Consider the following 97,439-nt stretch of genomic DNA (forward strand, 5'->3'; position numbering starts at 1 on the left):
GGGCAGACCGAGCTCCTGGAAGGTGAGGATCTTGAAGGGAATGGTGCGGAAGGCACCGGCCACCGCGCCGCGCTGCATGTAGATGTTGGCGCGGAAGCGGGACAGGCCCTTCACGCCGAAGGACAGGTCGAGCTCGTTCTCCTCCTCGAACTTGTGCTTCTGGGCGTCCGTGAGGATGGAGTAGCAGAGCTGCTTGGTCTCCACCGGGGAGAGCTGGGCCGTCTTGAGCGGCACCAGCTCGCCGTCCACGCGGAGCTGGGGCGGGGAGCCGGTGGTGATGTGGAGGTCGGAGGCGCCCTTCTCGACCATCGCCTTGAGCAGCTGGTGCAGATTCACGAAAACCGTCCTTCGGGTAGGGGGTGTTGGCGGGTGGTGGAGCGGGTCAGAAGGTGTCGGGCGCGGTATTGGCCACCACTTCATCCAGCGTGGTGACGCCGTCCATCATCTTCGCCAGGGCCGACATGCGCAGCGAGCTCATACCCAGGCGGATGGCCTCCTGCTTGAGCTCGGCGGCGGAGGCGCCGTTGATGACCAGCTCCTTCAGGCCGTCCCAGAAGGGCATGACCTCGTACACGGCCACGCGGCCGCGGTAGCCACGGTCGTTGCACTCGCGGCAGCCAACCTTCTCGTACATGGTGAAGGCACCGAGCTTCTCCGGAGGCACGCCCGCGTTGATGAGGGCCTGCTCGTCCACGGTCTCCGCCGGCTTCTTGCAGGCGGCGCACAGGCGGCGGCACAGACGCTGGGCCAGAATCAGGTTGAGCGAGGCCGTCACGAGGAAGGGCTCGATACCCATGTTGAGCAGACGGCTCACCGTGCCAGGGGCGTCGTTGGTGTGCAGAGTGGAGAGCACCAGGTGGCCCGTGAGCGCCGCCTTCACCGCGATTTCGCCCGTTTCGAAGTCACGGATCTCACCGATCATGATGATGTCGGGGTCCTGACGGAGGAAGGAGCGCAGCGCCGCGGCGAAGTTCAGGCCGATGTCTTCATGCATCTGCACCTGGTTGATGCCGGCGAAGTTGAACTCGACCGGGTCCTCGGCGGTGGCGACGTTGGTGTCGATCTGGTTGAGCATCGAGAGCGCCGAGTACAGCGTCGTCGTCTTGCCGGAGCCCGTGGGACCCGTCACCAGCACCATGCCGTAGGGACGCTCGATGGCCTCCTTGAACCAGGCCAGCGGCTGCGGATCGAAGCCCAGCTTCGTCATGTCCAGCTGGAGGTTGGACTTGTCCAGGAGGCGGAGCACCACCTTCTCGCCGAAGAGCGTGGGGCACACGCTGACGCGGAAGTCCATCTCCTTGCCACCGCCGAGCTTGATCTTGATACGGCCGTCCTGCGGCAGGCGGCGCTCGGAGATGTCCAGGTTCGCCATGATCTTCAGGCGGCTGGTGATGGCGTTCTTGAGCTTCATCGGCGGACGCATCACCTCGTAGAGGGAGCCGTCGATGCGGAAGCGGACGCGGAAGTCCTTCTCGTAGGGCTCGACGTGGATGTCCGAGGCGCGCTTCTTGATGGAGTCCTGGAGGATGAGGTTCACCAGCTTGACCACGGGCGCGTCGTCCGCGGCGCGGGCCATCTCCTCGACGTTGCCCTCCTCCTCCTCCTTGGCCACCTCGATGTCGTCGGCCATCTCCTCCACGAGGGCATTCATGTCCGGGCCCTTCTCGGCGTAGTAGCGCTCGATGGCCTCGCGGATGGAGATTTCAGAGGCGACCACCGGCTCCACGTTGTAGCCGGTGAGGAACTTCAGATCGTCCACCGCGTAGATGTTGGAGGGATCACACATCGCCACGATGAGCGAGGGTCCCGCGCGGTTGACGGGGATCACCAGGTGCTTCTCGGCCACTTCCTTCGGCACGAGCTTGATGATCTCCGCGTCGATGTCGAAGTCCTTCAGGTTGATGGCCGGGACGCCGTACTGCTTGGAGAGGAAGTCGGTGAGCTTGGACTCCTCGATGGCTCCCGTCTTGATGAGGGCAGTGCCGATGCGCGTACCCGTCTTCTGCTGTTCTTCCTGGGCCTTGCGCAGCTGCTGGACGGAAATGAGGTTCTCGCGAACCAGCAGTTCACCAAGTCGACCGGACATTCAAAAGCCTCGAGCGTTGGGATGACGAATGGTGCCCGCCGCGTGACGGCACGCGAGGACACCAAGAGATGCGCGAACAGACGAGCGCATAAGACTTCCGGATTAAAGGAAGGGACGCGCGGACCTGTCAAGGCGCCACCCGAGGCCCGCTCTCCTGGCAACCCGTTGAATCTATTCGGAAAAAGTTCAGTCGGATGCCCGGGCGATCACCGCTCGGGCAGCCTCGACGTCCCGCTTGATCTGCCCCACGAGCTCCGCCACCGAGCCGAAACGGCGCTCGGCACGCAGCCGCTCCAGGAACTGCACCCGCAGTTCCCGCCCGTACAGGTCCCCGCTGAAATCCAGCAGGTGCGCCTCGATCGTGACCTCGTTGACCCCGAAGGTGGGCTTGACACCGATATTGGCCACACCGGGCAGCCAGGGGGAGTCCGGAGTCCCGAGGAGGCGGACCCGGATGGCGTACACACCGGCAGCGGGCCTCAGCTCGTTCTGGGTGTCCACGTTGGCGGTGGGGAAGCCGATGCCCCGGCCGCGCCCATGGCCGGTGACGACGGTGCCGTCCAGATCGAAGGGCCGCCCCAGCAGCCGCTGCGCCGCGCTCACCCGGCCCTCGAGGATGTACTCGCGCACCTTGGAGGAGGAGGCCACCACCCCATCCACGGTGACGGCGGGAACCACGTACACCTGGGCCCCCCGGGCCGCGGCGGCCTCGCGCAGGGTGTCCACGTCGCCCGCACGGGCGGCCCCATAGGTGAAGTCGTGACCCACCACGAGGTGGCGCGCGCCCACCTCGTCCAACAGCGACGCCTCGAAGTCGTGCGGCGAGTGCCGGGCGTACTCGCGCGTGAAGGGCTGCACCACCGCCGCGTCCAGCCCACAGGCCTCGAAGAGCTCCAGCTTGCGCGGCAACAACGTGATCAACTTGGGCGCCAGGTCCGGCTGGAGCACCTTGCCCGGATGGGGCTGGAAGGTGAGCGCGACCGCGGACGCCCCATGGCGCCGGGCCTCGGCGAAGAGGGCCTGGTGGCCCAGGTGCACACCATCGAAGTTGCCCAGCGCGAGCGCACAACCCGCCAGCTCCCGCGCCTCCGACACACCGTGGAAGACCTTCATGGGGCGGCGGTATAGCGCCAAAGCCGTCGCTTTGCCCTGGCCAGAGCGCCCCGGCCCGTGCGAAGAGGCCCCCCAGCGTCACGCATCCGTCATGGCCCGTCCCCGTCTGCTCCCTGAACCCGTCGGCCTGCATCTGGCCGCTCTCGAATCACCCCCTGACTGGGACGCGGAGTTCGGTTTCTCCGGCCCCCTGGAGCTGGAGATCGGCTCCGGCGCCGGCGGCCACGCCCTGGAGTACTGCCGCCGCCACCCCGAGGTGCGCTTCGTCGCCTTCGAGTGGCGCAAGAAGTACGCGCGCGACACCCTGGACCGCGGCCACAAGATGGGGCTGCGCAACCTGCGCGTCCTCGAGGCCGACGCGCGCTTCGTGGTGCCGCGCATCTTCGCGCCCGGCTCCCTGGACGTCGTCCACCTCCAGTTCCCCGACCCCTGGTGGAAGCGCTCCCACTTCAAGCGCGCCGTCATCCAGCCCGCCTTCGCCCAGCTGCTGCTGGACCGGCTCAAGCCCGGCGGCCTGTTCGACATGCGCACGGACGTGCAGGACCGGGGTGTCTCCATGCTGGCCATCCTCGAAGACGCCGGTTTCGTCAACCCGCTCGGCAAGGGGGTGTTCCACCCTTATGACCCCGAGGAGGTCCCCTCCACGCGCGAGCGGCGCTACCTGGCCAGCGGAGAGCCCGTCTACCGCGCCCGCCTGCGCAAACCGGCCTGAGCAGCACCCGGACAGGCGGGTGACTTGGCAGAAACGCCGCATTCGGGGAAGAATCGGCCGACCCCGTAAGTCCCAGGGTTCAACGGGGTGGACGGCAGCGACATGGCGGACGGTTCGATCAGAAAGACGGGAGAGGTGCCTCGCCGCACCACGTCCACGGCGACGCTCGCCGACCGCACCATCCTGCTCGTCGACGACGACCCGGCCAACATCCAGCACGTGCGCGAGGGACTGGCCTCCCACGGCTACCGCTTCCGCGAGGCCCACGACGGCACCGAGGCGCTGCGCTCGCTCCGGGAGGTGCGGCCGGACCTCATCATCATGGACGTGGAGATGCCACGGCTGGGCGGCGTGGAGGTGTGCCGCATCATCAAGGCCAACGGCGGCGAGGGCGGCTTCGGCTTCATCCCCGTCATCCTGGTGACGGCCCGGCAGGCGGCGGGCAAGGTGGAAGGCCTGGAGCTGGGCGCGGATGACTACCTGGTCAAGCCCTTCGACATGCTGGAGCTCTCCGCTCGCGTGAAGTCCATGCTGCGCCTCAAGGCCCTGCAGGACACGCTGATGGAGAAGAACCGAGAGCTGGACCACAAGAACCGCGAGCTGGACCGGGCCAACAAGGAGCTGGCCCAGAAGCGCGAGGAGCTGCTGGCCCTCACCCGCATCGACGCGCTCACCGGCCTCTACAACCGCCGCTACTTCGAGGAGCGGCTGGCCGAGGAGTTCGCCCGCTCCGCCCGCTACCGCTCGCCCCTGTCGCTGGTGATGCTGGACATCGACCACTTCAAGCGGCTCAACGACACCTACGGCCACCCCTTCGGAGACGAGGTGCTGCGCATGGTGGCCCGCACGGTGAAGGGCAAGCTGCGCGAGGTGGACTTCGTGGCGCGCTATGGCGGCGAGGAGATGATCGCCCTGCTGCCGGAGACGGGCCCCAAGGAGGCACTCGGGGCGTGCGAGCGCGTGCGAGAGGCCATCGCCTCGCTCCGGTTGGAGCACCGCGCCCAGGACGGCTCGCGCCAGGAAGTGCGGTGCTCGGCCTCGCTGGGGGTGGCCAGCATGCCCGCCAAGAGCATCCTGGCCACGGAAGAGCTGCTGCGCGTGGCGGACACCTGTCTCTATGAGGCCAAGGGGGCGGGCCGTAACTGCGTCCGCCAGTACCAGGACGAGCTCCCCGAGTGATACAGCCCTTGGCGAGCGGGGCACTTTGGCCTAGATGGCAAGACCATGCGCCTGCTGCCCGCGATGCCGCTTCTCCTGCTGGCCCTGCTGGCCCTCGGTGGTTGCAACCGAACCAGCTACGACACGCCCGAGAAGGCCTACAAGTCCTTCCTCCAGGCCGTGCAGCGCGGCGATGAGAAGGCCGCCTATGCCGTCCTCTCCCAACCCACCCAGGAGGCCCTCAAGGCACGGGCCCAGGCGGCCGCCGACGCCTCCGCGGGCGCGGTGAAAGCGGATCCGGTAGCCTTCTTCTTCGCGAATGTTCCCCCCCCTGCCGATGTTACCGAGGTCACGCTGTCGAGCCAGGAAGGGGATGTGGCGAAGGTGAGCGTGGTTTTCTCGAATGGCAAGAGTCAGGTCCGGATGGTTCGCGAACCGACCGGATGGAAGATAGACCTTACGCAGTCCCTCCAGCAGCCGTGAGAACAGGCCTCCCCCAGGCCGCTCGCGCATCAGGTAGCCTACGAACGTGAACGATCGGAAGACACGGCGGATCTCCCCCGCAGTCGAGGTCATCCGGCGCCCGGCCGCCACTCCCGGCACCGTTGCGCCCACCCCGGCGCCAACGCCGACCCCCACGACCTCTGTCACACCCCGCCCCACCCCAAGGCCCACACCGACGCCGACTCCCTCGACGTCCGCGCCGGGCCCCACGGTCAGCGTGGCACCCCGGCCCATCCCCAGGCCCACACCGACCCCGACGGCTCCGGCCACTCCGGCCACGCCGGCCACGCCGACCACTCCGGCAACGCCGGGGGCTCCAGCGGCCGTGGCTCCCACCGCGCCGCGGCCCATCCCCTCCCCCAGCTCGCTACGGCCCGGCCCCTCGGGTGGCCGTGGGCCCGGAGCGGGACCGGGAGGCTCGCGCCCCGGCGGAGGCTTCGGGCGCCCCAGGACTCCCCGGCCGCCTCCCACGCCCGAGCAAATCCTCGCGCTCGCCACCAAGGAGCACGTGCCGGCGCGCATCGCCAAGGGCGAGCTCGAGGGCAAGATGAAGTGCCGCGTGTGGCGCAAGCTGCACGCCGAGGAGGCCAAGCGCTTCGACCAGGTGTACGAGCTGATGAGCCAGAACCCGGGCCTGTCGCTCCCCGACGGCTTCGGAGTGCTGCAAAGCGGCCTGACCGTGGCCGAGTTCCTCGCACGCAAGGAGCGCACCCAGCGCAAGGCCGCCGTGAAGCAGGCGCGCGGCGAGGTGGATGACTCCGCGGTGGCCACCTTCATCAACGGGCTGCTGGAGTCGAAGACGGAGCTGGCCGTCGTGCTGGGCGAGCGCACCGTGCTCGATACCCTCGCGACCGTGGAGCCCATCTCCTTCGTGCTCGGCCGCAGCGGCCGGATGGAGAAGCTCCAGGTCGTCATGCTCACCCGCCGCACGGACTGGGAGCAGCTCACGCCCCAGCTCGAGCGCGACCAGAAGCTGGCCCAGAAGCCCGCCAACGTCGCACGCCAGCCGGACAAGCGCCCCTTCTCCGACCCCCGCCCCTTCCTCGCCCACCAGGGCGAGAGCGTGCGGCTGACGTTGCGCAATGGCATCCAGCTCACCGCGCGGCTGCGCGTGGTGGGACGCTTCGACCTCATCGTCGGTGAGGACGGACACGAGGTGTTCATCCCGCTGCACGCCCTGGTGCGCTTCTCGGCGGCGGATGCCTCGGAAGACTCCGAGCCCGGTGACGAGGCCGGGGAGAACGAATAGCCCCGAGGAACACCGATGCCCTTCTTCTCCAAGATCATCAAGCCGCTGCTGGCCCTCACCCTGGCGGCCGCGGTGCTGAGCGCCGGTCAGGGCTGCTCCAAGGACGCGAAGCCGGCGGAGCCCTCCATCACCCCCCAGCCCGGGAAGCCCGGTGAGCCGAGCACCCTCGCGCTCACCGTCACCGACAAGGGCTACGAGCCGAGCCCCGTCACCCTCAAGAAGGGCGAGCCCGTGAAGCTGGTGCTGACCCGGACCACGGACCAGACCTGCGCGACGGAGATCGTCCTCGACGAGTACAACATCAACACCCCGCTGCCCCTCAACAAGCCGGTGGAGGTGACCTTCACCCCCACCAAGACGGGCAAGCTCGTCTATGGCTGCGCCATGGGGAAGATGCTCAACGGCGTGTTCATGGTGGAGTGACTCCACCGACTCCGTCTTCCCGAGGGGGCCGACTCCATCCGCGCGGTGGGGTGGCCCCCTTCGTGTATCAATCCCGCGACTCCACGGCGTAGGGCAGCGCCTCGGACAGGGGGGCCTGAGAGGGAGCCGGACACGAGAGCCACTGCGTCAGCTTCGCGGCCCGGTGACGCGCGAGGTGGAAGGCCGGCCAGCCGCCCGGCATCGGCTCCTTGCCATAGCCGCAGAGCTTCTCGCGGGCCTGCATCGCGACATAGGAGTCCTCGCCCTGCGCCCCCTCGGGATGCAGGGCCAGGTACGCGGCCATCTCCGGCGCGGCGTCCTCGGAGAGGTTGCGCGCCATGTACCTCACATCCAGGATGACGCCCTCCGAGGAGCGTTCGAGGTTTCCACGCGCGATGAAGGCGTCGGGGTTGAGCACGTTCAGCGCAGTGAGGTAGCCGAGCGCGCCCACGAAGGCGCCGATGGCGAAGCGCTCCGGGCGCCACCACAGCGTCACCGCGCGCCACGCGAGCACCCCGGCCAGCGCCACCATGAAGACGTGCGTGTACACGCGCAGCTCCGTGTAGCCGTAGACGGACTCGTAGAGCGCCATGCGCTTCATCGCCGAGGCGAGGATGACCAGCACCAGCCCCACCATCACCGTGCACGCCGTCCGGAAGACGTTGGCCTGCCCCTGCCCGTGCAGCCGCGTCCAGCGCGCCAGCGCCAGGCTGAGCCCCAGCGTCATCATCGACACCGTGAGCAGCTCGAAGAAGCCGCGCCGGGCGTACTCGGCATAGGTGAGCTCCGAGGGCAGATGCGCCGCGCCGAACAGGAAGGCGAGCTGGATGGCGGCGAAGCCCAGGAAGAGCAGATCCACCAGCCCCACCAGCGTGAGGCTCTCGATGAAGCCCAGACGGGCCACGGCGGGAGCCACCTCCGCCTCTCCGGCCTCGACCCCGTTGCGGCGCCGCCGCTGCGCGTGGGCCAGCAGCCCGAGCGCCCCGAACGCGCTGCCGCCGATGAACATCCCCCGCCCCAGGGCATCCCAGAACGTCAGGCCCGGGTTGAAGGACAGCACCCGCGCCACGGCCTTCGCGAAGACCGCGTCCGCCGAGACGAGCAGCCCGGTGAAGACGAGCAGCACGGGCACGGCCAGCAGCGCTCCGCGCAGCACCGGCATCAGCTTCGGCACCTGGGTGCGGGCCGAGGACAGATCCACCTCCGAGCGCACCACTCCCACCGGGAGCAGCACGGTGCGGAAGAAGGTCCCGAGCGCGGTGAGCGGGTAGCTCCACAGCCCGAGCCGCTCCACGCGCCCGGCCGCCCAGAAGTGCGTCACCAGGAGCAGCAGGAAGCCCGAGGCCAGGACGTTGAGCGTCGTGAGGAACGGGCTCGCGCGCACGAACACCATCCCCGAGAAGAACAGCAACGGAACGAGCAGCCACGCATTGGGACTCGCCCGCTGCCAGCCCTCGCGGCCTCCGAGCCCGAGCAGGGCCGACAGGAAGAGCACGACGAACAGCGGGAACGAGATGCCGAGCGCGGGCCCATCGAAGAGCACCTCCGCGCAGACTCCCAGCCCGAGCGCCGCCAGCAACGTCGCACGAGGCCGGCGGAGGCGGGGAACAGCAGGTGCGGAGGAAGCCTCGGCACCAGGGGTGGAGAAGCCAGTGGCGGCGGTCGTCATACGGGACTCCGGGATCGCGGGTTCGTCTCGCGGTGGTGTGCAAGGTTGGGCCCATCCGCGGTGACGGCGAGGGCCTCCACGGCGAACGGTCGGTTCGCCGCGCCGAGCGGTCGCATCCCGGCTCCGCCCATGGACTCCCCCGCCGCTCTGTTCACCCGCCCGTGTCCGCGCCGCCGCGGCTGCGGCCGGTGAACCACACTCCCTCCCCGCGTGAAGTCCACACGCAGCCAGCTAGAAGGACTGTTTCCTGACGACAGGACCCCGGACGCCCGGTTTCTCGGCACGACGCCCGAAGACGGCTAGGCTGGCTCCTCTTCTCCATGGGCAGCGCGGCGGAGCTCTTCACCCGGCACGTATTCCTCGACCTCGAGACGACGGGGTTGGATCCGCGCGCCGACGAGGTCATCGAGTTCGGCGCCCTCTTCATCGAGAACGGCCAGGTGGTGGACCGCTACGTCCACTTCTTCTCCGCCTCGCGCCCCCTCCCCCTCACCATCCGCCGGCTCACCGGTATCGACGACTCCATGCTCGCCGGCCAGCCCCGGCTCGCGGACAAGGTGCCCGAGCTGCGCCAGAAGCTCGCCGGCTGGACCGTGGTGGCCCATAACGCCTCCTTCGAGAAGGGCTTCCTCCCAGACATCCTGGGCCCCATCCGCGCCCCGGTGCTCGACTCGTGCGAGCTCCTGCACTACCTGCACCCGGAGCTGCCCAGCCACTCGCTGGAGTCCATGCTGCGCTGGGCCGGCAAGGGCCCTCGCTCGCGCCACCGCGCCATGACGGACTGCGAGGCCACCCACTCCGTGCTCCTGCACGCCATGGAGGGCTGCATCCGCGACGGGCGCGCCGAGGACCTCGCCGACCTGTTGGAGACGCTCGACCCGCGCGCCGCCCTGCGGCTGGCTCAAATCGAGGCCGGTGAGTCCGGGCTGGAGCTGGAGGGAGAGCTCGACCGGGACGCGGCGCCCCTCGTGTCGCTGCTCACCGGGCTGTGGAACCTGTGCCGGAACCGCTCCGCTCCTCTCAAGCTGGAGGCCACGGGTTTCCTCCCCGGACGCCCCGAGCGCCAGCGCACCAACGGCACGAAGCCTCCTTCCGAGCAGCCCGACGAGAGCACCCCCGTGCTGCCCGTGCGCTCCGAGGAAGTGACGTCGCTGCTCGGCCCCGGAGGCGCCCTGGAGCGCGCTCAGGAGGGTTTCGCGTCTCGTCCCGCGCAGCTCGACATGGCCCACGCCGTGGCGCGCACCCTGTCCGACGGCGGGCAGCTCGCGGTGGAGGCCGGCACGGGCACGGGCAAGTCGCTCGCGTACCTGGCTCCCTCGGCCCTCTTCGCTGCTCGCAACGGGCGCAAGGTGGGCGTGGCTCCGCATACCAAGACGCTTCAGGACCAGCTCATCGAGAAGGACCTGCCCCGCCTGCACCGCGCCACCAGCGGGGCCTTCTCCTACGCCCTCCTCAAGGGGCAGACGAACTACCTCTGCCGCCGCCGCGCGCTCGACATCACCCGCGTGGAACCCGGCATGAGCCACGCCGCCCGCGCCCCTCGCGCCTACCTGCGTGCCCTGCTGCGCCGCAGCCCGGATGGCGACATCGACCGGCTCAGCCATTGGTTCCGCGAGCGATTCCCCGTGCTGCTCGCGCTCGCCCCGGCGGTGCGCTCCGAGGCAGCTACCACGCTCGGCGAGCGCTGCCCCCACTTCCACCGTTGCTACTACCACTCGGCTGTGGCCCAGGCGCGCGACGCGGATGTGCTCGTCATCAACCAGTCGCTCGCCTTCGCCTGGCCCGCGCGCTACCCGAAGCTGGAGCACCTGGTGCTCGACGAGGCGCACGAGGTGGAGGACGTCGCCACCACCGCGCTCTCCTCGGAGCTGTCGGACCTGGCCTTCAGCCGGCTCGCCGAGCGGCTCCACGGGCGAGATGGACGGCGCGGTCTCTTCGCCGAGCTGCGGCGGGCCCTCTTCGCCTCGCGGCGCGCGGAGGCCCGCGTGTTGATGAGCGAGATTGATAGCGCCCTGCTCTCGGTGGGCTCGGCCGCGCGGAGCCTGGGCGAGCGGGTGATGGCGCTGTGCGAACCGGCCGCGGCGAGCGCCTCCGAGGACGCGGACGAGTCCGCCTACGCGCCGGAACTGCGCATCACCCCCGAGGTCCGGGCCGCGCCCACGTGGGAGCCGGTGCGCGAGGGCCTGCTGGAGGTGCGCGAGTGCCTCCAGTCCCTGCACAAGCTGCTCACGGTGGGGCTGCAGGAGATCCTCCCGGACCTGGCGGTGAAGATGCCGCCGCTGGAGCGCGAGCTGGCGGGGGGCGTGTCCGAGGTGATGGAGCTGACCACGCTCGCCTCGGAACTGTCCGACGAGCCCGCCGAGGGCCGGTGCTACGCGGCCACGGCGGTGCCTCGCAAGCAGCGCTGGAGCCTGAGCGCGCAGCCGGTGAACGTGGCGGCCTACGTGTCGCGGGACTTCGCGCAGCACAAGCGGGCACTGGTGCTGACCTCGGCCACGCTGAGCACGGGCACCGAGAAGACGCCGTACGTGCTCGCGCGGCTGGGGCTGGACGGGCGCAACGAGGGGATTCCCGCGCCCCGGCTGCTGCGCGCGCCCACGCCGTTCGATCTGCGCAAGCAGGCACTGGTCATCCTGGTGATGGACGCGCCGCGCGCACACGAGGAGCCCTTCATCGACTGGGCCGCGACGCGCGTATCCGGACTGGCCCAGGTGATGGGCGGACGGGTGCTGGGGCTGTTCGCCTCCACGCGGCGGATGGAGCGCGTGGGAGACCTCGTGAAGGCGAAGCTGGAGCCCCAGGGCATCGAAGTGATGCGGCAGTCTCGAGGGCACGGACGCTCGCTGGCGGCACGGCAGGAGAAGGACACCGGCACGGTGCTGCTGGGGACGAAGAGCTTCTGGCAGGGCGTGGACATCCCCGGCCGGGGCGTGGGGTGCGTCTTCATCGACAAGCTGCCATTGGAGCCCGCCAGCCGCCCGCTGGTGGCCTCGCGCGAGGAGAACATCGCCCGCGGTGGCAACGCGCACCTGGGCTTCCTGTACTACCGGCTGCCCCGAGCGCTGCTGCAACTGCGCCAGGGAGTGGGCCGCCTCATCCGCTCGCATGGGGACCGGGGCGTGGTCGTCATCGCGGACCCCGGCCACCCAAGCTACCGGCAGCTCATCCTGGACGCGCTCGCCGGCTACCGCGTGGAGTTGCTCCCCTGGTCCGAGGCCCGCGTGCGCCTCTACTCCGCCATCGAGGAGATGGGGCTCATCCGCAGGGCGTGAGCCCCGGGCCCCTCACCGCAAGCGCGCGGCGAGCTTCTGGAAGCGCGCGTCCTTGCGCACGTTCTCCAGGTCCGGCTCCGAAAGGACACTGGTGCCCTTGAGGCCCGCATCCACCGCCTTCCTCAGAAAGCAGGCTTACTGATGGCTTTCTCGCCCCGAGTGCGTGTTCCAGGCGTCATCAAATACAAATCATTCTCTCGCGAAAAGGGTGTGGTCGAGCATTCCGCCGATCACCTCTTCATCAGGGATGTGGTGCGCATCGTCTTCTTCATCCCCTACGACAACTTCCAGATAGCCGCGGGCGTATCTCATGCGCTCGACAGCTATCTTCAAGCCGTCAAGGGTTACCCGAACGCACTGGCTCACGGCAGGGTGTGCTGGTGGGAGTTCTCCCGGCTGACTGAGCGGACATGGCAACTCATCCGCGACGCGTTGGCGCCGCAAGAACACAAGTACATCGAAGACTACACGCGTGAAGAAGCCTTCTACCCCGAGAAGGATGGCGCCGACCCCTACTTCGACCTGCGCCCGGAACCGGGTGAGGCCTTCGGCTTCAGTTACTACGCTCGCATTCCGTCCCGTGAGCAGGAGCCCAACTACGTCAGCGTCCTCTCCGCGATCCTGCCGACGGAGTTTCTTGACCAACATGGGCCTGAGCGGGTGAGGGAGCTCGCCCTGGAGATGTCCTCGCGCCTGCCCTTCGCCTCCGGTCATGCGGGCCTTGCCCTGGCTCTCTGGAAGTCAGTCTCCGACGAATGGGACCGGCTCCGCCCGGTCGTCTTCAACCATCCCGGCTTCGACCTCCGTGACGTCAACATTCGCGACAATCCGGGCACCCGGGTGGGTGGTGTCCATTGGCTGAACTTCCTCGGGCAGCCGGTGCTGGGTGAGCTGGGAGGCGCCTCGGGCCTGCGTGCCCGGCTTCAGTGCCCCACCACCACGGTGCAGGAGTTGAACGGCGAGCGCGTCCTCGTGAGCCTGGGTCCGGAGCCCGAAGCGGGAGACCTGGCACAGGGTCAGCCGCTCCCCGCCTACCGCGAGCTCGCTCGGGTGCTGGAGCCCTGGCAGGAACCCTTCCCCTGGCGTCACTGGCCCTTCAAAGACTCCTCCGTCAAGGAAGAGCTGCGGCGCTGGTGGAGGCGTTTCCTCGACTGAGGTCGCCCATCGCTCGGCTCCGCCCGTGCACTCGTGCGCGTCTCCACGTCCCCCACCTTCCTTCCCTCGGGAGTGACGACATGCCGGGTACTCTGGAGAGTCCCAGGAGAGTCCCAGGGCCTGCTTCCCAGACGCTACCCGGACAAAGAGCGGACATTTCGGGCCAGCGCACGCGGCCGTTCGGGACCGCCGCCGAGCCCTGAAAGAGCCATCAGCGCGCCGGAAATCCGAGGAGCTTCCGGCCTGCCTGGGCCGTGCGCTCCTTCGGTGCGCGCTCGTCGCCGCTTTGCTGGAGCTCCCAGACGCAGTGCAGGGCGTAGATGTCTTCGGGAGGCAGCTCGGCCGTCGTCTCGCCGAAGAGAGCGAAGGTGACAGAGCCCACCATGCCCACGCCGTCCTCCGGTGTGCCCTCTTCGTCCTCGTAGCGGTAACGGAAAAGCCATACGTCGCGCTCATCGTTCGTGGGCGGCCAGAAGAGCCGACGGTGGTCGTAGACCTCGAGGTGGTCAGGCACCCGGCCGAATTCCGCGGGGTGCTCGAGCCACTGGCTCATCTCGGCCATCGCGTCGAGCTGGGGACGCTCTTGCTCCGAGACAGGCGCCGGCTGGCTACCGAGCTCCTCGAGGTAGGTCATGGCGCGTTTCCGGGTCTTCGGGTCCTTCGACCAGTCCTGGAGCCGCGCCAATGCCAGGGCATCACCCCCCCGGGCGGCGGCCCAGGCTGCCTCCATGCGGACCGCCACGTCGGGGTGCTCCAGGGCAAGGGCGAACAACTCCCGCGAGCCCGTCAGGAAGGGCAGGCTGGCCGCCGCGCTGTGGGCGTACGAGAACTGGTCCGGGTCCTTGTCGGTGAGAAAGGCCCGGAGCAGCTCACGACCCGGGTCTGTGTCGAAGGGGTGGGAGGTGACGCCGTGCTCGCGCGCAAGCGTATTGGCCATGTCGAGCAGCGCCACGGCGATGAACCCTGGAGGGAGCGGCTCCCGGAGCGCGGCGGCGACGCGAGTGGCGGCCTCCGGCTCTGACTTGACGAGCGCGGACAGGATGGCCGACCACATGTAGCCATCCGCATCGAGTGGAATTCGCGCCGCGTCGATGATGCGCTGGAGCGCCTCCTCACCCCGGTACATCGCGAAGATCTTCAGTGCGAAGAGCAGATCGCTGGCGGCGGAATCGTAGTCCTTTCGAGGACCGGCCTTCCGCCACTCCCGCAGCCGCGCGTCATAGAGGCGGAGCAGGGCGGGGAGGGCCTCGGCACGTAGGGTGATCGCCGCTTCCTTGACCGTGGGCTGCTGAAAGAGCCCCACGATGTCATGGAAGGGCGACGTGAGGTCCTCGGAGGCTGCGTACTTCTCGGGGTGAGCCTCGAAGTCGAGAATGAGCCTGCTCGCCCGGCGCGCGACCTCCGCCGAGTCGAGATCGACCGTGGACCAGTGCTCCAGCTCTTCCCGTGCAGGGTTCTCCTGGGTCATGGCCTGGATGTCTAGCGCAGTCCCTGGGTGCTCCCAACAACAGGCTCGCGAACACGTGCTTCTTCTCAGGACCTCACGTGTCCCACTCGAACGTGTCCGCGGCCTCCTCGATGATGCGGGGCGCGAGCACCTTGAGCAGATCCTCGGGCTTCGCTCCCGACGCCTGCACCTCCACGTCCCCCAGCAGCGCCTGGTCCGGGTAGCCGATGCACACCATCCGCACCTTCAGGCCTCCCGACTCCGTGTCGTGGATCTCCGCCTGCACCTTGAAGCCGTGGATGCCGTGCTTGCGCAGCACCCCCTGTGCCGCCGACTTGCTCTCCTTCGCCGGCGCCAGCAGCGCCCCCACCTGCGTCAGCTTCCGCCGCATCCGCGCCTCGGCGAACTTCACCACCTCCGGCCGCAGGCCTCCCGTCTTGTCCTTCACCCCAGCGAACATCACGTACAGCCGCGGCGCCTGCTCTTTCAGCCCCTGCAGCACCTGGATGGATGTCTGGATGGCCGCCTGTGTCGCCGCGTCCGTCTCGCTCTTGCGCGCCTTCAGGCACTCCAGCCCGGCCAGTTCCTTCAGCTTCCCCAGGGCCTGGGCCGATGCCGCGCGCACCTGCTCACTCGAGTCCTTCAGCCCGTTACACAGCGGCTTGAGCGCCTCCGGATCATCCGAGGACCCCAAACCCTGCGCGGCCTGGGAGCGAAGCCGGGGCTCCTGGCCCTGTCCGAGCTGTTTGCTCAAGGAAGCGGTTCGGGAATCCACCTGGGCCAGGGCGACTCCTGGCACGGTGAACAGCAACAGGGTGATGAGCGAGAGCGGGCGCCGCATTCGGAAGAGAAATCCTAGCGCTCGGAACCCGAGAAACGCAGCTCACCCGCGGTGAGAACTATTTCCACCCGAACGAGCCGGCGGCCTCCTCGATGGCGCGCGGAGCCAGCGCCGCGAGCAGATCCCCGGGCTCTCCCCCGGATGCCTGGACTTCCACGTTCCCCAGCAGCTGCTTGCCCGGATAGCGCAGGCACATCACCGACAGCTTCAACCCCTCCGAGGGCCCGGGGCGGATCTCCGTCACCAGCCGGTAGCCCTGAATCTTCTGCTTGCGCAGCACTCCCTTCGCCGCCGCCTCGCTCTCCTTCTCCGGCGCCAGCCACGCCCCGGACTGCACCAGCTTGCGCCGCAGCCGGGCCTCGGTGAGCTTCACCAGCTCCGGCGGCAGCGTCCCCGTCGTGTCCTTCACCTCCGCGAGCATCACGTACAGCCGCGGCGGCTTCGCCTTCAATGCGCGCAGGGAGCGCAGGGCCGACTCCTGGGCCGCCCGGGCCGCCGCATCCGGCTCGTCCTTGTGGGCCTCCAGACACTCCAGCCCGCCCAACTCCCCCAGCTTCTCCAACCCCCCGGCCGCCGCCGCCCGTACCTCGGCGCTCGCGTCCTCCAGTCCGGAGCACAGGGGCTGGAGCGCCTCGGGGTCATCCGATTCTCCCAGCAGGCGCGCCGCCTGGATGCGGTGCTCGGGCTCGGCCCCCTGCTTCAACCTCCGGGCGAGCGAGGCGGTCTGGGCGTCCGTTTGAGCCAGGACGGTCGCCGGGAGGACAACCAGGAGGAGGGAGATAAGGTGGGATGGAGAGCGCATGTCAGAGGCTGGATCCTAGCCCGGTCCTTAAGAAACGCAGCGCACCCCCCACTTGTGGCATATACCCTCACCATGTCCTCTGTCCTGTCCGCTTCCCAGATTCGAGAGGCGTTCCTCAAGTTCTTCGAAGAGCGCGGCCACCGCCGCGTCGCGTCGTCTGCCCTCGTCCCCCAGAACGACCCCACCCTGCTGTTCACCAACGCGGGCATGGTCCAGTTCAAGGACGTCTTCACCGGCCGTGAGAAGCGCGACTATTCGCGAGCCACCACTTCGCAGAAGTGCGTGCGCGCCGGCGGCAAGCACAACGACCTCGACAACGTGGGCTACACCGCCCGGCACCACACGTTCTTCGAGATGCTCGGCAACTTCTCCTTCGGCGACTACTTCAAGGCCGACGCCATCGCGTACGGCTGGGAGTTCGTGACGAAGACGCTCGGGCTGTCCAAGGAGCGGCTCGCCGTCACCGTGTTCAACGGCGAGGGCGGCATCCCCTGGGACGAGGAGGCCTTCGAGCTGTGGGCGAAGCAGGGCGTGTCCCGCGACCGCATCCTCAAGCTCGGCCTCAAGGACAACTTCTGGGCCATGGGCGACACCGGCCCGTGCGGCCCCTGCTCCGAAATCCACTTCCACCAGGGTGACGACATCCCCTGTGCCGAGGTGGCCGCGGGCCGCAAGTGTCAGGGCGTGGCGTGCGACTGCGACCGGTGGCTCGAAATCTGGAACCTCGTGTTCATGCAGTTCGAGCGCAAGGAGAAGGACGCGGCGCTGATTCCGCTGCCCAAGCCGTCCATCGACACGGGCGCGGGCCTGGAGCGCATCGCCTCCGTCGTGCAGGGCAAGCGCTCCAACTACGACACGGACCTCTTCCAGAGCATCATCTCCAAGGTGAGCGAGCTGGTGGGCAAGCCCTACACCCAGGAGGGCGGAGCCTCCATGCGCGTGGTGGCGGACCACAGCCGCGCGGCCGCGTTCCTCATCGCCGATGGTGTGCAGCCCTCCAACGAGGGCCGCGGCTACGTCCTGCGCCGCATCATGCGCCGCGCCATCCGCCACGGCTCGCTGCTGGGGCTCGACGAGCTGTTCTTCTTCAAGGTCGTGGACCGCGTCATCGAGCTCATGGGCGATGCCTACCCCGAGCTGCGTGACAACCGCACCTTCCTGCTCGAGGTCTCCAAGCACGAGGAGGAGAGCTTCCGCAAGACGCTCAACCGCGGCCTGAAGCTCATCGACGAGGAAGTGGCCCGGATGAAGCAGTCCGGGGAGAAGGTCCTCTCGGGCGACAAGGTGTGGGACCTGCACAGCACCTACGGCTTCCCGTGGGATCTCACGGAGATCATCCTCAAGGAGCGCGGGCTCGGCGCCGACATCGAGGGCTTCAACCAGAAGAAGAAGGAAGAGGCCGAGAAGGGCGACGAGTTCAGCACCAAGGACAAGGCCATCGGCGCGGTGTACCACCAGCTCCTGGAGCGCCTGGGCCCCAGCGAGTTCCTCGGCTACGAGGGCGTGGGCCACGAGGGCGAGGGCTCCGTGCGCGCCATCATCAAGAACGGCATCGAGCTGGCCTCGGCCAGCGCGGGCGATGAAGTGGAGCTCGTGCTGGACCGCACGCCCTTCTACGGCGAGTCCGGCGGCCAGGTGGGCGACACCGGCCGCATCGTGGGCCACGGCGGCAAGGCGGTGGCCGAGGTGCGGGATGCGCAGCGCCCGGTGCAGGGCCTCATCGTCCACCAGGTGAAGGTGACCCAGGGCTCCATCAAGGCTGGTGACATGGTGCAGGCCGGCGTCGACGGCGAGCGGCGCTCGTCCATCCGCGCCAACCACTCGGCCACGCACCTGCTGCACAAGGCGCTCAAGATGGTGCTCGGCGAGCACGTCAAGCAGGCCGGCTCCGTGGTGGCGCCGGACTACCTGCGCTTCGACTTCTCGCACTTCTCGCCCATGACGCACGAGCAGCAGGAGCAGGTGGAGGACCTGGTCAACGGCTGGGTGCGCGAGAACTCCGAGGCCCAGACGCGCGTGATGAACCTGGAGGACGCCAAGAAGTCCGGCGCCGTCGCCATGTTCGGCGAGAAGTACGGTGAGACGGTGCGCGTCGTCACCGTGCACCCTCAGTCCACCGAGCTGTGCGGCGGCACCCACGTGCGGCGCAGCGGTGACATCGGGCTGTTCAAGATCGTCACCGAGAGCGGCGTGGCCTCGGGCGTGCGGCGCATCACCGCCGTCACCGGCACCGGCGCCCTCCAGTACGTGCGCGAGACGGAGCGCGAGCTGAAGAAGGTCGCCGAGCTCTTGAAGACCTCGCCCAAGGATCTGGTCAAGCGCGTGGAGGCCACGCAGAAGCGCGTGAAGGAGCTGGAGAAGAAGGTCGAGGAGGTGGCCGTCAAGGCCCAGGCCGGCTCCAGCAAGGACCTGCTTGAGCAGGCGCGCGACATCAACGGCATCAAGGTGCTCGCCACGCGGATGGATCCGGCGGACCCGAACGTGTACCGCGGGCTGGCGGACCAGCTGCGCGACCGCATCAAGTCCGGCGTGGTGCTCATCGGCGGCGAGAAGGACGGCAAGGTCGTCCTGCTCGTGGCGGCCACCAAGGACGTGGTGGCGCGCGGCATCCACGCGGGCAACCTGCTCAAGGAGCTGGCCAAGGAGGTCAACGGCCGCGGCGGTGGCAAGCCGGACCTGGCCCAGGGCGGTGGCGAGGACCCCTCGCGAATCCCCGCCGCCTTCGACAAGCTCTACGAGCTGGTGAAGGGGACCCACCTCGCATGAGCCCCTCCGCCCGTGGCCTCACGGCGCTCCTGTGCGCGGCGGCCCTCGCAGGGGGCTGCACGAAGGACGAGCCCGCCCCCCTCGAGGACCGCACCCTGGCGAAGCTCCGCCAGGAGGTGGACCGCGTGAACCAGGGCGGGATGCCCACCGCCGCGCCCAACGTGCCCGAGGACCCCAACGCCCGGCTCGCCGGGCTCGCCGCGGGCCAAGAGGAGGACGAGGCCAGGACGTACACCCTGCCCTCGAAGCAGCCCGTGAAGGTGGACACGCTCTCCCTGCGGCCCGCCCGCATGGAGTCGCTGCACTCCCTGAGCGGCACGGGCAAGGTGGCCCTCACCACCACGGATCTCTTCGTCCTCGTGAAGCTCCAGGTCGAGAACACCGGCCCGGAGCCCGTGGATGTGACCTTGTCCGCGGCCCGGCTCGTGGACGCGGAAGGCAAGGAGTACCCCATCGCCCGAGATGCCCAGACCGTCGGCGGCACCCGCATCCTGGACCACACCTGGCAGCAGCAACAGAGCGAGTCCGTGGCCCTCGTCTTCGAGGTGCCTCCGGCCGCCATGGCGCCCGGACTGGCCCTCCTGATTCCCACTCGCGGCGGCCAGGACGCCCGTCTTCCGCTGCGATGAGGCCCTCCGGGAGGCGGTGACGGTGACGGTCGAGCCCAAGCTCCTCCCGCTGCGCATCCGCCTCCCGTACGCCACGGAGGAGGACTTCGTCGAGAAGTACGGCCCCAACGTCGCGCGTGGGGGCCTCTTCATCGCCACGCGCTCGCCCAAGCCCGAGGGCACCGGGCTCGCCTTCGAGCTGGTGCTGGCCGATGGAGGGCGTCTGCTGCGCGGCGAGGGCCTGGTGGTGAAGTCCCAGGCCGAGGGCCCTCGAGCCGGAATGACCGTGCGCTTCGTCCGCCTCGATGCGCACAGCAAGGCGCTCATCGACCGCATCGTGGCGCGCAGGGGCTCGAATCACGCGAGCACCGCCGAGTCCGGTCACACGGCCACCAGTGCCCCCGCTCCCGGTCCCGAGCAGGTCCTCGAGCAGCCTCCGGAAACCCGCGCGGAGGCGCCCACCGAGAGCCAGGAGCCACGGACGGGACAGCCAGCGCCTCGTCCGGAAGGGGCGAAGCGTGGGCGGCCCGTCATCTCCGCGGAAGCGCTTCGCCAGCAGGCCGCGCCACGTCCCCTCACCCCGAAGCCGGCCGCCACTGGAGCAGGAGCACCCGACGCTCCGGCCCCACACACGCCGGCTGCGCCCACGGCTCCACCGGCCGCAGATTCATCGGCAGCATCTCCCAACGCAGCGGCGCGACCACTCGCAGCCACTCCGAAACCGGCCGCCTCCAGCACGGCCAACGCTCCGAAGCCCATGGCTCCGGTCGCGGCGAAACAGGCAGCCCCGGCCGCACCCCGGCAGGCCCAGCCCCGCACACCCGCGACGACCACGCAGGTGGCTCCCACCGTCTCCGCGAAGCCAGCGGACTCCTCGGCACCACCCCGGACAGGCACCGCCATCGCGAAGCCCGCGACGTCGGTCACCGCCCCGCAGACCGTCCCGCCCGCTCCGAAACCGGCCGCACCCACTCCGCCAGCGGCGGAGATGCCTCCCGCTACTCCATCCGCTCAGCGGGGCGTCCCGCCCGCTCCGAAACCAGCTGAACCCGCCCGAGTGGTAGCGGAGGAGCCCACCACCAGCGCCGGACCTCAAGTCTCGGCCACGCCTCGGCCATCCGAGGCTCCCGCACCGATCAGTGTCCCGGTCTCCGTGACCGAGAAGCCGGAACAGCCCACCTGGCCCAGCACCTCCGCACCTGAACCCGTAAGTGCGACCACCCAGGCGGAGCCCTCCGCACCCGAGCGCATCGAACCCGCGCCCCTCAGGCGCACCATGACCCCGGTTCCCGCTCGGCCCACGACCCAGGACCTCATCGCCAACGCCGTCCTGGAGCACCTCGCTCCCGAGGAACTGGAGCCCTCCACAAGCATCGCCTCGGAGCCCGAGCCGCCCGCTCCCGTGGCACCCGGAGCGATGGCTCCGCTCCCCGTGGAGCCACCCGTCTCCGCACGCCCGGAGCCGCCCGCTCCCGTGGCACCCGGAGCGATGGCTCCGCCCCCCGTGGAGCCACCCGTCTCCGCACGCCCGGAGCCGCCCGCTCCCGCGGCACCAGGACCGATGACTCCGGCTCCCGTGGAGATATCCGTTTCCGCGCGCCCGGAGCCGCCCGTCTCTGTCTCCGTGGGGCCGTCCGTCCCCGTGAGCATGGAGCCACCCGTCTCCGAGACTCCGGCACCGGCCGTCCCCTCCACCCCCGTGGAGCCCTCCTCGACTCCCGCCGCTCTCGACGCGCCCGCTCCCTCCGAGCCCCGGGAGGCTCCCACGCGCCGCCGTCGCGCCATCCTCGACGTGGCCGCCGCTCCTCCCGTGACCGCCGCGCATCCCGAAGTGGTGCTCGGCATCGACCTCGGCACCTCGCAGGCGCGCGTCGCCGTCCACCACCAGGGCTCGCTCCAGCTCATCCCCATCGGCGAGTCCCAGGCCCTCTCCTCGCTCGTCGCCGCCGACGAGGCAGGCCAGCTCCTCGTGGGCGCGGCCGCCAGGACCGAGGCCGAGCGCTCCCCGCGCCACGCCGTCCACGGGCTCCGACGGTTCCTCGGGCTGCGCGCCCGCTCGCCCCTGGTGCGCACTCTCGGCGGTCCCCTGCCCTTCTCCATCGTCGCCGGCCCTCGCGGGGACGCCAGCCTCGAGCTCCACGGCCGCAGCCTCCTCCTCCCCGAGCTCGCCGCCCGGCTCCTGCGTGAGCTCAAGTCCGCCGCCAGCGCCTTCCTCCGCCACGAGGCCTCGCGCGCCGTCCTCTGCGTCCCCGCCCACTTCGATGACCGCCAGCGCGCCGCCATGCGCGAGGCCGGCACGCTCGCCGGGCTCGACGTGCTGCGCATCCTCAATGCTCCCTCGGCCGCGGCGCTCGCCTTCGGCCACGGGCGGGTGCTCGCACGCAAGCGCATCCTCGTGGTGGAGCTCGGGGGCGGCGGTCTCGACGTCTCCGTCGTCCAGCTCACCGGCGACGACCTCGAGGTCATCACCACCGGGGGAGATCCCACCGTGGGCGGCATGGACTTCGACGCGCGCATCGCCGAGGCGCTCGCCAGTGAGCGCGAGGCCCAGGGCATCCCCCGCCCCGAGCACCCCTCCGACTGGCTCCCCCTGCTCACCGCCGCCGAGGCCGCCAAGGTAGCCCTCAGTGAGCGCGAGGAGGTCTCCCTCCCGCTCCCCGGTGGCCCGGCGCCGTTCTCGCTCAACCGCGAGCGTCTGGAGTCCCTCACCACGGAGCTCGTGCAGCGCATCACCCTCGTGGTCCGTCAGGTGCTCGAGTCCAGCGCGCTCACGCCCCAGGGGCTCGACGAAGTGCTGTTGTTGGGAGGCCAGGGCCGCTCGCCCCTGGTGCGCCGCCGGCTGGAAGAGAGCCTGGGCGTGCCCGTGCGCGCGGACGTGGAGGCCACCCACTCCGCGGCGCTCGGCGCGGCGCTGCTCGGCCAGGGACTGTTGGATGCCGCGGCGGGCAAGCCCGGCGCCACCGTCTCCGAGGTGCTCTCCGTCCCCATCGGCGTGGCCGAGCGCGGAGGCACGCTGCGCCGTGTCCTCGAGCGCAACACCCGCCTGCCCGCGGAGAAGACGCTCGTCATTCCCGTCACGCCCGGGCCGCTCACGCTTGCCCTCTTCCAGGGGCCCTCGCCGGTGGCCGCGGAGAACGAGTACCTCGGCACGCTCGCCTTCACCCTCGAGCGCCCGGGCGAGGCCGAGGTGCACTTCAGCCTCTCGCAGGACGGCACCCTCTCGCTCGCGGCCACCCTGCCCGGCGTGAAGCGCCACGCGGTCACCCTCGCCGCGGACATGCCCGAGGACGCGGAGCTGGAGGCCGTCATCGCCCGCTCGCCGCTGGAGGGCGAGCCCGAGGCGCGTCCGGGTGGGCTCCTCTCCGGACTGCGCAAGCTCTTCGGCCGCCGCTGAGCCGCCTCATCCCTCCGGACGGGGCGAGGGGCCATGCATGCGCTCCACGTCATGCCCGAGTCGTGCACGGGCATCCCGGAAGGTGCGGGGTCCAGTGCTTCTCATTCCGGACGAATGCCCAGATTTCGCCCAGCAGACACCCCAGTGACGGGAGGACGAGATGAGGGTTCGTTCGTGGATGGGAGGTATCGCGTTGGTGGCCTTCTGCACCGCGGGCTCGGCGTTCGCGGCCATCGACGCCACACGGGTCGCCCCAGGCTTCAAGTTCGAGGAGGGCAAGACGCCAGTGGGCGCCGACTTGCGCGGAGGCTTTGGAAACTTCACCGGGAACGCGGGAAGCCGCACGGGCACGGGCGGGCTGCTCGGCGTCGCCGCCGATGCACAGCCCTGGCGCTTCCTCGGTATCGAGGCGAGCTACGAGGGACAGCGCCTGCCCATCGACGACTCGCGTGTCGGCAATGGCGAGGCCATGTGGCGCCACAACCTCAGCCTCATGGCCAAGGGGGGCCCGCTTCTGCTCAAGGACAAGCTCTTCCCGTACCTGGGAGCGGGCCTCGGCCTGAGCTACCTCAACGCCAGCGAAGGCGCCGAGTTCCTCTACAAGAACGACTTCATCGAGGAAGTGCCGCTCGCGGCCGGCGCGGACTACCACTTCACCCGTCACGTCTTCGCGGGTGCACGCTTCACGTACCGGCCCCTCTTCGGTACGTCCTTCGCGGACCAGGCCACCGGGACGGGTCAGACCTCGGGCGGCCTGATCAACTACAACCTGTCGGTCGGCGGCCAGTTCTAGCGGCTCGTCACCTGTCGTCACGGCCTCGAGCCCCACCGTACCTCGCGAGAGCAGGTGCGGCGGCGCTCGAGGCTGTCGGGTCCTGACTCCGAACGGCTCAGACGGCCATCTCGGTGGCGGCCGGGGCCTCCGCGGCGGTGTGGACCGGCAGGAGGATCCGGAAGGTGGTGCCCCGGCCCACCACGCTCTCGACGGAGATGTCCCCGCCGTGCGCCGCGATGATGCGCTGGCACACCGAGAGCCCCAGCCCGCTCCCGACACCCGCGGGCTTGGTGGTGAAGAACGGACGAAAGATGCGCTCCAGGTTCTCCGCCGGGATGCCGCAGCCGGAGTCGCTCACCTCCACGAGGACGCGGGCATCCACAGCGACCCGGGCCGTCAGCTTGATTTCATGGCGCTCCACCTGTCCCGGCAGGATGGCGTGCGCCGCGTTGATGAGCAGGTTGAGGAACACCTGACACAGCCGGGCCGCGCTGCCCCGCACCAGGGGAACTCCATCCGCCTGCATCACGAGCCGCGCCCGGTGACGGATTTCATGGGCCGCCATCTTCGAGGCACTCCGCAGCACGGCCCCCACGTCCACCGGGCCGCTCTGCGCGTCGTCCGCCCGGGCGAGCATCTTCAGGTCCTGCACCAGCAGGCGCACCCGCTCGGCCCCCTCGTGCGCCTCGGTGAGCGCCGCCAGCAGCTCGTCGCGATCCTCGGAGGAGGGAGCGCCCTGCATCCTCTCCAGCTCCTCCCGCGCGAAGCGCAGGTTGGCGAGGATGAACGCGAGCGGGTTGTTGATCTCATGGCCCACGCCCGCCGCGAGCTGGCCCACCGTCGCCAGCCGGTCAGCGAAGAGGAGCTGGGCATTGGCCTCCTCCAGCTCGGCGGTGCGCCGGCGCACGGTCTCCTCCAGCAGGGAGTTGTAGCGACGCATCTCCCGCTCCGAGGCCTCGGCTTCGGCCTTGGCCAGCCGCTCCTTCTCCCGCACGGTGTCGCGCAGCTCGGCGGCCATCCGGTTGAAGGCCCGCGCCATGGAGCCGTACTCGTCAGCGCTCCGCGCCGGCAGCTCGGTGGCGAAGTCGCCCCGGCCAATGCGCTCCGCTCCCCGCAGCAGCTCCAGCGACGAGCGCCGCATGGTGATGAACAGGGTGCCCCCCATCCCGAGCACGAGCAGCAACGCCACCAGGGGAACCACCACGCTGAGCACCAGACCCACCCGGAGGTCCTCGAGGCGCTGGCGCTTGTGCTCCGCCAGGCGGGTGCGTTTCACCTGCCAGGCCGCGTCGAGGTACGGCATCACCTCCCCGTGGAAGGCGTCGAGCGCCTCGTGCAGGAAGCGATCCTCCTGGCCCGCGTGGACCTCGCGCACCCGCGCCTGCGTGCGTCGCATCCAGGCCAGGTGTGCCTCGCGCACCTGGCCGAGCCGGGTGAGTTCCTCCAGCAGGGCCTCGGGTTCGACCTCCTGCCGCACCAACTCCTGGAGTTGCTCGAAGTCCTCCTTGGCGCGCCGCAGCTGCCCGTCGAACACGCCCCGGGTGTCCTGCCCATGCTCATGCGCCTCGAGCAAGGCGTGCGGCACCCAGATGCCGTCTCCCGTCAGCTTGCCGTAGAGGGTGTTCTGCTCCTGCATGGAGAACACCTCCCGCGTGCTCGTCACCCCCTGGCTGGCCAGGTGGAACAGCGCGCCCCCCACCACCGCGACGAGCCCCACCGCCACCACCGCGAACAACAGGATCTTGCCGCGCACCGTCATCGTGATGGCCTCTCGGAAGGGAACTCCGGGCACACCACACGCCGCCGCGAACCGCCCTGCTGCCTGGGCCCGAAACCCGCGCGGCCAATACCCCAGACGACCACTCAAGTCATAGCGGAATTATCCAGCAGGACGGTATTTGTCGACTAGTTATCAAAGCGTGAAACGCCCGAGAAGGGACTCGGAGCGGGGATCCTTCTCCCAGGCGTCCAGCACGGCCTCCGCGGGCGAGCGCCCCGAGGCAGCCACCTCGGCGAGCGGAGCGAGCAAGGGCGCATCCGCGGCATCCAGCCGCTCCAGGCCCCTGCGGGCGATGGCCACCATCTCCCCGGCGAGCCGGTGCAGTTCCTGGTTGCCGAGCCGCCCGGCGAGTCCCTGCCGGCGCGCGGTGTCGTGGAAGGCCACGTGCTCCTCGTAGGACAGCCGCGGCAGCAGCCGCTCGGCCTCCTCCAGGGCCCCGCGGTCGTAGAGCAGCCCGCGCCACAGCGCCGCGAGCGCCCCCGTCATCGGCGCCGACACGCAGTCCGCGCCGCGTACCTCGACGACCTTCTTGAGACGCACCTCGGGGAAGAGCGTGGAGAGGTGATCCGTCCAGTCGGACATATCGGCGGGGCTGCCCTCGAAGCCCTGCTGGATGAACTGGCGGAAGGTCATCTTCGGACGGAGGTACTCCCCGCGCCGGCGCAGGAAGAGGATGGGGGCGTCCAGGGCCCAGTCCACATAGGCGCGGTAGGAGAAGGAGCCGTCGAAGAAGGAGCGGAGGTAACCACAGCGCGTGGGGTCCACTTCGTCCCAGACCCGACAGCGGAAGGACAGGTAGCCCGAGGGCTTGCCGTCCACCAGCGGGCTGTTGGCATAGAGGCCCACCATCAGCGGGGCCAGGCGCGCCACGAGCACCGTCTTGCGGACACAGTCGGCCTCGTCCTCCCAATCGAGCGACACCTGCCCGGTGGAGGTCATCAACATCATGTTGTGCGCCAGGCGGCCGCGCTCGGGGAGGCTCTGACGCATGGCGCCGTAGCGCGACTTGGGCATCCACGACATGGCCTCGGGAGTGCCGAAGGGCCGGTAGCCCAGGGCCACCAGACGCAGCCCGAGTTGGGAGGCGGCGGCCTTCACCTCGGCCAGGTGGGCCAGGTTCTCGGCGTGGGCCTCGCGAGCGGTGCGCCAGGGCGAGCCGGACAGCTCGAACTGACCCCCGGGCTCCAGGGAGATGGTGAGCATGCCCTTCTGCAGGGCGATGATGGGCGAGGAGGGCGTCTCCCGGAAGGGCGTGTAGCCAGCGGGCGCCAGCCGTTCGAGCAGCGCGCCGATTCCCGAGGGGCCGTCGTAGGGCACGGGGTTCGCGCCGTGGAGCGGATAGACGAACTTCTCGTGTTCGAGCCCCAGCAGGTGTTTGGAGCGGGGCTTCTCGGCGGACCGGAAACCGGCCAGCAACTGGTCGATGGAGGTGATCGGCTCGGAGGCTGCACGCTGGAGGTCGAGAGACATGGCGGCCCTATATAACGGTCGTTGACCCTGCCGCCGTCATTTGCGCATCGTCCAGGAAATGACCCACCCATCGCCGGTGCCAACCCTCTCCGCTCGCTCGGGTCCAACGGACTTCTTCCAAGGACTCGGCCTGCTGGGCCGGGCCTGGAGTCTCATCTTCCGGACGCCGCGGCTGCTGCTCCTGTCGGCGCTCTGCGCGGTCGTCACCCTGGTCGCACTGGGGGGCCTCTTCGCCGCACTCTGGGTGTACTCGCCGGAGTTGTTGGGCTGGCTGTGGACGCGCCCCGAGGCCTGGTACGGCCGGGTCCTCTGGTACCTCCTCCTGGTGCTGATGTTCCTCGTGCTGCTGGTGGTGGGGGCCAACGTGGTGCTGCCCCTGGTGCTGGCCCCGCTGCAGGATCCGCTGTCGGAGCTCACCGAGGAGCAGTGTGGGGGCTACAGCCCGCCGCCCTTCCGGCTCGGCGCCTTCCTTCAGGGACTGGTGACCAGCGTGGGACACACCCTGATGCGCGTCCTCCTGCTGGTGCTGGGGCTGGCCGTGCTCTTCCCCCTCAACCTGGTGCCCGTGGTGGGCAACGTGACGTGGACGGTGCTGGGGACCCTGTGGACGATGCTCTGGCTGGCGGGTGAACATCTGGCCGCGCCCATGACGCGCCACCTGTACCCCTTCTCCGAGGTGCGCCGGGCACTGCGCGAGCGCTGGCTGCTCTGCCTGGGCTTCGGGGCGGGGGTCTACGTCCTGCTCTGGATTCCAATCCTCAACAGCTTCTTTCTTCCCGTGGCGGTGGTTGGCGGCACGCTCCTCTACCGGGGGCTGGTCGCCACGGGGAACGTGCCCCCACCGCCCACGCCCTCCGGGAAATAATCCCCCCGCCCGACTGTCTCGTTTGTTGGCCCCGGCGCGGGAACGCAACGCGCGCTCGTGGCGTTCTCCAACGTTGCTTGTAGGCGTCCGCTTGAAGCACCAGGGGTCCATGATTAGGCTTGCCCGGTCGCTCCCGGCACCCGTTCTTCACCGCCAACCGCTCGAATTCGCTGGGCTTTTCACGCATCACCCCCGGGGCTCACGAGCCCCAACCTGGATGAACCATGCCGCGACTCTTTCGCCGGATCACCGCCGTCGCCGTTCTCCTTGGCGCCTGGGCCCTCGTGGGCAACGACCGGGCGCCCTTGCCCCTGACACTCGGCGCGGCGGAGGCCGGCCAGGGTAGCGCCTCCGACTCCACCCGCGTCTCGGGCGAGAAGGGAGGCGCGCAGCACGACCTCTCCTCGCTGCGCGTCTTCACGAAGGTCATCCTCTATGTGAAGGACAACTACGTCGACCCCAAGCGCGTGCGGCCCAAGGAGATGATGATCGCCGCGCTGGAGTACGTGGAGAAGAGCGTCCCGGACGTGCTCGTGGACGGCAACGCCGAGACGGGCAAGCTCAACGTCAACGTCAACGGCAAGACGCGCGAGTTCGACATCAGCCACGTGGACTCGCTCTGGAAGATGTCCTTCACCCTCAAGGACGTCTTCGACTTCGTGAGCAAGAACATGCGTCCCATGGAGGACACCCGCGACATCGAGTACGCGGCCGTCAACGGGATGCTCTCCACCCTGGACCCCCACTCGGTGCTGCTGCGCCCCGAGGTGTACCGGGAGATGAAGCTGTCCACCAAGGGTGAGTTCGGTGGCCTGGGCTTCGTCATCCAGATGCGCGAGGGCAACCTCACCGTCGTCAAGGTGCTGCCCAAGACGCCGGCGGCCCGCGCGGGCATCCAGAAGGATGACCAGATCAAGAAGATTGGCGAGGAGTCCACGGTCAACATGGACCTCAACGAGGCCGTGTCCAAGCTGCGCGGCCCGGTGGACAGCCGCGTGAGCATCACCGTGGAGCGCAAGGCCTGGGACAAGCCGCACCCGATGACGCTCAGCCGCGCGATGATCTCCATCGAGAGCGTGCAGTCCAAGCTGCTGGCGGGCAACGTGGGCTACGTCCGGCTGAAGAACTTCCAGGGCAACACCACGCGTGACTTGCAGGCGGCGCTCGCGGACATGCGCCGGCAGACGGAGTCCAAGGGTGGGCTGAAGGGCGTGGTGTTGGATCTGCGCGGCAACCCGGGCGGTCTGCTGGAGCAGGCCATCCAGGTGTCGGACACGTTCGTCTCCAACGGCACCATCGTGTCGACGGTGGGCCTGTCGGACAAGCTGCGCGAGGAGAAGCGCGCCCGTCCGGACGAGGGTGAGGAGTCCTTCCCGGTGGCGGTGCTGGTGAACGCGGGCAGCGCCTCGGCGTCGGAGATCGTCGCCGGAGCGCTCAAGAACCTGGACCGCGCCGTCATCATCGGCCGCCAGACGTTCGGCAAGGGCAGCGTGCAGGTGCTCTATGACTTCCCGGACGACAGCGCGCTCAAGCTGACCATCGCCAAGTACCTCACCCCGGGCGACGTCTCCATCCAGGAGGTCGGTATCGTCCCGGACATCGAGCTGGTGCCCTCGGCCGTCACCGACGAGCGCGTGGTGGTGTTCGCCCCGCGCAAGACGATTGGCGAGGCGGACCTGGATCAGCACTTCGGCAACCCGAACTCGGACTCGGTGGCCAAGAAGCGCGAGGACGTGCTCGGCCGCCAGAAGCCGCTGGAGTCGGTGAAGTACCTCAAGCTGGACGAGAAGCAGCTGGCGGCCGCCAAGAAGCAGCAGGAGGAGGCCGCCAAGAAGGATCCCGAGACGGCCGCCAAGGAGGCCCCCAAGACGCAGGCTGGCCACCCGCTGCTGGACGTGGACTCGGTGGGCGCGAGCGAGGAGCTGGATGATCAGCTCGACGCGGAGAGCCAGGACGAGGTGAAGGAGGACTTCGAGGTGCAGTTCGCCCGCGAGTACGTCCTCCAGGTGCCCTACAACAACCGGCAGACGATGCTGCAGAAGGGCAAGGACTTCGTGGAGAAGAAGCGCCGCGAGGAGGAGCAGCGCATCAACTCCGCCATCAGCGCGCTCAACGTGGACTGGAGCCCGGGCCCCACGCCCAAGGACGTGAAGCTCGTGGCCTCCTTCACCCCCACCGCGGACCAGCACATCACCGCGGGCGAGACGTTCGACCTGGCCCTCACCGCGGAGAACAAGGGCAGCGAGCCCCTCAAGCGCGTGCGCGCCTGGACCGAGAGCGACAACTACTACCTGGACCGCCGCGAGTTCGTCATCGGCAGCCTCGCCCCGGGTGAGAAGAAGACCTGGAAGGTGAAGGTGCGCCTGCCCAAGGACATGACCTCGCGCCGCGACGACGTGACGGTGAAGTTCCTCGACGACAACGGCCCGCTGCCCACCACGCTGGTGAGCGAGCTGAACTTCACGGAGCTGCCGCGGCCCGCCTTCGCCTTCAACTGGCAGGTGGTCGACGAGTGCGAGACGTGCAACCGCGACGGCGTCGCCCAGCGCGGCGAGGACGTCACCCTGGTGCTGGACGTGACGAACACCGGCAAGGGCAAGGCGCTCGACTCGTTCGCTCAAATCAAGAATGTCGGCGACCCGAACATCTTCATCGAGAAGGGCCGCTTCAAGCTGGGCGAGCTCGCTCCGGGCGAGACGAAGACGGCGCGCTTCCAGCTCGAGGTGAAGAAGGGCTTCAAGGAGGACTCCTTCCCGCTGAAGCTGGCCATCCTCGACGAGCCTCTGGAGGAGTTCTCCATGGAGAAGCTCCAGCTGCCGGTGACGGACGCCCCGGTGGCCAAGCTCGAGCCGAAGAAGGGCCTGGTGAAGGTGGCGGAGAAGGCGGAGCTGCTGGCCTCGCCGCAGCAGGACGCCACCGTGCTGGCCAAGCTGTCCAAGCCGGCGGTGCTCAACACCGATGCCGTCACCAAGGGCTACTACCGAGTGGAGCTGGAGAAGGACCGGTTCGCCTTCGTGCGCGCCCAGGACGTCCGCGACGCTCGCGGCAAGGCCACGCCTCTCCAGGGGCTGACGTATGTGGCCCGCCGCTCGCCTCCGGAGATCAAGCTCGACCTGGACTCCAGCCAGGGCGGCGTGGTGGCCAACGGCGACAAGTACACCCTCTCCGGCGAGGTGGATGACGTCCAGGGTCTGCTGGACATGTACGTCCTGGTGAACGACCAGAAGGTCTACTTCCAGGCCGTGGACGCCAACGCCAAGGGGGGCGAGCCGCACAAGCTCAAGTTCTCCACCGAGTTCTCCCTCAAGGAGGGCAACAACAGCGTCCTGGTGGTGGCCCGCGAGAGCACCGACTTCGCCAGCCGCCGCACCCTGGTCATCCGCCGCCGTCCGGCCGAGGTGGCCCAGAAGCTGACGGCTCCGGCCACGGTCACCAAGCCGGCCAAGTCAGCCACGCCGTAACGAAGTAGCTCGGCTGTTCGGCTGCCTTCCGGGCGGCTTTCGTCGGGGCTCCCCTGCCCCCTCGGAAGCCGCCCGTTTTATTGACGCTTTCCTTAGACGCACGCTAGCGTCGCCCCCTACTGGCGCCGTCGCCGGACGCGCGCCTCGGGAGGCGGTACTGAGGATGCGGACGTTCAGCCGTTGGATGGCCCTCGCGGTGCTGGTGTGCGGCCCCGCCGCGTACGCGGATCGCAACGACTTCACCCAGATCACGAAGCTGGGCAACCCCAGTGCGTACTCGAACTCGAACCAGACCGAGTTCTCGAAAGGCTTCAACGAGGAGGCCAACGGGAACTTCCGCGCCTTCGCCCGCACCTTCGCCGCGGTGATGACCTCGGTCAACCTGATGCCCCCGGAGACGCTGGGGCACGCGGGCTTCTCCGTCAACGCGGAGCTGAGCGTCATCGGCCTGCCCTCCTCGGTGATCCTTCCCACGGAGCGCCCGCAGACGGACTCGCTGCTGCTGCCCTCGGTGCACATACGCAAGGGCCTGCCCTTCTCGCTGGAGCTGGGCGCTCGCGTGGGGTGGATCGACCGCAGCAGCATGTACGCCGCCACCGGCGAGCTGAAGTGGGCCGTCAACGAGGGCTTCACCTGGCTGCCGGACGTGGGGGTGCGTGCCCACGTGACGCGCCTGATGGGCAACCGGGACTTCGACCTGACGGCGGCCGGCCTCGATGTGGGCGTGGGCAAGCAGTTCCCGCTCGGCGGCATGATCACCCTCACCCCCTACGGCGGCCTCGACCTGGTGGGCGTGATGGCCAGCTCGGAAACGATCGACTTCGATCAGAGCCGGACGCTGAACAGCACGCTCAACCCGACCAACCAATACGCGGGCCTGGACAACACCAGCGTCTACGAGCCGGTGACGCTCGGGAAGAACATCAACACCCGCCTCTACGGCGGCGTGCGCTTCATCGGTGGCGCGCTGCAGCTCGGCGCCGAGTTCTCCCTCAGCAGCCAGGGCAAGATCGCGGTGACCCACACCGAGCAGAACTCAGACAAGACGGTCACGACCACGACGAAGGATCGCGCCCTGCCCACGGTGGCCGCCTTCAACGTCACGATGGGCCTGGACTTCTAGGCCGCCTTGCCACGCAGGGCCTCGCGGATGACGCGGGGCTTGTTGGTGATGAGGTAGGAGACGCCCATCTCCTCCAGCGCCCGGGCCCGCTCCGGGTCATCCACCGTCCACACCGCCACGCGCAGACCCCGGCGGAGCCACTCCTCCACCCGCTCCGGTGTGCACTGCCCATGGTACGGGTGCACCGAGTGGGACGACACGAGCGGCGTCACCACGTACGCCTGCGGGCCCCAGCGCTTGTCCGGGTCGATGAGGAAGCCGCGGCGCAGCGAGGGCGCGGCGGCCGCCGTCCGGAAGAGGCACAGCGGGTTGAAGCTGGAGATGACCACGCGCTCGCCCAGCCCCCGGCGGGTGACGATCTCCGCCACCTTTCGCGAGAGCCCCCCGTCGTCGGACTGATCGCACTTGAGCTCGATGTTGATGAGGAAGTGCGCGGGCAGCGCGTCCAGCACCTCCTCCAAGAGGGGAATGCGCGCGGGCGCGAAGCCGAGCCGGCTGCCCACATCCGCCTGTTGCAACTTCCACCAGGACGTGGTGCGCACCTCCCAGGGCACGCCGGCGAGCCGGTCCAGCTTCTCGTCATGACACACCACCACCTCGCCGGAGCCACACACCATGGCGTCCAGTTCCACGCCGTCGGCCCCCTGGGCCACGGCCTCCTGGAAGGCGGCGAGGGTGTTCTCGGGGGCATCGGCGCTGGCACCTCGGTGGGCGAGCAGGAGCATGTCCCCAATGTGCAACAGCCCGGCCCCGAGGGCGAGCGTCCCGGCACCCACCCCACCCTGGACATGACGGACCCTTGCCTCCCTCCGGTCGTTGCTGCACTGTGCACGGCATGCTGGGACTGCGCACCGGGGAGATCCTGTTCATCGCCTTCATCCTGGTGGTGGTGTTCTCCGCCGCCCGGATGGGCCAACTCGGCAACGCGGTGGGCAAGTTCGTCTACTCGTTCAAGAAGGCCTCCAAGGGCGAGGATCTCGTCGACGCGAAGACCCTGTCCCGAACCAAGCGCGGCCAGGACGTCTCCGACGCCGAGTACACCGACTCCGGCCCCAAGCGCGGTTAGCGGGACTCGCCCGCCAGTAGCCTCGAGGCCTGCTCACGCAGGGAGGGGTGCACCGACGCGTCCGCGGCCAGCTCGGCCAGGTCGCTCGCGTTGAGCAGGGGGACGATCTTCACCCCCACTTCCGGCGGCAGGTACGGGTTGAAGACGAGCGCCCGGCGCACCGCGTGGCGCGACGACCAGCGCGAGGACTTCCAGATCTCCACCAGCGGCTCCGGCCGGGCGGGACGGCGCGCCGCCATGCGCACCACCAGGGGCTCGGTGAGCCGGGGGTTGAGCAGCGCGTTGCGCACCACCGAGGGGTTGCTCACCGTGGCCAGCCTCGAGAGCACATCGGGATCCCGGGTGAGCCGGGCCTGCTGCTTGAGGTGCCCCAGGGACTGGGTGAGGACCTTGGCGTCCGCCTTGGCCGCCGCGTCCTCGTCGAACTCCTTGCGGGCCGGTGCCGTCTCGAAGAGGTCCGCCACCGACTCCAGGGACTGCACCTCGGCCATGCGCCGCAGTGAGTCCGCATACGGAATGCTCGCGGCCTCCTGGCCCAGCGCCGCCACGAAGGCGGAGAGGACACAGGTGGCCGGCTCCCAGGCGTCGCGCGCCAGGAAGATGACGTGGTGGAGCAGCTCGTTGGCGTCGAGCGGATCCCTCCGCGCGAGCTCACGTGCGGCGGCCTTGCGGACGATCTCCGCGCTCCCACTCAGGGCGTGAAGCCGCCGGACGACGGCCTTGGCCTCCTCACGGCTGGGCATTGTCGGCGGTTCCCTCCCTGACCTCCTTGGCCGCCATCGCGGCCTGCGGCTCGAGCGTCACCTCGAGCCGGAAGCTGGCCAGGTCCGACGGGTACTCGTAGAAGAGGACGACGAAGGGAGCCCGGGTGCCGGGAGCCACCTCCTTCGCGGCGGCGTCCAGACGGGCCCGAAGCGCGTCGGTCTCGCTGGCGGTCTGCAGCGAGTAGAGCTCCTCGGGCGAGGGCACGGCGCCCGCGATGCCTTCCGCGGACTTCACCTTCTGGTCCCCGTCATACAGCACGACGCCCGCCTTCACGCGGACGGGAGCAGTGCCCCGGTTCTCCACCTCGCCCCGGACGAAGAAGAGCGCGTGCCCATCACGGGTCTCGTAGAGACCGTTGGAGAGCTCCTTGGCCACCAGGGGCCGCGTGGGCGACACCGTCTCCCGGAGGCGCGAGGGCGACAGGGCTGACAGCTCCACCCTGCCTCCGTTGAGCCAGGCACTGCCCACGGCGGCCAGGCCGACCACGAGCACCGCCGCCACCACGAGCTGTGCGGCCACCGCGGCCAGACGCTGCACCAGACGCGGGCCCGTGCGCTCCTTGGGCACTTCCTGCTTCTGCGTGGGCGGCGCGGCGATCACCGGCGGCGCGGGCGTCGGTGTCGCCAAGGGCAGGTCGGGGAGGATCTCCGTGCTCGGAGCGCCGGCCCCGGGGAAGTCCGGGAACGGGTTGCGCTCCGTCGGCGCGTTCGCCTTGGCGATGGGCGTCGCCGCGACCGTCTGCGTGGCTCCCCAATCTGGAATGCCACTCGGCGGCGGCTGCTGAGGCGCACCCCAATCTGGAATGCCACTCGGCGGCGGCTGCTGGGGCGCACCCCAGTCCGGAATGCCACTCGGTGGCGGCTGCTGGGGCGCACCCCAGTCTGGAATGCCAGACGCGGCAGGAGCGGGGCTCGGCGCGGCAGGAGCGGGGCTCGACACGGGTGCGGGAGCCTTCGCGGAGGCCGGAGGCAGTGCCGCCACGGGGTCGAACGAGACGAACGGGTTGTTCCCCTCGAGCCCCTCCATCTCGTTCGGGTCCGCGGCCGGGATCGGAATGGGCGCGGGCGGCGCCTTCGCGGAAGCCGGAGGCAGTGCCGCCACGGGGTCGAACGAGACGAACGGGTTGTTCCCCTCGAGCCCCTCCATCTCGTTCGGATCCACGGCTGGGATCGGAATGGGCGCGGGGGCCCTGGCCGGCTTGGGCGCCGGAGCGGGCGGCAGCGTGGGCATGGCCGAGATCGTCGGCGCATCCTCCGGGGGCAGCGAGAACGGATCGTTCTCCTCGAACGCCATCGGCGCGGGCGCGACGCCCCGGGGCTGCAGTGTGGGCGTGGCCGGAACCGTCGGCGCATCCTCCGGGGGCAGCGAGAACGGATCGTTCTCCTCGAACGCCATCGGCGCACTGGCTCGCGGCGCGGGAGCGGGGACGGGCGCGGGCGCGGGGCTCCTCGTCGGGACCTGGACCGGCACGGGCGCGGCATGGGCTGGCTTCGGGGCCGGCGGTGCGCTCCGAGCCGGCACCTGCACGGGCACCGGAGCCGGCTTGGGGGCCGGGGCCGGGGCCAACGTGGGCATCGAGCCGGCGATCGTCGAATCGACATCATCCGAGCCGAACGGGTTGTCCTCGTCGAAGGAGAAGGGCGCGCTGCTCACGGGAGCGAGCGCGGGGCTCTTCGCCGGAACGGGAGCAGGCGCGGGGCTCTTCGCCGGAACGGGCACGGGCACGGGGCTCTTCGCCGGAACCTGGAGCGGCACGGGCGCGGCCCCCTGGGCCGGCTTGGGGGCCGGGGCGGGCTTGGGCGCCGGAGCCTGGGCGGCCGGTCCCACCGCGGGCGCCCCCGCGGGCTTGTTGGGAAGGGTGGCCTTCGCAACGAGCTTGAGGGCCTCGGCGGGAGTGGGGGTGTTCTCGCCGATGAACTCCATCAGCGGGTCCAGGTCGATGGTGGCCGGGGTCTTCGGCGGCTCCATCGAGGGGACGCGCGGCACACCGGCCGGGACGCCGCCTCGAGGCGCGGCGACACCCGGGGCCTTGGCCTGCGGCGCGCCGCCAGGCGCGGAGGTCCGAGGCACCTCGAGGGGCGTGCCCGAACGGGGGGTGGCCGGGGGCTTCGCGGACGGAGCCGCCTCGGCGGGAGGGAAGGCCGGGGCGGACGCGGCGGACGGAGCGTCCTCACGTGCGACCCGGAAGGTATGCTGACACTTGGTGCAGCGAACCTTGACCCCCTTCTCGGAGACCTTCTCGTCGGGGATCTTGAAACGCGTCTGACACCGCTCACACTTGACGATCATTCAGGGCTCGGCCGGTCCGTGAGTATAGGCGCAGAGAGGCAACCACCGCGAGCAGGCCTCCACCCGGCTTGCCCGCCCCCACCCCCTCTGCTACAGGCTTCACTCCCCCCACCGTGTGCGCGAGCGCCGGACGCAGGCGGAGAACCAGATTATGAGCGAGCCAGAGCAGGCAGGCGTGCCGGGCAAAGAGCCCAAGGTCATCAAGCGGTATACCAACCGCAAGCTCTACGACACTGTCGAGAGCCGATATGTGACGCTCGATGAGATCGCCGCGATGATCAAGGACGGCGTGGAGGTCCAGATCGTCGACAACCGGACGAAAGAGGATCTCACCTCGGTCACCCTCGCGCAGATCATCTTCGAGGAGGAGAAGAAGCGGAACCGGATGCCCCTGACGGTGCTCCGGCAGATCATCCGCCATCCGAGCGAGTCGCTGACGGACTTCATCCAGAAGGAAGTCACCCCGCGAGTGGTCTCCATCCGAGAGGAGGCCGAGTCGCGGCTGGACAAGCTGCTGCGGCGTGAGGACAAGCGCGAGGGGGGCCCCGAGGAGGCGGCCGAGCCCACGCCCGCCGAGCAGCCGGCCGAGCCCAAGCCGGAAGAGGCCGCCAACACCGCCGGAGGTGCGGGTGGCGCGGCGGAGCTGCTCAAGGCCAGCCAGCGCGCGCTGGAGGACTGGCAGCGGCGCATCGACGAGCGGGTGAAGCACGTCGTGGAGAACCTGGCGGGCAACCTGCCGGCGCTCGGCCGCGACATGGCGGTGCTCACGCAGCGCCTGGGTGAGCTCGAGAAGAAGCTGGACGAGCTCGAGAAGAAGCAGCAACCGTAACCCCGCCTGCCCTGCCCTCCCCTGCCCGCCCCTTCCGCCTCGGAGGGGGCCGGGGTGAGGCGCCCGTTGCTCATCGACTTCACCGATTGAGCGATGGGAGACCTACCCTGAGTAGGGAAACACCATGGCCATCCTCTCCATCCAATCCCATGTCGCCTACGGGTACGTCGGCAACCGGTCAGCGACCTTTCCCCTGCAGCGCCTCGGCCATGACGTGTGGCCGGTGAACACGGTGCAGTTCAGCAACCACTCCGGCTACGGACGCTGGCGCGGGCAGGTCTTCGAGCCCTCCCATGTGGCGGACGTGGTGGGCGGCATCGTCGAGAGGGGCGTGCTGGCGCAGTGCCAGGCCGTGCTGTCCGGTTACATGGGCGATGCGGCGACCGGCGCGGTCATCCTCGACACGGTGGCGCAGGTGCGAGCGGCCAATCCCCGGGCGCTGTACTGCTGCGATCCGGTGATGGGAGACGTGGGCCGGGGCATCTTCGTGCGGCCGGGCATCCCCGAGTTCATGCGCGAGCGGGCCGTGCCCGCCGCCGACATCATCACCCCCAACCAGTTCGAGCTGGAGTACCTCACCGGGCGCACCATCCGCACCCTGGAGGACGCGCTGGCGGCGGCCTCGGCGGTGCGCGAGCTGGGCCCGAAGGTGGTGCTGGTAACGAGCCTGCAGAGGGAAGGCACGGCTCCCGGAACCATCGAGATGCTGGCGGCCACCCAGTCGGGTGCCTGGCTGGTGCTCACCCCGCTGCTGCCCATCCAGCCTCCGCCCAACGGCGCGGGCGACGCCGTGGCGGCGCTCTTCCTCTCGCACCTGCTGCGCGGCCGAGACGCGGGAGAGGCGCTCGGGGAGACGGCGGCCTCCATCTTCGGCATCTTCTCCGCCACCCACGCGGCGGGAGCGCGCGAGCTCCAGCTCATCGCCGCCCAGGAGGAGCTGGTGGCCCCCACCCGGCGCTTCGCGGTGGAGCGGGTGGCCTGAGCCGCGCCGGAGGGGGCGGCCCTACGCCACGCGGGACGCCTTCCGGCTGCGCTTCGCCGCCTTGGCGGGCGCGCCGTCGAAGATCTCCGCGGCGATGGCGCCGAGCATCCGGGCCCCCGTGCTGCTCGGGGCGTACTCCCAGATGGTCTTCCCGTGGCTCTGGGCCTCGTCCACCTTGACGTTGTAGCCCAGGGGCGTGGCGGCGAGGGAATCTGGGAAGTAGGCCTTGAGGCGCTCGAGGATGGCGGTAGCGAGCGCGGTGCGCCGGTAGAGCGTGGGCACCACCTTGGTGATGCGCAGCTCGGGACGGCCCTCGGACTCGGCCACCTGGCGGACGGTGTCAGCCACCTCGGCACAGCCATCGAGCGCGAAGTACGTGAGGGCCACGGGCACCACCACCTCGGTGGCGGCCACGAGGATGTTGCGCGTGGTGATGCCCATGGACGGCGGGGCATCGAAGACGACGACGTCGTAGCCGGCGGCCTCGGCCGGCGCGAGCCGCTCGGCGAGCCGGTGGGCACGCCGCTCGTCCTGGGCCACCACGAGCGGAAAGTCCGCCATCTCCTTGTAAGCGGGCAGGACGGAGAGGCCCTCGATGGCCGAGGGCCGCACCACGTCCTCCAGGCGCACGGCCGGCTCAGTGAGCAGGTGGAACACGTTGCGTGGCAGGGTGCGCACGTCCAGCCCGAGCGACTTGCCCGAGTGCCCCTGCGTGTCCAGGTCCACCAGCAGGACCTTGAGGCCCCTGTCCCGCGCGAGCCACGCGGCGGTGTTGACCGCCAGCGTCGTCTTGCAGGTGCCACCCTTCTCGTTGATGAAGGCGATGCGCCGCATGTGGGTTGCCCCTACTTCTTCTTGGCCGCCACCAGCGTGTCCACCTTGGACTCCACCGAGGACAGCAGCCGCTCCAGGTCATCCACCTTGTTGCGCAGCTGCTCCAGGTCCGCGGTGGAGGGCAGGTTCATCGCCGACAGCGCCGAGCGCAGCGCCCCATCCAGAGTGCCCTTGGCCGCCAGCGAGCGCGCGACCAGCCCCTGCACCGCCGCCACGAACTTCTCGTTGGACATGAGCTGCTGCGCCAGCTTGCCCACGCGCTCCTCGCCGGTCTCGACGAGCTTCTTCACCATCGGGTTGTCTCTGAGCATCATGAACGTCTCCATGCATCCGCGTGGGGGTGGGGGTAAGGAGGATCCGCGGGAAATCCAGTAGAAACGCGCGAACTCTGGAAGCACACGACGCGGCGTGTCAAGACATGGCCGCCAGTAGACAGAGCGCGTTGACAGGGGGGAGGGGCATCCCTACGGTTCGCGCCTCTCAATGGCCGGCCTGCTCGACAAGAGGTTGTGGATCGTTTCCGGCAAGGGCGGCGTGGGCAAGAGCACCATCGCCGCGGCGCTGGCGTTGCGCTCGGCGCGCGCTGGCAGACGCACCCTGGTGTGCGAGGTGAACACCCAGGAGCGCATCAGCCGGCTGCTCGGGCACTCGCCCGTGGGCCCCCAGGTGACGAAGTTGGAAGACAACTTGTGGGCGGTGGACGTGCGCCCCCAGGAGGCCATGCGCGAGTACGCGATCATGGTCCTGCGCTTCGAGACCCTCTACAAGACGGTCTTCGAGAACAAGGTGGTGCGCTACTTCCTGCGCTTCATCCCCTCGCTGCAGGAGCTGGTGCTGCTGGGGAAGATTCTGTTCCACGCGCAGGAGAAGCGGCCGGACGGCAAGCCGCTGTGGGACACCATCGTGATGGACGCGCCGGCCACGGGCCACGCCATCACCTTCCTGCGAGTGCCCCAGGTGCTGCTGCAGACGGTGCCGCCCGGGCCCATGTCCCGCGAGGCCATGAAGATGCGCGACATCCTCGAGGACCCGTCGGTGACGGCGGCGGTGCTGGTGTCGCTGCCGGAGGAGCTGCCGGTGAACGAGACGTTGGAGCTGCACGCGGCTCTGCGCGACCAGGTGCGGGTGCGCACGCACGCGGCGGTGCTCAACGCGGCCTTCCCCGAGCGCTTCACCGAGGACGACCTGGAGGCGCTCTCGGGCCAGCCGGAGCTGCTCGCGGTGGCGCGGGCGCACCATGACCGGGTGGCGCAGACGGTGCTGGCGGAGATGAAGCTGGAGCGCAACCTGCATGTGCCGGTGCACCAGGTGCCGCGCATCTTCACGCCGGGCTTCGACCGCTCGGCCATCGAGCAGGTGGTGCGTCACCTGGAGCCGCTGGTGACGGGGAAGGCGGACACATGAACGCGCTGTCCGAGGCCCTGTCGAAGAAGCGCGTGCTGGTGTGCGTCGGCTCGGGCGGCGTGGGCAAGACGACCATCTCCGCGACGCTGGCGCTGCGCGCGGCGGTGGACGGGCGCAACAGTCTGGTGTGCACCATCGACCCGGCCAAGCGGCTGGCCAACTCGCTGGGCCTGCACGCGCTGGGCAACGTGGAGGCCGAGGTCCCCGCCTCCGCGCTGGAGCCGCTCGGGCTCAAGGCCCGGGGCCGCCTCCACGCGATGATGCTGGACATGAAGCAGACGTGGGACGACCTCATCCTCAAGTACGCCCCACCGGACAAGCGCGAGAAGATCCTCGCCAACCGCTTCTACCAGTCGCTCTCCAGCGCGCTCGCGGGCAGCCAGGAATACATCGCGATGGAGAAGCTGTGGGAGCTGCGCAACAAGCGCGACTACGAGCTCATCGTGCTCGACACGCCGCCCACGGCCCACGCACTGGACTTCCTCGAGGCGCCCAACCGGGTGCTGGACTTCCTCGACAACGAGGCGGCGAAGTGGCTGCTCACGCCGGCGCTGGCGGCGGGGAAGATTGGCCTGTCGCTCTTCAGCCTGGGCAGCAGCTACGCGGCGAAGACGATCTCCAAGTTCACCGGCACGGAGACGCTGCAGGAGCTGGCCAACTTCATGATGGCCATCGCCCCGATGAACGAGAGCTTCCGGGAGCGGGCGCGCGGGGTGCGCGAGCTGCTGGAGGCGGAGCAGACGGGCTTCGTGCTGGTGACGAGCCCGGGGCGGGAGCGGCTGGACGAGGTGATGCACTTCCACCGGCTGCTGAAACAGAACGAGATGGAAGTGGTGGCGGTGGTGGTGAACCGCGTGCACCCGATGCCGGGACCCGCGCTGTGGGAGGAGGCCCAGAGCCTGACGCCCGCCCGGCGCGCGAAGGTGGAGGAGACGCTGCGGGAGCTGAAGGTGCTGGCGGAGCAGGACGCCCAGGGCATTGTCGAGCTCCAGGCCGCGTGCCAGGGGACTCCGCTCATCCAGGTGCCGCGCTTCGAGCTGGACGTGCATGACATCGGGGCACTGTGGCGCACGGGCCGATTCCTGATGGGTGACGAGGCCCTCCCCACGCCCTCTCTTCCATCGGGAGAGGGACGGGGTGCGACGAGCACCTGACCGCCCGGCTGGCCCCCTACCCTCTCTGCCGAGGCTTCATCTTCAACAGCCGTATGGACGGTAGGGTCCATGTTGGTATAGCCGTTGCTAGAGCCATGGGAAGAATCTTCGAGACCCGCAAGACCACGATGTTCGCCCGCTGGAACCGGATGGCGAAGCTCTTCACCCGGATCAGCAAGGACATTGCCATCGCCGTGAAGGCGGGCGGAGCGAGCCCCGACAGCAACCCGGCCCTGCGCCGCGCCCTCCAGAACGCGCGCGCCGGGAACATGCCGAAGGACAAGGTCGAGGCCGCCATCAAGCGTGCCTCCGGCCAGGACGAGCACAACTACGAGGTCGTCCTCTACGAGGGGTATGCGCCGCACGGCATCGCGATCCTCGTGGAGACGGCGACGGACAACGTGGTGCGCACCGTGGCCAACGTCCGGATGCACTTCAAGGACGGAGGAGGAAACCTCGGTACCACGGGCAGCGTCGGCTTCCTCTTCCAGCGCATGGGCGTCTTCCGGCTGTCGCCCGAGGGACTGGATCTCGAGGCGCTCGAACTGGACCTCATCGACCACGGGCTGCAGGAGATGGGCGAGGGACAGGGCGAGAAGGGGGAGAAGCAGGTCGTCATCCGCTGCGCGTTCAACGACTTCGGGCAATTGCAGTCGGCCATCGAAGCGCGCGGCCTCACGCTCCTGTCCGCCGAGTCCGAGTACGTCGCGCAGACGCCCATCGAGCTGCCCGAGGACAAGGCCAACGAGGTCCTGGAACTGGTGGACGAGCTCGAGCAGGACGACGACGTACAGCGGGTCTTCCACAACCTGGCGTGAGCCTCGGGTCAATCGAGGCCTTGTGATGGACTTCTCCGCGCTCGCTCTCTCACCGCCGCTACAGCAGGTCCTCCAGGAGCTGGACTTCCAGACCGTCACGCCCATCCAGGCCCAGAGCATCCCGGTGCTGTTGCAGGGCCGCGACCTCGTCGGGCAGGCACGGACGGGAAGCGGGAAGACCGCGGCCTTCGCGCTTCCCCTGCTGCAGAAGATTCAGCTCCAGCAACGACGGCTCCAGGCGCTCGTGCTCTGTCCGACGCGGGAGCTCTGTGCCCAGGTGGCTGGGGAGATCCGCCGGCTGGGCCGGAGGCTGCCCGGACTCCAGGTCCTCGCGCTCGCGGGTGGCCAGCCTGTTTGGCCCCAGGTGAACGCGCTCGAGAAAGGCGCCCACGTCGCGGTCGGCACTCCCGGCCGCATCCTCGACCTCCTCCAGCGGAAGGCACTCGACACGCGGCAGCTCACCACCGTGGTGCTCGATGAAGCCGATCGGATGCTCGACATGGGCTTCCGCGAGGACATGGAGCGCATCCTCGGAGTGACCCCTCCGACGCGCCAGACCGTGCTCTTCTCGGCGACGTTCCCCCCGGACATCGAGGCGCTGAGCCGGACCTTCCAGAAGGAACCCGTCCGCGTGACGGTCGTGGAGGCCGATGCGGCTCCCGACATCCAGCAGCTCTGTTACGCGTGCGCGCCCGAGGAGAAGACGGCGCTCCTGCTGCGAGTCCTGCGGCAATACCAGCCGGCCTCCGCCATCGTGTTCTGCAACCTCAAGGCGACGGTCGTCGAGCTGACGAGGGCGCTGGCCGAGGCCGGAGTGAGCGCGGACGGGCTCCAGGGAGACCTGGAGCAGAGCGAGCGCGACCGCGTCATGGCGAGGTTCCGCAATCGCAGCACCCGGGTGCTCATCGCGACGGACGTGGCGGGCCGAGGCATCGACGTGGAAGCCCTCGATGCCGTCGTCAACTTCGACGTGCCCTCGCAGCCCGAGCCCTACGTGCATCGCATCGGCCGCACGGGGCGCGCGGGAAGAAGGGGGCTCGCCATCGCCCTCGTCACCCCGAACGACGAGCGCAAAGTCGAGGGCATCGAGCTCGCCACCGGAGTGAAGCTGGAGCGCGCGAGCGTGGAGACGCTGCCCCCGGCGGACGCGACGAGCGGGGTGTCACTGGCAGCGGACTGGGAGACGCTCTCCATCTCCGCCGGACGCAAGGACAAGATGCGGCCGGGTGACATCCTCGGTGCCCTGACGGGAGAGGCCGGCGGGCTGAATGCCTCCGACATCGGGAAGATCGAACTCCACGATCATCACGCCTATGTCGCCATCACCAAGGGCCTCGTACGCGTGGCGCTCCAGCGGCTGCGCGACGGCCGCATCAAGGGGCGCAAATACCGGATCGACTGGGTGCGGTAGTCCACGGCCTGGCGGGACCCCGGCCCTCAGGACTCACGGCACAGCCGGTCCACCCGGTTGAGCAGCGTGGGGATGCGCGAGGCCCCATGCATCCTCCGCACGTGCTCCGCGGCGATGCTGGCCTCCACCCCCACCGCGGTGACGAACAGCGGACGCTGGCTCTGCCCGCGCAGCACCGGCACCGCCACACTGGCGTGGAACGCCGTCTTGGCCACGCCGATGACCGGCACCCGTCGCTCCAGCGCCTCGTACAGGTGCGCGCCGAGCCCGGGCCGCTCCTCGCCGAGCCACACGTACCCGTCGATGACCACCGCCTCCAACGGCTCCCGCACGGCGGCGAGCACCTTCAGCAGGTGGGGCAGCTCGCGGCGGTAGAACTGACCCGGCTCGTAGGGCGCCGCGGGGGGACCTCGCTCCACCACGTGCGCGGCCTCGGCGGCATCGGCCCAGTCCCGGAAGAGCACACAGGCGGCCACGGTGACCTCGGGCCGATAGTCCACGTCCATACAGGCCAGCATCGTCCTCCTCCGCACTTCCACTCGGGGTGTGTCGGCCTGGCCGCCGGGCGGCGCACCATGCGGGCGGGAAGCCCGAGCGAAGGTTAAACTGCGACCCGCCTGGGAACCCCGGAACAGCCACCGCTGTCCTGGAACCAGGAAACGCGGACGGCCCCTCCTTGGGCCCCTGACGAGACTTCGAGCGGAGGACATACATGTCGGCCACCTGGCGCAAGTGGGTGTTGGTGGGAGTCCTGGGCCTGGTGGGGTGCCGGACGACGGGCTCGGCGGTGCGCGAGACGCCGGAGCAGCCGAAGCAGGAAGTCCAGTTCGATCCGGTCACGGTGACGGGGGACCTGGAGCTGTCGGAGCTCAACGACGAGGAGCTGTTCGCGGGCGGCACGTCAGCCTTCGCGGCCAACGACTTCGCCAAGGCCGCGCGCTACTTCGGACGGCTGGCGGACTTCCACGCCAACAGCTCGCACCGGCACGAGGCGCTCTACAACGCGGGTCTGGCGCACGAGCGGCTGGAGCAGTGGGAGGAGGCCTACCTGCGCTTCTCCGAGCTGGCGGACGTGGAGAAGGGCACGGGAGACACGCTGGACGCGGCCTTCCGCATGGCCGAGACGCAGTACCACCTGGAGCGGTTCGCTGACGCCGCGAAGGTGCTCGGAACCATCGCCGGTCGAGAGGACCTGCCGGTGGGCAAGCGCCTGGAGGCGCAGGTACAGCAGGGCGTGTGCGAGCTGGAGTCCGGGCAGCCGGAGAAGGCCGAGACCACGCTGCGCAAGGTGGTCACCACGTACGAGGGGCTCGCGGACAAGGATGAGGTCGAGGACTACTTCCCCGCGCAGGCGCACTTCTTCATCGGGGAGATCTACCGGCTGCACTACGAAGAGGTGAAACTGGACCCCTCGAAGGGCAGCGACGCGCTCTCCAACGATCTGAACTACAAGGCCGAGCTGCTGCTGTCGGCACAGGGGCACTACCTGCGCGCCATCCGGGTGGGCAACGGCCACTGGGCGACGGCGGCCGGCTCCCAGATTGGCGCGATGTACGAGAACCTCTACGAGCACCTGGTGAACTCGCCGGCGCCGGCGGAGCTGGACGCGGAGGAGGCTCAGGTGTACCGCGAGGAGCTGCGCAAGAAGGTGCGGGTGCTGCTCACCAAGTCCATCAACATCTACGAGCGGACGCTGGAGGCGGCCGAGCGCATCGGCTCGCAGAACGCGTTCGTGGACAAGACGCGCAAGAGCCTGGAGAGGATGAAGGCGCTGTTGCTGGCGGACACGGACTCGGCACCCACGTCGGCCGAGCCCGCCCCATCCAAGCCGCACTCCTGAGCGAAACACCCTCCTCGCTGGGCGGGGGCCGGGGTGAGCGTCTACGATTCCCCGGCCCATGGAGCCCCTCTTCACGCCCGAGCAGTTGGCCGAGATCAAGGCCTACCACCTGCCGCTCTACATCAAGAGCGCGGTGAGCCCCTTCGTCTACCTGGGAGTGCTGGCCCTCCTCCTGGGCGTGCTGGTGCGGCCCTTCTACCGGTGGTGCGAGTCCTGCGCGGCCTGGCTCTCCCAGCGGCTCGCCTTCCTGCGGACGGCCCCGGTCAGCCGCGTCTTCGTCCAGGCGATGGACCGGCTCTGGGGCGAGCCCGGCTGGGGCGCCGCCATCCTCTTCGCCCTGCTCGTGGACCTCTTCATCGAGCTCGTCTACGTCCCAGCGACCATCTACTTCGGCTACGTGCTGGAGCACCGCTATGGCATGTCCGAGTACACGCCGCTGCGCTTCATGCTGGACGAGCTCAAGGGCATCGCCCTGGAGGGGTTCGCCACCTCGGCGCTGGTGCTCGGGCTCTACGGGCTGGCCCGGCGGGTGAAGCGCTGGTGGCTGGTGCTGGGCATCCCCTCGGCCCTGCTGCTGCTGGTGTCCTCGGCCATCGACCCGTACCGCAGCCAGGTCTATTTCGAGCAGACACCCCTGGAGCAGGGCCCCGTGCGCGAGCGCATCACCGCGCTGATGGCCCATGCCAACATCCCCTTCCAGGACGTGCGTGTGGAGAAGACGTCCGTGGCCAGCAAGCGTCTCCAGGCCTACTTCGCGGGCCAGGGCCCCACTCGCACCATCGTGCTCAACGACGTCATCCTCCGCGAGCTCGAGCCCGATGAGCTCCTCGCCGCCATCGCGCACGAGGCGGGCCACGTCCATGAGCCGAAGTGGCCGGGGCGCATCGCCTCCTCGCTGGCGCTGCTCGCACTCCTCTTCGTCATCGACCGGCTCCTGCGGCTCTCCGCGGCTCGAGGGTGGTTCGGCACCACGCGCTTCGCGGACATCCGCACCCTGCCCCTGCTGTGGCTGCTCTCCTTCCTCGTCTTCTTCCTGAGCAGCCCCATCTCCGCGGCCTTCTCCCGCGAGCGCGAGCGCGAGGCCGACCGCTACGCCCTCCAGCTCACCCAGGACCCCGCCGCCTTCCGCCGCATGCTGGTGAAGGCCGCCCGGGTGAACAAGATGGACCCGGAGCCGCCTCGCTGGGTCGTCCTCAAGGGCCACAGCCACCCGCCCATCACCGAACGGCTCGCCGCCGTTCCTCCCGCTCCAGAAAAAAGGGCGCCAGCGGGAGAGCCCCTCTCGGAGCCCTCCCACTGACGCCCTCCCGCCGGACCGCCCTTTCCCCATGACCCCCCCGCGGCCCGGCGGATTCTCTCGTCCCAGCGGGCTACGCCCTCGCCTGGGCCTGCTCCCCCTTCATCTTCTCCACGGCCACCAGCGCGATGGCCTTCACCAACGCCTTCGCCCTCCGGCCCGCCGACGTCACCCCGTTCGGATCCGCCTCCGACGCGTTGGCGATGTCCGTGAAGCCCTGCCGGTTGCCCTGCCGCAGGTACAGCTCCCCGCGGTTCACCAGCGCCACCGGGTTGCCCGGGTCACGCTCCAGCGCCGCGCTGTACTCGGTGATGGCCTCCTCCAGCCGCCCCAGCTTCTGGTACACCGTGCCCAGCGCCGCCCGGCTCGCTGAATCCTTCGGGTTTCCCTCCACCAGCCCCTCGAAGAGGATGCGCGCCTCCTCGTAGCGCCCCGCGGCCGCCAGGTCACACCCCACCTGCGCGATCGCCTTCGCTTCCTCGAAGGTCATCCCATCCACCTCCGCCCACGTCACCTCTCCGCGCACGTACGCCTTCAGCTTCTCCGTCGTTGCCGTGTCCATGGCTCCTCCCTCGTATTTGATGACCCGTCCCATTCCCGCCTACGCGCTCCGCATGTTGGAGAGGGCCGTCTTCGCCATCTCGTTGAACTTCATGGACAGCGTGCTCGCCATCTCGAACATGTTCTTGCGCCGCTCGATGAGCTTCTGCAGCCGCAGGTTGAGCTTCTCGATGTTCCGGTCCGCGTCCGCGGCCTTCTTCTCGTTGCCCTTCTCGTTCGAGATGCCGGCCTTCTGATCCTGCGCCGCCGCCAGGTCATCCATCGTCTTGAGGATCTCGTCGTCCAGCTTCTCCGTGAGCCCCGAGAGGATGGCCTCGATCTTCTCCTCCATGCTCATGCTCGGGTCGTTGACGATGCCCCGCACGCCCGAGCTGGCCGAACCGCTCGAGCTGCCCGAGGACGGCGTCCCGCTCGTCGGAGGCTGGCTCCCCACGGAGCCACCGGGCGGAGGAGGCGCCGAGGACCCCACGTTCCCGGGCCGCCCGTACTGCGCGAAGTCCGCCTTCACCTTGAGGATCTCGCTGCGCACGTTGCCCAGGGTGATGCGGTCGTCGTTCTTGTGGTCCTTGAACACGCCCGTGAGGGAGCCGTTGAAGGCGCCCACCGAGGTGTCGAGCCGCTCGAAGTAGCCCGGGTTGTCCACCATGAAGCGCGCCGCCTGGCGCAGCTCGGGTGACACGCGCCCGTCCCCGGAGATGCGGTGCAGGTCCCCCTTCGACAGCGACCCGTCCAGCTTCCCGTCCGTCGCGTCGAGGTAGCGGAAGTTCTGCTCGAGCGTCTGCAGCGAGTGGAAGTAGTCGTTCATCTTGGGGTCCAGGTGGCTGCCCCCGGTGATGCCACCGGCCTGCTGCGAGCCACCCGTCCCCGCCGACGAGCCGCCCTGCCACACCTGCGAGCCACTCGACACCGGCGAGCCCCCCGGCCACACCGGCGAGCCGCCCGGCCACGCCTGCCCGCCACCCGGCACCGCCGAGGCCCCGTGCTCCGGCTTCGCGTAGCCCGCGCAGGCCTTCTGCGCGTCCTTCGGAGCGCTGTACTCGGTGGCGGCCGGCGGATTCTTGGACAGCTCACCCACGAGCCCCATCGCGCCATCGGCCGCCAGCAGCACGTTGCCCGTCATCGCCCCCGCCGCCACCTTGGCCGCGTTGGTGATGGCCGGCGGAAGTCCCAGCATGCTGCCCGCAGCGTCGATGAGCCCTCCGCCCGACAGCAGGTTCGTCACTCCACCCAGCGCACCGCCCAATCCCTTCAGAAAATCCATGGCTCCTCCCCCGCGGCTCCGAGGCTCCGTGCCTCCAAACGCCGCTTCGTGTTGCGCGCCCGACGGATTGCAGCGGGAGTGCCGACTCCGGCCCGAGCCTGACTCCAACGAATTCAGCGAGTTAGCCCGTGCACCGAGCGAGCACGGTCCTGCCCCGCGGACGGGGCGGTCCACACCGGAGGATTGCGGTTAGATTCCGCCGCGCATGCGCACCCTGGGCCTCGACTTTGGCACCAAGACAATCGGCGTCGCCGCCTCGGACGCCCTGGGCCTCACCGCCCAGACCGTCACCACCATCCGCCGCACCAGCCTCAAGGCAGACCTCGCCGCCCTCTCCGAGCTGGTGCGCGAATACGAGGCCGAGCGCTTCGTCGTCGGACTGCCCCTCAACATGGATGGCTCCGAGGGCCCTCGCGCCGAGTCCACCCGCAAGTTCGTGGACGCCCTCACCCAGGCCCTCGGTCTGCCCGTGGAGCTGTGGGACGAGCGCCTGTCCACCGTGGCCGCTCAGCGCACCCTGCTCGAGGCGGACCTGTCCCGCGCCAAGCGCCGCGAGGTCATCGACCAGATGGCCGCCCAGTTCATCCTCCAGGGCTGGCTCGACGCCCGGCACCCGCCTTCGGAGGCGTTCGATGCCGACGACTACGATCCGGAGCCTTGAGTGAAGAAAGTCCTCCTCGCCCTGCTCGTCCTCGGAGTGCTCGCGGCCGCCGCCGCGGGTGGCTGGTACCTGCGCCGCGAACGGCAGATCTCCGCCTTCGCCGCCACCCCCGTCACCCTTCCCCAGGCCGGCATCACCGTGATCGTGCCCAATGGCACCGGCCCGAAGACGCTCGCGAAGCTCCTGGCGGACGCGGGCGTCGTCACCGACCCGGAGCTGCTCTATCTCTTCATCCGCCGCGAGCAGGCCGGCCCCAAGCTGAAGGCCGGTGAGTACCTCTTCGAGGGCACCCTCACTCCCGCGCAGGTGGTGGAGCTGCTCGCCTCCGGCAAGGTGAAGGTCTACCACTTCACCGTCCCCGAGGGCCTTCGCGCCGAGGAGATCCTCCCCATCCTCGCCGGCTCGGAGCTGAAGCTGGACCTGAGGAAGCTGGAGCAGCTCGCCGCGGACCCCCGCTTCCTGCGCGAGACCGGCGTGCCCGCATCCTCCATCGAGGGCTTCCTCTTCCCGGACACGTACACCTTCACCCGCAACGCCACCGAGGAGCAGGTGCTCACGAAGATGGTGGAGCGCTCGCTCGAGGAGTACCGGAAGGCGGACGCACAGCGGAAGGACGGGGTGAAGCTCTCGCTGCTGCAGGCCTTCACCCTGGCCTCCATCGTGGAGAAGGAGACGGGCCAGCCCCAGGAGCGGCCCCGCATCTCCTGCGTCTTCCACAACCGGCTGCGCCAGGGCATCAAGCTGCAGACGGATCCCACCGTCATCTACGCCATGAGGCTACTGCGCGGGGTGTACTCGAAGAACATCACCCGCCAGGACCTGGAGACGCCTCACCCGTACAACACGTACACCACCGCCGGGTTGCCGCCAGGGCCCATCGCCAACCCGGGCGCCGCCGCCCTCCAGGCCGCCCTCCACCCGCTGGACTGCGACGACCTCTTCTTCGTGTCGCGCAACGACGGCACCCACATCTTCTGCCCCACCCTCGAGTGCCACAACGCGGCGGTGGAGAAGTGGCAGGTGGAGTTCTTCCGCAACCAGCGTCGGCAGCGCACCAGCGGCCCGAACTAGCCCCACGGCGGCGAAGGGGCCTTCCCTCCTGGACGTTCAATCCGCGACCAGGCCCACCGCACCATCCGCGGCGGGCAAGCCACCGATCTCCCCGAGCAGTGTCAGGTGGCCAGTGGCAGGATCTATCCGGAACGCATCCAGCGTCCCCGTACCGGCGTTCACCGTGTACAGGAAGCGCCCGTCGCGGCTGACGGAGATGTCCACCGGGGCCGAGCCGGACGGCAGGCGGGCGCTGATGCCGTCGCCATCGAGCAGGCGCAGGTGCCCGTTCTTCCGGATGCGGTAGCCGGTGATGGTGGCACTGGCGTTGTTCGTCGCGTACGCGTACCGGCCCTGGCCGTCCACTGCGACCCAGCACGTCGCCGTCTGCTCGTTGTCCACCGAGGCGTCTATCACCTTCAACCGCCCATCCGGCCGGAGCTGGTACGACGTGACGGCGCCCGCGTTGGGTGTGCCCACACTGTGACTGCCGAAGGGCTCGGCGACGAGCAGGTGCCCCCGCGTGTCGAAGGCGAAGCTGAACGGCCGGTTGCCCGCGGACTTCGTCGTCACCGGCCGCTCGCCCGGCACACCGTTCGCGTCGAGCGAGAAGACGTGGATGTCATTGGAGCCCTTCACCGTGACGAGCAGCTTGTCGCCAGCCGGGCTGAACCCCACCTGCGCGGGCGAAAGAAGGAAGGACGGTGGGTTGCTGCCGCCCGCCTGGAGCGAGCGCGTCGAGCCGATGAGCTGCGTCAGCCGTCCCGACTCGCCAACGGTGAAGCCGGTGATGTTGCCCTCGCCTCCGGAGTTGAGGACGTAGAGCAACGGGCCGTGGAGCGCCAGGCTCACCGGGAACATGCCTCCAGACAGAACCTTGTCCCGGAGCACCACCCTGCCCGGCATCACCACTTCCAGACATGAGATCTCATCGCTGCCCGCGTTGACGGCGAAGAGCCAGTGGCCATCCGCACTGAGCAGGAGCGAGCCCTGTGAACCCAATGCGTCCACCGGGCTGGTGGCCGTCCCTCCGCTCCCCCGCCCTCCCGTAGCAACCCTCGCGACGAGCCGGGGAATGCCGTCCCCGGAGTGCTCATAGACGAGGATCTCATTGCCGCCCGCCGCGTTCGTCATCGCGTACATGACCTGGACTCCCCCTTGCTGAAGGTGGGGGCTCGCTGGAGGCCCCGGCAACCCGCCCGCCCAGGCCATCCCCAGGGACGCCCGCTCGGGTGGGCTCAAGGATGGCCGCGGACGATCTCCCTCAGCGTGAGGCGCCGGCGCACCGTATCCACCTCGTAGAGCGCGACATAGTCCTCCAGCGAGATAGAGCGGAGGATGATGGGCTCGGCCCCCGTCCTCGGCAGCGGCGCCGGGGTCGGCGTTCTCAACTGGGCCGCGATGCCATCCAACTCCTGCCGGACGCGCTGGTACGTCTCCAACGGCAGGTGCGCCAGTTGCTTCCAGGCAGAGGGGCTGACTTCCACGCTGTAGATATTGAGGCTCTCGGGGCGCCGCATTTCGGGCCGGGACCGATGCACGCTCCAGGCCAGTCCGACCATCTGTCGGATTCAACACTTACGGGGGGAGCCCTCGAAACGACTGGTGTTTCTACAGTCGGGAATCGGAAACATTTACGGGCTGTCGCATGCTCGAACTCCGTCAGTGGACGGGCGGAGACATGCTCGCCTTCCAGCCTGCTCTTCGCTGGTGGGAGGCGGCCCCCGGTGCAGGCCGGCAGCCGTCTGCATATGTCCCTTGGGTGACCTCGTCATGGCCAGGCAAGAGGGGACATCCTCCATGAACCCGGACACGCCCCGCCCCGAAGCCCTCCGCTCCCCTCCCTGGGAGGGGACGGGGGATGCGCTCGCATCCACACAGCTCGAGTCCCTCACCCCCCTCGGGTTCCGGCTGCGCTCCCTCGAGCGCGAGGCCCGGGGCTGTGCCAGCGCTCCGCCCAGCCCCCGGATGCTCGAACAGCTCGACACCGTGGAGCTACCGCTGCGGCCCCTCGGAGAGGAACCACGGCCGTGAACTTCGACACGCGAGCCCCGGAGTCCTCGTCCCCCTCCCTGGCGGACCTGCTGGAGCAGCGGCACGAGGACATCATCCAGCGCTGGACCGCGCGGCTGCGCGAGGGGCTCGCGCCGGAGCACCTCACCCAGTGCGAGCTGGAGGACCACATCGGCGACTACCTCTGGGAGATGACCGCGGTGCTGCGCCGGCACGAAGCCTCCGGGGACAGCCCGGTGCCGGAGTGGAGCCCCGTGGCGCGCGAGCACGGAGGTCAGCGGCTGCGCGCCGGTTTCGACGTGCAGGCCCTGGTGCGCGAGTACCACGTGCTGCGCGAGTCCATCCTCGACCTGGTGGAGGAGACGGACGTGCACGTCACGCTCGGGGAGGTGCGCGCGCTCACGGCCTTCATCACCACCAGCATCGCCGAGGGCGTGGCCGAGTACACCCGCCAGCGCGACGCCGCCCGGCGGGTGAGCGAGGCGCGGCTGTTCGCCCTGCTGGACCAGGCTCCCGCCGCCATCTTCGCCAAGGACGCCGAGGGGCGTTACCTCTTCAGCAACCGCTACCAGCAGGCGCTCCTGGGACGCCCGCGCGAGGAGATCCTCGGCCGGGATGATCACTCGCTCTTTCCCAAGGAGCTCGCCGACGCCGTGCGGGCCAACGACGCCCAGGTGCTGGAGGGCCACACCTACGCGTTCGAGGAAGTGCTGCACACGCCCTCGGGCCCGCGCACGTACCTGTCGGTGAAGTTCCCCCTGCCTGGAGCCGAGGGCTTCCGCGCGGCGCTGGGGGGCATCTCCACCGACATCACCGAGCGCAAGCAGGCCGAGCAGGCCCTGCGCGAGAGCGAGGAGCGCTTCCGCATGCTGGTGGAGCGCGTGGAGGACTACGCCATCTACATGATCGACGCGCAGGGCCGCGTGCAGAGCTGGAACGCGGGCGCCGAGCGCATCAAGGGCTACGCGGCGCACGAGGTGCTCGGCCAGCCCTTCTCCCGCTTCTACACGCCCGAGGACGTGGCGGCCGGAGTGCCCGGCAAGTGCCTCCAGACCGCGGCCAGCCAGGGCCACTGCCGGATGGAGGGACTGCGCGTGCACAAGGACGGCCACCGCTTCTGGGCGGACGCCGTCATCACCGCCCTGCGCGACGAGCACGGCGTGCTGCGCGGCTTCTCCGACATCACCCGGGACATCTCCAAGCGCAAGCGCGCCGAGCAGGACCTGCTCGAGACGACCCAGCGGCTCCAGGCCATCCTGGAGACGGCGGTGGACGGTGTCATCACCATCGACGAGCGGGGCGTCATCCACGACGTCAACCCCGCCATCACCCGCATCTTCGGCTATTCGCCCGAGGAGCTCATTGGCCGCGACATCAGCCTGTTGATGCCCGACGCCCACCGGAATGGGTACGGCGGCAGCGGGCACGACCCCCTGCTCCTGAGCGCGCGTGGGTTCATCGGCATCCGGCGCGAGGTGCGGGGCCAGCGCAAGGACGGGAGCGTCTTCCCCCTGGAGATCTCCATCAACGAGACGCGCACCTCCCAGACCCGGCTCTTCACGGGCCTGGTGCGCGACATCTCCGAGCGCAAGCGCGCCGAGCGGACCCAGTCCTTCTTCATCGAGGCGGGGACGTTGCTGTCCCAGTCGCTCGACGTGTCCTCCACCCTGAGGAAGCTCGCCTCGCTGGCCGTGACGCACCTGTGCGACTACTGCATGGTGGACCTGCTCGGGGACGACGGTCTGCTGCACCGGCTGGAGCTGGCGTCCCGCGAGCCGGAGAGACAGGCACTCCTCGAGCAGTCGAGGGCCTACCCTCCCCAGATGGGAAGCGACAGCCCCGTGGCCCGCACCCTGGAGAAGGGACAGGCCGTGGCCGTGCCGGAAGTCACCCCCGCCTGGCTGGATGCCGCCGCCCGGAACGCGGAGCACCGGGCCAACCTGGAGGCGCTCGGCCCCAGGTCCGTGGCGCTCGTCCCCCTGGTGGCCCGCGGCCGCAAGCTCGGCATCTTCAACCTGGTCTGGACCCGGCCTCATGGCGCCCAGCTCGCGACGGACCTGGAGGTCGCCAAGGGCCTGGCGGACCGCGCGGCCGTGGCCATCGACAACGCGCGCCTCTACCAGGAGGCCCAGGATGCCATCCGCGACCGCGAGGACGTGGTGGCCATCGTCAGCCATGATCTGCGCAACCCCCTCAACGCCATCTCCCTGTCCGCCACCACCCTGCTCAAGCACGACGGCGTGGACGAGCGCACCACCAGGGCCGTGGGCCGCATCGCCTCGGCGGCGGACCGGGCCAGCGGGATGATCCGCGACCTGCTCGACTTCACCCAGGCGCGCGTGAGCGGCATCCCCGTCCATCCCGGGCCCCTGGACTTCCACGAGCACGTCCAACGCGTGGTGGACGAGGTCCGGCTCGCCTGGCCCGGGCGGCGCATCGACTTCGACGCCCGCGGCGATGGCCGGGGCGAGTGGGACGAGGGCCGGCTGGCGCAGGTAGTCACCAACCTGGTGGGCAATGCCCTCCAGCACAGCCCCGCGGGTACGCCCGTGCGGGTGTCCACCTGGAGCGAGGACTCCGACGTCTGCCTCGAGGTGCACAACGAGGGGCCCCCCATCCACGCCGAGCTGCTCCCCCGGCTCTTCGAGCCCTACCGGCGGGGACCCGAGGCCGGCGAGGGCCGGGGCAGCCTGGGCCTGGGCCTCTACATCACCCGGCAGATCGTCCTCGGCCACCGGGGCACGCTCGAGGTGCGCTCCACGGAGATGGACGGCACCACCTTCACGGTGCGGCTGCCTCGCCACCGGCACTGAGCTCGGAGCGGTGGAGCGCATCGCGCAGGCCGGCGGCATCGAAGGGCTTGGGGATGACGGGGATGGAGACGCCGCGCAGCAGCTCCAGTGTCTCCTCCGAGAAGCAGCCGCCGGTGATGAAGACGATGCGCTTCTCGCGGCCCGGAGCGCGGCGCGCCGTCTCGGCGTACAGCTCCATGCCCGTCATCCCCGGCATCAGCATGTCGCAGAGGATGGCGTCGTAGCTGGCGGTACCGCACAGCGCGTCCAGGGCCCGCTGGGGCTCGGTGATGCTGGTGACGTGGCAACCCGGCCCGAGCGCACGGCGGATGGCGGGACCCATGTCCGGCTCGTCGTCGATGACGAGCACATGCCGGGAGAGCGAGGACTCCTCATCGGAAAGCACCAGGGAGGACCAGGCGGTGGACGCGGGAACCTCCTGCTCGGGCGACACCGGCAGCACGACCCGCATGAGTGTCCCCTTGCCCAGGGTGCTCTCCGCGGTGAGCTCGCCATTCAGGGACTGGATGATGCCCTGGCACACGGACAGGCCGAGCCCGGTGCCCTCCTTGCCCTTGGTGGTGAAGAAGGGCTCGAAGATGCGGGGCAGCACGCTGGGGCAGATGCCGCAACCGGTGTCCTCCACTTCGATGGCGACGCGCCCACCGGACACCAGGCGCGTGCGCAGGGTGACCCTGTTCTCCGCTGACCTGCCCGGAGCGATGGCCTGGGCCGCGTTGAGCAACAGGTTGAGGAAGACCTGGCCCAGCCGCGCGGCGTGGGCGTGGACCCTCGGCACCAGCGCGTACTCCTCCACCACCCGTGCCCGGCCACGAAGCTGGGGCTCCGCCATCCGCAACGTGTTGCGCAGCACCTCCAACACGTCCACCGGCGCCCGGGCCTCCGGCTCCGCATCCGGACGCGAGAAGGCCTTGAGATCCTGCGCGACGGCCGAGATGCGCTCGGCGCCCCTCACCGAGTCATCCACCGCCTCCAGCAGCTCCCGGCGGGCCTCGGGTAGGAGCGGCTCGGGGCGGGCCAGCTCCTCGCGCACGAAGCGCAGGTTGGAGAGCACGAAGGCGAGCGGGTTGTTGACCTCGTGGGCCACGCTGGCGGCCAGCTCCCCCACCGAGGCCAGCCGGCTGGCGGCGACGAGCTGCGCCTGCGTCTGACGCAGGTTCTTCACCATCGTGTCCACCGCGGCGGCGAACCGTCCGAGCTCGCCAGAGGCGGACGTGGGCAGGGGCGCATCGAGCTCGCCACGCCCGAGTCGCTCGATGCCCGAGAGCAGGGCGTTCAGCTGGCGCTGAAGGGGCACGAAGATGGCGCCCATCGCGGCCAGCAGCACCCCCATGAACACCAGCGGCACCGAGACGGCGATGATGCGGCCGATGCGCACCGAGCGCTCGCCCTCGGCACCCAGCGCCTGATACCGCCCCTCCTCCTGCTCGAGCGCAGCCTGGATCAGGGACGCGAGCTCTTCCCCCCGCAGCTCCGGGGAGACCTCGAGAATGCGCGCCACGAGGCCCGTATCCAGCACCGCCTCCGGAGAGGCGGGCTCGCGCGCCTGGGCCCGCAGAACGTCCGCCAGCTGGACCCGGGCCTCCTCGAAGCTCCGGAGCGCTTCACGCTCGGCCGGGCCACGCTCCGTCCGCGCGGAGGCGGCGAGGGCCTTCTCCTTCAGGTAGTGCTCGTGCGCGGCGTCGAGCCACAGCAGCGCATGCCTGCGCTCCGTGGATTGCAGCGCGCTGACGCGGATGCGGCTGCCTTGGGACATCCCCGCATGGAGGCTCGCCGCCAGCACGAGCATGGCCAGCACCACCGTTCCCGCGAGCAGGTACAGCTTGCGCTGAAGCGTCATGGACCCTCCGCATGCGGTGGTCGATTGGAACGGCTGGGTCTCAGTTTATCAGAGGGGACAATCCATTGATTCAGACCCTGCCTGGATTGTCTCGAGAGACGGGAATCCGCCTCAAAGCTTCGCGGCGGGCTGTAATCGCTCACTTCTGGCGGACGAAATGAGCCAGACAAGACACGCAGGAGGAGGGTGAGCGCTCCCCGGCGCGCTACCGCGAGGCGTCTGATCGAACGATCAGACGCGCGTTGGACACCACTGCTCGAAGGAAGACAGGGGCCCGGGAAGCAGGGCGGCGGACATCAAGGGCCTGGGCGTTCGGGGAGAGGGAGCGTGTTGGAGGATTCTGGAACGCGGCGGCGCCTGTTGTCGCACGGACACCCGGACCCCCGTCGGGAAAGTCCGGGCGTCTGTCACCTGCCCACTCCTGCGAGTGTGGGAATGGATCAGTGGCGCCGGTAGACGTGCAGCGGCGCGGAGAAACCGTCCAGCTCCTCGTACGCCACACCATCGAGCGTCAGCGTGCGGCCCTCCAACTTCGCGCCCGGGTCCTTCACCAGCGAGCCGCCGTCGAAACGCACGAGGTACTCCGGCCGGGCCTCGCGCAGGTGCTTGCGGAAGGTCTCCCAGCGCACGCGGGCGAGCCGCTCATCCGGCAGCCCGGAGAAGAAGGCGAGCTGCAGGTCCATGTAGTTCGGGTCCATGTCCAACACGGCCGCGCCGCCCTGGGGGGCGACCTCGTCCTTCAGGAAGCGGGCCACCTGCATCAACGGCACCGGGTTGGTGGAGGTGGGGCTCACCGGCCGGAGACTGTCGCGCAGGCCGCCGTCGGCGCGGAACGTATAGAGGCCGGTGGCCACGGGCACGGCCACCGCGAGCACCGAGCACAACCCGGCCACGGCCTTGCGGGCTCCGGCGCCGCGCAGCGCCTCGAGGCCCGGCACCACGAAGGGCAGCAGCAGCGCCAGCTCCGTCACCGTGAAGCGCCCCAGCGGCTGGAAGTCCAGCAGCACCGCGGCGCGGAAGGTGAAGTACGCGGTGGGCACCACGGCCGCGAGCACCAACCAGCGCACGTCCGGCCGCGAGCGCCACGAGCGCCACATGCCCACCATGCCCAGCAGCGCCACGCCCGGAGACAGCGTGAGCAGCGCCACGCCCGGCCAGAAGCCCAGACTCTCCAGCCGGTAGCGCCACGCGCCCACCCGGGCGATGCCCTCCTTCACCCACTCCGCGTGGAACTGATCCACCGCGTGGATGGGGTAGAACGGGTCTCCGTGCGCCATCTCGTTGCCCTGCATCCACAGCAGCGGGAAGGGCAGGCACAGCAGGCCGAAGCTCATGGCGCGGGTGAGGCCGGCCACGCGATCCTGGCCCCAGAAGAGCAGCGCCACGCACAGCAGCGGGATGAACATCCACGCGTCGTAGCGCGTGGCGCACGCCAGGTTGAGCACAAGCGCGGCGCCGAAGAGCGGCCCCAGGCGGTTCTCGTCCAGCCCCTTGGCCACGAGCGCGAACATCCACAGCATGAGGAAGAGCGAGAGCGACTCGCTGGCGGCCGTCGTGGACATCTGCAGGTGCATGCCCCAGACGCTGAAGGCCAGCGAGGCCCACACCCCGGCGCGCCAGTCGAAGAGGCGCCGGGTGAGCGCGAAGAGCGGCACCACCGACAGCACCCCGAAGAGCAGGCTCACCAGCCGGCCCGCGAGCGCCTTGTCCGGCACCACCTGCAGCGCGAGCCCCACCAGGTACAGGTGCAGCGGCCCGAACTGGTAGGCCCCATCCCCATAGGAGGTGATGACGTGCGGGGCGCGGACCCAGCGCTCGGCCAGCTCCGTGCGCGCCACCGCGTCCCCGTAGAAGTTCTCATTGAAGGGCATCAGCAGCAGGCGCGGCAGCAGCGCCGCGGCGAGCAGCAGGCCCAGCAGCAACCGGGAGTGGGGCTCCGAGCCCACGTCGGGCACCGCGGAGAGGACGGGAGTCGCACCGGACGGGCGCGGAGGGGTGGCGGGGGAGGACGAAGCAGACGACATGCGGCGGCGGAGAATACGCAGGCGCGGCCCAAAGCCAAGCAAGCAACCCCAGGGGCGAGTCTTTTCCCACCCTCCCCGGTTGGCTGGGGAACGGACCCCCATGTTAGCGTCCAGTACACCCGGATGTCTGGGTAATCCCAACTCAAGGGGAATCACCACATCATGATGTCTTCTCGTTCCGTACGTCACGTCGTGATGGTGCTCGCCGCCATGCTCGCGGTGGGGTGCGCGCCGACTCTGCGGGTCAACGTCCTGCAACCGGTCCGGGTGGACCTGGGCTCCGCCAGGCGTCTGACGGTGGTGCAGACCGCGGGCCGCAAGAGCGCACGCGACCTGCTCGTCGCCGAGCTGACCCGTCAGGCCAGCGACGAGGGTTACTACCAGGTGATGAACCGCTCCGACGAGGGCATCGTCGTGAAGGTGGCCGGCCGCACCGTGAAGTTCCTCGACTCGGGCAGCGGCACCATGCTGGAGCCGGACGAGCTCGGCGTCCGCGTCGACATCAATGACTGGGACGCGGAGCAGAAGACGGAGAAGGAGACGTTCTACGAGGCCAGGGCGGTGGCGAGCGTCACGGCCTTCACCTCCGCGGGCAAGGCGCTGATCGCCGAGGAGGAGTACGAGACCACCCGTCGCGGCGAGGACAAGGAGCGGGCCATCGGTGAGGCGGCTCGAGCACTGGTGCGCCGGCTCCTCCACGACATCACTCCCAGGTACGCGGCGACGACCATCCGCCTGGACGACGGGGATCAGGCCCAGAAGCCCATCCTCGAGGTGGCGCGCCACGGCGATGTGCCGCGCGCCATCACCGAGCTGGAGTCCTACGTGAAGGCCAACCCCGGCAACCCCGCGGCGCTCTACCACCTGGCGGCGCTGCTGGACGCCTCTGGCAGGTACCCCGAGGCCCTGGAGCTGTACACCCAGGCCATCACCCTGTCCGCCAAGGACTACTACGTGGACAGGAAGGCCGAGTGCTCCAAGCGCCTGGCCGACCAGCAGGCGCTGGAGCGCTAATCCACCGCCGGACCGGCTTCACCCACCGGGCCGTCGCCGGGGCGAGGACCCCAGGTGGCGGCCCGGTTGTCTTCTGGGAGCACGGCCGGGGCGCGTCGAAGTCTTTTGCTCAGGTGATGTGTTACGGACCCGACGTATCCGCCGCGACCCACCCGCATCGAGCGCCCGGTTGCGGTGGGCTGTGAGGCAGCGCTCCGGAAGAAGGCATGGACAAGAACCCGCCGAGCCCCATCACTCCAGGCCCTGCCACGAGCGCCGGCCCGCCCGCCACCCGGCGCGCCCGCGGGCTGCCGCTGCCGGTGCTCGCCGGGCACGTCGCGGCGTCCATCGCCGTGGTCCTCATCGCCGTCCTCTTCCTCCGCTCGACCCATCAGCTCTCGGAGACCTCGGGCCGCGTGGCCCACACCCTCGACGTCATCCATGAAGCGGACCAGTTGCTGTCCCTGGTGAAGGACGTGGAGACAAGCCAGCGGGGCTACCTGCTCATGGGCGAGGAGCGCTACCTGGCCCCCTACGAGGAAGCGCGGCTGCACATCGGCCCCGCGCTGGAGCACCTGCGCACCCTCACCGCGGAGGACGCCCGCCAGCAGGAGCGGCTGGACCGGATGCAGGCCCTCCTCCAGAAGAAGCTCCAGCACATCGAGCACTCCCTCTCGCTGGCTCGAGCGGGACAGACCACCGCCGCACTCGACAACATGCGCTCCGGCGAGAGCCAACGGATGATGGACGAACTGCGCGCGCTCGAGCGGGAGGTGCGCGAAGAGGAGCAGCATCACCTGGAAGAGCAGAACGCGCTGCTGGAGAAGACCTCCGGACGCGCCGACAACCTCGTGCTGGCGGGCAGTGGATTCCTGCTGGCCTTCATCGGGTTCGCCGCCGTCGCCTTTCTGCGCGAGTTCCGCTCCCGGGAGCGGGAGGAGACCAAGCGCGAGGCGCTGCTGGCCGAGAGCCAACGTCAGCGTCTGCAGAACATCCTCTCGATGGTGCCCGCCGCGGTGGGCGTCTACCGGGCACCGGACCAGCTGTGCGAGCTGGCCAACCCGGCCCTCCAGCGGCTCCATGGAGGCAGGGTCCTGCTCGGCCGCACGGTCCGGGAGGCCCACCCCGAGCACGCGGGCTCCGGCCTCTTCGATGTCTTCGACAACGTCTTCCGGACGGGGCTGCCCTTCGCGGCCACCGGGCGCCGGCTGCTGCTGGACCGCAACAACGACGGCCAGCGCGTCGAGGGCTATTTCAACTTCACCTACCAGCCCCTGGTGAACACGGGGGGACAGGTGGAGGCCGTGCTGCTCTTCGCGGTGGAGGTGACGGAGCAGGTGCGTGCGCGGCAGGCGGCGGAGGAGGCCCTGGCGCACCGCCAGCGAGCGGAGGCCGCGCTGCGCGAGAGCGAGGCCCACCTGCGCCGGACGTTGAAGGCCGCGGAGGTGGGCTCCTGGGAGGCGGATCTGCGCTCGCGGCGTGTGATGTGGTCGCCCAACGTCGAGCCCATGTTCGGCATGGCGCCCGGCACCTTCGCTGGCACCTACGAGGCCAGCATGGTGCTCATCCACCCGGAGGATCGCGACACGGTGGCGCGAACGCTGGAGCAGACGGCGCGGGAGCGGGGCGAGTTCCGGATGGAGTACCGCATCCTCCGCAACGACGGGGGCCTGCGCTGGCAGGAGAGCCGCGGGCGGCTGCTGCTCGATGAGAACGGAAAACCGGCGAAGCTGGCGGGGGTGGTGCTGGACATCACCCCGCGCAAGCGCGCCGAGCAACTCCAGCGCGAGTCCGAGGAGCGCTTCCGGCTGCTCGCGGAGATGCTCCCCCAGCTCATCTGGAGCGCCCGGGCGGACGGGCACTCCGAGTACTTCAACACGCGCTGGTACGAGTACACGGGGCAGACCCCGGAGCAGGCGATGAGGGACGGCTGGAGCCACGCCCTGCATCCAGACGACCTCGGGCGCACGCTCGAGGCGTGGCGGCACTCGGTCGCCACGGGAGAGCCCTACGTCACCGAGTTCCGCCTGCGGCGGGGCACGGATGGGGCGTACCGCTGGTTCATCACGCGGGGCCTGCCGCTGCGGGATGCGGTGGGGCGCGTCACCCACTGGTTCGGCACCTGCACGGACATCGATGACCAGAAGCGCGGAGAGGACTCGCTGCGCTTCCTGTCCGAGGCGAGCGTGGCCCTGGCGGCCTCGCTGGACCAGGCGACGACGCTTCAGCAGGTGGCCCGGCTGGCCGTACCGGTGCTGGCGGACTGGTGTGTGGTGGACCTGGTGGAGGAAGACGGCCGCGTCGAGCGCGTCGAGGTGGCCCACGCCAACCCCGCCCATGGCGCGCTGGCGGAACAGCTGCGCCACCATCCCCCCGTGGAGAACCGCGAGCACCCCTCCGCCCGGGCGATACGCTCGGACAAGACCATCTTCATGGCGGAGGTGAGTGGCGAGTTCGAGGCACGCTCGGCCCAGAGCACCGAGCACCTGCGGGCCATCCAGGAGCTGAAGGTGCGCTCCATGGTGGCCGTGCCGCTGCTGGCGCGAGGGCGGACGCTCGGGGTGCTGACGTTCGCCATGACGGAAGACTCCGGCCGCCGCTACGAAGACAGTGACGTGCTGCGCATCGAGGAACTGGTCCGCCGGGCGGCGATGGCCCTGGACAACGCGCGGCTCTTCTCGCTGGCCCAGGCGGAGCGCCAGCGCGCCGAGGAGGCCAACCGCCTCAAGGACGACTTCCTGGCCACCGTCAGCCACGAGCTGCGCACGCCCCTCACGGCGATGCTCGGCTGGGTGAAGATGCTGCGAAGCGGGAGGCTCGCGGCCGACAAGCACGCCAAGGCGCTGGAGACGGTGGACCGCAACGCCCAGGCCCAGGCGCAGCTCATCGAGGACCTGTTGGATGTGAGCCGCATCATCTCCGGAAAGCTGCGGCTGGAGACGAGGCCGGTGCGCCTGGGGGATATCATCCAGGCGGCGCAGGAATCGGTGCGCCCGGCGGCGGACGCCAAGGGCATCCGTCTGATGGCGGAGCTCGACGCCGAGACGGACCTGGTGCTGGGGGACGCGACGCGGCTGCAGCAGGTGGTGTGGAACCTGCTGTCCAACGCAGTGAAGTTCTCACCCGGGGAGAGCCGGGTATGGGTGCGGCTGAGGCGCGAGCAGGGCTCGGTGGCGGTGATGGTGGAGGACGAGGGGCCGGGGATTCCAGCGGACTTCCTGCCGCACCTCTTCGAGCGCTTCCGGCAACTCGAGGGAGGCACCACGCGACGGCACGGAGGCCTGGGCCTGGGGCTCGCCATCGTGCGCCACCTGGTGGAGCTGCACGGCGGGACGGTGCACGCCACGAGCGAGGGACAGGGCCGGGGAGCCACCTTCAAGGTCCTCCTGCCGCCCGCGGTGCCCCGCCCGGCCACACCGGAGGCCACCAGCGTCCGCAGGTCGCTGAGCCTGCCAGTCCCCGGTGCGCTCCGGCACCCCGGGCTCGTCGAGCGGCGCATCCTCGTGGTGGACGACGAGGAGGACAACCGCGAGGTGCTGAAGGTGATGTTGGAGGAGTACGGGGCGAACGTCATCACCGCCGCGACCGCCGCCGAGGCCCTACAAGCCGTGCGAGAGAAGCGGCCGGAGCTGCTCATCTCGGACATCGGCATGCCGGGGGAGGATGGCTACCAGCTCATCGCCCAGGTGCGCGCACTGCCAGCCGAGGAGGGCGGCGGGGTGCCAGCGGTGGCCCTCACGGCCTATGCCCGGGTGGAGGATCGGACGCGAGCCCTGACGGCCGGCTTCAACATGCACGTGGCCAAGCCCGTGGAGCCGGCCGAGTTGCTGACCATCCTCTCCAACCTGGTGATGCTCTCACCGGGAGCCCCCTGAGAGACGCTTCGCATTCACCTGGGCGGCGTTTTCGGATGAGATGGAGGGGATGCCGCCACCGCCGGAGGTCGAGGTCGTCGCCCTGGAGAAGACGTACCCGCGGCCGCTCTGGCCGTGGGCCCGTCTGCGAGGCCGGAAGGAGGCCCCCCGAGCGGCGCTGCGCGGCGTCTCCTTCGAGGTTCGGGCCGGCGAGGTGGTGGCGCTCATCGGCCCCAACGGCGCGGGGAAGAGCACCCTGCTGCGCATCCTCTCCGGACTGCTGCTGCCGGGCGCGGGCACGGCGCGGGTGGCCTCGCGTGACGTGGTCCGCGAGCGCCCCGAGTGCCGCCGAGAGGTGGGGGCCGCGCTCGCCGATGACCGGGGCCTCTCGCCGCGCCTCACCGCGCGCCAGAACCTGAGCTTCTACGCCGCGCTCTACGGCGTCCCCACGCACGAGGTGGACGCGCGCATCCAGGAACTGGCCGGAACGCTCGAGGCCCGGCGCCTGCTGGACCGCGAGGTGCGCACCCTCTCCAGCGGAGAGAAGGCCCGGGTGGTGATGATGCGTGCCCTGCTGCATCGGCCGCGGGTGCTGCTGCTGGACGAAGTAACGCGCTCGCTCGACCCGGGGGCTGCCCGCCGGCTGCGCACGCGCCTGCTGTCGGAGGTGGCCGCGCGGGGGACGGCCGTGCTCTTCGCCAGCCATGACCTGGCCGAGGTGGAGGCGGTGGCCCACCGGGTGCTGCTGCTGGACGCGGGCCGCATCGCCGCCGCGGGCACCTTCGCTGAGGTGCGCCCCGTGGCCGAGTCCGTCTTCGCCGCCGTGCCTCGGGAGGAGGAGTGATGCGCCTGCTGCTCGCCTTCCTGCGGCGCGACCTGCAGATCGCCACGGCCTATCGTCTCAACGCGCTGCTGCTCTTCTCCGGGGGCCTCTTCACCCTCACCCTCTTCTATTTCCTCGCCCGCACGGTGGGCGAGGCGCCGCTGGTGCGGAGCCGCTACGGAACGGACTACTTCTCCTTCGCACTGGTCGGGCTTGCCACCGCCTCCCTGCTCCGGGCCCTGCAAACAGGCTTCGGGGGCGCGGTGCGCGCGGCGCAGAACGACGGCTCGCTGGAGCCCCTGCTGGGCGCGCCCCTCTCCACCGTCCATGTCATCACCCTCATGGGCGCCTGGCCGGTAGTCAACGCCCTGCTGCGCGCGGTGGGGCTGCTCGCTTTCGGAGCGCTCCTCTTCGGCGCCCGGCTGCACATCCACCCGGCGTCCTTCCTCCTCACCCTGCTGCTGAGCGCCCTCACCTTCTGTGCGCTCGGCCTGCTGTCGGCCGCCTTCGTGCTCGTCTTCAAGCGGGGCGACCCGCTCACCTACGCCCTGGACGCGCTCAGCTACCTCTTCGCGGGTGTCCTCTACCCCACGGACGTGCTCCCTCCCCTGCTGCGCGCGGCGGCCCGCCTGCTCCCCGCCACCCACGCCCTGCACGCCCTGCGCGAGGCCGCCCTGCGCGGCGCCGGCCCCTCGGAACTCCTCCCCACCTGGACGATTCTGCTCCTGTTCTGCCTCGTCCTCTGGCCCCTGGCCGCCTGGGCCTTGTCCGCCGCGCGCCGACATGTAGAGCAGGCGGGGACGCTGCCCCACAGTTGACCGTCCAATTTCCACCCATCCCCTCGTACTGCCGTTCACTGATGACCGAGTTGGGGGGGGGGCCCTCCCAGCGGAAAACTCCACCCTTATAATGGAGTGTGCCTTTTCACCCCGTGGAGGCGGGGCCCGCCGCATCAGCGACGAGCCCTTCCGACACGAGCTGGCCACGCGGTCCCACCCCGCGGCGGGGTCCCGAAAAGGGCAGTCGGACGGCTGTGTCGTTCGGGGACCCGGCGTGGGTGGGATTTGGAATGGCCCATTCCCTCTCCAGGTTCACTTTTTGGCCCTTCAAAGGCGCGAATTCCGCGCTTTCGGTCGGCCCGAGGGAGAGACATGAAGGAAGTTGAGAACAAAGGTTCGTGGGTCGCGAAGATCGCCGCGTTGCAAGACGCGAAGACCTACGCGGAGCTCAACTGGGAGGGCTCCTTCGAGGACTACCTCGAGATCGTCCGAAAGAACCCCAAGGTGACCCGCACCGCCTTCCAGAGGATCTACGACATGATCCTCTCGCACGGGAAGACGGAGTACATCGACAACAAGAAGAAGCTCATCCGCTACCACTTCTTCAGTGACGAGAAGTTCGGCGGCCGTGACGCCATCTTCGGCCTGGACGTGCCGTTGATGAAGCTGGTGAACGTCTTCAAATCCGCCGCGCAGGGCTACGGCACCGAGAAGCGCGTCATCCTCCTGCACGGACCGGTGGGCTCCTCCAAGTCCACCATCGCCCGCCTGCTCAAGAAGGGACTGGAGGAGTACTCCAAGACGCCCGAGGGCGCCTCGTACACCTTCAGCTGGCTCACCGACAAGAAGAGCCCGGACGGCAACGGCACCGTCCGCGAGAAGATGAAGTGCCCGATGAACGAGGAGCCGCTCAACCTCATCCCCAAGGAGTGGCGCTCCAAGGTCTTCACCGAGCTGTGCCCTCCCGAGGGCGGCTACATCATCCCGGATGGCAGCGAGCTGTGCCCCGCCTGCCGCTTCGTCTTCAAGGACCTGATGACGCAGTACAAGGGCGACTTCGGCCAGGTGATGGAGCACATCCGGGTCAACCGCCTCGTCTTCAGCGAGAAGGACCGCGTGGGCATCGGCACCTTCCAGCCCAAGGACGAGAAGAACCAGGACTCCACCGAGCTCACCGGTGACATCAACTACCGGAAGATCGCCGAGTACGGCTCGGACTCGGACCCGCGCGCCTTCAACTTCGACGGCGAGTTCAACATCGCCAACCGCGGCCTCATCGAGTTCGTCGAGGTGCTCAAGCTCGACGTGGCCTTCCTCTACGACCTCCTGGGTGCCTCGCAAGAGCACAAGATCAAGCCCAAGAAGTTCCCCCAGACGGACATCGACGAGGTCATCATCGGGCACACCAACGAGCCCGAGTACAAGAAGCTCGAAACCAACGAGTTCATGGAGGCGTTGCGTGACCGTACGGTGAAGATCGACATCCCGTACATCACCAAGCTCACCGAGGAGGTGAAGATCTACGAGAAGGACTTCAACTCCCGCGCCATCAAGGGCAAGCACATCGCCCCGCACACGCTGGAGATGGCCGCCATGTGGGCCGTCCTCACGCGCCTGGAGGAGCCCAAGAAGCACAACCTCTCGCTGTTGCAGAAGCTCAAGCTCTACAACGGCAAGACGCTCCCCAACTTCACCGAGGACAACATCAAGGAGCTGCGCAAGGAGGCCAGCCGCGAGGGACTCGAGGGCATCAGCGCGCGCTACATCCAGGACAAGATTTCCAACGCCCTGGTGAGCGACAAGGGAGAGGGCTGCATCAACCCCTTCATGGTGCTCAACGAGCTGGAGGCCGGTCTCAAGGGCCACTCGCTCATCAACAGCGAGGACGCCCGCAAGCGCTTCCGCGAGATGCTCACGTCGGTGAAGCAGGAGTACGAGGACATCGTCAAGAACGAGGTCCAGCGCGCCATCAGCGCCGACGAGGACGCCATCGGCAAGCTGTGCGGCAACTACATCGACAACATCAAGGCCTACACGCAGAAGGAGAAGGTCCGCAACAAGTACACCGGCCTCTACGAGGAGCCGGATGAGCGCCTGATGCGGTCGATTGAGGAGAAGATCGACATCCCGGAGAGCCGCAAGGACGACTTCCGCCGGGAGATCATGAACTACATCGGCGCGCTGGCCGTGGAGGGAAAGACCTTCAACTACCGGACCAACGAGCGGCTCCACAAGGCGCTCGAGCTCAAGCTGTTCGAGGACCAGAAGGACAGCATCAAGCTCAAGAACCTGGTGTCCACGGTGGTGGACAAGGAGACCCAGGAGAAGATCGACCTGGTCAAGGACCGGCTGATGAAGAACTACGGCTATTGCGAGATCTGCTCCACAGATGTGCTCAACTTCGTCGCCAGCATCTTCGCTCGCGGGGACGCCAAGGAGTAAGGCGAGGGGGACGACGTGTCACTGCGGATCCACCAAGACCACTCACGCTTCAAACAGATCGTCCGCGGGAAGATCAAATCCAACCTGCGCAAGTACGTGCAGAAGGGGGAGATGATCGGCAAGAAGGGGAAGGACACCATCGCCATCCCCATCCCGTTCATCGACATTCCCCACTTCAAGTACGGCCACAAGGAGCAGGGAGGCGTCGGACAAGGAGATGGGGAGGTGGGTCAGCAGCTCTCCCCGGGTGCCGTACAGCCCGGGGATGGGCACCAGGCCGGCCAGGGAGAGGGCGACCACTCCCTGGAGGTCGATGTCACCCTGGACGAGCTGGCTCAAATCCTCGGCGAGGAGCTCCAGCTCCCCAACATCGAGCGCCGGCACAACGAGAAGATCGTCACCCAGAAGATCAAATACACCGGCGTCAACACCACCGGGCCCGAGTCGCTGCGTCACTTCAAGCGCACCTACAAGCAAGCGCTGAAGCGGCAGATCGCCATGGGCACGTATGACCCGGCGCGGCCCATCATCGTCCCCACCCGCGAGGACCGTCGCTACCGCAGCTACAAGCTGCAGGAGCTGCCGGAGACCAATGCGGTCATCATCTACATGATGGACGTGTCGGGCTCGATGGGTGACGAGCAGAAGGAGATCGTCCGCATCGAGAGCTTCTGGCTCGATACGTGGCTGCGCCACCAGTACAAGGGACTGGAGGCGCGCTACATCATCCACGACGCCGTGGCGCGCGAAGTGGACCGGGACACCTTCTTCCACACCCGCGAGTCCGGCGGCACGATGATCTCCAGCGCGTACAAGCTGTGCCGCGACATCATCAAGGCGGACTATCCGAAGAGCGCGTGGAACATCTACCCGTTCCACTTCTCGGATGGGGACAACTGGAGCGCGGATGACACGCGCCAGTGCATCGAGATGCTCCGCGATGACATCCTCCCCAGCGTCAACCAGTTCGCCTACGGTCAGGTGGAGAGCCCCTATGGCAGCGGCCAGTTCATCAAGGATCTGCGCGAGGCCATCGGGGACTCCACCAATGTCGCCTTGAGCGAGATCGCCGACAAGGACGCCATCTACGCCTCCATCAAGGATTTCCTCGGCAAGGGCCGCTGAATCCCGGCCCACGCCCTCTCGGAGCTCGCGATGCCCAAGAGCCTCACCCCGCAGTTGAGCCGGTTGAAGGACGAGATCGAGGGCTACGCGCGCGCCTTCGGTCTCGATTTCTTCGAGACCATCTTCGAGGTCGTCAGCTACGACGAGCTCAACATGGTGGCCTCCTATGGAGGCTTCCCCACGCGCTACCCGCACTGGCGCTGGGGCATGGAGTACGAGCAGCTCTCCAAGGGGTACGAGTACGGGCTCAGCAAAATCTACGAGCTCGTCATCAACAACGACCCCTGCTACGCCTACCTGCTGGAGAGCAACTCGGACGTGGACCAGAAGCTCGTGATGGCGCACGTGTACGGCCACTGCGACTTCTTCAAGAACAACTTCTCCTTCCGCCACACCAACCGCCGGATGATCGACGACATGGCGAACCACGCCACGCGCGTGCGCCGGTGGATCGACAAGATTGGCGTGGAGAAGGTGGAGGACTTCATCGACCGGACGCTGTCGCTGGAGAACCTCATCGACCAGCACGCCCCGCACATCCGCCGCAACCCCGACCCCAAGCGGGCCGAGGACGAGATGAAGTCCAACGAGCGCGTGGAGGGCTTCAAGGTGGAGCGCGAGTACATGCGCGGCTTCATCAACCCCGCCGAGTTCCTCGACAGCCAGCGCAAGAAGGTGGAGGACGAGAAGCTCCGGGCCAAGAAGTTCCCCGAGCGCCCCCAGCGTGACGTGCTGCTCTTCCTCCTGGAGAACGCCCCGCTCGAGCCGTGGGAGTCGGACGTGCTCTCCATCGTCCGCGACGAGGCCTACTACTTCGCTCCCCAGGGCCAGACGAAGATCATGAACGAGGGCTGGGCCAGCTACTGGCACTCCACCATCATGACCCGCCGCGCCCTCAAGGATGACGAGGTCATCGACTACGCAGATCGGCACTCGGGCACCATGGGCACCCGGCCCGGCGCCCTCAACCCGTACAAGCTCGGCATCGAGCTGTGGCGGGACATCGAGGACCGCTGGAACAAGGGCCGCTTCGGCAAGGAGTGGGACGAGTGCGATGACCTGCGCGCCCGCCGCTCCTGGGACAAGAAGATGGGCATGGGCCGCGAGAAGATCTTCGAGGTCCGCAAGCACTACAACGACATCACCTTCATCGACACGTTCCTCACCCCCGAGTTCGCCATCGAGCAGAAGCTCTTCGTCTACGGCTTCAACGAGAAGCGCAACTCGTGGGAGATCCTCGACCGTGAGTTCCGCAAGGTGAAGAACAAGCTGCTCCAGGGCCTCACCAACTTCGGCCAGCCCATCATCGAGGTGGTGGACGGCAACCACGAGAACCGCGGCGAGTTGCTGCTCGCGCACAAGCACGACGGGCAGGACCTCAAGGCGGACTACGCCCGCGAGACGCTGCGCAACCTCCAGTCCCTCTGGCGCCGGCCCACCTGCATCATCACCAGGTACGACAACAAGGGTGTGCTGCTGCGCTTCGACGGCCAGAACCACACCGAGAAGAAGATCGACTTGTAGGGCCCGGGAGGGTCGTCTCCGTGTGAGTCTCTCCGCTCGGCCCACGAGCGCTCGAGCGGGAGACTCCCGGGGCGGCCCCGGCTTCAGCCCTCGAACATTGCGTGGGCCCGGAGGCAGATGACAGTCTGCGCCGCGCCATGCCCACCCGCCCGTCCCCCGCTCCCTCCGAGTCCGTTGGGCCTCCGCCACCGGCGACCCCCTCCCCACTCGCGACGCCTGAGCCACGCCCGTACCGGTGGGCCCTCCTCGTGGCCCTGCTGCTCGCCACGCTGCGGATGTACGAGTTCAGCTCTCCGGACTTCGCCATCGACGATGCGTGGATCTCCTTCCGCATCGCCCGCAACTGGCTCGAGGCCGGGAAGCTCACCTTCGACCTCACCCAGCCCCCCGTCGAGGGAATGACGAACTTCCTCTGGACCCTTCTGTCGGCGCTGTGGATCGCCCCGATGCCGGAGGTGGATCCGATCTTCGCGGCCCGGGCGGTGGGAGGGTTGTGTCACCTCGGCACGGTGGGCGTGGCCGCGTGGCTCGCCGCCCGTCTGGCGCACTCGCAGGGAGGCAGCGCGCGCACCGCGGCACTCGTCACCGGCGTGCTGCTGGCCGCCTCCGGCTCCATGGCCTTCCACGCGCTCTCCGGCCTGGAGACGAGCCTCTACACGCTGCTCTTCGTCCTCGCGATGGAGAGGGCGCTGGCGGCCCGCTCCGGACGCGGCGGGCCCGCGCTCGCATGTGGCGTGCTGCTCGGGCTGTTGGGGATGACGCGGCCCGAGGGCGTGCTCACCGGACTGCTCTTCCTGGGGCTGATGGCGCTGTGGCCCGAGACCCGCCGCGGCCTGTGGCGCACCGCCCTCCCCTTCGCGCTCCTCATCGGCGGGCTCGAGCTGTACCGCTGGCGGACGTACGGGGCGCTCGTGCCCAACACCTACCACGCCAAGCCCCCCGACCCGACGGATGGGTGGAACTACTTCCAGAGCTACGCCCTCTACGGCCTGGGCCTGGTGGGACCCGTGGCGCTCGTGCCCGCGCTGCGCCGCGGCGCCTTCGCCCGAGGGATGGCACTCGTGGCGCTCGTGCTCGCCGCGGGAACCATCTGGTCCGGAGGGGACTGGATGCCGGGCTACCGCCGCTTCACCCTCACCATGGCCGCGGTGGCCGTGCTCGCCGGAGCCGGCGTGGCGCTGGCGCGCGGAGCGTGGAGGATACCCGCCGTGGCCGGAGCCGTGGCCGTGCTCGCCGGTCACCTGGGTGCGTCCCTGATGCTCCAGGATGCCGGCCTGTACCCGACGCGCGCCCTGGCGTCGCTCGCGTTCGCCGCCAATGCCACCCCGGGCGTGCGCACGGTGGCACTCACCGACATCGGCCGGTTCGGCTATTTCTACTCAGGCTCCATCCTGGACCTGGCGGGCCTCACGGACGCGCATATCGCCCGGCAGGCGGGTTCCCACATGCGCAAGGAGTGGGACGAGGCGTACTTCCTCTCGCGCCGGCCGGATCTCCTCATCGTCGACAGCACCAGTGATCTCTCCCGGCCCGAGACCCGTGAACTCCGGGTGCATTGGGTGGAGACAGGCGCGCTCCAGTCCATCCAGCGTCGCGGCGGCTACCACCTCGTCACCTCCCTGGACCTCCAGGGTGGCAAGTACCTCCTCATCCTGGCTCGCGACGGCCTCGAGCTTCCCGAGGACGTGTGGGGCCCCCGCACGCACCGGACCCTGTCGGAGTTCTCCATCCGCGCGATGTGAGTTGGACCGCGGCTAGGGACTCCGCCTTTCCACTCCACCGCAAAACCACAGCACTCATGCAACGAAGTGCCCGGCCCTCCAACCGAGCCCCCGGTGACATGGGGAAATCTTCTGCCGGAAGTTAGGCACAGGTCTGTAGCTCCACTACACTGCGCGAGCCCCCATGAGACTCGCCAGCACCTTCCTGTGCCTGGGCCTGCTGTTCGCCGCGCCCTTCGCTGAAGCCTCGACCGCCTACACCGTCAAGAACCGCCGCATCGAGCCGAACCAGCCGCTCGCGGCGGCCCTGCAGGAGGCGGGACTGCCCCCGGAACAGGTGGGGGCGCTCATCTCCGCGCTGGAGGGCGTGTTCGACTTCCGCAAGTCGCGGGTGGGAGACCAGTTCCGCCTCGTCATCCGCGACGGCGAGCTGGACTTCTTCGACTACCGGCAGAGCTCGGTGGACGAGTGGCAGGTGCGCCGGGACGGCAACAAGTTCGTCGGCAGCAAGCGCACCATCGAGGTGGAGAAGCAGGTGGGGCTGGTGTCGCTGGAGATCAACAACTCGCTCTACGAGGCGGCGCTGGCGGCGGGAGAGGACCCCGTCATCGGCATGGTGCTGGCGGACGTGTTCGCCTGGGACATCGACTTCTACCGGGACGTGCGCAAGGGAGACCGGGCGCGGGCTCTGGTGGAGAAGTTCGTCTCCAAGGGCCGGATCCTGCGCTACGGCGAGGTGCTGGCGGCCACGTACGAGGGCGAGTCGGTGGGCAGGAAGCGCGTCTTCCGCTACGAGCTGCCGGACGGCAAGGCCAGCTACTTCCAGGAGGACGGCGCGAGCGCTCGCAAGGCCTTCCTCAAGAGCCCGCTGAAGTACGCCCACGTCACCAGCGGCTTCGGCAGCCGCTTCCACCCGGTGCTCCAGTACGTGAAGGCCCACAACGGCGTGGACTACTCGGCGAGCATCGGCACTCCCGTGTGGGCCGTGGCCGATGGCACCGTCACCGTGGCCAACAACACCGGCGCCGGCGGCAACACCGTCTGCCTGCGGCACACCAACGGCTTCGAGACGTGCTACCTCCACCTGTCGAAGTACGGCTCGGGTGTGCGCGTGGGCGCTCGGGTGGGCCAGAAGCAGGTCATCGCCTACTCCGGCAACACCGGCCGCAGCACCGGCCCCCACCTGCACTACGCCCTCAAGCGCAACGGCGGCTACGTCAACCCGCTCAACCAGAACTTCCCTCGCACCGAGCCGCTGCCCAAGAACCTGCTGGCCGACTTCCGCTCGAAGGTGGACCCCCTGGCCCAGCAGCTCGACTCCATCTCCATGGCCGCGGCCACTGTGGGCGCTCGCAAGTAGCCGCACCCCGCAGAGTCCACCCTACCTGAGATGTAGGGCTCATTCTTACTTCCCCCTCTGGCGGAAACATTCAAAAAGGGGAGAATTCCCCTGCTCGATAGCCGACCTGTCTGATAGGATGGGACGTTCCCCCCCAACCCCCCAGACCGAATGTCCGCGATCGCCGACTTCATCCAGACCGCCGAGGAGCTCCATCGCGGGCTCGCCAGGCTCAGTGAAGAATTGCAGCAGGGACTGCCGGAGCGCCTGGCGCGTTTTCCCCGAGATCCCCAGCAGCGCGCCGTCATGCAGCAGGAGCAGCAAGAGGTGCTTCGGCGGCGCATTCCCGGGGTGACCGAGTGGCTCAATAAACACTACACCCGGCTCACCGCCCTGGACGCCCAGCTGACGGATGAGGAGCGCGAGCGCGCGATGGAGCACCACCGCTCCGCCGTGCAGCCCTTCTTCCTCCAGTGTCCCCTCATCCGCCGCTGCGTGGACAAGCCCCTGGGGTACCCCGGCGACTACGTGACGGTGGAGATGCTCTTCGGCACCGAGGATCAGGGCGTCTCCACCCTGGCCCGCATCCTGTCCCACTACGCGCTCAACGTCGGGCCCGCCGCAGCCCACCGCGCGCGCCCCCCCTGGTTGCTTGACCACGTGCGCAAGCGGGAGCAGGAGCTGGGCCGCCCCCTGCGGGTGCTCTCCTTCGCCTGCGGGCCCGAGCACGCCCTGCGCGAGCACACCGCCATGGGTGGCACCGGCAGCTTCACCCTCTGCGACTTCGATCCCGCCCCGCTCGACTACTGCCGCCGGCAGTTCGACAAGCTCTCGCGCATGCCTCGAGGCGGCGTCCCCGCGCCCCAGCTGCGCTTCACCCAGGTCTCCACCTACCAGCTGATGCGCCACCGGGACACGCTGGACAAGCTCCGGCACCCGGACGGCCCCATGGACGTGGTGGTCGCCGCGGGCATCCTGGACTACCTCAAGGAGAACGTCATCTCCCGCTTCCTGGACATGATGTCCTCGCTGCTCGCGCCCGGCGGGGTGTTGCTGCTGACAAACCTGCACAACAACAACCCGTGGCGCTCGCTCATGGAGTACGTGTGCGACTGGTACGTGCTGCACCGCAGCCGCGAGCACTTCCAGGCCATCTGCGAGGGGCCGGCCGAGCGGGGGATGCGCACCCTCGAGCTGTCCACGGACTCCTCGGACACCAACATCTTCTGGGCCGGACAGAAGCGCTGAGCGGCGCCGTGTGCCTGCTCAGGACCACTCGAGCAGATACTGCCCGTAGTCCAGGCCCACGGCCGTCCCCGAGACCTTGCCGTTGCCACGCAGCACGCGCAGCGCCTCCGTGAGGGCGCCCTCGTGGAAGTAGATGGGCTGCATGTCTCCGCGGTAGTGCAGGAGGATGCGGCCCTCGCCGAGGTCCTCGAAGGAGCGCCTCCCGTAGCTCACCAGCGTGGAATAGATGGTGTCCACCGAGGAGAAGACGCGCTTGGGGTCCCCAATCCCCACCAGCTTCATCAGCGTGTTGCCCACGTAGGACTTGAAGAACCCCGTCACCGTCGAAGCCCCGCACGCCCGGAAGGCATCCTCCATCGTGGGGTAGTACGGCTCGAGCACGTCCACCGCCGTGTACAGCATCCGCAGGAAGTCCGCCGCCGGGTACGAGAAGAAGTCCACGGGCATCTTGTTCACCCGGAGATGCTGCAGCATGCGATCCGTCCCCGCGCTGCCCACGCGCTGCTCCACCAGGCCGTACACGGCCTTGAAGATGAAGCCTCGTACGGTGTCCTCGGGCTTGCAGATCGCAATCCGCTGGGCGAGGTCGTTCTTGTCACTAGGCATGAAAGAACCTTCCGGGTTCCAGGTCGGGGGCAGGACCTGGATGCCCCCCGCTTCCTACCAGACTCCCCGTCCGATCGGTGAGGTCTCTACACCCTCGCCTCCCCCCCTCGGAACGCGTGCCCTTCTCCCCTAGCCATAACCGCGGCCAGAGGGGCTTCGCTCGCTGGATTCCAGAGCGGGCGGGGCGCCAGAACCGTTCCCCGGAAACCCGGCCCGGAATCCCGGATCACCCCGCCCCCCTCAGGAGTGCCCGCTCGCCCTGGAAGCACGCATTTTTTCTTTCGGTGCGAGGGGCCCCCGGCCCGTTCTACCCTAGCGGGCCAAACTGATTTCCACGAACGGAAGAGCTCCACACACATGTCCAAACTTGCTCCCGTCGCCGACCTGCCGCCCGCCTCCGCGTCCGACACGCACGACACCGGACGCGAGCCGAGCCGCACCGGGCTGGACCCGCAGAACGTGCGCCGAGGCGTCCTCGAGCACGTTCGCTACTCGCGCGGGAAGAACCCCGAGACAGCCACCGCCCATGATCGCTTCATGGCCCTGGCGCTCGCCGTGAGGGACAGGCTCACCGACCGCTGGGTCCGCACCGCGCGCACCTACTACGAGCAGGACGTCAAGCGCGCCTATTACCTGTCCGCCGAGTACCTGCTGGGGCGGGCCCTGGGCAACAACCTCATCAACATCGGCATGTACGAGGCCGCCGAGCAGGCCATGCGCGAGATGGGCGTGGACCTGTCCACGCTCGTGGAGATGGAGCCGGACGCGGGCCTGGGCAACGGCGGCCTGGGGCGGCTCGCGGCGTGCTTCCTCGACTCGCTGGCGACGCTCGGCTACCCCGGCATGGGGTACGGCATCCGCTACGAGTTCGGCATCTTCACCCAGGACATCGTCGACGGCTACCAGGTGGAGCGCGCCGACGAGTGGCTGAAGTTCGGCAACCCCTGGGAGATCGTCCGCCCGGAGAAGGCGGTGCCCGTGCGCTTCTTCGGCCGCGTGGAGCACCACCAGGGAGCGGACGGCCGGCCCGTGGCGCGCTGGGTGGGCGGCAAGACGGTCATCGGCGTGCCCTATGACACGCCCATCGCCGGCTATGGCAACAACACCGTCAACACCCTGCGGCTGTGGCAGGCGCGCGCCAGCGAGGAGTTCGACCTGCTGCTCTTCAACGCCGGCGACTACGAGCGCTCGGTGGTGGAGAAGAACGACTCGGAGGTCATCTCCAAGGTCCTCTATCCCAACGACGCCTTCCAGGCCGGCAAGGAGCTGCGCCTCAAGCAGCAGTACTTCTTCGTGGCCTGCTCCATCGCGGACATCGTCCGGCGCTACCTCAAGACACACACAGACTTCCGCGACTTCCCCAACAAGGTCGCCATCCAGCTCAACGACACCCACCCGGCCATCGCCGTGGCCGAGCTGATGCGCGTGCTCGTGGACGAGAAGCGCCTGCCGTGGGAGGAGGCGTGGGCCATCACCCAGGCCACGTTCGGCTACACCAACCACACGCTGCTGGCCGAGGCCATGGAGAAGTGGCCCGCCACCCTCTTCGAGCGGCTGCTGCCCCGCCACCTCGAGCTCATCTACGAAATCAACCAGCGCTTCCTGCGCCAGGTGCAGATCCGCTACCCGTTCGACACCGACCGGCTGCGGCGGCTGAGCCTGGTGGAGGAGGGCGCGGAGAAGAAGATCCGCATGGCGCACCTGGCGGTGGTGGGCAGCCACAGCGTGAACGGCGTGGCGGAGCTGCACACCAACCTGCTGCGGCGCGACGTGCTCCCGGACTTCGCGGAGATGTTCCCCGAGCGGTTCAACAACAAGACCAACGGGGTGACGCCGCGGCGCTGGCTGTCGTGGAGCAACCCGCGGCTGTCCAAGCTGATTACCAGCCGCATCGGGGAGGGCTGGGCCACGGACCTGGACCAGCTGAAGAAGCTGGTGCCGCACGCGGAGGACCCGGAGTTCCGCAAGGCCTTCGCCGAGGTGAAGAAGCAGAACAAGGAAGACCTGGTGCGCTACCTGCGCGACCTGTGCTGGGTGAACCTGGACCCGAACGCCATCTTCGACGTGCAGATCAAGCGCCTGCATGAGTACAAGCGCCAACTGCTCGACGCGGTGCACATCGTGTCGCTGTGGATGAAGGCCCGGAGGGATCCCAGCACCATCATCGCCCCGCGGGTGTTCCTCTTCGGCGCCAAGGCGGCACCGGGCTACCTCCTGGCCAAGCTCATCATCCGCCTCATCAACGGCATCGCCGAGGTGGTGAACAGCGACGCGGGCACCACGGGCCTGCAGGTGCTCTTCGTGCCCAACTACCGGGTGAGCCTGGCCGAGCGCATCATCCCGGCGGCGGACGTGTCCGAGCAGATCTCCACCGCGGGCTGGGAGGCCTCCGGCACGGGCAACATGAAGTTCATGCTCAACGGCGCGCTCACGCTGGGCACGCTGGACGGCGCGAACGTGGAGATCCGCCAGGCCGTGGGCGACGACAACTTCTTCCTCTTCGGCCTCACGGCGGACGAGGTCATCGCCCGCAAGCGCGCCGGCTACCGGCCCCGCGACGAGTACGAGCGCAACGTGGAGCTGCGCGAGGCCATTGATCTCATCGGCTCGGGCTTCTTCTCGCCCGAGGACAAGAACCTCTTCAAGCCGCTGGTGGACAGCCTGCTGGAGGAGGACCGGTACCTCGTGCTGGCGGACTTCGCCTCGTACGCGGCGAAGCAGGAAGAGGTGGCGCGGACCTACAAGGACCCGGACAAGTGGATGCGCATGGCCATCCTCAACGTGGCCCACGCGGGCATCTTCTCCTCGGACCGCACCATCAAGCAGTACGCCGAGGAGATCTGGCAGGTGAAGCAGACTCCCGTGGGCACCTGAGCCGCTGAGACCCCGGTGCCCGCGGTGCAGGCCGCCGCGGGCCGAGGGCTCAACCCGCGTGGACTCCCGAAAGACCGTAGTGATGCCGGATGCGCTCGGCGTCGGAGGAGAGCCCGCCCTCCTCCAGCTTGCCCAGCACGAACCTCAAGGCCGAATCCAGGTCGGAGACGGCGACGTTCGGAATGGGCAGGGGCTTGATGTGGAAGATGATGCTCAATGACAGACGGATGGGCGCCGAGGTGACGATGGTGGCATTGCCGAGCACCCGCTCATGCAGCCGGGTGTCGTGTTTGCGCAACCACTCCACCTGCATCTGGCGCTGCGCGGCCGTGGGAATGCCGGCCTGGGAGACATCCAAGATGCTGACATACCGCTCCCCTCGCTCCACATAGGAGCTCGAGCGGGTGAGCATCTCCGCGTACTGCTTGTCCGACGCTCCGCCCCTGAAGCAGACGATGAGCAGCGGCCAGAGCGAATCGTCGAAAGTGATGCCCGCGCACATGTCCCCTCCTGCGCGGGCAACTCCCGGTTGGGCTGATGTGACCGACTGTTCGAGGAGCACCTGAAGCCAACGCCTCCGTGACGTGCCGCCAGGCCCGGCCTGCCATGGCCGAGCGCTCCGCCACCCTACAATCGTCCCCACCGCCAGCACGACCCCCCCTCCCCTCGCGGACAGCGCCCCCGTGAGGCCTGTCACGCTCCGGTGTCCACCAGACAACGACTGTACGTCCACTCGCGGCGGACCCTGCCTCCCGCGAGCCCCCAAAAGGAAGAGGCCGCCCCGGTTGCCGGAGCGGCCTCCTTCACAGCTCAACCACTCGAGCGACTACGGCGACTCGGCGGCGCTCGCGGAGTTCTGCGGATCGCGCGTGGCGCGCGTCACGAAGTCCTGCGAGTTGTTGTCCGAGTCGTAACCATTGCCACGGGCGGCATCAGCGCCACCAACCCCCATGCTGGCGGAGGTGGAGGTGCTGACCGCCTTGCGCTCGAGGCTGCCACCCGAGGCCGGGTGGGACGGAGCCGCGGTGCCCTCGGGCTGGGTTGCGGTGCCGTAGCCCAGCGTGTCCACTGCCAGTGCATCCGTCGGCGAGGCAGTGAGGCCCGGCTTACCGATGCGTACGTGACCTCCGCCCGTGGTCGATGCCGACGAATCGAAGGTGTAGGAGGCATCCTTGGCTGGACCACCACTGTAGCCGGCACCACCGATCAGGAAGTACTTCTTGGGCTGGATGACGGAGCCCGCGGGGAGCGTGGACGACTGGGTGTAGGTCGAGCCCGTGGCCGACCTGTACTGCACCACCCAGTTACTGATGTCCACCGCCGTATCGGTCGGGTTGTACAGCTCGATGAACTCATTCGTGGCGGCGCCAGTAAGGCCCCCCGAGAACTCGCTGATGACCACGTGGTTGGCTCCCGTCGGCGGAGCAGCAGTGATCGTCACGGTGCCGAAGACGCCGCTGACCGGATCCGCGACGCCGTTCTGATCGCAGTACACGTAGGGCGAGGCCGTCCCGGTGACCGGGTCCTTGAAGTAGTACCGGAAGCCGTAACGGTACGAGCCCGCGGTGGCGATGTTCAGCATGCCCACCATCTCGTCGTTGTCTCCACTGGTGGAGTAGCCCCCGTTGAACGAGATCGGAGACCAGGTCCAGGCCGCCGCGGAGCCGGTGGTCGGGCCATAACCCAGCTCGGCGAACACGTACGGGTAGCCGTCGTTCCCGGCCTTGTTCCGGTCGGTCACGCTCGGCTCGTAGAACTGGCTGTAGATCGCCGTCGACGTACCGGCGACGGTGGACGGGAGCGTCTTCGGAGACTGGATGATGCACCAGTCCACGGGCGGAGCAGCCGCCACGCCGCACGTGGAGTTGGCTGCGTTGGGCGTGCCGTAGTCACCACCCGCGAGCAGCACATCCGCGTCACACCAGTACCACGGGTTCGCATTCGCCTTGGTCCCCACCACCACCGACGAGAGGCTCATCGCCTTGCCCGACGTCTGCGGGAACGCCGCCGTGTACGAGAAGTCCTCCACCGAGACGGCGCCGTTGGAGAGCATGAACTGCCCCGAGCCATCCAGGGTGATGGCGCTGCCGTACTGGTAGTTCGCGGAGACTCCACCGTTGGTGGCCAGGTCCTTGTTCTGCGCCAGGACGAAGGTGCCCTTGCGGTCGATGACCACCGGAGCGCTGCCGGAGCCCACCGTGAAGGTGTTCGTGGTGCCCGAGCCGTTCTTGTAGGTCACCAGGAGGCCATTGAGGTTGAGCAGGTTGCCGGTGTTGTTGAGCACCTCGAAGTACTCGGTGGTCCCGGCCGAGGGCGAGTGCATCGCCTCGGTGATGCTCAGCTGGTTGGCCGCGGGCTTCGCCGCCGTGTCGCACAGGCCCTTGAAGCACACGGCGTTGGTGCCCGTGCAGGCGGTGGTCGTCTGCGACTCCTGGCAGGTGGCGGTGTTGTCCACGTCGACGCAGGTCGACGTGTAGGTGGTCCGCGACACGCCATCCGCGGCACAGGTGGGCGAGGGCGGCGTGCAGGTGTAGCCGGCGCACGGGTTCACGTTGGTCTTCGTGCTCACGGTGGCCAGGCGCGAGTTGTTGGCGTCGTCCGTCACCTTCAGCCCGAAGTAGTAGAGGGTGTCGGGGTTCAGGCTGATGACGATGGCCGACTCGAGCGTCCCCGGAGCCTGGGGCGAACCCACGGACACCGACGTGGCGGAGCCGAAGTTCGTGTCAGTGATGGGGCTCGTCGAGTAGCGCAGGTCGTAGCTGCTGGCGGTACCGAGCAGGTCGTCATCACCCACGGCGGTCCAGTTCAGCGCCACCTGGACGCTCGTCTTGTGCGCCACGGAGAGCGTCACGACGCCCGGCGCGATGTTGTCCACGATGGAGAACGCGGTGCTGCTGGCGCCGTCCAGCGTCCCCCCCATGGCGTCGAGCCGGAAGCCCGAGCCCTGCTGGTCCACGGTGAGGGTGCTGAAGGTCGCGACACCCGCCACGGGCATCGCCTTCACCGTACCGCCGAGCACGGCCGAGGCGTTACCACCCGCCAGGGCCACTGTGATCTCCGGGGTGCCCACATTGAGCGTATTGCCGTACGCGTCGGTGACGGCCACGGTGACCGCCGGCAGCGTCGTGCGCACCGTGCCGTTCGAAGGCTGGGCGCGGAACGCGAGCTTCGCGGGCGTGCTGGCATCGACCTGGAGGCTGGCCGTGCCGGTCAGGAAGGTGCTGACCAGGTCCTTCACGGACACCGACTGCGAGGAGGCCGCGGTCTTCAGCGTCACGGAGAAGGCCTTGTGACCCGCGTCCCCGGCGGCGAACGTGTAATTGGCGGGGAGGGCCGCCTGCGCGTCGCTCGAGGTGAAGCCAACGGTGCCCGTGTAGCCGGTGGCCACGTTCCCGAAGGCATCCTTCAGCGTCACGTCGAAGGTGACCGCGGTGCCCGCAGTGACGGGCACCGAGGGCACCACCAGCACGAGCTCCGAGGCAGAGGCATGGGAGACCGACACCGTGTCGAAGGCGCTCAGGCTCCGGGCCGCGTCCGTCACCGTGAGCTTCGTGGTGACGGCCTTCTTCAGCGTGACATCGAACTGGCGGCTGCCCTCGTCCCCGGCGGTGAAGGTGTAGTCCGCCGGCAGCGTGGCCGACGCGTCATCCGCGGAGAAGCCCACCGTACCGGTGTAGTCCTTCACGGTGTTGCCATACGCATCGAGCGCGGTGACCGTCACGCGCAGCGGGTTGCCGGCGTTCGCGGTGTCCGGAGCGGCCAGCACGAGGCTCGCCACCGGGCCCCACTTCACCGTGGTGCTGGCCGTGGCGGTGAACGTCGGGCTCGCCGTGTCCTGCACCGTGAGGGACGTGGTGGAGGACGGAGCGCTCGCGGTGAGCAGCTTCACGGGGAACGTCTTGAGGCCCTGGTCGGCCGCCGTGAAGGTGTACTGCGCGGGCAGCTCGGCCTTCGCATCCGAGGAGGTGAAGCGCACCGTGCCGGTGTAGCCGGTGTCACGCGCGTTGGAGCCGTCGAGGGCCTCGACCGTGACGTTGACCACGGCTCCCGCGGTCACCTCGGCCGGCAGGCCCGTCAGCACCAGCTTGCCCGGGGGCGGAGCGGCAACCTCGGTCGTGAGCGTGCTGCTCGTCAGGCCCGAGGCGCTCACCTGGAGGGTCTGGGTCCCCACGGTCTTCAGAATCACCTTGGTGAAGGTGTGCTGGCCCTTGTCGGCGGCGGTGAAGGTGTAGTCCGCCGGCTTGCTGGCGGCCGCGTCGCTGGAGCTGAACGACACCGTGCCGGTGTAGCCCACGGCGACGTTGTCGAAGGCGTCACGCACCGTCACGTGCACAGTGTTCTCGGCGCCGGCCGTCACGTTCGCGGCCAGGCCCGAGAGCTCCAGGCTCTTGGCCGCCGCGGGAGCGATGTCAAAGGCCGTGCTGGTGGCGGAGGTGAGCCCACCCGAGGAGGCCACCAAGGTGTAGCCCGTGCCCGCCTTTTCGACGCGCACGTCGCTGAAGGTGGCTACGCCCTTGTCCGCAGCGACGGAGAGGGTCCCCGTGCCCGTGGCGCCCTGCACCGTGAGCGTCACCACCGAGGTCGCATTGCCGACCACGGCCCCGCTCGCATCCTGGATCTCCACCTTGATGGCGGCCAGCGCGGCTCCGGCCGTGCCGTTGTTCGGCTGCACGGTGAAGGCGAGCTTGGAGGCCGACGCGAACGGCGTGGAGAAATGGAGCGAGGGAGAGAGAGAGGAATTGCCCTGGTTGTCCTTCACCTTCAGGGCCGCGTAGTAGGCCGTGCCCGGAACGAGGCCCGGAATCACCGCCGACTCCGCGCTACCCGCCGGCTTGGGAGTCCCCACGGTCACAGGGGTGGCGAGCGCGAAGGTCGCCTCGGAGACGATGTCCGACGTGGAGTAGCGGAGCTCGTAGCTGCTCGCGGTACCGAGCTCCAGGTCATCGCCCACGGCCGTCCACCCGATGGTGGCGGTGGTGGCGGTGGCGGACTCCAGGGTGAGCACCGCCAGGGCGGGCGCCATGTCGTCCGTGATGGTGAAGGCCTCGCTGGGCGCGGCGGACACCCCGGTGGCCTGCGCCGACAGCACGTAGCCCGAGTCCTCCTCGGCGATGGACAGGCCCGAGAAGGAGGCCACGCCATCCACGGGCGACGCGGTGGCAATGCCCGCCAGCGAGCCCTTGTTGAGGGAGAGCGTCACCGCGGGGGCCCCCGCGGGCACCAGGTTGCCGAAGGCATCCGCCAGCGCCACCTGCGCACCGAACGACGCGCGGACCCGGTGGTTGCCCGGCTGCTGGGTGAAGACGAGCTTCGCGACGGCGCCCGGCACCACGGCGATCTCCGCCGAGGCCGAGAGGGCCGCGTTCGTCGTGTCCTTCACCGTCACCGAGCGGGAGCCCGCCTTGTTCAGCGTGAGGGAGAAGCCGTGGCTGCCCAGGTCCGTCGAGGTGAACGTGTAGTCCGCCGGCAACGTGGCCGACGCGTCATCCGAGGAGAAGCTCACGGTGCCGGTGTAGCCGGCCGCATCGTTGCCAAAGGCGTCGCGCACGGAAATGGTGACGTTCGCCGCGCTGCCCGCCGTCACGGGCGTCACCGGGGCGCTCAGCGCCAGCGCGGTGGCCGCGCCGGGAGCCACGTCGAAGGACGCGCTCGTCGCGCCCGTCAGCCCCTCCGCGCTCGCCCGCAGCGTGTAGCCCTGCGCGGCCTTCTCGATCACCAGCTCGGAGAAGCGCGCCACGCCATTGACCGCCGTCGCCGACGCCGTCCCCTTCAGGGTGGCCGCCGTGGGACCGGAGCCAATCTCCACCGTCACGGTGTTGCTGGCGCTCGTGATCGTCTCGCCATCGGCGTTCTGGATCGCCACCTCGAAGACCCCCAGCGCCGCGCCGGCCGTGCCGGACGAGGGCGCCGAGGTGAAGGCCAGCTTGGAGGCCGGCAGGAGGACGAACTCGATGGTGGGCCGGGACGACAACGCCACCGGACCGCCCTCGGCCTCCACCGACACCGTCACCGTCTTCGTTCCCGCGGCGGTGGACGTCAGCTTCGCGGTCGCCACACCCTGGTCATCCGTGGAGCCCTCGGGCTGCGTCAGCGAGTTGCCCTCGCCGGAGACCGTCACCTTCACGGTGCGGCCGGACAGCGGCGTGCCGTCGTCCTTGCGCACCGTCACCTTGATGTCGACGGCGTCCTTGCCATTGGCACGAACCCCCTGCGCCTTGCTCACCTCCACCGACGAGCGGTCGGCATCTGGCATCTCCCGCGCTGGCGGATTCGTATTGGGATCACCACAACCCGACCCGCACCCCACGGACAGACCGAGCAACAGCACGCTCCACGCGACCAAGCGCGCGAGCGTGGGGGGACCATGCTTCATGGACAGCTCCTAGTAGAGGAAGAACAGCACCCCCCCGCAAAAGCGCGGGGGGGCACCAGTGCTTTCTACCAGACACTGTGTCCCTGGAAAAACTCAGTACCAGAAGACGATTTCGTCACCTGGAGGCTACGAGAAGCTCACATACCCATGGCCTGGAGCATGAGCCCCGAGCCGAGCAGTGACTGGCCTCCATCGCACACCATGATGGAGCCGGTGATGTACGAAGCCGCGTCGGAAGCCAGGAAAAGCGCGAGTTGCGCGATGTCCTGCTTCGTACCGAAGCGCTTCAGGGGCAGGGCCTGGGTGAGCTTCTCGCGGGAGCCCTCGACGGGAGCCAGCCGGCGCATGCCCTCGGTGTCGTCGATGGGGCCCGGGGTGATGGAGTTGATGCGCACGCCCAGCCCCCCCCACTCGATGGCGAGGGTGCGGGTGAGCATGTCCACACCGGCCTTGGCGGCACAGACGTGGGCCTGCATGGCCATGGGCAGGTAGGCCTGGGGCGCGGAGATGTTGAGCACACAGGCGCCCGGCTTGCGCAGGTGCTCGAAGGCGGCACGGCAGGCGTTGAAGGTGCCGAGCACGTCGATCTCCAGCACCGACTTGAAGCCGTTGGAGGACATGCCCACCGCCGGAGCGGGGAAGTTGCCCGCCGCGCCGCACACGAGGATGTCGAGTTCCCCGTACGCATCGCGCGCCGTCTGGAAGGCCTTCTCCACGGTGTCATAGTGGCGCACGTCCGCGGGCACGCCCATGGCCGTACCGTGCGCCTGGAGGCCCTTCACGGCCGCCTCCAGCTTCTCCACGTTGCGGCCGTTGATGACCACCTTGGCGCCCGCCTTCACGAACGCCTCGGCGATGCCGAGGTTGATGCCACTGCTACCGCCGGTGACGAACGCAACCTTGCCCGCCAGCAGACCGTCCCGGAAAACACCCTCTGCCATGTGCCTCATCTCCCCTGGAAGCGCGGAGGCCGCCGCTCGGCGTATGCCGTGAAGGCCTCGGCGAGATCATTCGACTGAAGGAAGGCGGAGTTCCACACCGCCACGTAGCGCAGACCGTCCGCCACGGACTTGTCCGCGCAGTACTCCATCACCTGCTTGGCGCCTTGGACCACCAGGGGCGGGTTGTCGGCGATCTTCCGCGCGGTGGCGCGAGCGGCGGCCAGCAGTTCCTCGGGGGTGGCGAACACCTGGTTCACCAGTCCCATCTGGAGGGCACGCTCCGCGTCGATGTCGCCGCCCGTGTAGGCGAGCTCGCGCGTGTTCCCCTCGCCGATGATGCGAGGCAGCCGCTGCAGCGCGCCGAGGTCCGCGGTGATGCCCACGCGCACCTCACGCAGGGAGAACTTCGCCTCGCGCGAGCAGTAGCGGAAGTCGCACGCGGCGATGAGATCGATTCCGCCGCCGATGCACCACCCGTGCACCGCCGCCAACACCGGCTTGCGGCAGCGGGCGAGTCCCTCGGTGGAGGCCTGCATCTTCTCGATGAGCTGGAGCAACTTCGTGCGCTCGAGCGCGAGGTTGCCCTCGCCCGTCAGCAGCGGCCCGAGCGACTCCATCATCGCCATCAGGTCCAGGCCGTAGGTGAAGTGGGCACCATCACCGCGCAGGAGGACGACGCGCACCGAGTCATCCGCGTCGAGCGCCCGGAGCGCTTCGGGCATCTCGCGCCAGAAGTCCGGCCCGAGTGCGTTGCCCTTGCCGGGGCCGGTGAGCACCACCTCGGCGATGCCGTCCGCCTGCTCGATGCGAAGAGACTGGTATGCCGCGGTCATTCAAGGCCCTCCCTCGTAGGGAAGGGCCACTTGAGCAGAACGCCCGGGCAGCGTCCACGCCCGCGCTCAGCCGAACTCGACCACCTTCATGCCGAAGAGCCGCTCCACGGATTGGATGAGCTCGTCGCTCACCTGCACCTTGAGCGCGGTGTTGCCGATGAGCGCCTCGGCCTCGTTGGTGAACAACAGGCTCACCGCCACCGGCGTGGCCCCCGCGTACTGCTTGGCGATCTCCGCCAGCTTCGCCAGCCGATCATCCGTGGCCAGGTCCGCCGGCAGCCGCAGCTCCAGCCGCTTGGTGCGCTTCTCACGCACGGCCTTGAGGCTCTGGATGTCCTCGACGATGAGCTCCGCCACCGGCGTGTCCTCGTCGCGCTGGTTGATCTGCACCGTGCCCGTCACGAGGATGGGATCATCATTCTTGAGCAGCGGCTCCCAGTGCTCGAAGCCGGGCTTGGGCCCCTGCTTCGTCCACTTGCCGTCCTTGCCCATCACGTTGCGAGTGCCGTCCTTGCCCGGAAAGCACACCAACTCGATGGAGCCGGACAGGTCCTCCAGCGTCACCCACGCCATGCGCTTGCCCGTCTTCGTGGGCCGCTCGCGCAGCGCCGCCACGATGCCGGCGATGGTGAGCTTCTCGTCCTTGCGCGCACGCTGCACCGCGGTGATGGGCCGCGCGTAGCGCTTGAGCTCCTTGTCGTACTGGTGCAGCGGGTGGCCCGACACGTAGAAGCCGATGGCCTCCTTCTCCAGCGACAGGCGCTCCTTCTCCGACCACTCCTCCGCCTGGACGTAGTCGTCCTTCATCCCGCCGCCGCCACCCGAGGAGCCGCCGCCCAGCATCCCGAAGAGCGAGCTCTGCCCCGCCGCCTTGTCCTTCTGGCTGCTGGAGCCGCGGCTCATGGCGCGCTCGATGCTCTCGAAGAGCTGCCGCCGCGGGCGCTTCTCGAAGTCGAAGGACCCCGCCTTCACCAGCGCTTCCAGCACCTTCCGGTTCACCTTGCGCGAGTCCACGCGCTCGCAGAAGTCGAACAGGCTCTTGAAGGGCCCTTCCTTGCGCGCCTCGACGATGGACTCGATGGCGCCTTCGCCCACGCCCTTGATGGCGCCCAGACCGAACCGGATCTTCCCCTCCACCGCGCCGAAGGCCAGGTCCGACTGGTTCACGTCCGGCGGCAGCACCTGCACGCCCGACTGCCGGGCCTCGCCGATGTGCAGCACCACCTTGTCGGTGTTTTCCTTCTCGCTCGTGAGAAGGGCCGCCATGAACTCCACGCGGTAGTGCGCCTTGAGCCACGCCGTGTGGATGGTGACGAGGCCGTAGGCCGCCGAGTGGCTCTTGTTGAAGCCGTACTCGGCGAACTTCTCCATCAGGTCGAAGATTTCCCCGGCGACCTTCAGGTCGACGTTGTTGTTCTTGCAGCCCTCGAGGAAGCCGGCCCGCTCGGCCTGCATGACCTCGGCCTTCTTCTTGCCCATGGCGCGGCGCAGCAGGTCCGCGCGGCCCAGGGTGTAGCCTCCCAGCACCTGGGAGATCTGCATCACCTGTTCCTGGTAGACGATGACGCCGTAGGTGTCCTTGAGGACGGGCTCCAGGGCGGGGTGCGGGTAGACCACCGGCTCGCGGCCGTGCTTGCGGTTGATGAAGACGTCCACCATGCCCGAGTCGAGCGGACCCGGGCGGTAGAGCGCGCCGGCGGCGACGACGTCCTCGAAGCAGGACGGCTTGAGCTTCATCACCATTTCGGTGAAGCCGCTGGACTCCATCTGGAAGACGCCGGCCGTGTCGCCCTCGGCCATCAGCTTCCAGACCTCCGCGTCCCCCTGCAGCGGGATGTCCTCGCGCATGATGGGCTTGCCATCGGGCGGGGTGCGGTTGATGAGGTTGAGCGCGTTCTGGATGACGGTGAGCGTCTTGAGGCCGAGGAAGTCGAACTTCACCAGGCCCGCGGCCTCCACCTCGTCCTTGGCGAACTGGGTGATGAGGGTGTCTTCACCCGGAGGCTGGTAGGTGGGCACGAACTCCCACAGCGGCTTGTCCGCGATGACCACGCCCGCCGCGTGCATGCCGGGCTGGCGGTGCAGGCCCTCCAGCGCGAGCGCGATCTCCAGCACGTCCTTGGTGGTGACGTCCTTGCCATCCACCTGCCCGATGGCGCTGGGCTTCTCCATCATCTCCTTGAGGCGCGGCTCCTGCTCGATGGCCTCCTTCAGGGTGATGCCGAGCACCTCGGGCACCAGCTTGGCGATGCGGTCTCCCTCGCTGAAGGGCAGCGCGAACACGCGGCACACGTCACGCAGCACGCTCTTGGCCTTGAGCGAGCCGAAGGTGATGATCTGCCCGACGTTGTTCTCGCCGTACTTGCGGCCCACGTACTTGATGACCTCGTCGCGCCGGTCCTGGCAGAAGTCGACGTCGAAGTCGGGCATCGACACGCGCTCGGGGTTGAGGAAGCGCTCGAAGAGCAGGTTGTACGGGAGCGGATCCAGGTCGGTGATCCGCAAGCAGTAGGCCACGAGCGAGCCCGCGCCCGAGCCACGGCCCGGTCCCACCGGGATGTTGTTCTGCTTGGCCCAGTTGATGAAGTCCTGAACGATGAGGAAGTAGCCGCTGAACCCCATCTTCTGGATGACGCCAATCTCCAACTCCAGCCGGGCCTTGTAGGGCTCGCGGTCCACCGGCGACTGGCCGGCGCGGAAGCGCGCCAGGTCGATCTCCTTGAAGCGCTCCTCGAGGTTGGCCCGCGCCAGCTCCGCCATGAAGCTGTCCGGCGTGTGGCTGTCGGGCACCTGGAAGGTGGGCAACATGGGCTTGCCCAGCTTCAGCTCCAGGTTGATCTGCTCCACGATCCGCTGGGTGTTGTGGACGGCCTCGGGCGTGTCCTTGAAGTACTCCAGCATCTCCTGGGGACTGGTGACGTAGAGCTTGTCCGTGGAGTGCTTCATGCGCTTGCCGTCGGCGAGCGTCTTGCCGCTGGCGATGCACATGAGGAGTTCGTGCGCCCGCGCGTCCTCGCGCTTGATGTAGTGCGCGTCTGCGGTGGCGCACAGCGGGATGCTCAGGTCCCGGCTGAGCTGCTTGAGGTTCTCGTTGGCCTTCTCCTGCTCGGGCATCCCGTTGGACTGCACCTCGAGGAAGAAGTGCTCGGGCTCGAAGATGCCCTTGTACTCGAGCGCCGCCTTGCGGGCGTGGTCCATGTCCCCGCGGAAGGCCGCTCCCGTCACCTCGCCACCCAGGCACGCGGTGAGCGCGAAGAGCCCCTTGCTGTGGTCCTTCAAGAGCTCCTTATCGATGCGCGGGTGGTAGTAGAAGCCCTCGCGGTAGGCCATGGACGAGAGGTACTTGAGGTTGTCGTACCCCTCCTTGTTCTTGGCCAGCAGGATGAGGTGGTGGCCCACCTTCTCCGTGCGGTCCTTGCGGCCCTTGGGGCCAGCGACGTAGGTCTCCATGCCGACGATCGGCTTGATGCCCGCGTCCTTGGCCTTTTTGTAGAAGTCGATGGTGGCGAACATGTTGCCGTGATCGGTCACGGCCACGCTCGTCATCCCCTTCTCCTTCACCGTCTTGATGAGGTCCTTCATCCGGATCGCCCCATCGAGGAGCGAGTACAGGGAGTGCAGGTGGAGATGGGTAAAAGACATGGCAGGAAGGTAGTCAGGAGGGAGGGGCTACACCAGACGATTGTTCAGGGCCGGGTTGGCCGCCAGTTCCTAGCCTCCGGATGAATCCGGAGCCGGAAAATCGGCTTCGGCGTCTTGTGCCACGCCCTACACGGGCCGTGAAGGAGCCCTCAGGTCGGGCATGGCACACATGGCCTGCCACCTGGGATTCCACCCGAGCGCCCTCCCGCCGGGCCGCCGGGCAGGCGAGCGCGGCCTTCACACTTCTTTACCCCACGAAAAAGCCCCCGCAACGGGCCCCGCGCAATCTGTACACCATCGCCGCTCGACGGCGTCCACGCACAGAACGTGGGGCTTGAAGGCCCCCGGGAGCATACGCCATGACCACGAAGAACAAGATCCTCCTCGCCGGTTCCGCCGTCCTCGCCTTCGTCCTCCTCTCGGGCTTCCGCGGCGGACACTTCGGCTGGGGCCGGCACGACCCCGAGCGCATGAAGCAGATGATCACCTGGCGGATGGATGACCAGCTGGAGGAGCTGAACGCCACCGACGCCCAGAAGCAGGCCCTCCACGGGCTGAAGGACTCGCTCTTCGAGGACGGCAAGAGCCTCTTCGAGCAGCAGAAGGACGCGAAGGAGCAGATGATGAAGCAGTGGGAGTCGCCCAACCCGGACAGCAAGGCCGTGCACGCCCTGGTGGATGCCCGCGTGGACGCCTTCCGCGCCTTCGCCCACCGGGTGGCCGACGCCGCCCTGGAGGCCCACCGCATCCTCACCCCCGAGCAGCGCCAGCAACTGACGGCCGACGTCCGTGAGCACATGAACGCCCACTGATGGCCGATTGCACGCGGAAGCACACATCCCGGGTGGACCGCGGTCCCATCCGTCCCCCGTCCACCTCCCCAGTGAGTACCCTGGGGAGGTGCCCCAGAACTACCAAGAGTACGCCCGCCGCATCCGCGGCTACGCCGGTATCGCCGAGGTGAACGAGTACGCCCGTGTCGTCGAGGGCGGTGTCGAATACCCGCTCTTCCGGCTCACCCTGCCCGGAGAGCGTTGGCTGGTCATCACCTCGGGCTTCCACGGCGAGGAGCCCGCCGGTCCGCTCACGCTGTGCCACGCCTTCGAAGCCATCGCCGAGTATGCCCGGGAACGCCACGTGGGCCTGCGCGTGTACCCCTGCATCAACCCCTCGGGCTTCGAGGACGGCACCCGCTACAACCGCAGTGGTGAGAAACCCAACAACGACTTCCTGCGCTACGAGACTGCACCCGGCGAGTGGAAGGGCGAGCTCACCCGCGGCGAGTCCTTCCTGCGCTGGGCGCTCTACGAGGGCGGCCCCAAGGAGACGCGCGCCGTGCGCTCGGACATCGCGCGCTACCCCGCTCCCGCCGCGGCGCTCGACATCCACCAGGACAACTACCTGCCGGGTGCCGCCACCTACGCCTATACCTTCGGGGACAAGAGCCCCTACCGGCAGCTCATGCAGGACGCGTCGGCGCACGCCCACGTCATCCGCAACGACAAGGTGGACGAGCACAACCGCACCGACTCGGACGGCCTCATCGAGTACAACGATGGGAGCGTCACCGACTACTTCCTGCGCATCGGCGTGCCCTACACCGCGACATTGGAGACCACCACGCGGACTCCGCTAGAAGCCTGCCACGCCATCAACCTCATCTGGATCCGCGGCTTCATCGACCTGGCCGCGCGTGGCAGCGAGAGCTCGGAATGATTCACGGCTGACGCGGGAAGGAGACCGGCTACTTCTTCTTCGGCTCGGCCTTCTTCGTCCCGCCCTTCGCGTCCGCCGGCTTGCCCTGCTTCTGGAGCTCGAGGACGTAGTGCGCGAGCGCCCAGCGATCCTCCTCGGGGACGTTCACGAAGGCGACCATCGTGCTTCCCGGAATGCCGTTGGTGATCGTCTGGAAGATCTCCTCCGGCTTGTTGCCCTTCTTGAAGGGCTCGGTCAGGAAGTTGCGCGGCTTTGGAACCAGGAACGCCGCCATCGAACCGCCATCGCCCTTCTCTCCGTGACAGGACTGGCAGTAGGAGGCGTAGGCCGTCTTGCCCTTCTCGAGCAGGGCCGGTGTGACCTTCGGCGGCTCGGCCCCGAAAGCCGAACCCACCACGCCCATCGACAGCACCAGTCCCATCCACTTCGTGCGCATTGAGTTACTCCTGCTCGGCCCTTCGCGGCCAATCGCCCCCAGTGGTATCGTCCGGCTCCCGACGATGCAAGCCCACGAGAGGCACGGGATTCGGTGCGAGCGCCAGGGCCGGGCGCGCCCGACTGGGGGATACCGTGAGGCGCTGGAATGGTTGGGGACACACCGATGTCAGCTACCCGCTGCCCGACACCACCGCGGCCGTCCTCGCCGAGCGCGTCGGGCCGGGCTCCGCTCCCCGTGATGCCTTGCTCGCCGAGGTAGCGGCCTCGGTCCCTCCCTCCCGCCTGCCCCCTCACCCGCTCGTCTCCACCGAGCCCGAGCTCCGCATCCGCCATGCGCGCGGGCAGAGCTTCCCCGACCTCATCGTCCTGCGCAGCGGCCGCGTCCCCGCCTTCCCCGATGGCGTGGCGTTTCCTCGCAGCGCCGAGGACGTGCGTGCCCTGCTCTCCTACGCACGCGAGGTGGGTGCCCGCCTCATTCCCTACGGAGGAGGCACCAGCGTCGTCGGCCACGTCAACGTGGAGCCCGGTGACGCCCCCGTCCTCACCGTGTCCCTGGAGCGTCTCCAGCAACTCCACTCGCTCTCCGAGGAGGACCGGCTCGCCACCTTCGGCGCCGGCATCAGCGGCCCCCGACTCGAGCAGACACTGAATGTCCGTGGCTACACGCTCGGGCACTTCCCACAGTCCTTCGAGCTGTCCACGCTCGGCGGTTGGATCGTCACCCGCTCGCGCGGGCAGCAGTCGCTCGGCTATGGCCGCATCGAGAACCTGTTCGCCGGAGGGCGGCTCGAGTCCCCCGCCGGCACCATGATGCTCCCCTCCTTCCCCGCCTCGGCCACCGGGCCGGACCTGCGCGAGTTCGTGCTCGGCTCGGAGGGGCGCCTGGGCATCCTCACCGAGGCCACGGTGCGCATCACCCCGACTCCCGAGCGCGAGGACTTCCACGCCCTCTTCTTCCCCGACTGGGAACGCGCCCGCACCGCCGTGCGCGAGCTGGTGCAGAGCGGCGCGGCGCTGTCCATGCTGCGCCTGAGCACCGCCCAGGAGACAGCCATCCACCTCGCGCTGTCCGGCCACCCGCGCATGGTGGGGCTGTTGTCCGGAGCGCTCGCGTTGCGGGGCGTGGGCGCGGAGGGCTGCATGCTGATGCTCGGGGTGTCCGGGAGCGAGCGCGCCGTGGAGCACTCGCGGCGCACGGCCCTGGGCATCGCGGGCCGGCACGGTGGAGTGCGCATGCCCACGCTGGGACAGAAGTGGCGCAAGGGCCGCTTCCGCGCGCCCTACCTGCGCAACGCCGCCTGGGAGCGCGGCTGGGGCTTGGACACCGTGGAGACCGCCACTTCCTGGAGCAACCTGCCCCGGCTGCTCGCCGCCGTCGAGAGTGCCTTGCGCGAAGCCCTCGCGGACCGGGGCGAGCGCGTCCTCGCCTTCACCCACCTGTCACACGTCTACCCAACGGGCTCCAACCTGTACACGACGTTCGTCTTCCGCCTGGGCCATGATGCCGATGACACCCACGCACGCTGGCTTGCTCTCAAGACGGCCGCCAGCCGCGCCATGGTCGCCCACGGAGGAACCATCAGCCACCAGCATGGCGTGGGCACGGACCACCGGCCCTGGCTCGAGGCGGAGAAGGGGCAGCTCGGCATCTCCGCCATCCGCCAGATGTTTGGAGCCTTCGATCCAACGGGGCTGCTCAATCCGGGCAAGCTCGTCTGACAAGCAGTCGGGGGAAGTCGCCACCACCATGTCCGCATCCACTCAACGAGAGGCGCTCTGGGAAGCGCTGACCGCACCCTGGGATTTGATCGTCATCGGAGGCGGCATCACCGGCGCCTCGGTGTTGCGGGAGGCCACCCGCGCGGGACTGAAGGCCCTGCTCGTCGAGCAGCGAGACTTCGCCTGGGGCACCTCGAGCCGCTCCAGCAAGCTGGTCCACGGAGGACTGCGCTACCTGGCCAACGGCGACATTCCCCTGGTGCGCCAGTCCATCCGCGAGCGCCAGCGGCTGATGGCCGAGGGCAACGGACTGGTGGTGCCACTCGACTTCATGCTCACCAGCCACCCGAAGGAGGGCGGCAAGCACTGGCAGGGCCGCGCGGGAATCTTCCTGTACGAGCTCCTCACCGGCAGGTGGCCTCGCGGCAACCACAGCCCCGTCCGGCTCCGCGAGCTGGTGCCCTCGCTCGTGCAATACGAGGGGCTCATCGGCGTGCCCTACGACGAGGCCTGGGTCGATGACGCGCGGCTGGTGCTGCGCATCCTGCGCGAGGCCGTGGCCGCGGGAGGCTCGGCGCTCAACCACGTGCGCGTCACCGGGCTGCTGCGCGAGCAGGGCCGCGTGGCGGGCGTCGAGCTGCACGACACCGTGGGGCAGCGCTCCGCCACCGTCCGGGCCCGGGCCGTCGTCAACGCCACCGGGGTGTGGGCCGACCAGATCCGCGCCCACCTGTCCGCCGCGCCCAGGCTGCGTCCGCTGCGCGGCAGCCACCTCGTCTTCTCCTCCAGGCGCTTCCCGCTCGCGCACGGCATCAGCTTCCGGCACCCGCGGGGTGACCGCTTCGTGTGCGTCATGCCCTGGGAGGACTCGACGCTCGTGGGAACCACGGACCTGGACCACCGCCCCCCGCTGGACGAGGAGCCCTCCATCTCTCCCGAGGAGGTGGACTACCTCATGGAGGCGGTGGAGGCGCAGTTCCCCTCCCTGCGGCTCACCCTCGACGACGTCGTGTCGAGCTACGCCGGCGTGCGCCCGGTCGTCTCCACCGGCGCGAGCGATCCCTCCAAGGAATCCCGCGAACACCTCGTGCTCGAGGAAGAGGGACTGCTCACCGTGACCGGCGGCAAGCTGACCACCTGCCGCGCCATCGCGCACGATGCCCTGCGCGCCCTGCGGCGCCAGCTGCCCGAGCTGGCCGCGCTGAAGCCGGAAGGACCCTTCCTCGACACGCCGCCCGCCCTCGATGAAACGCCCCTGTCCCCCGAGGCCCGCGCGCGCCTGAGGGGACGGTATGGAGCGGATGCGCCCACGCTGGTCGCCGAGGCCCGGCCGGGAGAGCTCGACTCCGTGCCCGGCACCTCCACCCTCTGGGCGGAGCTGCGCCACGCGGCCCGCCACGAGAGCGTCGTCCACCTGGATGACCTGCTACTGCGGCGCGTGCGGCTGGGGCTGCTGCTGCCCAACGGTGGCGAGGCACACCTGCCCGCCATCCGCGCCCTCTGCCAGCACGAGCTGGGTTGGGATGACGCGCGCTGGGAGTCCGAGGCCCGCACCTACCTCACGCTCTGGCGCACCCGTTACGCCCTGCCCGAGCGTCCCCTCCCGTCCCCGAAGGGGCTCGAGCTCGTGCGGGACACCCAGGCGGCGGAACCAACCCCGTCCTCCGGGCCCGTGCCGGGGACCGCGGCCGCACGGACGGCGTACCCGGTACGGCTGCGGATGGTGGACCTCGGAGGCCCCGTCCACTACGCCGACTACGGCGGGAGCGGACGCACCCTGGTGATGTTGCACGGACTGGGGGGCAGCTATCTCAACTGGCTCCCGGCGGCGCCCCTGCTGGCGAAGCACGCACGGGTGCTCGCGCTGGACCTCGTCGGCTTCGGGCGGACGCCGATGTCCGGACGCTCCGTGGGAGTCCAGAGCCAGCGCGAGATGCTCCACCGCTTCCTCACGGAGGTGGTGCAGGAGCCCGCGGTGCTGGTGGGCAACTCCTGGGGCGGGCTGGTGACGCTCGCCCAGGCGGCGCTCGCCGAGGAGACGGTGGCCGGACTGGCGCTCGTCAGCCCCGCGCAGCCACCCCCTCGCGGCACCCGGTTGGACCCCGCCCAGGTCTGGCGTCTCGTCAGCCACACGATGCCCGGCGTGGGCGAATACGTCATGTGGCGCGACGGCCAGCGCACCGGTGCGCACGGGCTCTTCATGGACGTGCTCACCCTGGGGTGCGCGGACGTGCGGCGCGTTCCCCAGGAGGTCGTGCGGGAGAACACGGCCCTCATCGCCGAGCGCATGGAGCGCATGGCCCTCGGGCACGCCTCCAGCTACCTCCAGGCCACACGCTCGATGCTCTTCACGCTCGCGCGCCGGGGCCTCTTCGAGTCCTGGGTGCGCGGCGTGCGCGCCCCGACCCTGCTGGTGCATGGCAGGCAGGACCGGCTGGTGCCCGTCGCCTCCTCGGAGGCCATGGCGGCGCTGCGCCCGGACTGGCGCTTCGAGCCCCTGGAGGACGTCGGGCACGTGCCCCAGATGGAGGATGCTCCGCGCTTCGTCGAGCGGATGGTGCGATGGATGGACGAGGCCCTGCCAACAAGCCGCCCCAGCCCGGCGGCCTGGGAGGAGGCCATGCCCCTCTCGCCCGTGCTCGCAGCAGGAACGCGTTGACCCTCACGCCAGGCCATCGAGTCTGCCAACCGCTCCGTGTCGCGCCGCAAAAGGCGAAGGCCCCGAGTCCACACATGTGTGTGAGGACTCGGGGCCTTCAAAAAAAATCCGGCAGCGACCTACTCTCCCGCGCGGTTTCCCGCGGAGTACCATCGGCTCTGGAGGGCTTAACTTCCGTGTTCGGGATGGGAACGGGTGGGACCCC

Annotated in this window: 70 protein-coding genes and 1 rRNA gene (1 of these 71 cut by a window edge); 42 read left to right on the plus strand and 29 right to left on the minus strand. The window is 69.0% G+C overall.

All coding sequences use genetic code 11. The features are described from left to right. The 3 genes from DAT35_RS39195 to DAT35_RS39205 form a co-directional block, all read right to left on the minus strand. On the minus strand, nt 1-336 hold the 5' end (the start) of the coding sequence (locus tag DAT35_RS39195; protein ID WP_108074388.1) for a type IV pilus twitching motility protein PilT. 777 nt of this gene lie to the left of the window's left edge; the window shows 336 of its 1,113 coding nt (coding positions 1-336); the start codon lies at nt 334-336; its stop codon lies off the left edge, out of view. A 46-nt stretch (nt 337-382) separates the two neighbouring features. Continuing rightward, nucleotides 383-2,086, minus strand: a complete 1,704-nt coding sequence (pilB, locus tag DAT35_RS39200; RefSeq protein WP_108074389.1) for a type IV-A pilus assembly ATPase PilB — start codon at nt 2,084-2,086, stop codon at nt 383-385. A 186-nt stretch (nt 2,087-2,272) separates the two neighbouring features. Continuing rightward, the gene (locus DAT35_RS39205) at nt 2,273-3,199 is read right to left on the minus strand and encodes a bifunctional riboflavin kinase/FAD synthetase (RefSeq protein ID WP_108074390.1); all 927 of its coding nucleotides are present in this window, start codon (nt 3,197-3,199) and stop codon (nt 2,273-2,275) included. Between the two features lie 91 nt (nt 3,200-3,290). Between DAT35_RS39205 and DAT35_RS39210 the strand changes: the two genes are divergently transcribed. The 5 genes from DAT35_RS39210 to DAT35_RS39230 all read left to right on the plus strand — a co-directional run bounded on the left by DAT35_RS39210 (nt 3,291) and on the right by DAT35_RS39230 (nt 7,245). Further along, nucleotides 3,291-3,911, plus strand: coding sequence for a tRNA (guanosine(46)-N(7))-methyltransferase TrmB (locus tag DAT35_RS39210; protein ID WP_108074391.1), 621 nt, complete (start codon nt 3,291-3,293; stop codon nt 3,909-3,911). Nucleotides 3,912-4,013: 102 nt separating this feature from the next. After that, nucleotides 4,014-5,090, plus strand: coding sequence for a diguanylate cyclase (locus DAT35_RS39215; protein WP_108074471.1), 1,077 nt, complete (start codon nt 4,014-4,016; stop codon nt 5,088-5,090). Nucleotides 5,091-5,135: 45 nt separating this feature from the next. Beyond that, nucleotides 5,136-5,552 (plus strand): DUF4878 domain-containing protein, encoded by a 417-nt coding sequence (locus tag DAT35_RS39220; RefSeq protein ID WP_108074392.1) that lies wholly within the window; start codon nt 5,136-5,138, stop codon nt 5,550-5,552. 346 nt (nt 5,553-5,898) lie between these two features. Then, a complete protein-coding gene (locus tag DAT35_RS39225; protein ID WP_233261982.1) occupies nt 5,899-6,822 on the plus strand; it encodes a hypothetical protein in 924 nt (307 codons plus the stop codon). Nucleotides 6,823-6,837: 15 nt separating this feature from the next. Beyond that, nucleotides 6,838-7,245 carry a cupredoxin domain-containing protein gene (locus DAT35_RS39230; RefSeq protein WP_108074394.1) on the plus strand — a complete coding sequence of 136 codons (408 nt, stop codon included), beginning with the start codon at nt 6,838-6,840 and terminating at the stop codon, nt 7,243-7,245. A gap of 67 nt (nt 7,246-7,312) precedes the next feature. Here DAT35_RS39230 and DAT35_RS39235 read toward each other — a convergent pair whose 3' ends face one another. Next, nucleotides 7,313-8,914, minus strand: a complete 1,602-nt coding sequence (locus tag DAT35_RS39235) for a DUF4153 domain-containing protein (protein WP_146210079.1) — start codon at nt 8,912-8,914, stop codon at nt 7,313-7,315. Between the two features lie 320 nt (nt 8,915-9,234). Here DAT35_RS39235 and DAT35_RS39240 point away from each other — a divergent pair, with 320 nt between their 5' ends. Both DAT35_RS39240 and DAT35_RS39245 read left to right on the plus strand, forming a co-directional pair. Further along, entirely contained in the window at nt 9,235-12,186 is a 2,952-nt protein-coding gene (locus DAT35_RS39240) for a helicase C-terminal domain-containing protein (RefSeq protein WP_108074396.1), read from the plus strand. A 210-nt stretch (nt 12,187-12,396) separates the two neighbouring features. Then, a complete protein-coding gene (locus tag DAT35_RS39245) occupies nt 12,397-13,341 on the plus strand; it encodes a type VI immunity family protein (protein WP_158502090.1) in 945 nt (314 codons plus the stop codon). Between the two features lie 211 nt (nt 13,342-13,552). On the opposite strand, the gene DAT35_RS39250 is transcribed toward DAT35_RS39245, so the two are convergent. The 3 genes from DAT35_RS39250 to DAT35_RS39260 form a co-directional block, all read right to left on the minus strand. After that, entirely contained in the window at nt 13,553-14,809 is a 1,257-nt protein-coding gene (locus DAT35_RS39250; RefSeq protein WP_108074398.1) for a HEAT repeat domain-containing protein, read from the minus strand. 73 nt (nt 14,810-14,882) lie between these two features. Next, nucleotides 14,883-15,629, minus strand: a complete 747-nt coding sequence (locus tag DAT35_RS39255; protein ID WP_108074399.1) for a HEAT repeat domain-containing protein — start codon at nt 15,627-15,629, stop codon at nt 14,883-14,885. A 58-nt stretch (nt 15,630-15,687) separates the two neighbouring features. Continuing rightward, nucleotides 15,688-16,431 carry a HEAT repeat domain-containing protein gene (locus tag DAT35_RS39260; RefSeq protein WP_108074400.1) on the minus strand — a complete coding sequence of 248 codons (744 nt, stop codon included), beginning with the start codon at nt 16,429-16,431 and terminating at the stop codon, nt 15,688-15,690. Between the two features lie 72 nt (nt 16,432-16,503). On the opposite strand from DAT35_RS39260, the gene alaS reads away from it, so the two are divergent. From alaS to DAT35_RS39285, 4 genes are all read left to right on the plus strand, one after another. Beyond that, nucleotides 16,504-19,197, plus strand: a complete 2,694-nt coding sequence (gene alaS / locus DAT35_RS39265) for an alanine--tRNA ligase (protein ID WP_108074472.1) — start codon at nt 16,504-16,506, stop codon at nt 19,195-19,197. Beyond that, nucleotides 19,194-19,826, plus strand: a complete 633-nt coding sequence (locus DAT35_RS39270) for a DUF4352 domain-containing protein (protein WP_108074401.1) — start codon at nt 19,194-19,196, stop codon at nt 19,824-19,826. The genes alaS and DAT35_RS39270 overlap by 4 nt, the downstream gene beginning before the upstream one ends. 22 nt (nt 19,827-19,848) lie before the next feature. After that, nucleotides 19,849-23,199 (plus strand): Hsp70 family protein, encoded by a 3,351-nt coding sequence (locus DAT35_RS61285; protein ID WP_233261983.1) that lies wholly within the window; start codon nt 19,849-19,851, stop codon nt 23,197-23,199. A gap of 160 nt (nt 23,200-23,359) precedes the next feature. Next, complete coding sequence (locus DAT35_RS39285; RefSeq protein ID WP_233261984.1) at nt 23,360-23,992, plus strand: outer membrane beta-barrel protein; 633 nt, start codon at nt 23,360-23,362, stop codon at nt 23,990-23,992. A gap of 97 nt (nt 23,993-24,089) precedes the next feature. On the opposite strand, the gene DAT35_RS61290 is transcribed toward DAT35_RS39285, so the two are convergent. Together DAT35_RS61290 and DAT35_RS39295 are read right to left on the minus strand one after the other, a co-directional pair. Next, the gene (locus DAT35_RS61290) at nt 24,090-25,733 is read right to left on the minus strand and encodes a sensor histidine kinase (protein ID WP_233261985.1); all 1,644 of its coding nucleotides are present in this window, start codon (nt 25,731-25,733) and stop codon (nt 24,090-24,092) included. 153 nt (nt 25,734-25,886) lie between these two features. Continuing rightward, entirely contained in the window at nt 25,887-27,224 is a 1,338-nt protein-coding gene (locus DAT35_RS39295; protein WP_108074403.1) for a glutamate--cysteine ligase, read from the minus strand. A 58-nt stretch (nt 27,225-27,282) separates the two neighbouring features. On the opposite strand from DAT35_RS39295, the gene DAT35_RS39300 reads away from it, so the two are divergent. From DAT35_RS39300 to DAT35_RS39310, 3 genes are all read left to right on the plus strand, one after another. After that, nucleotides 27,283-28,089 (plus strand): EI24 domain-containing protein, encoded by an 807-nt coding sequence (locus tag DAT35_RS39300; RefSeq protein WP_108074404.1) that lies wholly within the window; start codon nt 27,283-27,285, stop codon nt 28,087-28,089. A gap of 224 nt (nt 28,090-28,313) precedes the next feature. After that, a complete protein-coding gene (locus tag DAT35_RS39305) occupies nt 28,314-31,550 on the plus strand; it encodes an MXAN_5808 family serine peptidase (protein WP_108074405.1) in 3,237 nt (1,078 codons plus the stop codon). A gap of 163 nt (nt 31,551-31,713) precedes the next feature. Next, nucleotides 31,714-32,673: a hypothetical protein gene (locus DAT35_RS39310; protein ID WP_108074406.1), complete on the plus strand. Its 960-nt coding sequence runs from the start codon at nt 31,714-31,716 to the stop codon at nt 32,671-32,673. On the opposite strand, the gene DAT35_RS39315 is transcribed toward DAT35_RS39310, so the two are convergent. Continuing rightward, nucleotides 32,670-33,398 carry a glycerophosphodiester phosphodiesterase family protein gene (locus DAT35_RS39315; RefSeq protein ID WP_108074475.1) on the minus strand — a complete coding sequence of 243 codons (729 nt, stop codon included), beginning with the start codon at nt 33,396-33,398 and terminating at the stop codon, nt 32,670-32,672. The genes DAT35_RS39310 and DAT35_RS39315 overlap by 4 nt on opposite strands. A 110-nt stretch (nt 33,399-33,508) precedes the next feature. Here DAT35_RS39315 and DAT35_RS39320 point away from each other — a divergent pair, with 110 nt between their 5' ends. Beyond that, nucleotides 33,509-33,739 (plus strand): twin-arginine translocase TatA/TatE family subunit, encoded by a 231-nt coding sequence (locus DAT35_RS39320; protein WP_108074476.1) that lies wholly within the window; start codon nt 33,509-33,511, stop codon nt 33,737-33,739. Here DAT35_RS39320 and DAT35_RS39325 read toward each other — a convergent pair. Beyond that, a complete protein-coding gene (locus DAT35_RS39325; RefSeq protein WP_108074407.1) occupies nt 33,736-34,482 on the minus strand; it encodes a hypothetical protein in 747 nt (248 codons plus the stop codon). The two genes, DAT35_RS39320 and DAT35_RS39325, sit on opposite strands and share 4 nt — an antisense overlap. Next, nucleotides 34,469-36,793 (minus strand): zinc-ribbon domain-containing protein, encoded by a 2,325-nt coding sequence (locus DAT35_RS39330; protein WP_108074408.1) that lies wholly within the window; start codon nt 36,791-36,793, stop codon nt 34,469-34,471. Before DAT35_RS39330 ends, DAT35_RS39325 begins: the two co-directional genes overlap by 14 nt. A gap of 151 nt (nt 36,794-36,944) precedes the next feature. On the opposite strand from DAT35_RS39330, the gene DAT35_RS39335 reads away from it, so the two are divergent. Then, on the plus strand, nt 36,945-37,622 hold the full coding sequence (locus tag DAT35_RS39335; RefSeq protein WP_108074409.1) for a polyhydroxyalkanoate synthesis regulator DNA-binding domain-containing protein: 678 nt from the start codon (nt 36,945-36,947) through the stop codon (nt 37,620-37,622). Nucleotides 37,623-37,746: 124 nt separating this feature from the next. Beyond that, complete coding sequence (gene pdxY, locus DAT35_RS39340; protein WP_108074410.1) at nt 37,747-38,604, plus strand: pyridoxal kinase PdxY; 858 nt, start codon at nt 37,747-37,749, stop codon at nt 38,602-38,604. 21 nt (nt 38,605-38,625) lie between these two features. On the opposite strand, the gene DAT35_RS39345 is transcribed toward pdxY, so the two are convergent. Continuing rightward, on the minus strand, nt 38,626-39,438 hold the full coding sequence (locus DAT35_RS39345; RefSeq protein ID WP_108074411.1) for a ParA family protein: 813 nt from the start codon (nt 39,436-39,438) through the stop codon (nt 38,626-38,628). A gap of 11 nt (nt 39,439-39,449) precedes the next feature. After that, nucleotides 39,450-39,749 carry a hypothetical protein gene (locus DAT35_RS39350; RefSeq protein ID WP_108074477.1) on the minus strand — a complete coding sequence of 100 codons (300 nt, stop codon included), beginning with the start codon at nt 39,747-39,749 and terminating at the stop codon, nt 39,450-39,452. Nucleotides 39,750-39,921: 172 nt separating this feature from the next. Here DAT35_RS39350 and DAT35_RS39355 point away from each other — a divergent pair, with 172 nt between their 5' ends. From DAT35_RS39355 to dbpA, 4 genes are all read left to right on the plus strand, one after another. Continuing rightward, on the plus strand, nt 39,922-40,842 hold the full coding sequence (locus DAT35_RS39355; protein ID WP_108074412.1) for an ArsA family ATPase: 921 nt from the start codon (nt 39,922-39,924) through the stop codon (nt 40,840-40,842). Then, nucleotides 40,839-41,996 carry an ArsA-related P-loop ATPase gene (locus tag DAT35_RS39360; protein WP_108074413.1) on the plus strand — a complete coding sequence of 386 codons (1,158 nt, stop codon included), beginning with the start codon at nt 40,839-40,841 and terminating at the stop codon, nt 41,994-41,996. The genes DAT35_RS39355 and DAT35_RS39360 overlap by 4 nt, the downstream gene beginning before the upstream one ends. A gap of 95 nt (nt 41,997-42,091) precedes the next feature. Then, nucleotides 42,092-42,814, plus strand: coding sequence for a YebC/PmpR family DNA-binding transcriptional regulator (locus tag DAT35_RS39365; protein ID WP_108074414.1), 723 nt, complete (start codon nt 42,092-42,094; stop codon nt 42,812-42,814). 25 nt (nt 42,815-42,839) lie between these two features. Beyond that, the gene (gene dbpA / locus DAT35_RS39370; RefSeq protein WP_108074415.1) at nt 42,840-44,225 is read left to right on the plus strand and encodes an ATP-dependent RNA helicase DbpA; all 1,386 of its coding nucleotides are present in this window, start codon (nt 42,840-42,842) and stop codon (nt 44,223-44,225) included. 26 nt (nt 44,226-44,251) lie between these two features. Here dbpA and DAT35_RS39375 read toward each other — a convergent pair whose 3' ends face one another. After that, nucleotides 44,252-44,743: an endonuclease V gene (locus DAT35_RS39375; RefSeq protein WP_108074416.1), complete on the minus strand. Its 492-nt coding sequence runs from the start codon at nt 44,741-44,743 to the stop codon at nt 44,252-44,254. 194 nt (nt 44,744-44,937) lie between these two features. Here DAT35_RS39375 and DAT35_RS39380 point away from each other — a divergent pair, with 194 nt between their 5' ends. Beyond that, entirely contained in the window at nt 44,938-46,065 is a 1,128-nt protein-coding gene (locus DAT35_RS39380) for a tetratricopeptide repeat protein (protein ID WP_108074417.1), read from the plus strand. 58 nt (nt 46,066-46,123) lie between these two features. After that, complete coding sequence (locus DAT35_RS39385) at nt 46,124-47,365, plus strand: M48 family metalloprotease (RefSeq protein WP_108074418.1); 1,242 nt, start codon at nt 46,124-46,126, stop codon at nt 47,363-47,365. 70 nt (nt 47,366-47,435) lie between these two features. Here the strand turns inward: DAT35_RS39385 and DAT35_RS39390 are convergent, their stop codons facing one another. Both DAT35_RS39390 and DAT35_RS39395 read right to left on the minus strand, forming a co-directional pair. Further along, complete coding sequence (locus DAT35_RS39390) at nt 47,436-47,957, minus strand: tetratricopeptide repeat protein (RefSeq protein WP_108074419.1); 522 nt, start codon at nt 47,955-47,957, stop codon at nt 47,436-47,438. Nucleotides 47,958-47,963: 6 nt separating this feature from the next. Continuing rightward, nucleotides 47,964-49,184, minus strand: coding sequence for a hypothetical protein (locus tag DAT35_RS39395; RefSeq protein ID WP_108074420.1), 1,221 nt, complete (start codon nt 49,182-49,184; stop codon nt 47,964-47,966). Nucleotides 49,185-49,389: 205 nt separating this feature from the next. Between DAT35_RS39395 and ruvX the strand changes: the two genes are divergently transcribed. After that, nucleotides 49,390-49,845, plus strand: coding sequence for a Holliday junction resolvase RuvX (gene ruvX / locus DAT35_RS39400; protein ID WP_108074421.1), 456 nt, complete (start codon nt 49,390-49,392; stop codon nt 49,843-49,845). Next, nucleotides 49,846-50,916 carry an endolytic transglycosylase MltG gene (mltG, locus tag DAT35_RS39405; RefSeq protein WP_108074422.1) on the plus strand — a complete coding sequence of 357 codons (1,071 nt, stop codon included), beginning with the start codon at nt 49,846-49,848 and terminating at the stop codon, nt 50,914-50,916. It begins immediately after the preceding gene. Between the two features lie 36 nt (nt 50,917-50,952). On the opposite strand, the gene DAT35_RS39410 is transcribed toward mltG, so the two are convergent. Together DAT35_RS39410 and DAT35_RS39415 are read right to left on the minus strand one after the other, a co-directional pair. Continuing rightward, the gene (locus DAT35_RS39410; RefSeq protein WP_108074423.1) at nt 50,953-52,038 is read right to left on the minus strand and encodes a 3-carboxymuconate cyclase; all 1,086 of its coding nucleotides are present in this window, start codon (nt 52,036-52,038) and stop codon (nt 50,953-50,955) included. Nucleotides 52,039-52,133: 95 nt separating this feature from the next. After that, a complete protein-coding gene (locus tag DAT35_RS39415; RefSeq protein WP_146210080.1) occupies nt 52,134-52,415 on the minus strand; it encodes a type II toxin-antitoxin system RelE/ParE family toxin in 282 nt (93 codons plus the stop codon). Between the two features lie 280 nt (nt 52,416-52,695). On the opposite strand from DAT35_RS39415, the gene DAT35_RS39420 reads away from it, so the two are divergent. After that, entirely contained in the window at nt 52,696-52,929 is a 234-nt protein-coding gene (locus DAT35_RS39420) for a hypothetical protein (RefSeq protein ID WP_108074425.1), read from the plus strand. Then, on the plus strand, nt 52,926-55,721 hold the full coding sequence (locus tag DAT35_RS39425; protein ID WP_108074426.1) for a PAS domain S-box protein: 2,796 nt from the start codon (nt 52,926-52,928) through the stop codon (nt 55,719-55,721). Before DAT35_RS39420 ends, DAT35_RS39425 begins: the two co-directional genes overlap by 4 nt. Here DAT35_RS39425 and DAT35_RS39430 read toward each other — a convergent pair. Then, the gene (locus DAT35_RS39430) at nt 55,690-57,561 is read right to left on the minus strand and encodes an ATP-binding protein (RefSeq protein WP_108074427.1); all 1,872 of its coding nucleotides are present in this window, start codon (nt 57,559-57,561) and stop codon (nt 55,690-55,692) included. The genes DAT35_RS39425 and DAT35_RS39430 overlap by 32 nt on opposite strands. A gap of 440 nt (nt 57,562-58,001) precedes the next feature. Beyond that, on the minus strand, nt 58,002-59,585 hold the full coding sequence (locus DAT35_RS39435) for a glycosyltransferase family 39 protein (RefSeq protein WP_108074428.1): 1,584 nt from the start codon (nt 59,583-59,585) through the stop codon (nt 58,002-58,004). Between the two features lie 162 nt (nt 59,586-59,747). Between DAT35_RS39435 and DAT35_RS39440 the strand changes: the two genes are divergently transcribed. The 10 genes from DAT35_RS39440 (at nt 59,748) to DAT35_RS39485 (ending at nt 75,433) form a co-directional block, all read left to right on the plus strand. Beyond that, nucleotides 59,748-60,599 (plus strand): tetratricopeptide repeat protein, encoded by an 852-nt coding sequence (locus DAT35_RS39440; protein WP_108074429.1) that lies wholly within the window; start codon nt 59,748-59,750, stop codon nt 60,597-60,599. A gap of 206 nt (nt 60,600-60,805) precedes the next feature. Then, entirely contained in the window at nt 60,806-64,453 is a 3,648-nt protein-coding gene (locus DAT35_RS39445; protein ID WP_108074430.1) for a PAS domain-containing protein, read from the plus strand. 49 nt (nt 64,454-64,502) lie between these two features. After that, nucleotides 64,503-65,276, plus strand: a complete 774-nt coding sequence (locus DAT35_RS39450) for an ABC transporter ATP-binding protein (RefSeq protein ID WP_158502091.1) — start codon at nt 64,503-64,505, stop codon at nt 65,274-65,276. Then, nucleotides 65,276-66,073 (plus strand): ABC transporter permease, encoded by a 798-nt coding sequence (locus DAT35_RS39455; protein WP_108074432.1) that lies wholly within the window; start codon nt 65,276-65,278, stop codon nt 66,071-66,073. Before DAT35_RS39450 ends, DAT35_RS39455 begins: the two co-directional genes overlap by 1 nt. A gap of 333 nt (nt 66,074-66,406) precedes the next feature. Then, nucleotides 66,407-68,476 (plus strand): PrkA family serine protein kinase, encoded by a 2,070-nt coding sequence (locus DAT35_RS39460; protein WP_108074433.1) that lies wholly within the window; start codon nt 66,407-66,409, stop codon nt 68,474-68,476. Between the two features lie 15 nt (nt 68,477-68,491). Further along, entirely contained in the window at nt 68,492-69,601 is a 1,110-nt protein-coding gene (locus DAT35_RS39465) for a DUF444 family protein (RefSeq protein WP_108074434.1), read from the plus strand. A 30-nt stretch (nt 69,602-69,631) separates the two neighbouring features. Beyond that, complete coding sequence (locus DAT35_RS39470; RefSeq protein ID WP_108074435.1) at nt 69,632-71,125, plus strand: SpoVR family protein; 1,494 nt, start codon at nt 69,632-69,634, stop codon at nt 71,123-71,125. A 248-nt stretch (nt 71,126-71,373) separates the two neighbouring features. Next, nucleotides 71,374-72,867 (plus strand): hypothetical protein, encoded by a 1,494-nt coding sequence (locus tag DAT35_RS39475; RefSeq protein WP_108074436.1) that lies wholly within the window; start codon nt 71,374-71,376, stop codon nt 72,865-72,867. A 163-nt stretch (nt 72,868-73,030) separates the two neighbouring features. Beyond that, nucleotides 73,031-74,206, plus strand: coding sequence for a peptidoglycan DD-metalloendopeptidase family protein (locus DAT35_RS39480; RefSeq protein WP_108074437.1), 1,176 nt, complete (start codon nt 73,031-73,033; stop codon nt 74,204-74,206). 150 nt (nt 74,207-74,356) lie between these two features. Continuing rightward, nucleotides 74,357-75,433, plus strand: coding sequence for a class I SAM-dependent methyltransferase (locus DAT35_RS39485; protein WP_108074438.1), 1,077 nt, complete (start codon nt 74,357-74,359; stop codon nt 75,431-75,433). Nucleotides 75,434-75,451: 18 nt separating this feature from the next. On the opposite strand, the gene DAT35_RS39490 is transcribed toward DAT35_RS39485, so the two are convergent. Next, nucleotides 75,452-76,039, minus strand: coding sequence for a TIGR02265 family protein (locus DAT35_RS39490; protein WP_108074439.1), 588 nt, complete (start codon nt 76,037-76,039; stop codon nt 75,452-75,454). Nucleotides 76,040-76,396: 357 nt separating this feature from the next. On the opposite strand from DAT35_RS39490, the gene DAT35_RS39495 reads away from it, so the two are divergent. Then, the gene (locus DAT35_RS39495; RefSeq protein WP_108074440.1) at nt 76,397-78,913 is read left to right on the plus strand and encodes a glycogen/starch/alpha-glucan phosphorylase; all 2,517 of its coding nucleotides are present in this window, start codon (nt 76,397-76,399) and stop codon (nt 78,911-78,913) included. A gap of 49 nt (nt 78,914-78,962) precedes the next feature. On the opposite strand, the gene DAT35_RS39500 is transcribed toward DAT35_RS39495, so the two are convergent. From DAT35_RS39500 to dnaE, 5 genes are all read right to left on the minus strand, one after another. After that, nucleotides 78,963-79,415, minus strand: a complete 453-nt coding sequence (locus DAT35_RS39500; protein WP_108074441.1) for a hypothetical protein — start codon at nt 79,413-79,415, stop codon at nt 78,963-78,965. 324 nt (nt 79,416-79,739) lie between these two features. Further along, entirely contained in the window at nt 79,740-85,286 is a 5,547-nt protein-coding gene (locus tag DAT35_RS39505; RefSeq protein WP_108074442.1) for a lamin tail domain-containing protein, read from the minus strand. 137 nt (nt 85,287-85,423) lie between these two features. After that, on the minus strand, nt 85,424-86,227 hold the full coding sequence (locus DAT35_RS39510) for an SDR family oxidoreductase (protein WP_108074443.1): 804 nt from the start codon (nt 86,225-86,227) through the stop codon (nt 85,424-85,426). Between the two features lie 5 nt (nt 86,228-86,232). Then, a complete protein-coding gene (locus DAT35_RS39515) occupies nt 86,233-87,060 on the minus strand; it encodes a crotonase/enoyl-CoA hydratase family protein (RefSeq protein WP_108074444.1) in 828 nt (275 codons plus the stop codon). Between the two features lie 66 nt (nt 87,061-87,126). Further along, a complete protein-coding gene (gene dnaE, locus DAT35_RS39520) occupies nt 87,127-90,702 on the minus strand; it encodes a DNA polymerase III subunit alpha (protein ID WP_108074445.1) in 3,576 nt (1,191 codons plus the stop codon). 359 nt (nt 90,703-91,061) lie between these two features. Between dnaE and DAT35_RS39525 the strand changes: the two genes are divergently transcribed. Further along, the gene (locus tag DAT35_RS39525) at nt 91,062-91,514 is read left to right on the plus strand and encodes a Spy/CpxP family protein refolding chaperone (protein ID WP_108074446.1); all 453 of its coding nucleotides are present in this window, start codon (nt 91,062-91,064) and stop codon (nt 91,512-91,514) included. 88 nt (nt 91,515-91,602) lie between these two features. Next, on the plus strand, nt 91,603-92,418 hold the full coding sequence (locus tag DAT35_RS39530; RefSeq protein ID WP_108074447.1) for a hypothetical protein: 816 nt from the start codon (nt 91,603-91,605) through the stop codon (nt 92,416-92,418). A 28-nt stretch (nt 92,419-92,446) separates the two neighbouring features. Here DAT35_RS39530 and DAT35_RS39535 read toward each other — a convergent pair whose 3' ends face one another. Beyond that, the gene (locus DAT35_RS39535) at nt 92,447-92,854 is read right to left on the minus strand and encodes a cytochrome c (RefSeq protein ID WP_108074448.1); all 408 of its coding nucleotides are present in this window, start codon (nt 92,852-92,854) and stop codon (nt 92,447-92,449) included. Between the two features lie 134 nt (nt 92,855-92,988). Between DAT35_RS39535 and DAT35_RS39540 the strand changes: the two genes are divergently transcribed. Together DAT35_RS39540 and DAT35_RS39545 are read left to right on the plus strand one after the other, a co-directional pair. Beyond that, the gene (locus DAT35_RS39540) at nt 92,989-94,575 is read left to right on the plus strand and encodes an FAD-binding oxidoreductase (protein WP_108074449.1); all 1,587 of its coding nucleotides are present in this window, start codon (nt 92,989-92,991) and stop codon (nt 94,573-94,575) included. 28 nt (nt 94,576-94,603) lie between these two features. Continuing rightward, complete coding sequence (locus DAT35_RS39545; protein ID WP_108074450.1) at nt 94,604-97,234, plus strand: FAD-dependent oxidoreductase; 2,631 nt, start codon at nt 94,604-94,606, stop codon at nt 97,232-97,234. A 106-nt stretch (nt 97,235-97,340) separates the two neighbouring features. Here the strand turns inward: DAT35_RS39545 and rrf are convergent. Beyond that, nucleotides 97,341-97,439, minus strand: a 5S ribosomal RNA gene (gene rrf, locus DAT35_RS39550); the annotation flags it as partial.

The organism is Vitiosangium sp. GDMCC 1.1324, from assembly GCF_003044305.1.
In the GTDB taxonomy this organism is placed as follows: Bacteria; Myxococcota; Myxococcia; order Myxococcales; family Myxococcaceae; genus Archangium.

Coding starts and splice junctions, on each gene's coding strand:
- DAT35_RS39430 (WP_108074427.1), bottom strand. CDS start 57,561: ATGACGCTTCAGCGCAAGCTGTACCTGCTCGCGGGAACGGTGGTGCTG.
- DAT35_RS39345 (WP_108074411.1), bottom strand. CDS start 39,438: ATGCGGCGCATCGCCTTCATCAACGAGAAGGGTGGCACCTGCAAGACG.
- DAT35_RS39205 (WP_108074390.1), bottom strand. CDS start 3,199: ATGAAGGTCTTCCACGGTGTGTCGGAGGCGCGGGAGCTGGCGGGTTGT.
- DAT35_RS39360 (WP_108074413.1), top strand. CDS start 40,839: ATGAACGCGCTGTCCGAGGCCCTGTCGAAGAAGCGCGTGCTGGTGTGC.
- DAT35_RS39395 (WP_108074420.1), bottom strand. CDS start 49,184: ATGGATTTTCTGAAGGGATTGGGCGGTGCGCTGGGTGGAGTGACGAAC.
- DAT35_RS39375 (WP_108074416.1), bottom strand. CDS start 44,743: ATGCTGGCCTGTATGGACGTGGACTATCGGCCCGAGGTCACCGTGGCC.
- DAT35_RS39490 (WP_108074439.1), bottom strand. CDS start 76,039: ATGCCTAGTGACAAGAACGACCTCGCCCAGCGGATTGCGATCTGCAAG.
- DAT35_RS39240 (WP_108074396.1), top strand. CDS start 9,235: ATGGGCAGCGCGGCGGAGCTCTTCACCCGGCACGTATTCCTCGACCTC.
- DAT35_RS39415 (WP_146210080.1), bottom strand. CDS start 52,415: ATGCGGCGCCCCGAGAGCCTCAATATCTACAGCGTGGAAGTCAGCCCC.
- DAT35_RS39545 (WP_108074450.1), top strand. CDS start 94,604: ATGTCCGCATCCACTCAACGAGAGGCGCTCTGGGAAGCGCTGACCGCA.
- ruvX (WP_108074421.1), top strand. CDS start 49,390: ATGCGCACCCTGGGCCTCGACTTTGGCACCAAGACAATCGGCGTCGCC.
- DAT35_RS39410 (WP_108074423.1), bottom strand. CDS start 52,038: ATGTACGCGATGACGAACGCGGCGGGCGGCAATGAGATCCTCGTCTAT.
- DAT35_RS39300 (WP_108074404.1), top strand. CDS start 27,283: ATGACCCACCCATCGCCGGTGCCAACCCTCTCCGCTCGCTCGGGTCCA.
- DAT35_RS39480 (WP_108074437.1), top strand. CDS start 73,031: ATGAGACTCGCCAGCACCTTCCTGTGCCTGGGCCTGCTGTTCGCCGCG.
- DAT35_RS39210 (WP_108074391.1), top strand. CDS start 3,291: ATGGCCCGTCCCCGTCTGCTCCCTGAACCCGTCGGCCTGCATCTGGCC.
- DAT35_RS39495 (WP_108074440.1), top strand. CDS start 76,397: ATGTCCAAACTTGCTCCCGTCGCCGACCTGCCGCCCGCCTCCGCGTCC.
- DAT35_RS39505 (WP_108074442.1), bottom strand. CDS start 85,286: ATGAAGCATGGTCCCCCCACGCTCGCGCGCTTGGTCGCGTGGAGCGTG.
- pilB (WP_108074389.1), bottom strand. CDS start 2,086: ATGTCCGGTCGACTTGGTGAACTGCTGGTTCGCGAGAACCTCATTTCC.
- DAT35_RS39525 (WP_108074446.1), top strand. CDS start 91,062: ATGACCACGAAGAACAAGATCCTCCTCGCCGGTTCCGCCGTCCTCGCC.
- DAT35_RS39320 (WP_108074476.1), top strand. CDS start 33,509: ATGCTGGGACTGCGCACCGGGGAGATCCTGTTCATCGCCTTCATCCTG.
- DAT35_RS39330 (WP_108074408.1), bottom strand. CDS start 36,793: ATGATCGTCAAGTGTGAGCGGTGTCAGACGCGTTTCAAGATCCCCGAC.
- DAT35_RS39325 (WP_108074407.1), bottom strand. CDS start 34,482: ATGCCCAGCCGTGAGGAGGCCAAGGCCGTCGTCCGGCGGCTTCACGCC.
- DAT35_RS39515 (WP_108074444.1), bottom strand. CDS start 87,060: ATGACCGCGGCATACCAGTCTCTTCGCATCGAGCAGGCGGACGGCATC.
- DAT35_RS39250 (WP_108074398.1), bottom strand. CDS start 14,809: ATGACCCAGGAGAACCCTGCACGGGAAGAGCTGGAGCACTGGTCCACG.
- DAT35_RS39455 (WP_108074432.1), top strand. CDS start 65,276: ATGCGCCTGCTGCTCGCCTTCCTGCGGCGCGACCTGCAGATCGCCACG.
- dbpA (WP_108074415.1), top strand. CDS start 42,840: ATGGACTTCTCCGCGCTCGCTCTCTCACCGCCGCTACAGCAGGTCCTC.
- DAT35_RS39235 (WP_146210079.1), bottom strand. CDS start 8,914: ATGACGACCGCCGCCACTGGCTTCTCCACCCCTGGTGCCGAGGCTTCC.
- DAT35_RS39255 (WP_108074399.1), bottom strand. CDS start 15,629: ATGCGGCGCCCGCTCTCGCTCATCACCCTGTTGCTGTTCACCGTGCCA.
- dnaE (WP_108074445.1), bottom strand. CDS start 90,702: ATGTCTTTTACCCATCTCCACCTGCACTCCCTGTACTCGCTCCTCGAT.
- DAT35_RS39355 (WP_108074412.1), top strand. CDS start 39,922: ATGGCCGGCCTGCTCGACAAGAGGTTGTGGATCGTTTCCGGCAAGGGC.
- DAT35_RS39380 (WP_108074417.1), top strand. CDS start 44,938: ATGTCGGCCACCTGGCGCAAGTGGGTGTTGGTGGGAGTCCTGGGCCTG.
- DAT35_RS39440 (WP_108074429.1), top strand. CDS start 59,748: ATGATGTCTTCTCGTTCCGTACGTCACGTCGTGATGGTGCTCGCCGCC.
- DAT35_RS39445 (WP_108074430.1), top strand. CDS start 60,806: ATGGACAAGAACCCGCCGAGCCCCATCACTCCAGGCCCTGCCACGAGC.
- DAT35_RS61290 (WP_233261985.1), bottom strand. CDS start 25,733: ATGACGGTGCGCGGCAAGATCCTGTTGTTCGCGGTGGTGGCGGTGGGG.
- DAT35_RS39310 (WP_108074406.1), top strand. CDS start 31,714: ATGCGGACGTTCAGCCGTTGGATGGCCCTCGCGGTGCTGGTGTGCGGC.
- alaS (WP_108074472.1), top strand. CDS start 16,504: ATGTCCTCTGTCCTGTCCGCTTCCCAGATTCGAGAGGCGTTCCTCAAG.
- DAT35_RS39270 (WP_108074401.1), top strand. CDS start 19,194: ATGAGCCCCTCCGCCCGTGGCCTCACGGCGCTCCTGTGCGCGGCGGCC.
- DAT35_RS39260 (WP_108074400.1), bottom strand. CDS start 16,431: ATGCGCTCTCCATCCCACCTTATCTCCCTCCTCCTGGTTGTCCTCCCG.
- DAT35_RS39485 (WP_108074438.1), top strand. CDS start 74,357: ATGTCCGCGATCGCCGACTTCATCCAGACCGCCGAGGAGCTCCATCGC.
- DAT35_RS39305 (WP_108074405.1), top strand. CDS start 28,314: ATGCCGCGACTCTTTCGCCGGATCACCGCCGTCGCCGTTCTCCTTGGC.
- DAT35_RS39315 (WP_108074475.1), bottom strand. CDS start 33,398: ATGCTCCTGCTCGCCCACCGAGGTGCCAGCGCCGATGCCCCCGAGAAC.
- DAT35_RS39500 (WP_108074441.1), bottom strand. CDS start 79,415: ATGTGCGCGGGCATCACTTTCGACGATTCGCTCTGGCCGCTGCTCATC.
- DAT35_RS39460 (WP_108074433.1), top strand. CDS start 66,407: ATGAAGGAAGTTGAGAACAAAGGTTCGTGGGTCGCGAAGATCGCCGCG.
- DAT35_RS39420 (WP_108074425.1), top strand. CDS start 52,696: ATGAACCCGGACACGCCCCGCCCCGAAGCCCTCCGCTCCCCTCCCTGG.
- DAT35_RS39385 (WP_108074418.1), top strand. CDS start 46,124: ATGGAGCCCCTCTTCACGCCCGAGCAGTTGGCCGAGATCAAGGCCTAC.
- DAT35_RS39230 (WP_108074394.1), top strand. CDS start 6,838: ATGCCCTTCTTCTCCAAGATCATCAAGCCGCTGCTGGCCCTCACCCTG.
- DAT35_RS39285 (WP_233261984.1), top strand. CDS start 23,360: ATGAGGGTTCGTTCGTGGATGGGAGGTATCGCGTTGGTGGCCTTCTGC.
- DAT35_RS39215 (WP_108074471.1), top strand. CDS start 4,014: ATGGCGGACGGTTCGATCAGAAAGACGGGAGAGGTGCCTCGCCGCACC.
- DAT35_RS39435 (WP_108074428.1), bottom strand. CDS start 59,585: ATGTCGTCTGCTTCGTCCTCCCCCGCCACCCCTCCGCGCCCGTCCGGT.
- DAT35_RS39510 (WP_108074443.1), bottom strand. CDS start 86,227: ATGGCAGAGGGTGTTTTCCGGGACGGTCTGCTGGCGGGCAAGGTTGCG.
- DAT35_RS39350 (WP_108074477.1), bottom strand. CDS start 39,749: ATGCTCAGAGACAACCCGATGGTGAAGAAGCTCGTCGAGACCGGCGAG.
- DAT35_RS39450 (WP_158502091.1), top strand. CDS start 64,503: ATGCCGCCACCGCCGGAGGTCGAGGTCGTCGCCCTGGAGAAGACGTAC.
- DAT35_RS39365 (WP_108074414.1), top strand. CDS start 42,092: ATGGGAAGAATCTTCGAGACCCGCAAGACCACGATGTTCGCCCGCTGG.
- pdxY (WP_108074410.1), top strand. CDS start 37,747: ATGGCCATCCTCTCCATCCAATCCCATGTCGCCTACGGGTACGTCGGC.
- DAT35_RS39390 (WP_108074419.1), bottom strand. CDS start 47,957: ATGGGACGGGTCATCAAATACGAGGGAGGAGCCATGGACACGGCAACG.
- DAT35_RS39295 (WP_108074403.1), bottom strand. CDS start 27,224: ATGTCTCTCGACCTCCAGCGTGCAGCCTCCGAGCCGATCACCTCCATC.
- DAT35_RS39335 (WP_108074409.1), top strand. CDS start 36,945: ATGAGCGAGCCAGAGCAGGCAGGCGTGCCGGGCAAAGAGCCCAAGGTC.
- DAT35_RS39220 (WP_108074392.1), top strand. CDS start 5,136: ATGCGCCTGCTGCCCGCGATGCCGCTTCTCCTGCTGGCCCTGCTGGCC.
- DAT35_RS39470 (WP_108074435.1), top strand. CDS start 69,632: ATGCCCAAGAGCCTCACCCCGCAGTTGAGCCGGTTGAAGGACGAGATC.
- DAT35_RS39535 (WP_108074448.1), bottom strand. CDS start 92,854: ATGCGCACGAAGTGGATGGGACTGGTGCTGTCGATGGGCGTGGTGGGT.